This window comes from Cytobacillus sp. FSL K6-0129 (assembly GCF_038007625.1).
Lineage (GTDB): Bacteria > Bacillota > Bacilli > Bacillales > Cytobacillaceae > Cytobacillus > Cytobacillus kochii.
Window position 1 is genome coordinate 57,672 of sequence record NZ_JBBOXM010000001.1, and the last position, 115,343, is coordinate 173,014.

The following is a 115,343-nucleotide window of genomic DNA, read 5'->3' on the forward strand; positions in this document are numbered from 1 at the left end:
AGCTGAGGAACAAATAGAAGCGATGAAAAAGATTAATCGTATACGAAATAAATTGTATACGATGTTAAATTTGGTTATGATCAGGCATTCGATTGATACGAATGATCAATTTTATCAACAAGAACAAGATTATACAGATGAGATAGGCCCAGAGATAGAAGGACTTAGTACACAATTTTACGAAGCACTAGTGCAATCTAAGTTTCGCGAAGAGCTCGAAAACAAATGGGGCAAACAGTTATTTGCTTTAGCTGATAGTGAATTGAAAACTTTCAAGCCGGTAATTGTACCATTACTACAAAAGGAAAATAAACTGACAAGTGATTATAATAAGTTGATCGCTTCCGCAAAAATAAATTTTGATGGCAAAGAATTAACATTAGCGCAGCTAGATCCATACATAGAATCGAAAGACCGCCAACTAAGGAAAGAAGCGAGTGCGGCTAAGTTCCAATTTTTGGCGGATAACGAACATAAACTAGACCAAATCTATGATGACTTAGTTAAAATAAGAACAGAGATTGCTCATCAATTAGGGTATGAAAACTTTGTTGAACTAGGGTATTATCGAATGCTTAGAATTGGATATGATGCCAATATGGTTGCAAAGTTTAGAAAACAAGTGGAAGAGTTTATTGTCCCGATGGTCGCTAAATTAAAAGAAAGACAGCGCGTAAGAATTGACGTGGATTCATTAAAGTATTTTGATGAACCGTTTAATTTTCTTTCTGGCAATCCAATGCCTAAAGGCTCTTCCGATTGGATTATTAATAAAGGGCAAACGATGTATCAAGAACTTTCACCAGAGACAGGCGAATTTTTTGATTTCATGATTGATAATGAATTAATGGACTTACTCGCGAAGAAGGGGAAAGAAAGTGGAGGCTATTGTACATTTATTGAGGATTACCAAGCACCATTTATCTTCTCTAATTTTAATGGGACATCAGGGGATATTGATGTTTTAACACATGAAGCAGGTCACGCTTTTCAAGTTTACGCAAGCAAAGGTTTTGAGATTCCTGAATATATATGGCCAACACATGAAGCGGCAGAGATACATTCAATGAGTATGGAGTTTTTCACTTGGCCATGGATGGATACGTTTTTTAAAGAAGATGGAGACAAATATCGCTTTGCCCATTTAAGCAGTGCCCTAATTTTCTTGCCTTATGGCGTAGCTGTTGATGAATTTCAGCATTGGGTTTATGAAAACTATCAAGCTACTCCAGCGGAAAGAAAAGCAGCATGGAGAAAGATTGAGAAAAAGTATATGCCTTATAAAGATTATGAAGACAACGAGTATCTAGAAAGAGGCGGTTATTGGCAAAGACAGGGCCATATTTATAGCTCGCCATTTTATTATATAGATTACACGTTAGCGCAAATTTGTGCCTTTCAATTTTGGCAAAAATCACAAGAGAACCATGAAGAAGCTTGGAATGATTATCTTCATTTATGTAAACTTGGCGGTAGCCAATCATTTACAGGATTAGTATCTGAAGCAAATCTGATTTCTCCTTTTGAAGATGGTTGTGTAGAATCCGTTGTTGGATCAATTGAGAAGTGGCTGAATCAAGTCGATGATAAAAAACTTTAAAGAATGATGTGGAAAAAAGGAGAGGCAACAAACCTCTCCTTTTTTGATGAAATTATCCTTTTATCGAATGACAATCATATCTTCTTTTAAAACTGCGGTTAATTCGCTTTGTTCTTCCTCATCAATAATTTTGTCTGCAATCTTATCTTCTAATTGTTCCTGAATGACCCTTCTGAGAGGGCGGGCACCGAATGCAGGGTGATAACCTAATTGTGCCAATTTTGCTTTTACCTCATCTGTCACACTTAGGTGTATATTAGATTGTGCTAAGATTAAATTCAATTCTTCTAATAGTAAATCAGTGATAATAAGAAGATGCTCTTTGGTTAATGATTTAAATTCAACAATATTGTCAACTCTGTTTAGAAATTCAGGTTTAAAGAATTGTCCTAATGAGTCGAGTATACTTGCTTCATTCCAAGCGTTGTTATCCGTTGCAAAGCCGACTTGGACTTCTTTTGTTTGAACACCGGCGTTACTTGTCATAATAATAACGGTTTCGTTAAAGTGTACAGTCCTACCTTGACTATCTGTTAAGCGACCATCTTCAAGTATTTGTAGAAAAAGGTGCTGCACATCGGGATGTGCTTTTTCAATCTCATCTAATAGGATAATGCTATACGGATTTCTACGTACTTTCTCTGTTAATTGTCCTGCTTCTTCATGACCAACATATCCTGGAGGAGAACCAATAATTTTCGCTACACTATGTTTTTCCATATATTCACTCATATCAAGTCTTATCATAGATTCTTTTGTACCGAATAATTCTTCAGATAATGTTTTCGTTAATTCTGTTTTACCAACACCTGTTGGTCCGACAAATAAAAACGATCCGATAGGTCGATGTTTAGATTTAAGACCTGCACGACTTCTTCTAATAGCTTTTGCTACTTTTTCGACTGCTACTTCTTGGCCAATAACTTTACGGTTTAGATTTTCTTGTAAATGTTTCATCTTAGATTGTTCATCTGTCATTAATTTTCCGATTGGTATACCGGTTTTATCTTCAATGATTTTTTGGATATGTTCGACTTCTACTTTCGCTCTTTCTCTTGTGTTTGAACCAAGAGTTTTCTCCAATTCTGTTTCTTTATCTCTTAATTGAGCTGCTTCTTCATACCTTTCTTCTTTAAGCAACTGTTCTTTTTGCTTTGCTATTTCTTTTAAACGCAATTCAATATCCTCATCAGATGAAACACCTAATGTTAGGTTTAATTTTGAGCCAGCTTCATCCATAAGGTCAATTGCTTTATCTGGTAAGAAGCGGTCTTGAATATATCTTGACGATAGTTCTACACAAGCTGTGATGGCTTCCTCTGTATAAATAACATCATGGAAGCTTTCATAATTGTCTTTTAATCCTTCGAGGATATGTCTTGCTTCCTCTAAACTTGGTTCTTTGACGTGAACTGGTTGGAATCGTCTTTCTAATGCTGCATCTTTTTCTATTTTTCTATATTCAGAAAGAGTAGTTGCCCCAATTAATTGCATCTCACCACGTGCTAGTGCAGGTTTTAAAATATTGCTAGCATCCATTGATCCTTCAGCTGAACCCGCACCAACTAATAAATGGATTTCATCAATAAAAAGGATTATGTTTTTTCGTGTTTGTACTTCATTTATTAGTTGTTTCATTCTTTCTTCAAATTGACCTCTAATACCTGTATTCGAAACAAGGGAGGCCACATCTAACAAGTAAACTTCTTTATTGAGTAATTTCTTTGGTACATCACTATTAGCTATTTTTAGTGCAAACCCCTCAGCGATAGCTGTTTTCCCCACACCGGGTTCACCGATTAATACTGGATTGTTTTTACTTCGTCTATTTAGTATTTCAATTACTCGTGCTATTTCTTTATCTCGACCAATCACGGGATCAATGAGACCCGCTCTAGCCATTTGCGTTAAGTTTTTAGCGAATTGATCAATGAATCCACCACTACCACTTTGTTTTCTTTGAGATGGTTCATTCGGTTGTTGACTTTGATGATGAGCATTTTGCTCATTTGTCAATTGTTTAAAAAGATCATCGAATGGTATAAAACCTGAGAAACCATTCATCGTCGGACCAAAGGCAGGAAGAGATTGTTTTTCATTCTCGTAACAGCTTTGACAAAGACGAATGGTTGTCTCCTTACCATTAATCGCATATCTCATATTGACATTCGCTTCATTTTGTTTGCATGCTTGACATTTCATTAAAGTTTCCTCCTTTTGACTTTGACTAACTTTGACCTTGTGAATACAGTATACTTTGACCTTATTTGACTTTCAAGTATTTTGATTATCTTTTTTTATTAAAATTAGAAAAAAGGTATTCCGTAAGAAAAAGCTCGTCTTTGTTTGTCCTTCTTTACATATATTGTGGAGAAGGAGGAGATCGACTTGACGAAAATTAATTGGGGAGCTTCCTTTCAAATCGCAGCAGTTTATGTAGGGACTGTTGTTGGCGCAGGGTTTGCAACTGGGAGGGAAATCGTCGAATTCTTTTCGAGATTTGGTTTTATTGGTTTAATTGGGATTTTAATGAGTGGATATATATTTGTGTTTTTAGGATCAAAACTAATGATCATTGCTGCAAAAATAAATGCAAGATCTTTTCAAGAGTTAAATACACATTTGTTTGGAAAGCATTTTGGTTTAATTATCAATGGATTAATGCTCATCATGTTATTAGGTGTCTGTGCTGTTATGCTTTCAGGTGCAGGTGCTGTGTTTGAAGAACAACTAGGATTATCTAAATCAATTGGTGTGGTATTTACAATTGCTTTATCAATTATAACAATGCTTGTAGGTATAAAAGGATTATTTGCCGTAAACGTTGTTGTCGTTCCTATGATGATCAGTTTTAGTTTCATCTTATTGTTTTTCTCTATTCAACAGCCTTTCTTTTTAGAAAATATTTTATATATTCCTTTTGCTGAGGATGGTTGGAAATCAGTTGTATCTCCATTTACGTATGCCGCATTTAATTTAATGTTAGCGCAAGCTGTGTTAGTTCCAGTTGCTTCGGATATTAAAGATATACATACGATTAAATGGGGAGGATATTTTGGTGGGATTGCACTAACAATGATTTTAGTTTCTAGTCATTTGTCATTGGTGAATATTCCTAATTTAGAAAGTTATGAAATCCCTATGGCAGCTATTATGAAGTCACTTGCGTCTTCAATATATTGGATATTCGTATTTGTTATTTATGGTGAAATATTTACTTCAGTAATTGGAAACGTTTTTGGAGTGGAAAGGCAAATTCGGCAATATTTTAATATTCCTACGGTTGTAACAGTGATTGGGATTTTTACCATCTGCTATTTCGGTTCATTCATTGAATATGGAGAACTGCTTTCCTATTTATATCCTTTATTTGGTTATATTAGTTTAACATTTATCATCTTATTATGGATGAAAAAAGAGACTGACAGCTAGGACAGTCTCTTTTTTTATTAATTTGTATGAATCGTTTTTGCCATTTCTATAAAAGCATCTTTATAGTTAGTATCTTCATTCTTATTAAATAAAGTCAGCTTTACTTGGGCTGAATCATTGTGGATAATAAATGCCGTTACTGTATCGGTTTCAGATGAAGCTTCCATCATAACAGCATCTTTGAAAAAGTCATCTTGAGGAAGAGAAGGATGCTCTACTTCTTCGTTAACAGATTGAAGTTGGATCATTGTATTCTCCTCAAGTTGTTTCATGTCTACTTCTTCAGGAAGTACCTCAATTCGCATAAACACCTCAGATTGATCATTTAAATGAAGGATATCTTTATTTGGTTCCTCTGCAGTTAAGGTGAAATCAGGTAAAACATGTAAAGAAAACGCTTGATTGTCACTTTCTTTAAGAAAAGCAGTTTCTTCTTTTGTTTCACCGTCTATTTCATATGATAAATTTTCCTCCATCACGCGAATTTCATTTTCACTTTTTTGGCTATCTTCTTTGTTTTCATTTTGATTTTGATCTTCATCTTCATCTACTTCTTCATTTGGTGGATTACTATTATTATTTTCACCATTGCCATTGTCTGTTTCTGATGTTCCGCATGCTGCTAATAGAAAGATAGCTAAGGGAACAGTTAACAATTTTAAAAAGTTCTTCAAAACAAATTTCCTCCCTAAGTTACGTGATCAAAGCATTAGACGAGAAATGCTGCGTACTTGTTACAATTTTCCTCTAATAATTTTGGATGGAGCTAATAGCTAAGAAATAGTAAATATATGCTTACGACTATTTTACAAAATCTTTCTGGTTATACTAGAGGAAAGAATACAAAAAGGAGCAAGGAAAATATAATATGTGAAGTGATAAGTAAAACAATGCTTCTTTTCCAAAGGTAAATGGTTCCCCAATATAATCCTGCTATTAATGCTGCCAGTACCAGAGCCCATGAGCCTGAATAAAACTGTACAGAAGCAAAAAGAATAGAAGAGATGCCAACAGCAAGAAAACCATTGGTATAGTTCATTACCCTCTTTTGTACAAATCCACGCCAGAAAATTTCTTCACCTGGAGCGAAAAGAACTATTAATAACAAATACTGCCATATATTCTTAGCTCCATAATAACTATAGAGCTTTGCAACAGGTTCTGTGATCGAGAGGCCAATAAAACTTAATCCTGTATAACCTAACCAAAAAATGCCATATAGAAAAACCCCTGATAAAGTACCCCATAATAAGTTTTGGGTAAAGGTTTCTTGATGATCTAGTTCTATACTTATAATGGCAAAACTAATAAGAAATAACATGGTGGCACTAAAGATATACCAGAAGATTGATTTGTCCTCAAATGTGAAATACATTAGTACATGTGCAAGGACGATCCCGACAATTAAGCGAATGTCAGGTGAATTCTTACGCATTTCATATAACCCCTTTCATGCAAGCCAATCATTATTCTATCAAAAAAGCAGTAAAAAAAATATGATTATCTCATTTGAGGATTATATTTATGACGAATATATGTCAAAGAGAAAGAAAAGGTTGAGTATATAGGTAGAACTGGAGTAGAGAGATGGTATGGGTGATAACTATATATTCTGTCTGAAGGAACTAGATGTTAGCATCGCAACTTTCATTGATGTAGGAGTAGCAGAAACAAAAAAATCCAAACAAATCTGAATTCTTATGAAGGAATTCACTTTGTTCGGACTTTTCTTTTTAATGAAATGTCGATTATTTTATAGTTATTTCTCGGATTTATATTAATTTTCTTGGACAATTTTATAGTTTTTATGATTTACTACTGTCCTGTGTTCTAATTCTAAATCTCTGTAGTTTTCCATATAGCTCAAGTCAACGATGACGGAGTTCTCATTTACTTTTTCGACAATGCCTCTTAAGCCATCTCTAAATTCAATAATGTTTCCAACTTCAGCTTTTTTCACATAAATTGCCCCTTTTCTTTCCAAATTTTTTGTTAATAACCATTTTGCACTAAAACTGTTTATTCGTAAAGGAATTTACACTAATAATACGAAAAATACAAACCCTTTTGTGTGAAGCGTCTACATTTTCCACCTTTGCTGTCATCCATAGTTCTTACGTTGATTTATAGATATAACCTAAATCTATTTGATTCTCTTTAAAAGAGCGCATTTTTTTTATAAAATAGAAGGAAGCAGAGGTGAATAATATGGATGCATCATCAATAGATGAAATCATAAACAAATTAAAGAACAAAGAGATTGAAGAGTACTATGTGAAAAAAGAAGATTTTTTAACTTTTCGCTCCGTCATTGTAAAAAGGGAAGATTTTAAATACATTAGAGGAATTGCACAAAGAGGTGGGGATGTTATTTATCAATATTTAACTGAACCTAGAAGTTAAAAAAGGTTTGTTTTTTATACATGTGATATAGTAAAAGAATCCTAAAAAATATGTTATTCTAATGGATATCTATATTACATATAAGAGTGATGAAAAAGGAGATCGATGAAAATGATAGAGAAAAAATTTATTGTAACTTCACCAACAGGAATTCATGCTAGACCAGCCACACAATTGGTGCAAACAGCGAGCAGATTTACTTCAGATATTCAATTAGAGTATAAAGAGAGAAAAGTAAATCTAAAATCGATTATGGGTGTAATGGCATTAGCAGCTGGCAAAGGTGCGGAAATTACTATTATCGTTGATGGTAACGATGAAGAGGCAGCTATTGAACAACTTGCTACAATGCTTAAAGAAGAAGGTCTTGCGGAATAATGGCTTTCTTACAAGGGATACCTGCATCAGAAGGAATCGCTATTGCAAAAGCTTTTCGCTTTGAGCCAATTGATGTGAAGATCGAGTGTAAAAAGGTCGAAAACAGTACGATAGAAGTTAACCTTTTTTATGAAGCACTCGAAAAAACCGTTGATGAACTAAAGCAAATTAAAGAGCATGCGAGTACCGAGGCAGGAATTGAAAATGCTACAATTTTTGATGCACATCTTCTTGTTTTGAGGGATCCGGAATTAATTGAACCAGTGATAGATCGGATAATGAAGAAACAGTATAATGCAGAATTTGCTGTGAAAGAAATAACCGATCACTATATTCATTTATTATTACAAACTGAGAACGAGTATTTAAAAGAAAGAGCAGCAGACATTAAAGATGTTGCCAATCGATTGCAGGCACATCTTTTAGGGATACCTGTTTTTGACCCAGCCATGGTGACGGAAAATGTAATTATTGTATCCGAGGATTTAACACCATCAGACGCAGCACTTTTGAATCCTAGCAAAGTGAAAGGGGCAGTGACAAATGTGGGAGGTAAAACCTCTCACGCTGCCTTCATTGCCCAATCACTTAATATTCCCTCTGTTGTGGGTACAAAAACGGCCTTAGGTGATATCGAGAATGGTGATGTACTTGTCGTTGATGGGTATACTGGTATCGTTCATATTAACCCGACGCCTGAATTGATTGAAGAATATGAAAAGAAACAGGAACAGACTTTAAGAGATTTGTCCGAACTATCTTGGTTAGCAAAAGAAAGAACGATTTCACTCGATGAGCAATATTTCTCTATTGTTGGAAATATCGGTAGTATGGAGGAAGCAAAAGGGGTTATCGAGCATGGGGGAGAAGGAATCGGCTTATTTAGAACCGAGTTTCTTTTTATGGAAAAAAAGCAATTACCGACTGAGGAAGAACAATTTCACGTTTATAAATCGGTTCTAGAGTCTATGGATGGCAAACCGGTAGTTGTTCGAACTATTGATATCGGTGGCGATAAAGAACTGCCATATCTAAAATTATCAAAAGAAATGAACCCTTTTTTAGGCCTACGAGGAATACGCTTCTGTTTAGGTGAACAATCAATTCTACGGACACAGTTACGCGCATTAATAAGGGCAAGTGCGTTTGGAACATTAAAGATTATGTTTCCTATGGTTGCTGTAATTGAAGAGTTTAGACAAGGCAAGCTTATGTTCAAAGAAGAATGTGAGAAACTGATAGAAGAAGGGGTAGAGATTGGTCATATAGAACTTGGTATGATGGTCGAAATTCCAGCTACGGCACTAATGATTGAGGCATTTGCAAAAGAAGTTGACTTTATCAGTATTGGTACAAATGATCTCATTCAGTATACATTGGCTGCCGATCGATCTAATGAGCAGGTTTCGTATTTATATCAACCTTACCACCCTGCTATTTTACGACTCATCAAAAATGTCATTGATGCTGCCCATAAAGAAGGGAAATCCGTCAGTATTTGCGGTGATATGGCGGGCAATGAGGTCGCAATACCATTATTAGTGGGAATGGGCTTAGATGAGTTCTCTGTTCACTCAGCAGCCATTATTAAGACCAGAGCGCATATACGTAAGTTAAATAAGGCAGAGATTGAGAAAAAAATAGATATTCTCCTTAATTTGCCGAATGCTGTTGAAATTGAATCGGCACTAGAGAATTTTTTCTATAAAAAGTTATAAAAAATGGTTTAGGTTCTGACTGATGCGGGTAATTCTTAAATATGCACTTAAGAAAACCTTAAGTCAGCTAAATCATTCTCATTTTCCCCTTATTAGCTAGCCGATTGGCTAGCTTTTCTTTTGTTCTAAATATGGTGTATTAGGGTAATTATGTGAGGATATTTTTTATCTCGTTCAATAAGAGTATATGGTAGATAAAAAAACCGAACAAAGGTATTGTTCGGTTCAATAATTTTGCTAAAAACTTATTAGTTACAACGATTTTATTGATTTATTTCTTTTGAATTGTGATTGTCCAAGCTGCATCTCCAAGTTGTTCATAGTTGGTTACTTGGTGACCAGCTTCTGCAGCCCAGCGTGGAAGACTTTCAGTTGCTTGTGTACAATCAAATTGAATAATTAGTTCATCTCCTGATTGGATCGATTCAATTGCAGACTTTGCTTCCACTAATGGAAATGGACAAACTTGACCCATTACTTCTAATGTTTTTTGCATGTTTGTTTCCCCCTATACAGCTTGTTGTGATGTCGTACTTTGAGAAGCACGTCTTTTCTGTGGTCTAACATAGACAAAGTAGGCAGCGGTCCAAGTACCTAAAATAATAAATAAGAGACCGATCCATCCTTGCCATGTCATCATTGAAGTCATTACTAGTCCATTGCCTATTGAACAGCCACCGGCAAGGCTAGCTCCAAACCCCATCAATAATCCACCAATAAAACTATTTATACCTGTTTTTTTATCAGGCATTCTAAAACGAAATTCTTTGCTGCCTTTGGCTGCGATAAATGATCCTATGAAGATTCCTAATACAAGAAACACTCCCCAGTTAATAAATGCAGCATCACCAATCACTAAATATTGTAGAATGTTAGCAGATGGTGTTGTAATGCCTAAACCAAACATTCTACCTGTAGCAGCGCTTAGTGGCCATGCAAGGAGAGCGATTAGCCCAACAAGAATTGCAGTGACAAATGGATGCCATCTTTTTTCAAACAATAAATGGCTAAGTCCAGTACGTTTAGGTTTTAAAGATGGTATCGCAATTTTTGGCTTTCTAAGCTCTCGATAAACAAGACCGCCAGTTATAAGTAATAAAGCGATAATGAAAATCCAGTTGCTTATACCAAATGTAGCAGCAATTGAGTTTTCCGGTAAAGTAATTGAACTTATTTCTGTATTTAAAGGTGCGAGTACGCCTGTTTTCATAACCGCAGCCATTACCATATAAGCGAACAGAGCAATCCAGCTACCTAGTAAACCTTCTCCCGCTCGATACCATGTACCAGTCGCACAACCACCTGCTAATACGATGCCGATACCAAATACAAAAGAACCAAAGATAACTCCTAACCAAGCGAAATTACCAGCAGTGAAATCGATGATTCCTAATTGAATAAGAGTAAACACGCCAATACTTTGCACGCAAATAGCAATGAGTAAGGCATAAAACATTCGATTATCTTTTGCGATGAACATATCACGGAAGCCCCCTGTTAAACAGAAGCGCCCACGTTGCATAACAAAGCCTAATAACGCACCGCAAATCAATCCAGTTATTAACATTTGTATCATATTTATCCCCTCTAATTCCGAGTAAACTTATAAGCCTTTACGAATTATGATGATAAAGGATAGACAGAAATATTGTCAAGGGTTTTTTAAATAAATGAAAATAGATGTATGAATAATTGTTGTTAAGTTTGACAATAACTGGATTAATCGTATCTGGAAGGGGAGTAGAAAATGTTGAGTCGTCGAATATTTATCGTATGCCTTCTCTTTTTTCTTAGTGGATGTACGAGTAATGATCAGCAATCAATTATTAATCATCACGCAGATGCTTTATTGACGAAAACAAATGAATTACAATTTAGATTTCAGTTAAATGATAAAGTGTTATTAGAAGAAGAAGCTTATGTCATTAAAGTCAATATTCATAATAAAGAACTAGCCTTAGCTTTAGGGGCAGATGAAATCTTTTATGGTAATGAAAACGGGCAAGCGGTAGAAGTGATTGAACCTGAAGGGAATAAAGATTTCTTCATCTATATGGAACCCATACCACTACAAAAAGATTTACATGTTTTTGACATTGAAAATATGATTGAGAATCAAGCAGTTTCTATCGAAATAATCAATAATGAGCATAGTGTGGCGAAGGGTTATTTAACTCATTTTTCTTCACAACTTTGATAAACCGTTATCTTTCAAATAGTAAATATAAATGATAGAATAATCAATATATTTATTTTGAAGGAGAGAGAGAATGAATAAAGAAGAGACGAAGATTGGTTTTATTGGTACAGGAGTGATGGGGAAGAGTATGGCTCTCCATTTGATTAAAGCAGGCTATACAGTCCTGGTCTATTCACGTACAAAAGAAAAAGCAGCTCAATTAATATCTCAAGGGGCTAGTTGGATTCATTCACCTAAAGAATTAGCCAAGCAAGCAAACATTGTTATTACTATGGTTGGCTATCCTGATGATGTGAAATCAATCTATCTAGGTGAAGAAGGATTAATTGAAAATGCAAATCCACATACTTATTTAATCGATATGACAACGTCAACGCCTACTCTTGCGAAAGAAATTGCTGAAAGGGCAAAACAAAAAGAGATTTATGCAATGGATGCGCCTGTTTCAGGTGGAGATATAGGTGCTAAAAGTGGAAAATTGTCTATTATGGTGGGTGGTGAAGCTACTGCCTATCAGGCAATTTTACCAATTCTAAAATATATGGGCGAAAACATTGTCTATCAAGGAGTTGCTGGAGCTGGACAACATACAAAAATGGCCAATCAAATAGCAATAGCCTCGAATATGATCGGTGTTTGTGAGGCGATTATTTATGCAGAAAAAGCAGGATTAAATAGTGAGAACGTATTAAAAAGTATCACTAGTGGGGCAGCTGGGAGCTGGTCACTTTCTAATCTTGTCCCACGAATGATTTCTGGTGATTTCTCTCCAGGTTTTTATATAAAACACTTTATTAAAGATATGACAATTGCCTTAGATGAAGCGGAAAAAATGGGAATGGAAACACCTGGCCTAAGGTTAGCGCGAGAAATGTATGAAAAATTAGCTGCTGAAGGAGAAGGGGATAGTGGAACACAGGCATTATATAAATATTGGGAAAGATAGTTTTTTATAAAAAGAAAAGCTTTGTCGGCAGGAAGTGGGCCGACAAAGCTTTTTTATTGTTTTTCAAGAAAAGAAGCTAATCGATTTAAACCCTCTTCCAATGTAGTCATTGAATAGGCAAAAGATAATCTAAAATAACCTTCCCCGTAAGAGGAGAAAGCACTGCCAGGCACGACAGCGACACCTGATTGCTTCACTAATTGTAAACAAAAATCGAATGAGGATATTTGTTTCGATGGAATTTTTACAAAAAAGTAAAACGCTCCGTTCGGTTTAACCACCTCAAGATTCATCGCTTTTAGGCGCTGAAAAACATAATCCCGTCTTTTCTTATATTCTTCCTTCATGGGGAGAGCATCATCTATCCCTTTTGTTAATGCTTGTAGCGCAGCCATTTGCGAGATAGATGAGGCGCAGGTCACATTATATTGATGAACTTTTAAGATATGCTTAGCTATTTTCTCTGGAGCAAATAATAACCCGATTCGCCATCCAGTCATGGCATGTGATTTTGATAAGCCGTTAATGACAATGGTTTGCTCTTTTAATATTGAGCCAATGGAGAAATGTTGCGAATCAAAGCTTAACTCACTATAAATTTCATCTGCAACAATAAAAATATCTTTTCCTCTTATTAGATGCGCAATCTCTTCGATTTCACCTTTAGATAAACTGACACCAGTTGGATTTGATGGGTAAGGTAAAATAATTGCTCTTGTGTTTTCATTGATAAGAGGAAGTATGACGCTTGCTGTCATTTTGAATTGATTTTTTGTTATATCTGCATAGACGGGTGTTGCCCCGCAGAGGCGAATAATAGGCTCATAGCCGGGATAAACCGGGCCAGGAAGAATAACCTCACAATTTTCATCTAATATTGTTCTTAAAGTAATATCTATTGCTTCACTAGCTCCTGAAGTAACAATCACTTCAGTTGATTCATCATAATCTAACTGATATTTTTCTTTAACAAAATTAGTTGCTGCTGCTCTTAATTTCAAATCGCCCGCATTATGTGTATACGATGTATAATCTTCATCAATCGCTAATTTAGCTGCTTCTTTTACATGTGTGGGTGTGGAAAAATCAGGTTGTCCGATAGTCAAAGAAATCATATCTTTTGTATCTGAGACCATATTAAAGAATTTTCTAATACCCGAAATTTCAATGGATTTAACTTTTGGATTAACTAAATGTTCCAATGGATTCACCTCAAATTAAAAATAATGAGAACGGTTCAAACATATTTATATGTAGTGTAGTTATACAAACCATTTGCGAAAAAAGATTTATTTTAATTGATTTTGTTGTCTTTCTACATTGATTCTTTTCCGAATACATGGTTTTATCTCTTTATTGTACAAAAGTTTTCCTATAGGATAAACCTTTTTCTTATGTAGCTTTATTTACAATTTTTTAACTGCTAATAAATAAGGTTTTAGAAAAAAGAGATAAAATAAATTCTAAAAAATGGTATGATGAAAGAAAAAATTACCTAATTTTAATTTGCAAATGTAGAGGGGAGAATGAGAGTGGAAATAGAAAGAGGATTAAAAAAGAAAAAAGAAAATCAATCGTGGAAGGCATATTTAACCTTACCTATTATTTCATGGGCATTATATGATTTTGCCAATACGATTTTTTCCTCCAATATCAATACCATTTTTTGGCCATTTTATATGCAGGAAATTATCGGGAATAATGAAGTACAAGAACAATTAGCGAATACTTTTATTGCTTACGCGAATTCAATAGCCAGTTTTTTATTGGTGATTTTTAGCCCATTGTTTGGTGTCCTCATTGACAGAACAGGGAGAAAGAAAAAATATATCGTTATCTTTACCTTGTTATCTGTAAGCTTTACCATTTTAATGGGCATATTTGCAGAGGTAAATTTGACAAGTACCATCATGGGTGTTCCTTTGTATTTAGCCCTCGTAATAGTCTCATTTATTATAGCGAAGTTTTTCTTTCATTCAAGTCTTGTTTTCTATGACACGATGATAGCTGATTTAGGGAAAAAAGAAGATGTTCCTCTTATATCTGGATTTGGTGTTGCTATAGGATATTTAGGTACATTACTAGGGTTAACTGTATATTTATATGTAGGAAACAGTGATTTCCATCATGCTTTTATACCAACTGCCATTTTATTTTTATTATTTTCATTACCTTTATTCTTTTTTATAAAAGATAATCCGAAAAAAGTACAGGTCGAAAACAAAGCTTCTTTCTTGTCAGGATATAAGGAGATTTATAAAACTTTTAAAGAAATAAAATCACATCGGGTAATTTTTACATTTATGATTGCTTACTTTTTCTTAAATGATGCCTTAGCAACAACAATCGCAATGATGGCACCTTATGCGAGCACCATTGTTGGCTTTTCTGCAGGAGAATTTATCCTACTGTATTTAGTTTCAACTGTATCAAGTATTATTGGCTCTTTTATTTTCGGTTATATTACCAAATCAGTTGGTGCTTATCGGGCCATTAGATATGTGAGTCTGCTCCTATTAGTTGCTTTAATAATCGGTACTTTTGCCGTTAATGCCTGGATGTTCTGGATAGCTGGTAGTATGTTTGGAATCGCTCTAGGATCCATGTGGGTAACATCGAGAACTTATATTGTCGAACTTACACCAGAAGATAAGAGAGGCCAGTTTTTTGGATTATTTGCGTTTTCCGGCAAAGTCTCATCGATTATTGGCCCGTTTATTTTCGGAACGATTACGTATCTGCTTGCTTCTCACGGTAGTATAGCTAGTAGGTTTGGGATGGGCTCCTTAATCGTCTTAACGCTAGTGGGATTATTCTTCTTAAATAGGATTAAGCCTGAAGAGAACTAAAAATCTACTTCTTCTTATCTATACTTATTGTTTTTAGCCGATATAAGCTAAGGGTAAGAAAAAGATTGAGAGGAAGACGTTTATATGATTTCAGAGAGACAATCAGTTGTAGAAAGCGGCATGAATGAACTAGAAATAATTGAATTCAAAGTAAATAATCAACATTATGGAATGAATGTTTATAAGGTGAAAGAAATTGTTGCACCATTGGCGATTACGCCTATTCCACATGCCCATCCATTTATTTTAGGGATTACACAACTAAGAGGTGAAGTTTTGCCCGTTATTAGCTTAAGAAATGCATTGGTTTCCAATCAAGACTCGTATACACAAATTGTTAAAGATGACAGTAGTTTTCTCATTGTAGAGTTTAATAAGCAAAAGGTAATATTTCACGTAGATGAAGTAAGGCAGATTCATCGTCTGTCATGGGATCAAATTGAAAAACCTGATGATATTTATAATAATGATAATAGTTATACACTTGGCGTAGTAAAACAATCAGAAAATATGATTCTAATGCTTGATTTTGAAAAAATCCTGACTGATATCAATCCCAATATTGGTTTCTCCAAAGATGATTTACAAGCGGATATTGCTGGTGATAAAAAGAATGCGAGAATTGTTATTGCTGAAGATTCCCCAATGCTACGCAGTATATTAAAAGAAACATTAAATAAGGCTGGCTTTCAGCAGTTACTTTTCTTTGAAAATGGAGAAGAATGTTATAACCATTTAGCATCTGATAAAAATAAAGTCGATCTTGTTATTACTGATATTGAAATGCCATTAATGAATGGTCATTTTCTTACAAAATATATTAAGCAAGATAGTAAACGGCAATCCACACCTGTAGTTATTTTTTCATCGCTTATTACGGAAGATCTTCTACATCAGGGAAAGAAGGTCGGTGCAGATGCACAAGTAAGTAAGCCTGATATCCAAAACCTTGTAAACGTCATTTTAGAGTTATTGTAAATAAAGTGACAGGTGCACATTATTGCTTGGCATTTTCTCATTTACTTGTTTGTTTAAGCTTAGAATTTAATTAGATTCCATTTTTATCTCTAGTAGAATTGGATTTTCTCCAATATAAAAACCGAACCATTTGCTGTGACCTCACGTAAGTAGACAGGTTAAGATATCTGAATACTTACGGGAGAGTGCCAATTGGTTCGGGTTTTTTTGGTGTATAGCTTTGTTTAGGTAGAATAAACTAGACTTCAATCACTTCATTTTTATTTAAAAAGGTAAGGTACTATTTTAGAAGTAGGATTCCCCTAGTTTTTTAAATACAGGTTTTTCATATTTATTTGATTTACGATTATTTGGATGATGTTGGCCTTCTTTTAAACCGGTATAAGTCATGAGTAGCTTTTTGGCTTGGCTTAAAGAAATAGAGGAGCGTGGATTTCTTACTGACGAGTCCAGGTTTCCTAAATGGGGCAACGCTGTAAAATCCATTTTTGAAGGTGGTAAGTGAAAGGTGTAGGCACCACACTTAATTAATACGTCTGATTGTTGTTGGCTATTTTTTGGGTTTCGTGAATAATGTAGACCAATCTTTTTTGCTTTACCCTCCTTCAGAAGTTTTTGTAGCGAATCATGTTTCACTTTATATAAAAACTTCGGATTTGGAGCCGTTTTGGCGTGACGGTTAACGGTGAAGATTGCTTGTGAGAGGTTTTCTACCGTTGGTTTTAACTGAGGGTGGTGCTCATTGCTTGCAGAGTTCAATTGAAGTACTCCTTTCATATTTTAGAAAAAATTAAATTATTAGTATACATTATACCCCTTTTTAAGGAAATACAAAAGGGTAAGTTCAAATACGCTATAATTTATTAAGTAATAACGACTGAAGTTCCATTGGGAACTAAACTAGCTAATTCAAGCACATCACTATTATGCATTCTAATACATCCTTTCGAAACAGCTTTACCTATTGAACTCGGGTCGTTTGTGCCGTGAATGCCGTATCCCTTCTTAGAGAGTGATAGCCATAATGCCCCAAAAGGACCTCCAGGGTTTGGTTCACGGTTAACGATAACGAATTGACCTACAGGTGTAGTTGTTAACATCTTACCAACTGCAATCGGATATGTTTTCACTAATTGTCTGTTTTTGTATAAGGAAAGCGTTCTTTTTTCTTTGGATACAACAATAGAATAGGGAATATCTGATGAATTAGGGAGTCCAGGAATTATTATTTGTTGCCCGATATAAATAACTGATGGATTAACAATAGCAGGGTTTGCTAATAGTAATTGGTGATAGGGTATACGGTAATTTGCAGCAATCAGCTGCATCGATTCTCCAGGTTGAACAATATGATACATTTCCGATCCATCCTTTCTAGAGAAGGGTACCATATATATATGATAGGAGAAGTTGTAACATACATTTTTTTAAATGAATAGGAATGTGGTGGATTATTTTTAAGGTGAGCTTTCATTTTAATGAATAACTCACCCAATATAATAAAAAAAACGATGTTATTGACTTTTCAAAGTAAAGATTGTTAGTTCGGGCCGACAGAGAAAACGAAAAGGTAGTCTTGTTGTCCCAATTCCTCTATTAACGTATAATTTAAGTGGTTTTTCATCCCCTACATCATAAAAACCTTCATAATAAACTTCTCCAAAGGGTGGCTTTACCAGTGCACCAATGAAGGGGATTTGAATTTGTCCACCGTGACTATGGCCGCTAAATTGAAAGTCTACATGATATTGACTTGCTTCATCAGCTAAGTCAGGGGCATGTGATAGAAATATATGATACCCGTCATTAGGTATGTCCGCAAAAGTAGTTTGGAAATTTGGTTTACCGAGCATCGCATCATCAATGCCTGAAATATATATGCTCTCATTATTAATGGTTACTTTTTTACTCTCGTTAAGTAAAACCTCAAATCCCGACTCTTCCATTATCTCTCTGTAAATATCAGAACCATATCCACCGTGATCATGATTGCCATAGATAGCAAATTTACCAATCGATGCATGAAGTTTTGATAATATGGGACTAATTTGATTGATGTAAGGATACTCATTAGGTTTGTCCATTAAATCTCCAGTGAAGAGAATTAAATCAGGCTGGAATGAGTTAATTTTATTCATTAATTTTTTGAGTTCATTTAAGTCATAATGAAAGCCTAAATGTGTATCACTGAATTGTACAACTTTTAAATTATGAAAAGAGTGGGGTAATTGAGATTTGATGATGTTATGATGATTTACTTGTAAATATTTCGGCTCAATATCACGTGCATAAAAAAAGCCACCAGTACCGATAGCGGCTAGAGCTACGAAAGATCCCATACTTTTTTTTAAAAAACTTCTCCGAGTCATTTTATCTGCCATTACATTATACCAACCAATCTCTTTAATATACTCTCTCATACTATCAAATATATGAACGAAAAAACAGCAAAGACCAATATTTCCAATCATTGATAACAATTTGTAATAATTAACTAGAAAAAATTGTAAGGGTGTATAGGTTAATAGTTTTTACACACATATATATAATTTTAATTTTCGACCTATTGGCAATATGTAGGGGAGAATATGATATAATGGGATATCGTATTAAAAGTTCAGATAAATGGGAGTGCCACTTTATGGAACCATTAGAAATCTTACAAGACAGCAAACATATTATGCCGTATTTTTTTCCGATATTTAGTGCGGATGAGCATAGAATTATCGGTTATGAAGTGATTGGTAAGTTTATAACTGAAAATAATGAGATTGATTTGAAGTCATTTTTAGCTGACGATTCCATACCAGAAGAATATCGTAATAAAGTCGATGATATTTTGCTGGAAAAAGCGTTAGAGCATGCTATTCAAATGAAAGATGATGTAATGATATATATTAATCGAAATGTTGATTTGCTATTAAATCAAGATAGTGAGCATCTACTGAATATTTTAAAACAATATGAGGATCAAGGTATTGCGTTAGATCGAATTGTCATCAGTATGACGAAAAGAACACCTATCGATGATGATTTTGACTATTTGGATCATTTCATTAGTTATTATCGTACATATGGCATTAAAATTGCCATCGATAATTTAGGAGAAGCGAATAATAATTTAGAGCAGATTGGGAAGTTAGCACCAAATATTTTAAGAATTGATTTAAAAGCTTTACGTTCTTCATCAAATAATCATCATTATCAAGAAATTCTTTATTCTCTATCGATGTTAGCCAGAAAGATTGGTGCAACATTATTATTTGAAAATATTGATATGGATTTTCAGTTACAGTTTGCTTGGAGAAATGGTGGGAGATATTACCAAGGAGACTATTTACATAAAGCTGGAAGTGTATTTGTTGATCGAGATATCTTGAAGGAAAAATTAAAAGAAAAATGTCATCAATTTATCACCTATGAAAAGAAAAAATTGCACTCATTACACACGATAACTGAAAAGTTTAACGAAACGATGACAGAATACTTACAGAAAAACCATGTATATGAATCTTATGTGCCATTCCTGACAAAACTAGCAACGAAGTTAGATCATGTTGCCTTTAGGTTATATATTTGTAATGAAGATGGTTTTCAACAAACACCAAATATTTTTAAGAAAAATAAGAATTGGATACAACAAGATGAATACCTGCATAAAAATTGGAGCTGGAGACCATATTTTTTAGAGCATATAATGAGAATGAAAAGTAATAAAAAAGGTTTATTGTCAGATTTGTATACAGATATTGAGACGGGAGAAACAATTAGAACTTTTTCTTTTCCGTTAACAGCAACAGAGTATTTATTCGCAGATCTTTCCTATGATTTTTTATATGAGAGAGACGGGCTATTATAGGTAAAGGCAATATCAACCAGCATAATTCATACTTTAGCGCACATCCTATCTTTACTAGAACGTATTATGTAAAGGAGTGAAATAGGGTGAGCGGCTGGTTAATTGCTTTAATAGTTATTTGTTTAGTTCTCATCGTTTGGTCATTGATATCCACTTCATCTATATTAAAGGAAAAAGCATCAACGAATAAGGAACTGGATGCAGACATCCCCGATGAGGTGAAGAAAAGACCTTATTTATTCAATCCTATCCTTGTCGTCTATGTTGTTTTTTTTGTTGCCTTAGCAGCCATTACAATCTTTTACGTTTTTCGATAATTTCCTCTAAAAAGGCTTCCTCTTTTGACCTGGAAGCCTTTTTTATTCATTGATTATTCTTCTATATCTAATAATTCTTTTAGCTTTTCTAAATTAAATCCGCTAATCACTTCGTTTTCGATAACGACCGTTGGGGTTGAGTAGGAATGATATGTTTGTGTTAGTTCTTTCATTGCTTTAGGGTCTTTTTTAATATCTTTTTGTTCAAAAGAAAATCCGTAGTCTTTTAAAAACATTTTAGTAATTTCACACGGTGGGCATTCTGGTTGTGTATAAATAGTAATTGATTTCACGTACAATCATTCCTCCTGAAAAGTCGAACTTTGAAAAAATCTGGACTTTTTTTATTCTTTTACTTGTGTAATCATACCATATTAATTATCCTGTTAATATTGGCATGTGAAAAAAACGGTTTAGTAACCGCTTTTTTAGAAGTAGGATAAAAACATGCCTAGAGAGAAACCTTAAGTTAAAGGGTTGTTTTGGAAAGGAGATAAACAATTGTCACAATTACAAGGCATATTGACTAGATTAAAGAATTTACAAGAGCAGGCAACTGGCTCAGAACCCACACAGAGATTTTTTGAGGTGAATGGTGAAAGAAAATGCCAAGTTACTTATCATCCGAAAAACGAAACATTCGAATTGGAAGTTTACAATGACAAAGAGAAGCCTAAACGTTATCAATTTGATAATGTTGATATGATAACAATTGAAGTGTTCGAGCTCATTCAGTAATCATACCCTTATAAGCGGAGAGACCAACTAAATGGTCTCTTTTTTTTATTTGATATAAAAATTACGGGTAAGGAAGGCAAAACTTATCACCACACCACCTGCTCTTGCTTACGTAGGGATACAAAAAAGCTAACATTCAAGATGATATTCAATCCTCCAAAATACAATGAGGGGCTAATAAATGAATGAAGCAACAGATAAATTATATTTAGAGAGTAAAACATGTTATCGAGTTAAATAAGGATTTGTCTTCTTCATTCCCATCGGCTAAATAATTTCATCGTTCTTCGGTCATTCTATAAAAGAGGTGATGTTGATATGGTACCAGAGGTTATTTGTCCAAACTGTGATAGAAGAGCGAAGATGGATAAAACACTTACTGCGCAATCAAACCAAAACTTGATTTTTCATTGTCCTTACTGTCAATATCGTAGTAGAAATATTCATACAAGTAAAGGATAGGTTTATGGGGTAAATATAAGGCAGATATGAGGAAACTATGATAAAATCATAATTGAATACAAATCATTAAAGTTTGAGGAGTTTTCAAATTATGATCAGTCTCCACAGTGAAGAGTTTTTAGAAATTGATATTAAAGACTTGCTCATTCCTTCAGAGCGAGTGGCACATGTTCAAATCGGCAATAATTTAGAGCACACCCTTTTAGTTTTGACGAAAAGTGGTTACACAGCTATTCCTGTCTTAGATCCTCACTATAAGCTCCATGGATTGATTAGCACTCCAATGATTATGGAATCTATTCTTGGGTTACAGAGAATTGAATTCGATCAATTGGAAGAAAAGCGTGTAGAAGAATTTATGAATCATGATGTACCACGCCTAAATATTAATACTTCTCTTAGAAATGCCACAGGACTATTAGTCGATCATCCATTTATTTGTGTTGAAGATGATGAAAGGTACTTTGAAGGTATTCTTACCCGTAGATCCTTATTAGTTCAACTGCAAAAAGCATTGCATAGCAAAAAGAAGAAGGACTAAAGAGCTCCCAAAAGATATTGGGAGCTTCCGTCTGTCAAGATTATTCCCCCACTTGCCCGAATGTGAAGGTGAGTGGTGTGAGTTTTAGAGGTGGTGAACGTCAAAAGTGGCTTCTCTATCGGAATTCCATATGTTAAGTGTACTTGCACAAGAAATGAATATGCGTAAAGCAGCTGAACGTTTGTTTGTATCACAACCAGCTCTTTCTCAAAGGTTACAAAATATCGAGAAAGAATGGGGAAGTAGATTATTCGTACGATCTCAAAAGGGATTGTCCTTAACACCAGCAGGTGAAATGGTCATCAAGTTTGTAAATGAGGTCGTGATAGCTGAGGAAAAGGTAAAAGAATCGATTCAGTCTTTAAATACTGAAGTATACGGGACATTGAAAATTGCTGTAGCTTCCATTGTCGGGCAAAATTGGTTACCTCAAGTATTAAAGAAATTTGTTAATACCTATCCTCAAGCGAAAATATCCTTGATTACAGGCTGGAGTAGTGAAATTTTAAGGTCACTTTATGATGACGATGTACATATTGGGATTATTCGCGGTACACCAGATTGGAAAGGTGTTAAGATACCTTTATTTAAAGATAGTCTGTATCTTGTTGATACAGAGATTAAGGATACAAATCAAATATTAGAAACCGATCGGCCCTTTATTCAATTCAAAAGTGATTCAAATTATTATCAAGAGATACAAGACTGGTGGCTAAGGAAATTTAAGACACCACCGAAAAGGACGATTGTAGTCGATCAAATTGAGACCTGTAAACAAATGACCTTAAACGGGATAGGTTATGCGATATTACCTGCCATTACATTAACGGGGATGGAGAAAAATATATTTATTAGTCCCCTAGAGGATGAAAACGAACAACCTATTAGTCGTGATACATGGTTACTTGGATATGAATCAGCTTTTGAGCTGAAGCAAGTACAAGCATTTGTCGAATTAATTAAGCAACATATAGCTGAAGAACAAAAATGATAATATCACTTGTTTTCAATGCGTTAGTTTGTTAAATTAATTCTAGTTAGTTTATACATATATGAACATCAAAGGAGGAATTACAATGAAAATGATGGATGCAAATGAAATCATTTCTTTTATTCAAAATAGTACAAAATCTACACCTGTAAAAGTCTATATTAAAGGTGATTTAGAGAATATCGATTTTGGTAGCTCAAGTCAATCTTTTCTGAATGGTCAAAGCGGTGTTGTTTTTGGTGAATGGGCTGAAATTGAACAAGCAATTAAAAATAATGAAGCGAAAATTGAAGATTATGTAATCGAAAATGATCGCCGTAATTCTGCTATTCCATTATTAGATATGAAAAACATTAAAGCACGTATTGAACCAGGTGCAATCATTCGTGATCAAGTTGAAATTGGCGACAATGTGGTCATTATGATGGGTGCTTCTATTAATATCGGTGCTGCTATCGGAGAAGGAACAATGATCGATATGAATGTTGTTCTTGGTGGACGAGCAACTGTCGGTAAAAACTGCCACATTGGTGCAGGTTCCGTATTAGCAGGTGTGATTGAACCCCCTTCTGCAAAACCAGTTATTGTTGAGGATGACGTAGTAATTGGGGCAAATGCAGTTATTTTAGAAGGCGTAACAGTTGGTAAAGGTGCTGTTGTTGCAGCGGGTGCAATTGTCATTGATGATGTAGCACCTAATACAGTTGTAGCTGGTACACCAGCAAAGGTCATCAAACAAATTGATGAAAAAACAAAATCAAAAACAGAAATTAAGCAAGAACTTCGTCAACTTTAATCATAAGGTAAAATGAATATAGAAAAAGCGTGGAAGTTTATTTCCACGCTTTTGTATATGGAGGAGAATGGTAGTTGATTGATAATCTATTTGTGAGAATACGCCGAGATTTGCATAAAATACCGGAACTAGGATTTCAAGAAGTGAAAACACAGAAATATTTATTAGAATATATTGCCTCATTGGATCAAACGCGAATGGAAGTAAAAACGTGGAGAACTGGTATTATCTTAAGGATTAAGGGCTTGAATCCGTCCAAAACGATTGGTTACAGGGCAGATATAGATGGTCTGCCAATTGATGAAGAAACAGACTATCCTTTCCAATCTACGCATAAAGGAAATATGCATGCCTGTGGTCACGACTTTCATATGGCAATCGCACTTGGTGTAATAACTAATATCGTCAATCATCCAATTAATGATGATATGGTATTTATTTTTCAACCTGCTGAAGAAGGACCAGGTGGAGCCAAGCCGTTATTAGAATCAGCAGAATTTCAACAATGGAAACCTGACATGATTTTCGCTTTGCATATTGCACCAGAATACCCTGTTGGTACAATCGCTGTGAAAGAAGGACTGTTGTTTGCTAATACGTCAGAATTGTTTATCGATTTAAAAGGCAAAGGTGGCCATGCAGCGTATCCTCATCAAACAATAGATATGGTCGTAGCAGCATGCTCTTTAGTTAATCAACTTCAGACCATTGTTTCAAGAAACATTGACCCTCTTGATAGTGCTGTTGTAACAGTAGGAAAAATCACTGGTGGTACAGTACAAAATATTATTGCTGAAAATGCAAGAATAGAGGGAACGATCAGAACGCTCTCACCAACATCGATGAACAGAGTAAAACAAAGAATTGAGGCGCTTGTACAAGGAGTAGAAGTGGGCTATGAATGTCAAACAACAATCGATTATGGAAGTAATTATTATCAAGTATACAATGATGAAGTGTTAACCGCCGATCTCATGCAATTCACAGAAGGCCATAATGAAGCAAACCTATTTATTTGTAAAGAAGCGATGACTGGTGAGGACTTTGGTTATATGCTACGTGAAATTCCCGGTTTTATGTTTTGGCTAGGAGTTAATTCTCCTTTTGGTTTACACCATGCACGTCTTAAGCCGGATGAGGGAGCAATTAATTTAGCGATTAACTATATCGTTGATTACTTGAATTATAAAGGGAATAGGGCGTAATCATTTCACATCAATCGAGCGCACGCTCAATTATTTTCATCGCCTAGCTCTTTTTGATAATATAATAATATAGATAATAAATTGAATAATTTAGAATAAATCCTAATTTAAATTCATTTTAATTTACCTTGACTAATATCAATAAGAAATGTATAATTATTATCGATGAACAAGTTGCAAATGAGAATATACATATCAATTCTTGTTTAGTACATAATTACTGGAGGGAATTAATCATGGCAGAACGTATGGTAGGAAAACAAGCACCAAGATTTGAAATGGACGCTGTATTGGCTAATAAGGAATTTGGTAAAGTAAGTCTTGAAGAAAATATGAAGAATGATAAATGGACAGTTCTTTTCTTCTATCCAATGGATTTCACTTTTGTTTGCCCAACTGAAATTACTGCAATGTCAGATCGCTATGATGAATTCGAAGATCTTGATGCAGAAGTAATTGGTGTATCAACAGATACTATTCACACTCATTTAGCATGGATTAATACTGATCGTAAAGAAAATGGACTTGGTGATCTTAACTATCCATTAGCTGCGGATACAAACCATGTTGTATCACGTGACTATGGTGTCTTAATTGAAGAAGAAGGTGTAGCACTTCGTGGGCTATATATCATTAACCCTGAAGGAGAGTTAATGTATTCAGTAGTAAACCATAACAACATTGGCCGTGACGTTGATGAAACCCTACGTGTGCTTCAAGCACTTCAAACGGGTGGCCTTTGCCCAGCTAACTGGAAACCAGGTCAAAAAACTCTATAATTCATTTAGAGTCTTATAAACCCATTGTTGGGTTACATAAGAAAAGAGGCCTAACATTCGTTTGTTAGGTCTCTTTTCTTCAGAGTTATATATTCATGAAGGGAGATTGACTATATGAAATTACGTGCGCCAATGCCTGAATTAACGGGAGCAACAGAATGGTTAAATGGACAAGTGACAAAAGAGGAGCTTATTGGTGAAAAGCCAACACTTATTCATTTTTGGTCTATCAGTTGTCATCTATGTAAAGAAGCCATGCCTCAAGTGAATCAATTTAGAGATGAATATAATGGAAAGTTAAATGTGATTGCTGTTCATATGCCAAGGTCTGAAGATGATCTAGATTTAGAAGAAATCAAGAAAGTGGCTGCAGAACACGATATCACACAACCAATTTATGTTGATAGTGAACATAAATTGAATGATGCCTTTGAAAATCAATATGTCCCTGCTTATTATGTATTTGATAAAGAGGGTGTTCTTCGTCACTTCCAAGCGGGTGGTAGCGGAATGAAAATGTTAACAAAGCGCGTTAATCGTGTGTTGGATGAAATGGAGAAAGCTGAATAAAGGGTAGCTTAAAAGCTGAGATTCATAAATCTCAGCTTTTTTTATTGAAATCGAAAAGATAAAATGAATCACTACATTTATGGCTTTTCCATTCATAAATGTGGTAGAATAATGTTCGTTAATAGGTGATAATTCGGAGGTTTACTTATGAGAAAAAACTTTGTTGTCATTGGTCTAGGTAGATTTGGTGGTAGTATTTGTAAAGAGCTAACGGAACAAGGGATGGAAGTAATGGCCATTGATTCGAATGAGGCAAGAGTGAATGAGTTTTCAATTATTGCCTCTCACGCAGTAGTAGGTGATACAACAGATGATGCTGTTATTAAAAGTTTGGGTTTACGTAACTTTGATCACGTAATTGTAGCCATAGGAGACGATATTCAAGCAAGTATACTGACAACATTAATGTTAAAAGAAAATGGCGTTAAAAAAGTAACTGTTAAAGCTCAAAATGATTATCATGGCAAAGTATTAAGTAAAATAGGGGCAGACGTCATTGTGCACCCTGAAAGAGATATGGGGATTAGGATTGCTCATAAGTTAGCCTCCAATAGTATACTTGATTATTTAGAGTTATCTGATGAGCATAGCATCGTTGAAATTGAAGCAAATGAAAGAATTGGCGGCCATTCGATTATTGATTTGGATATAAGAGCGAAGTATGGTGTGAATATAGTAGCAATCAAACGCAGGTCAAGTATTATTGTCTCGCCACAAGCTACGGAAATTATACAATATAAAGATGTACTTATTGTTATTGGGGCAGATAATGATATTAATCGTTTAGAAAAAAAGATGTTAAGCTAAAAAAAGCATTCGAGGTAAACTCGAATGCTTTTTATCATACTTCCATAATGATAGGTAGTATCATTGGACGGCGTTTTGTTTTTTCATATAAGAACGGAGCAAGTGTATCTGTAATTTCATTTTTAATCTCAGACCATTGTGTTGTTTTTCTTTCCATCACTTTATTTAAATGTTTAGCGATTAAGGATTGTGCATCATTGATAAGGTCTCCAGATTCTCTCATGTATACAAATCCTCTAGAAATTAAGTCTGGGCCAGCAGAAATCTTAAACTCTTTCATGTTAATACTAACAACAACCACAACTAGTCCTTCTTCTGATAGAATGCGGCGGTCACGTAGAACAATATTTCCTATATCACCAATACCATTACCATCGATATACACATTACCTGATGGGATTTTCCCTGCAACTTGAGCAGTCTGATCACTGAGGGCTAGCACATCACCATTGTCCATGATGAAAATATCTTCTTCATTCACACCACAATCTATAGCTAGGCCAGCGTGCATTTTTTGCATGCGATATTCACCGTGTATCGGCATGAAGAACTTTGGTTTAATTAACCTTAACATAAGCTTTTGCTCTTCTTGTCCACCATGTCCTGATGTGTGAATATTATTTAATTTACCATAAATCACTTCGGCACCAGCGCGTGAGAGACGATCAATTGTTCTACTTACACTAATCGTATTACCAGGTATTGGTGAAGAAGAAAAGACAACAGTATCACCAGGGTGAATCTGTATTTGGCGATGTGTACCATTTGCGATTCTTGAAAGTGCTGCCATCGGTTCGCCTTGACTTCCCGTACAAAGGATAGTGACTTGGTTAGCAGGTAGACGATTAATTTGCTGTGCATCAATAAATGTATCTTTTGGTGCAGTAATATAACCAAGCTCTTGACCAATATTAATTGCAGCTTCCATACTTCTTCCGAACACTGCGACCTTTCTTCCGTTCCTTACAGCTGCTTCTGTTACTTGCTGAAGACGATGAATGTTCGAAGCAAAGGTAGCAAAGATAATTCTACCCTCTACTTTACGGAAAATATCTTGAATGCTATCTCCGACTTTTCTTTCAGACATCGTAAATTCAGGAATTTCACTATTTGTACTATCTGAAAGTAAGCAAAGGACACCTTCTTTACCAATCTCAGCGATTTTAGTTAAATTAGCAGGTTCGCCAACTGGCGTAAAATCAAATTTAAAGTCTCCAGTATGAACGACTTGACCTGGAGGAGTTTTTACAACAATCCCATAAGAATCAGGGATACTATGCGTTGTTCTAAAGAATGTCACAGAAGTTTTTCTAAATTTAATGATATCATCTTCCTGAATCTCATATAACTTCGTCTGTCTTAGTAAACCATGTTCTTCAAGCTTATTTTTTAATAAGCCTAGTGCTAGTTTTCCACCATAAATGGGGATATTTATCGTTTTTAATAAATACGGAATCCCGCCGATATGGTCTTCGTGTCCGTGCGTAATAAACAAACCTTTAATCTTGTCTTCATTCTTTTGTAAATAAGTGTAATCAGGAATAACATAGTCAATCCCTAATAATTCATCTTCCGGAAATTTAATTCCCGCATCAATTAGGATAATCTCATCTTGGAATTGTACTGCATACGTATTTTTTCCGATCTCTCCAAGACCACCAAGAGCGAATACAGCAGTCTGGTCATTTTTAACAAATTTCATAAATTATTCAATCTCCAATACTTTAAAATCTTGATGGTCTTGCTCATAAGCTAAGTAGTCACCTTCAACTGCTGTAACAAACTCAATATTGATTGGACGCGTTTTTAGTTTAGTTCGGACGTCCCTTTCATTTTTACCTTCTACATACACGGTTTTTGTGTGCTCACGTACAGGCACTTCTTTCGCGGACTCTTGATAGTAAACTTTAAATAACATAGGGTATCTCTCCTTATTCCGTAGTCTTTATCTATATTTTTAAAAAGTAACATGAGATATAGGATAAGAGATCGTCACATGTAAGTATATTAAGGAAAAAAGACTGCTCATACATTGACTAATTATTTATTTTTAGTATGGTTACCTACCAAGGTAACAAAGACCTTTTTAAGGAATCAATGTTTAGCATTACTTACTCGACTTTACATCGTATGTTTAAATAATTTATAGACTAAGCCAAATAGTTGTCTTATATACTTAACATCGTTGGATTTCTTAACACAATCTTATGTATTTACTTAGTTAAAGCGTTAATTGTATAATAAAATTAAATCAGTCTAGAGGCTTTCATCATCATGCCCATTCTTATTTATGTCTAAAACAGTGACTTTTTATTTTACGAATTGCTATTTCATTTCTGAAGTCATGTATGTAATTAAGTGTATTGATTATAAATTTACAATAATGAAGGAGCCCTTCGCAAGTTTGAAGGGCTCAAAATCCGTTTTCACTACTATTTGTCATACTTTAAACACTCTTCGATTCAATTCCCTTAATCCTATTGTATACGATATGTCTGTAAAGTAAAGCCTTCGGTTAGAGTTTTAGTAAAAAATGTTATTGACTGTAGTTGTTTGACATATTAAACAAGAAGGTTATAAGGTTTTAGTGGTGGAAATCGTAATAAACCGAAATCATTTATCATGTAGGTAGAAAAAGGAGTTATAAAATGAAAATTGTATTTTTTGATATAGACGGGACTTTGCTCAATAAAGAAAATGTTATACCTGATTCAACGAAAAAAGCGGTCAAGCAGTTACAGGAAAATGGCATTTATGTAGCGATTGCTACAGGAAGAGCTCCATTTATGTTTAAGCATATTAGAGAGCAATTAGATATTGAGTCTTTTGTTAGTTTTAACGGTCAATATGTTGTGTTTGAAGGAAACGTCATCTATAAAAACCCATTAAATAAGGTCCAGTTAAGACAATTAGAGAAACATACACATAAAAATGGTCATCCGATGGTTTATTTAAATGAAGAGACAATGAAGTCATCTGTTTCTCATCACCCATATATTCAAGAAAGTATGGATAGCCTAGATTTTCCACACCCTGAAGAAGATGCTATTTTCTATGAAAAGAAAGAGATTTATCAGGCACTTGTTTTCTGTAAACATGAGGATGAAAGCCTATATTTAGATGGTTATGACGATTTTGGCTTTGTAAGATGGCATCGTGTATCTACTGACGTTGTCCCAACTGGAGGTACAAAAGCAGAAGGAATAAAAGAGATGATTAAGAGACTAAACATCAGTATGGAAGATGTATACGCTTTTGGTGATGGTTTAAATGATATTGAAATGCTTGAGGCCAGTGGTGTCGGTGTTGCTATGGGAAACGCTTTTCCAGAAGTTAAAAAAGTCGCAAATATGGTGACAGAACATGTAGATGAAGATGGGATATGGAAGGGTTTAAGAAGGCTGGAATTAATATAACGAAAGGCCTGGGTAAAGATTAAAATGGAGGGGAGTAATCATACTCTCCTCCATAACTCAAGTACTTTACATTCTTTCTATCGCAATAGCATTTTCAATCGGTTTGAAAGGGTCTTCTTGATTTATATGGTCATAGAACATCACACCGTTTAAATGATCAATTTCATGTTGAAAACAAATAGCAGGTAAGCCTTTTAATCTTATTTTAACTTCCTCATTGTCAATGTTATACCCTTTAACTGTAACTCGTGCATACCTTGGAACAAACCCTTCAATCGCCTCATCCACTGAAAGACAGCCTTCACCAGCTGTTAAATATGCCTTCTCAACTGAATGGCTAATAATTTTGGGGTTGAAGAGTGCGTAACTGATTAAGTTGTTTTTTTCATCCGAACAATGAACGGCAATCATTCTTTTTGATACATTTATCTGTGGAGCTGCTAACCCTATTCCTGGCCTTAATCCATATTGCTCCGCAATGACAGGGTTTTGACTATTTTGTACATACATCATCAAATCGTTTAATAGTTTCTTGTCTTCTAAAGAAGCTGGTAAAATAACATCTTCGGCTACTTTCCTTAACACAGGATGACCATCCCGGACAATATCATTCATCGTTAACAAAATCTCAACACTCCTTGAAAAGGTAAATATTATGTTTTTGTATTTTTTAAGATTTATTGAAAAGTTTTAGTGAAATAAGGATGTCTTATGTTCCCTATCTTTTCAATTGAAAAGGTAATGAAATAAGTTTACCAAACAAAATTGAAAAAGTTAATCTAATCATCGACTTATTCTGTATGTAAAGGTGTAGATAGGATCTACACCCTCCTAATACTAGTTCCAAAGAGCTGCCCCTACGATAATCAATAAAATAAAGAGAACGATAATTAAAGCAAATCCGCTTCCACCACAACCGTTTCCACAACCAGCATTACCGTATCCATATCCATACATATGTTTATACCTCCAGCATTTTTCATTTTCATCCTTAGCGGACGATTAGTATAGGCTATGACCATGAGAAGCAAATTGTATGGGCCAGCGCCTAAAGCATAGTTCAAAATAACAAGAATATATATAGTACTAGTTAATAATTGTAAAATGTTTAAAGTATCGATATAGTAGAAGTGATAAACGACAAATTTTTTTATAATTAGACAAGTTTATGCAAAGAGAGATACATAATGGTCTAGACAAATTTATGTGGAGGGATAGGATGTATAAGAAAGTAAAACTCATTGGACTAACAATGGTCGCAAGTATCATATTCCTAGGTGGTTGTAGTCAAAGTCCAAAAGAAGAGATGCTCAATACGTTAGAGGAAGTTGCGCAAGCTGAACAAGAATTCAAAAATCAACAGGAGCCTCTTGTAGAAATTGAGAAAAAAGAAAAAGAAATTTATGATCAAATCATTGCTTTAAGTATGAAAGAATTCGATCAAATTAAAGAACTATCAAATGAGGCGATTGAACTTGTTAATGAACGACAAGAATTAATGAAAAACGAAGAAGGTAGCATTAAAGCTTCGCAAAAAGAGTTCGAAAAAACGGAGAAGCAAATAAATAAAATAGAAGATGAAGATTTAAAAAAGTCAGCTGATGAATTATACGATGTTATGATGCAGCGTTATGATGTACACAGTGAATTATATAATCATTATATGAATTCAACTGAAATGGACATCGAATTGTATGAGCTATTTAAAAAAGAAGATGTTACATTAGAACAGCTTGAAACCCAAATTGAGAAAATTAATCAATCATATGAGAAGATTGTAGAAAATAATGAAACATTTAATGAGAAAACGAAAGAATATAATGATAAGAAGCTTGCGTTTTATAAAGATGCTGGTATAGAAATGGAAGAGAAAAAAGAATAGTATACGTTAAAAGAGTATATGTAACGAGCAAATTCAATAATATGGATTTGCTCGTTGTTTGTTTATATAATTATTTTCCTTAAAAAAGTGATCTTTTGATTAATAAAACTTTAAAAGTTACAATCTGTTTTTGTGAGGGAGATCAATATGTGCTCAAAGATTTTGGTAGAGTTAAATTCGGACTAGTATACTGGAAAGTTTCGAAAAAGCGGATTATAAAATAATGAAAATAGTCTAATTATATCTCTTTTTATGAATATTACCTTTATTATAACAGATGGATAAAACCTCTCTTTTATATAGTACAGATTAAGACAGTTAAAGTTTTAAATTTTCATTTATTATTATTTGAAATGATTTAAAACCAAAAAAATAAAGGTTTTCACAATTGACGAATGAAAAACCTTATATTAAAATAAATGCAAACGAAGAAAAGTGTGTCATTCATTTTTGTGATACAACTAGTACAGTTTGAAGAAAAGAAGTTATAATAATAAAGACGTTTTTTTTGTTGGTATTTGTGGAAAACTATACTATGTGTTGTCATCAGACAAATATAAACGTGATATTCTCCATTTGATAATCAATTAAGCGTTTTTAAAATAAGAAAGGGTGACTTTTTATGGCTTCAAAAACGAAAAAGGCTAGTTTAGATGTAAAGAAGCAACTTGAAAAAGTAGAAGATCAATTTGAAACACTGCAAATTTTAGATGAAGAAGGTAAAGTTGTTAATGAATCAGCAATGCCAGATCTAAAAGATGAGCAATTACAAGAACTAATGAAACGGATGGTGTACACACGTATTCTTGACCAACGTTCCATTTCTTTAAATAGACAAGGTAGACTGGGCTTTTATGCACCAACTGCTGGACAAGAAGCATCTCAACTGGCTTCACAATTTGCTTTAGAGAAAGAAGATTTTATTTTACCTGGATATAGAGATGTCCCTCAAATCATTTGGCATGGCCTTCCGCTTGCTCAAGCATTCTTATGGTCTAGAGGTCATTTTGAAGGTGGAAACATCCCAGAGGACGTCCATGTGATTGCACCACAAATTATTATTGGTGCACAATACATTCAAACTGCAGGAGTAGCATTAGGAATTAAGAAACGTGGCGAAAAGAAAGTAGCGATTACTTATACTGGTGATGGTGGAGCTTCACAAGGTGATTTCTATGAAGGAATTAACTTTGCTGGTGCCTTCAAAGCACCTGCTATTTTCATTGTTCAAAACAATCGCTTTGCCATTTCAACACCTGTAGAGAAGCAATCTGCTGCTAAAACAATTGCACAAAAAGCGGTTGCTGCAGGAATTCCTGGTATTCAAGTTGATGGTATGGATGCTCTAGCTGTTTATGCTGCTGTTAGTGAAGCACGTGAGCGCGCTATTAATGGAGAAGGACCAACATTAATTGAGACATTAACTTATCGTTACGGTCCTCACACAATGGCTGGCGATGACCCGACGCGTTACAGAACAAGTGATCTTGATAATGAATGGGAAAAGAAAGATCCACTTGTTCGCTTCCGTAAATTCCTAGAAGGCAAGAAGTTATGGAATGAAGATATGGAAAACGAGGTCATTGAAAAAGCAAAAGAAGATATAAAAGTGGCTATTAAAGAAGCTGATAGCACACCAAAACAAAAAGTAACTGACTTAATTAATATTATGTATGAAGAAATGCCTTATCACCTTAAAGAACAATATGAAATTTATAAAGAGAAGGAGTCGAAGTAAGCCATGGCGCAAATGACAATGATCCAAGCAATCACTGATGCACTTCGTACAGAACTTAAGAATGACCCGAATGTATTAGTATTTGGAGAAGACGTAGGCGTAAACGGTGGAGTGTTCCGTGCTACTGAAGGTCTTCAAAAAGAATTCGGCGAAGAGCGTGTGTTTGATACACCATTAGCGGAATCTGGAATTGGCGGTCTTGCAGTCGGACTTGGTTTACAAGGCTATCGCCCAGTTCCTGAAATTCAATTCTTTGGATTTGTTTATGAAGTAATGGATAGTATTTCCGGACAGCTTGCTCGTATGCGCTATCGTTCTGGAGGAAGATATAATGCCCCTGTTACTATTCGTTCACCATTTGGAGGCGGTGTACACACACCAGAAATGCATGCTGATAGTTTAGAAGGATTGATGGCTCAACAACCTGGTTTAAAGGTCGTTATTCCTTCTTCTCCATATGATGCAAAAGGTCTTTTAATTTCTGCGATTCGAGATAATGATCCTGTCATCTTCTTGGAGCATATGAAATTATATCGTTCATTCCGCCAAGAAGTACCTGAAGAAGAATATACAATTCCACTAGGTAAAGCTGAAGTGAAACGTGAAGGTAATGACATTTCAATTATTACTTATGGTGCAATGGTCCATGAAGCTTTAAAGGCGGCTGACGAATTAGAAAAAGAAGGACATTCAGCAGAAGTGATTGACCTTCGAACAGTTAGCCCAATTGATATTGAAACAATTATTTCTTCAGTTGAGAAAACAAACAGAGCAATTGTTGTGCAAGAAGCACAAAAACAAGCTGGTGTTGCAGCAAATGTTGTGGCTGAAATTAACGACCGTGCGATTCTTAGCTTAGAGGCACCTGTATTACGTGTAGCAGCACCTGATACTGTGTTTGCATTTCCACAAGCGGAAACAGTATGGTTGCCGAACTATAAAGACATTATTCAAACTGCAAAAAAAGTAATTGAATTTTAAATAAAATAGGGAACGTGACCCCTAATTTCTTTAATAACTATGATACAATAGGATGGTGAATTTAATTGGCATTTCAATTTAGATTGCCTGATATCGGTGAAGGTATCCATGAAGGCGAAATCGTCAAATGGTTTGTAAAAGCTGGTGATGAAGTTCAAGAAGATGATGTTCTTTGTGAAGTTCAAAATGATAAAGCGGTAGTTGAAATACCTTCTCCTGTAAAAGGGAAAGTAGAAGAGATTCACGTAGAAGAAGGTAGCGTAGCCACTGTTGGACAAGTACTTATTAGCTTCGATGCACCTGGTTATGAAGACTTAAAGTTTAAAGGTGACCATGAAGAAGAAGAGTCTGAGGAAAAGAAAGAAACAGAATCTCAAGTTCAAGGAACTGCTGAAGAAGGAGAAAGTGTAGAAAAAGAGAAAACAGCTCCTAAAGATGAAGACAAAAAAGAAGGAAAAGTCATCTCTGAAACAAACACTGATTCTAATCAGCGTGTTATTGCTATGCCTTCAGTACGTAAATACGCAAGAGAAAAAGGTGTAGATATTCAACAAGTAAGCGGTAGCGGAAAAAATGGACGTGTGGTAAAAGAGGATATTAATCTATTCTTAGAAGGTGGAAATGAGCAACAAGCTGACACTGAGCCTCAACAACAAGACGCTTCGGTTGAAAGTAAGGAAGAGGAGAAATCCCAAACTCAGTCTATTCCTGAAGGAAGCTATCCTGAAACACGTGAAAAAATGAGTGGTATTCGAAAAGCGATTGCTAAAGCAATGGTTAAGACGAAGCAAACGGCTCCACATGTGACATTAATGGACGAAATCGATGTAACAAAATTAGTTGCTCATCGTAAGAAGTTCAAAGAAGTTGCCGCAGAAAAAGGAATTAAATTAACCTTCTTACCTTATGTAGTAAAAGCATTAACAAGTGCATTACGTGAATATCCAGTCCTTAACACTTCTCTAGATGAAGAAGCGGGAGAAATCGTTCACAAGCATTATTACAATATTGGTATCGCTGCTGATACTGATAGAGGGTTACTTGTACCAGTGGTTAAAGATGCTGACCGTAAATCCATATTCACTACGTCAAATGAGATAAATGAATTAGCTACAAAAGCAAGAGATGGAAAACTTTCAGGAAGCGAAATGAAAGGTGCTTCTTGTACGATAACAAATATCGGCTCTGCTGGTGGTCAATGGTTTACACCACTTATTAACCAACCAGAAGTAGCTATTTTAGGTATCGGTCGAATTGCTGAAAAAGCAATCGTCAAAGATGGAGAAATTATCGCAGCACCAGTTCTAGCATTATCATTGAGCTTTGATCACCGCATCATCGATGGCGCTACTGCTCAAAATGCACTAAATCACATCAAGCGTTTACTAAATGACCCAGAATTATTGCTAATGGAGGCGTAAGAAATGGTAGTAGGAGATTTCCCAATTGAAACAGATACTATAGTAATTGGTTCAGGTCCAGGAGGATATGTGGCAGCCATTCGTGCCGCACAAACAGGACAAAAAGTAACAATCGTAGAAAGAGGTGAAGTAGGGGGCGTATGCTTAAACGTTGGATGTATTCCATCTAAAGCATTGATCTCTGCTGGTCACCGTTATGAAACGGCTAAAGAATCAGAATCAATTGGTATTACAGCTGAAAACGTAAAAGTTGATTTCTCTAAAGTCCAAGAATTTAAAGCTGGCGTAGTTAAAAAGTTAGTAGGCGGTGTTCAAGGCTTACTTAAAGGGAACAAAATTGACATTGTTAAAGGTGAAGCGTATTTTGTCGATGCCAACACGTTACGTGTAATGGATGACAATTCCGCACAAACATACACTTTCAAAAATGCGATTATTGCAACTGGTTCAAGACCAATTGAACTACCAGCATTTAAATATTCTAAACGTGTATTAAATTCTACAGGGGCGCTAGCGCTTGAGGAAATTCCAGAAAAAATCGCTGTTATTGGCGGCGGTGTAATTGGTGTCGAGCTTGGTGGTGCATACGCAAGCTTTGGTTCTCAAGTAACTATTCTAGAAGGTGCAGATGATATTCTTCTAGGTTTTGAGAAACAAATGACAACACTTGTGAAAAAGAACTTAAAGAAAAAAGGTGCAGAAATTATTACTAAAGCATCTGCAAAGTCAGTTGAAGAAACTGAAAATGGTGTAAAAGTAACTTATGAAGTAAAAGGTAAAGAAGAAGTTTTAGAAGCTGATTACTTATTTGTTATGGTTGGTCGTCGTCCTAACACAGATGAACTTGGCCTTGAGCAAGTAGGTGTGAAAATGACTGATAAAGGCGTCATTGAAGTTGACAAACAATGTCGTACAAATGTAAATAGCATTTTTGCTATTGGTGATGTTGTGGCTGGACCTCAACTAGCACATAAAGCTTCGTATGAAGGTAAAATTGCTGCTGAGGCAATTGCTGGTGAACCGTCTGAAATTGACTATCTTGGCATTCCTGCTGTTGTATTCTCAGAACCTGAACTTGCAACTGTAGGCTATTCAGAAGCCCAAGCAAAAGAGGAAGGTCTTGAGTATACAGCTGCTAAGTTCCCATTTGCTGCAAATGGTCGTGCATTGGCTCTTGATAGCACAGATGGTTATGTGAAGTTAATTACGCGTAAAGAAGATGGATTAGTAATCGGTGCGCAAATCGCTGGTGCAAATGCATCTGATATGATTGCTGAGCTCGGCTTAGCAATTGAAGCGGGAATGACTGCAGAAGATCTTGCGATGACTATTCATGCTCATCCAACTTTAGGAGAGATTACAATGGAAGCAGCTGAGGTTGCTCTAGGTACACCTATTCATATTGTAAAATAATTATTTTACAAATAGCTGTTTATATGATGAACTGCACCACAAATGTTTGCTACATTTGCTGGTGCAGTTTTTTTGCATAAAAGTGGCTGTTTAAGATAAAATTCCCGGAATGAAAAAAAATTCAGATTATTGATAAGAGTGACTTATGTTATTTTTCATAATGTAGGATAACCCAGATCTCACAACGACTAAAATTCTACATGAAATTAGCACTTTTTTCACTTAATTGGAAATAATACGGAAGTTTTTGGTATATGTTGTATGGTACAATGGAAATATCGTTCTGTTCGCATGCATACAATGATAGAAATAAAAGTGCAAATTTTCGGGACGGTGAGGGTATGAGGCTATATACGGTCGTTATTTTACAGTTAATCATATGGAGTGGTTATACATTTGTTGAATGGTTATCAAGATATGACAAATTAAGTATGAAGGTCATCATCCTGCTTATATTTGTTTATTTTGCTATGGTATTGGGTAATCATTTATTACATTCAAAAATGAGAACAGTATTAGCTACTTCTATCAGTATTAGCGTATATTTATTTTTCTATTTCATTATGTTCTACATAGATGATCTAATAAGATAACTTTTAACAAAAGAATTACTTGAGAGGAATGAATGTGATGAAGAACAGTTTTTTCGTTTTATTACTTAGTCTTGTTTTAGTTGTTACAGCATGTGGTAATGAAGAAAAAGAAACAACGAATGAGCCAAAAGGCGATGAAGCGATAGAAGAAACAGAGCATGAGGAAGAAACGGCACAAGAAGAAGAAAAGGATGAAGAAGTAATTGAAGAGAAAGAAGATTTGGCAGAAGTTGATGTCCAACCATCATATATCGTTAATGAAAAAACATGGAAGGTTGAGCCGATAAAAGATGCTAATGATAAAGTTGTATTGTTAACGATTGATGATGCACCGGACAAGTATGCATTGGAAATGGCAAAAACATTAAGGGAAAAAAATGTGCCTGCTATTTTTTTTGTCAATGGTCATTTCCTGCAAAGTGAAGAAGGTAAAAAGACATTGAAAGAAATAGCTGATTTAGGTTTCCCGATTGGTAACCATACATATCACCATGAGAACTTAACGGAGATTTCAGAAGATAAGCAAAGAGAGGAAATCATTTCTTTAAATGATTTAGTCGAGGAGATCATTGGAAGTAGACCACAGTTTTTCAGAGCTCCGTTTGGGGCGAATACAGACACTAGCTTGAGAATTGCTAAAGAAGAGAAAATGATACCAATGAATTGGACTTTTGGGTATGATTGGGAAGTAGATTACCAGTCAAAAGATGCATTAGAAAAGATCATGGTAGAGAACCCTTATTTGAGTAATGGAGCTATTCTATTAACACATGATCGTTCATGGACCAATGAAGCATTGGAAGGAATTATTAATGGCATACAAGAGAAGGGCTATGAGTTTCTAGATCCAAACAAAATACAAAAAGAAAAAGAGGCAGCTTAAGGCTGATCCTCTTTTTCTTTTCTTGTTGCCCGCCCATTAATAAATCGTGAAGTAATGGAGTAGATCGAGAAGAATAATAGAAAGTAGCTTAAAATATTTAAAAGAAATGGAACCCATTGGATACTCGTCTCAGCGTCAAGGGGTGAGGTGAATTCTATTACTTTCGGGTAGGATGATGTATCGTCTGAAACGGTTACGCTCTGTTTGGCATATGGAAATGGCCCCCCAAACAAAAATGATTGTTCTAATGGTTCTGGTACATCTTCGAGATATTTACTAAAAATAAAAGGCGAGATGAATGTGAAAATAAGTGCAATGATTAAAGTAATTATGACTGGTTTTCGCATGAAGATTATAACCCCTCTAGCTGAAGTATTTTTTTCATTGTAGTTTTCTTTTGTAGTAGTACATGACTCGTCCATTGAATAGATGAAGCTCGGCTTGTAGTTTTTTAGCGAGAAATTTGCAATATTCATTTGCTTTTCCTTTATCCCCGAACGTCGCTACTTCAGGCAATGTAAAGCAAATATTTGTTTGAATCCTCGGTGTATCATCATTATCCATTATTTTTTCTTTTTGAATAGAAATAAGGATGGCACGATATCTTTCATTTTCAGAATAGAGAGTAATTTGTTCCCCTTGTTTCTCATTAGAATCAATGATCTCATATGGGAAAGCAGCTTGACTATAGGCCCAATCCACCTGATTTCCAGTTTTCGCAGTGATGTCTTTATAATATTGGAAATAACCTCTTAGTTCAGTTGTTGTAATTGTGTCAATCTTGGATGCAGGCACTAGCTTAATCGATGCATATGCATTCATTTAAAAAAGCCTCCATTCAAAAATCCTTAGGGTATACACTATATCTATTCTATCACCAGTGAAATATATGTGACAATGAAAATGTTGCATAGAGATCAAAGATAAATTATAATAATATTCAAATTATTTAAAGGAGGGTGGATATGAAGTTTTTAAATCAAATGTATGATGATTTAGAGGATGTACATGCCAGATTTGTTGGCTTTTCTTCTTCTATTACTCGCTACGATTTTGCCATTTTTGCGGTCCCTTTCTTTACAAAACCCCTTGTGGTTTGCTTGCAGACGAGTTGTTCTACTCTCCTCGATATAAAAGATCTTGATGATCGCCATTACCTCCAAAAAGCTTTTCAAATTGAAAGTAATGAACAAACAGCTGAACTTATTCAATTTTTTAAGCTTGAATTAAATAAGTAAGGTTGTAGATAAATCAAGGTTAATAAGGTACAAGAAATCAGTTAATGTGCTGATTTCTTTTTCTTTTGTGAGATTTAGTATGTCTTATTTTATCGTTATTAGTTAAAAAAAGGGCTTGATAAGTTAAATAGTATGTATTATTATAATATATATGATGAAAACGATTACAATGAATGATGAAAGGATGGATGAAGAATGGGTACCATCGTTTGTCAAATATGTGACGAAACTATTGAAGTTTTTGAAGATGAAAAGGTGACAGTTTTATACGGTCAATGTGGATGTAAAAACGAGCATAGCAAGATGCACATTGAAGAATAGATGATATATTAAACTATTAATCTTTATAATAAACAGAGTGCAAATGCCATAGATTAAATCTATGGCATTTTTTATTGGGTTCTTATCATAATAATTTTCCATAAAAAATGCGAATCAAATATGTCATTTGATTCGCGATAGAAATGTGAAACTAAGCCAATTATCATTTTATCTCGAGTTTTATTTTATCGCTTTATGTTCTTTAATTACTCGAATATATTTAAAATCATAATCTTCTGGTCCCTGGACTGGCAGTCCGGCTTCCATATTTGTTTTGATATAGTTAAGGTTTTCCTTTGTAATAATCTCCCCAGGAGTAAAGATAGGAATACCTGGTGGGTATACCATAATGAATTCAGCAATAATTCTACCTTCTGATTCATCAAAAGGAACAAGTTCACTATCAGCATAAAATGCATCTCTAGGAGATAGTGCTAATAATGGAATATTGGGTAATAACACTTGCGGGTTTACTTTCGCTGCTTTCCCGTGTCTTTCTTTAGATAGCTCTTTCAAGGCATGAATAAGCTTATCTGCATCAGTTCTATCATCACCAGCTGTGATGATACAGAGAATATTATATAGGTCAGATAATTCAACTTCGATATTGTAATGCTCTCTTAACCATACTTCTACATCAAACCCACTTATACCTAAATCTTTCACAGATATGATTAATTTTGTAGGGTCGTAATTAAAGGTTGCATTTGTACCAAGAATTTCTCTTCCTACACAATAAATATGTTCAATTTCGTTTAATTCTTTCCTCATATATTGAGCAAGCTCAATAGTTTCCTCGATAATTGCTCTTCCTTCAGTGGCTAAACGTTTTCTAGCAACATCTAATGAGGCAAGAAGTAAATAAGAGGTAGAGGTAGTTGTTAGCATGCTAAGTATGGACTGTACCCTTTTTGCTGACACTCTCGTACCCTTTAAGTTAAGAATGGAGCTTTGTGTCATAGAACCACCTAGCTTATGGACGCTCGTAGCAGCTAAATCTGCACCAGCTTGCATGGCAGACAATGGAAGCTCATCATGAAAATGAATATGAACACCATGTGCTTCATCTACTAATACAGGAATATCGTACGAATGGGCCAAATCAACAACTTCCTTTAAGTCACAGGCAATACCAAAATAAGTAGGGTTAATAACAAGTAACCCTTTGGCATCTGGATGTTGTTCTAACGCTTTCTCAACAGCATCAGTTGTAATACCGTGTGAGATACCTAACTCTTTATCAACGACAGGGTGGATAAAGATAGGGGTTGCGCCAGCAAAGATAATGGCAGACATGACAGATTTGTGCACATTTCTTGGTACGATAATTTTTTCTCCAGGACCACAAACAGCCATAACCATCGTCATAATAGCACCACTCGTACCTTGTACGGAAAAGAACGTATGGTCAGCACCAAAGGCTTCAGCTGCTAAGTCTTGTGCTTCTTTTATGATGCCTGATGGGCGATGCAGGTCATCTAGTGGACCTATATTTATCAAGTCAATAGAAAGTGCATTTTCTCCAATGAAATTTCTGAAATCAGGATCCATCCCTCTTCCTTTTTTATGTCCAGGAATATGAAATTGAATCGGTTCGCGTTTTGCGTGGGAGAGAAGTCCATTAAATAATGGTGTTTCTGTTTGAGACAATTAAATTCACACCTCTTTAAACAATCAATTTTGCAAACAAACAAGTGAATTATAGCATTTATCCTTCCTCCTGCATAGAAAGATAAACAAAAATTTTTATTGCGCTAACTTTGCACTCCATTCGTTAGGATAGATAGTTAACACTCCATCATCTTTATAGGATTCAATTATCCGTATGAAATGATTCATTTGAGTGGATTCTTCCCATACTAAGATATATGCATATCCACTAAATAATCTTGTCTATGTTTTTTTAGATTCTAAAATTTAGCATATGCTTGCTCTTCTTCGTTAACTCCCGTACAATCAGCATGTAATCTAAGTGAGAGGTGTTTATATGGAGTATCAATATCCAATGGAAAGCGATTGGTCAACAGAAGAAATTATAGATGCGATTGCTTTTTTTCAAGCAGTCGAAAAAGCTTACGAAAAAGGTATTCAACGTGAAGATTTCATGGCTGCTTATCGTCGTTTTAAAGAAATCGTACCGGGCAAAGCACAAGAGAGAAACCTTTGTAATGATTTTGAAGAAATAAGTGGGTATTCTTCTTATCGCACGGTTCAAATGGCAAAAAAAGCAGATGAGAGTAGTAAAATTAAAATGTAATAAGAAAAAGCAGTAAGAGACGGTTTGAACCAGTCTTCACTGCTTTTTTCTTTTTATAAAATGATTAAACTTTACAGAGGTTTATTACAATTTATAGAGGGGTATAACTTTTTTAAAAACACTCTCTGTGTAAGTAATAAATTCAGAAGCAGAAAGTTTAATTGCTTCTTCTTTTGTCATATTTATACCACAGAGTAACTCTGCTTTTTTGACATTCTGTAGTCGAACAAACATGTTTTCTAGCTCATCCTTTGTAAGGTCGCTATGTTTGATCACTTCTGGTTTCGTGTGATCTAATGACCAAACGAAGTCTTGTGGGATATCATCATAGATTTTATCTATTTTGGTTTGCAATTTTTCAGCAATCTCAACTTTATTCGGTGCTTCATAAATAATGGCAAACCAGACAAATACATGCGTTTCCCACAGACCAATCTGAAAGTGAGGAAGCATCTTATAGCCTCTTGTATTATTGGCGAAAGCGACCCAAGTATCATTTGGTGGATTTTTTGTCCTTCTCGCATGCTTAGCCACATGAGGAATCATTTCATCACCTGTTTCTGCAGAGAGAAAAGGGGAAAATGTTTCTCCAAGTGCTTCAAGTTTGGGTCTTACTGTTGCAATTAAGGCTTCCATTCTTTCTTCTAAACCATCAATTGTAAAAACATCGAAATCTTCTTTCTTAAATCCATTAAATGTCATATGTAAACACTCCTTAAACCGTTTTACTATGTCGCATATTGTAGCATAAAACCGGGAGAGAGAACCAATTTTGTACACCAAAATAATAATCAATTGGGTAAAATCATCTTCTTCATAGGTAAACGTACAATTTTGTTGCACTGTGAAAAGAAGCTTCATATGATAAAAGTAAAAATAATCAGAAAACTTTTCTTGTGAAATTACTAAAACGAAAAGGGGTGCACTGTCTAATGAAGCAGCTAATTAATTCAATCAAAATGGCTACATTTGAAAAAGAAAGAACGGCAGTATTGCGATTAGAGATGGATTATGAGTTAGCAACACTTTTTGAAGCTTTAGAACTGAAAGATGAAGAGGAAGTAAAATCTACAAAGAAAAAGCTTGAAAAAATCAGACAGGAACTTCTCAAGCTTAATGCATTTTAAGTTGTGATGAATAAAGATGTTAAAGCGAACTTAACAGCAAGCAGTTAAGTTCGCTTATTGCTTTTTAAAGCTGTTCACTTGAAGTATTGCTATTTTTTCGATAAGCTAATGGTATTTTATACCGCTTAATAAAGAGTGGAGGATGAAAATGACTAATTGGAATGAAATACATAGATTAGCCACCACATGGGTGAAGGAAGCTGGAGAGAGAATCAAAGCATCATTTAGTGAAGAATTAACCATTGCAACAAAATCTCATCGCAATGACCTTGTCACGGATATGGACAAAGGAACCGAGCAATTTCTTATTGGTAAAATACATGACCATTTTCCATCACATCGCATCTTAAGCGAAGAAGGTTTTGGTGATGATTTTGCGGATGTAGGTGGGATTATTTGGGTGATTGATCCCATTGATGGCACCATGAATTTTATTCACCAACAAAGAAATTTTGCCATTTCCATTGGTGTATTTCATGAGGGAGTCGGTAAAGTCGGGATGATTTATGATGTGGTACATGATGAAATGTATCATACGATTAGTGGTGAAGGTGCATACATGAATGACACGAAGCTGAAGCCATTGACTAAGGGTGAAGTAAAAGATGCAATAATTGGCATCAATGCCACTTGGGTAACGAGTAACAAGCGTATTGACCCTAGTTACCTTGCTCCATTAGTAAAGGATGCGAGAGGAACAAGATCGTATGGTTCTGCTGCGCTTGAAATGGCCTATGTTGCTTCTGGTCGCCTAGATGCTTATATAAGTTTGCGACTTGCTCCATGGGATTACGGTGGCGGTATGATTTTAATCAATGAAGTAGGAGGAAAAACGACTAATTTAAAAGGGGAAGCCTTGATGATTACACCTCAAACTTCAGTATTTGTTGCAAGGCCGGGTGTACATGAAGAAATTCTTCAGCAGTATTTAAACAGTGGAAATTGGTAATAAAAAAATGGTGCCAAGCTTGTCCAATTGAGGATAGTCGGCACCATTTTTCTTACTTGAGGTTGTGATTTAACCTTTATAATTCTCCGTTTTCTCGCATTTTTTTCTTCAGCGTAAAGCCGTATCCCATAACAGCAACGATACCTACGATACATAGAAGAAAACCAAGAATACTTCTTTCTCCGATAGCAATACCAATTCCGCCTATACATATAGCCGCAGCAATCGCACAAGCTAATAATGGCCATTTAATATTTTTCATTTTAATCCTAACCTCCAATTTTGTACATTGGATACCATAATCGTCCACAGAACTTATTTTACACAAAAAGAAGTTAGTTTTCTACAATATATGTGATATAATGTATCAGTTATAGTATGAAGGCAGTGATTTTTAGTCAAAAATGAAAAGAAAATAAACTGATTATATATCTTCACATAGTAAGAAGGTTTACACAATCAGCTAGGAGGAAACATAGTTGAAACATAGAGATGATATACGTAATATTGCGATTATCGCCCACGTTGACCATGGTAAAACAACTTTGGTTGACCAATTATTAAAGCAGTCTGGAACATTCCGTACAAATGAGCATGTAGAAGAACGTGCAATGGATTCCAACGATATCGAGAGAGAGCGTGGAATTACAATCCTTGCTAAGAATACAGCTATCAAATATCAAGATACGCGTATTAATATACTTGACACACCAGGGCACGCTGACTTTGGTGGGGAAGTAGAACGTATTATGAAAATGGTTGATGGGGTATTGCTTGTAGTCGATGCTTATGAAGGTTGTATGCCACAAACACGATTTGTATTGAAAAAAGCATTAGAGCAAAACTTAACACCAATCGTCGTTGTCAATAAAATCGATAGAGACTTTGCTCGTCCTGAAGAAGTCATTGATGAAGTTATTGATCTATTTATTGAATTAGATGCAACGGAAGAGCAATTAGAATTCCCTGTTGTTTACGCTTCTGCTATTAATGGAACAGCTAGTCTAGATCCACAAAAACAAGATGAAGATATGAAATGCTTATATGAAGAAATCGTCAATAATATCCCAACACCAATTGATAATAGTGAAGAACCTTTACAATTCCAAGTAGCACTATTAGATTACAATGATTATGTTGGACGAATTGGGATTGGTCGTGTATTCCGCGGAACGATGAAAGTAGGCGAACAAGTTGCGTTAATGAAGCTTGATGGGTCTGTTAAACAATTCCGTGTAACAAAAATGTTTGGTTTCTTTGGCTTGAAACGCCTTGAAATTCAAGAAGCAAAAGCAGGAGATTTAATTGCTGTCTCTGGAATGGAAGATATCAATGTCGGGGAGACAGTTTGCCCAGTAGATCACCAAGACGCTCTTCCTGTATTACGAATCGATGAACCAACATTACAAATGACCTTCCAAGTGAACAATAGTCCATTTGCTGGTAAAGAAGGAAAGTATATTACTGCAAGAAAGATCGAAGAACGTTTGCATGCGCAATTACAAACAGATGTCAGCTTAAGAGTTGAAGAAACGGATTCTCCTGATGCATGGACTGTATCTGGTCGAGGAGAGCTTCACTTATCTATTTTAATTGAAAATATGCGTCGTGAAGGCTTCGAACTTCAAGTATCTAAGCCAGTTGTTATTATAAAAGAAATTGATGGCGTTAAGTCTGAACCAATTGAACGCGTTCAAATTGATGTTCCTGAAGAGTATACTGGTGCCATTATGGAATCTATTGGTGCGCGTAAAGGTGAAATGCTAGATATGGTTAATAACGGGAACGGTCAAGTGAAATTAATTTTCCATGTCCCAGCTCGTGGATTAATTGGTTATACAACTGAATTCTTAACACAAACTCGTGGTTACGGAATCATTAACCATACTTTTGACAGCTATCAACCAATGATGCAAGGTCAAGTAGGTGGAAGAAGACAAGGGGTTCTAGTTTCCATGGAGAGTGGAAAAGCATCTACTTATGGTATCATGCAGGTAGAAGACCGTGGTACAATATTTGTAGAGCCAGGCACAGAGATTTACGAAGGTATGATTGTTGGTGAACATACACGTGAAAATGATCTAGCTGTTAATATTACAAAAGTCAAGCATGCAACGAATGTTCGTAGTGCAACGAAAGATCAAACGTCAACAATTAAAAAGCCTAGAATTATGACGCTTGAAGAAGCACTAGAATATTTAAATGATGATGAGCTTTGTGAAGTTACACCTGAATCGATTCGTCTTCGTAAAAAAATTCTAGATAAAAACGAACGAGAAAAAGCAGCTAAAAAGAAAAAATACGCTGAAGCTTAAGCAAACATAGTCACTCGAAAAAGAGGAGGTAATTCATATTGCCTCCTTCCTTAATACATACTAAGGAGGATTTGGAGCATGATTGAAGATCGCCTTTCCTTTTTTGCAGCACTATATAAAGTTCATGAGAATTCAGATCTTGGGATGTGGTTGTTGTATCTCACCATTGTTGCGCTCTGTATTATTGTCTTTAAATTAGGATTTGCTAAAAAGCTCCCTTTACTAAAATCAATAATTATATATGCGTTCTTATTTATGGGATGTACAATGCTAACTTTCTTAGGGGTATTTTTACCAATTGCAGAAGGACTTGTCGTTGCTGCTGTCATATTAATTATATATAAAATCCGTCTTCATCAAGAAAAGAAACAACAAAGAGCCAGCGCGGAATAATGAAGAGTGGGGGAGATTTTAATTGAACGTGCATGATACCATTTATAATTGGCTTACCATTAAAGTTGTGACTGATGCCAGACCAGAGGATGAAGCAGCAACCGAAACAGAAGAAATGTTTTTACAAATGTTGAAAAATGATCATGGAATTAACGAAATCCAATATGAAAAAGCTGATCTATTCTATCATGTCTCTTATAGTGATAATGAAGATAGTAAATCCACAAAATATCCGATTGAATTAATAGAAGTGATGTTAAAACAAATATTAGCAGAACCTGAAAAATACAAAAACTTCCCCACGATATAAAAAAACGTCACCCGATTGTGACGTTTTTTTATATTGTAGTAGTACAAAGGAAAATAGTGCGCCTTTAAAGATTTGACGATGGGGCAAAGATTCAATCGCCTCAGAACTGAGAAAGAATAGGAGTGATAGGCTAGAATCTTGATTAGACGTGAGGAAAAAGGGTACATTATTATTTGTTCAAAACGGCTCTACCGGATTGAAGAGTATTTCGTTCATGAACATATTTTGAAGATAATTTCTTAAACCACCTTGGACAATGATAGTGCATTTTGTACAATTAATATCTTATGTACAGCTCTCTACTTTATCGATAAAATAAAGGTACTAAACAGTGCGCCTGCAAAAGTTAGTGAATGAAAGCTTTATTTTATATCGAAAAGGTAATTGTCGAGTTTGTCCCTTCTGTTTGGAATTGATAGTATGCTTCAGAAATTTTTCCATTGATTGAGCTAGACAATTTCATGGAACTTGTTATGGTTTGGCGTTTAGTGGTGAGTGGGTTATTGAAGGGATTGGAGAAAGCTTAGGGGAGGAAATAGATGATTCGAAATGAAGGCGATATTTTACAGTTAATTAGAGATGATAAAGAAATGATGGCCATATTAAAAGCCGCTAAACAACTTCATTTACCTGATTGGTGGATTTGTGCTGGTTTTGTTCGATCAAAAGTATGGGATACCCTCCATCATTTTCAAGAAAAGACGCCATTGCCTGATGTTGATGTAATCTATTATGATGATCAGCAATTGAGTGAAACCATTGAAAAATACTATGAAGAAAAATTACATAAAATACTACCGCATATTCCTTGGTCAGTTAAGAATGAAGCTAGAATGCATTCTGTTAATGGCCTGCTGCCTTATCAATCCTCAGAGGACGCTATTGCGAAATTTCCGGAGACGGCCACCGCTATTGGCGTAAAGTTAGATAACGAAAATCAATTAGTCATAACGGCACCATGGGGCATAGAAGACCTTATTCATTTTCGTATTAAGCCAACTCCTTTTTTTGCAGCTTCGAGGAAGAGAATGCAATTATATCAAAGCAGGATTATTTCAAAAGGTTGGAAAAAAAGATGGCATTTTGTTAACTAATATGAAATCCCTCCGTTTCATCTCTAACGGAGGGATTTTAAATTACCATTCTTCTTCTTCTTGCTTACTTCTATACAATTTAAAGTTGCCTGTAGCTGCTCTTTCATTCGTCTTCGTAGTTATTCTGTCATTGCATTCAACACACATATATGTGTGAATAGGTCGGTTTCTTAACCGTTTTGCTTCATAAGATTCATTATCAATTGATTCAATTTTATCACAAATAACGCATTGTACTTTCATTTATATACATCCTTTTCTAATAAACAAGCATTTTCCTTATTATAAACTAGCTGTTTTTGAAATGAAAGGATGCTGTTGTGAATTACTTATGATAATTCGATTGTTCTTCTTGATGTTTATTTAATTTTTTTGATTCTGTTTCATTAAGCTGTTCTTTTGATTCTTCCGTTTCCTCTGATTTATTCGGTTCAATGATATCACCAGGTACTTCTGGCATCATTCGACCAGAAATATCAGCTAACTCATTTAAAATCCCTTTTATCGGATGGCCATTTTCCACATCCTCTTTTACTTCCTTAAGTCGGGCATATAAATCAGGATCGGCAATAATTACAGCGTTCGCACCGTAGGGGTCATGCTTTAAGCTTTCAGCAACTGCATATTTTATTGAGCCAACCTCAGAGCGCTCAACATCTTCATCAATATCAATACCTACGATGCAATAGTCACCTAATACGACAGCAGTTGCATCGTTCACACGACGATTATCAGAAGCTAATGTGGCTAAGTGCTTAGAAGTCTCTTGTCCAGTCAATACTTCTTGTTCAGATATGGTACTATTTTTTACATTAACTGTATGAGGTGTACCTTTCTCATTTTGTGAAGATTGTGCGTTATTTTGTGCACCACACCCCGTTAAGTTGAGTACGATAAATAATGATAGTAGAACGTGAAAGTACTTCATTATACTACCTCCATCAAGATTAAACTTTAATAAAAGTAAATGTTTACAACTAGTGTGCGAAAGTTCTTCTATCTTTATGCGATAAATCATATATTTTAGCAAAGTTAGATTTGTCCATGTTGATATTTGAAAATGTTGAAACTAACAAGCAATGAACTATTTATGCACTAATGTATTTCTAATGGCGGGAGGCATCGGGTTGAGTAAAATATACGTGTTAGATACAAATGTCTTATTGCAGGATCCAAATTCCATTTATTCTTTTGAGGATAATGAAGTCGTTATTCCAGCTGTTGTGTTAGAAGAGGTAGATTCGAAAAAAAGGTATATGGATGAAATTGGGAGGAATGCAAGGCAAGTATCAAGAATGATTGACAGTATGAGGCAGTCCGGGAAATTGCATGAGCAAATCCTTCTTGAAAATGGAGGAAGCTTACGCATTGAACTAAACCATCGTTCTTTTCACCAGCTCCAAGAAATTTTTGTTGAAAAAACGAATGATAATCGGATTTTGGCTGTCGCTAAGAACCTCTCATTAGAAGAAGAGACAAAAGAAGGTGGTAGACCAGTTATTCTTGTGAGTAAAGATGCGCTTGTAAGAGTAAAGGCAGATGCTATTGGTTTACTAAGCGAAGATTTTTTAAGCGACCGTGTGATTGAAAATGAACATATATATACAGGTTTTCTTGAAGTATATCTCCATTTAGATATGGTGAATGAATTTTATAGTCAAGGAGAATTATCACTAAATAAAGTAGGGAACCATTCATTCTATCCTAATCAATTTGTCATTCTAAAAGATGCGCTTGGTTCATCAGCTTCTGCACTTGGCATTGTTGATCAAACGAAAGGGAAGTTGAAAAAACTTATTTTTGATTATGATCATATTTGGGGAATTAAACCAAGAAATGTACAACAAACGATGGCATTAGAACTGCTTTTACGCAGGGACTTGCCTCTTGTGACTTTAATTGGTAAAGCAGGAACTGGAAAGACGTTACTTGCGCTAGCTGCAGGCCTAATGCAGACTGAGGATTTAGGAGATTTCAAAAAGTTACTTGTCGCTAGACCAATTGTCCCGGTTGGTAAAGATTTAGGGTTCTTGCCAGGAGAAAAAGAAGAGAAATTACGGCCATGGATGCAACCGATTCATGATAATCTTGAATACTTATTTAATGTTAAGAAGCCGGGGGAATTAGATGCCATTTTGGCAGGAATGGGTTCAATTGAGGTTGAGGCTCTTTCTTATATAAGAGGGAGAAGTATACCTGACCAGTTTATTATTATTGACGAGGCACAAAATTTAACAAAGCATGAAGTAAAAACGATTTTAACAAGAGTTGGTGAGGGTAGTAAGATTGTCTTAATGGGGGATCCTGAACAAATTGACCATCCATATTTAGATGCCTATAATAATGGTCTTACTTACGTTGTCGAAAAGTTTAAAGATCAGAAGATTGCCGGCCATTCCAAATTGATTAAAGGGGAAAGGTCAGGGCTAGCTCAACTCGCTGCTGATATCTTATAAGGAAACTCTTAAATAACTCTATATAAAAAAGACTGAACGAGCATAGTTGCTCTCGATTCAGTCTTTTTTTTTATATAATATGGAAATCTTGTACATTTTTAATTGGCTGAAGGCGATTGCTTCCATCTTTATAATAAATATGCACTGGACCATCTTCTTTCAAAGGTTTACCCTTTAAAGAAAAGGCGAGAATGAGGCTTTCTGCCTCTGTCATAGGGATACTGACTGTTTCATTCTCACAATGTACTTCTATTGTCCTCGATCCACTATTTGGCTCAGCATTTGTAAGAAAAGGCAAGAAGGGAATCCCAAAAGTACCGGTTAAGACACGAACTTTTTCAAATTTCTTCTCCGTTTTAAGTGTTGGTGGGTAAACTGCACCTTCCATTATTTCACGATCCCAATGTTTAGAGGCTGCTTTCGTATATTCCTCCTTTTCATTCGGTAATTCTTCTTGATTCTCAAAATATGTATCAAGGTCAATTTTTCGATCATCAAAAATCCATACACTTGGATCGAGTGTAATTGTATATTTGACGTTGCCTGTAATATGGATGATATCCTTCATTTGTCATACCCCCTGCTTGTGTCACTAATATCTAATGTTCCTTATAAAGTATAACGCTTTTAACTGCAAATGTCATTTCAACTCGAATGGAATGTTACTAAATGTATTAAACTATAAGGAAATATTGAAGGAGAGTAGGGGTGTTATGGGTTGTCAGACTGATCAAGAATTGTTAGGAATAATTGAACGAGTAAAACCGCTTGTTGCTAAAGGTAAAGTAGCAGATTATATCCCGGCTTTGAAGGCTGCTGATCAGTCAAATGTTTCAGCAGCTGTCTTTCATATTACTCGAGGCAGTGATGTTTGTGTTTCAGCTGGAGATATTGAACAAAAGTTCACATTACAAAGTATTTCAAAAGTGCTTGTTCTAGCACTAGCATTAATTGATCAAGGATACACAAATGTGTTTCAAAAAGTAGGTATGGAACCAACTGGGGATCCTTATAATTCAATGATTAAGCTTGAGACGAGCTCACACTCTAAACCTCTGAACCCAATGATCAATGCAGGAGCATTGGCGGTTACAAGCATGGTAAATGGTAATTCTCCCGATGAGAAATGGCGCCGTATTCTCCACTTTGTCCAATGCTTATTAGGTGGTAAAGCCATCGGTTACAATAAAGAGGTAGCAGATTCGGAATATAAGACAACGGACTTAAATCGTTCATTATGTTATTTTATGAAACAACATGGAGTGATTGATGGAGATGTAGATGAGTTAATTGATATTTATACGAAACAATGCGCGATTGAAATGAATTGTTTAGATTTGTCAAGAATTGCAGCTGTATTTGCCAATAATGGTCGTGATCCGCAAACAGGAAACATATTAATTGAGGAGGAAGTTGCAAGAATATGCAAAACATTCATGGTAACTTGTGGTATGTATAATGCTTCAGGTGAGTTTGCAATTAAAGTGGGAATTCCTGCGAAAAGTGGTGTATCGGGTGGTATAATGGCAGTTGTGCCAGGGAAGTTAGGTATAGGTATTTTCTCTCCTGCCCTAGATGAGAGAGGGAATAGTATTGCCGGTGCAGAAATTTTGAAGATTATGGCAGAGGAATATCATTTTAGTATTTTTTAATCAGCGGATATCCCCTGATTATCCTTGCTTTTTTTTTCACTTAAGTTTAAAATTTATAGATAGGATAATCGCTCGGAAACGGGGGGATTGAAAGTTGGCTTCTGAAATGGTTATTGATCATAAAGAAAGAGCTAATGCTCTATTACAAGCAGATGCTGAAAAAATATTAAAATTAATCAAAGTCCAAATGGATAATTTGACTATGCCTCAATGTCCATTATACGAAGAAGTACTTGATACGCAGATGTTTGGCTTATCTCGTGAAATTGATTTTGCTGTGAGACTTGGATTAATTGCTGATAAAGATGGAAAAGAAATTCTTGATAAACTTGAGAGAGAATTATCCATTCTACATGAAGCATCGGTAAAAAAATAAAACATATTAAAAACTCAAGCTAAGGATATTAGCTTGAGTTTTTTTATTTATTAGAACTTGGTTAAGGGGAGAGAAGAGAAGAGTAGAGAAAAAACAAGAAGAAATAATATGTTATGCTGCTTTAAAATTAATAGCCAATATTATGCTAATCTATACAATTGATTCTATGAATTAAGCATATATAGTAGACAAATAAATAATTATGATGTATAAATATATTAATTAGTATGTCACATTAAATGAAATAATACAGAACAATGATGTAATCATTTAACGGGTTACGTTTTAATTACATTCCTTTTTATCTTTATTTTGGCAGGAAAATCAATGCTATAGTAGAATAAATATACTACTTAAGAGAATAAAGGAAGAGGCATATGTTTAAAAAAATTCTAAAATCTTATGATTATTCATTGATCGTTGTATTAGGTCTGTTATGTATTTTTGGACTGGTTATGGTCTATAGTTCAAGCATGGTGACTGCTGTCCAACATAATGGAGTTGCTAGTGACTACTTTTATGATAAACAAAGAACACATTTAATTCTCGGTACGATTGCGTTTATTGTTGCTGCTCTATTCCCATATAAAGCATATAAAAGTAACAAGTTTCTCATTCCAATCGTCTTCTTTTCATTTTTTGGATTGTTACTTGTATCGATTATCGGGAACGCGGTTAATAACGCACAAAGCTGGATTGATTTAGGTACCCGTTCTATTCAACCATCGGAGTTTGTAAAGGTTATTGTTATTGTTTATTTGTCTGCCGTTTATGCAAAGAAACAATCGTATATTAATGAATTTAATAAGGGCGTTGTACCACCGCTTGTTTATTTGATTCTCGTTTGTGGCCTGATTGCGATGGAACCAGATTATGGAACGGCAGGAATTATCTTTTTAATTGGTCTAGCGATTATTTTATCTTCTGGTATGAATATGAAAAACCTATTAAAGTTAGCTGGTATTGGTGCTATTTTTTTAGTTCCAATGATGCTTATTTTAAGAGATAAAATCTTTACAGATACTAGGCTAGCAAGATTCGATTTCCTCCATCCGTTTGAAGCTGAAGGGGGATATCAATTGTCCAACGCATTTATCGCCCTTGGTAATGGTGGATTAAGTGGTTTAGGATTAGGACAAAGTATTCAAAAAATGGGCTACTTACCAGAAGCTCATACAGATTTTATTATGGCTGTTATCGTTGAAGAACTGGGTGTTTTTGGTGTGATGTTTGTGCTTTTTGCTTTAGGTTTTATCGTACTGAAAGGCATATTTGTCGCACTCAAGTGTAAAGATGCATTTGGAAGTTTATTGGCTATAGGTGTTTCTAGTATGATTGGCATTCAAGCATTTATTAACCTTGGCGGTATATCAGGAGTCATTCCTTTAACTGGGGTACCTTTACCATTTATAAGCTATGGTGGATCATCTTTATTAGTACTTATGGTTTCAATGGGCATTTTAGTGAATGTATCAATGTTTGTAAACTATGAAAAGAAATATAAAGATAAAGAAGAACAAGATGTAACGACTGACAAACCAGTAAATACAACAGCAAGTATGGGTGGTCGTTTTACATATAATAGACGATAAAAATATACGGGGTGTTATTATGGGTCAAAAGATTAGTAAGGTATTAGTCGCCAATCGAGGAGAAATTGCCATTCGCGTTTTTCGTGCCTGTACGGAATTAAATATCCGTACAGTTGCGATCTATTCAAAGGAAGACTCAGGGTCGTATCATAGATACAAAGCAGATGAAGCATACCTTGTTGGTGAAGGTAAGAAGCCGATTGATGCTTACCTCGATATCGAGGGTATCCTTAAAATCGCAAAAGATAGCGGAGTTGATGCGATTCATCCTGGTTATGGCTTTTTATCAGAAAATATTCAGTTTGCTAGAAGATGCGAAGAAGAAGGTATTAAGTTTATTGGGCCTGAATCTAAACATTTGAATATGTTTGGAGATAAAGTAAAGGCGCGGTCACAAGCTCAAAGTGCGAATATTCCAGTTATTCCTGGTTCTGATGGTCCGGTGCAAGCTGTTGAGGAAGTAGAACAATTCGGAAGAGATTACGGCTACCCAATTATTATTAAAGCCTCACTTGGTGGTGGCGGTCGTGGAATGAGGATAGTTAACAGTCCAGAGGAAGTGAGAGAAGCATATAATCGCGCGAAATCTGAAGCAAAAGCGGCATTCGGAAATGATGAAGTGTATGTCGAGAAATTCGTACAAAATCCGAAACATATAGAAGTGCAAATTATTGGGGACCAACATGGCAATATTATTCACCTGTTTGAACGGGATTGTTCTGTACAAAGACGTCATCAAAAAGTTGTCGAAGTCGCACCATGTGTATCGTTAGATGAGGAATTAAGAGGACGTATTTGTGAGGCAGCCGTACAATTAATGAAGAACGTCGATTATATTAATGCAGGAACAGTTGAGTTCCTTGTTTCAGGAGAAGAGTTTTATTTCATTGAAGTAAATCCTCGTGTCCAAGTTGAACATACAATCACTGAAATGATAACTGGTATTGATATCGTTCAAACACAAATTTTAGTTGCTGAAGGATATGAATTACACAGTCAAAAAATTGGTATACCTGATCAAGCAGATATCAAAACAATGGGATATGCGATTCAATCTCGTGTAACGACAGAAGATCCTTTGAACAATTTTATGCCTGATACAGGAAGACTAATGGCTTATCGTAGTGGTGGAGGGTTTGGTGTTCGTCAAGATGCAGGTAATGCTTACCAAGGTGCAGTAATCACACCCCATTATGATTCTTTATTGGTGAAACTTTCAACTCATGCAATTACCTTTGAACAAGCTGCATCAAAAATGGTTAGAAATTTACAAGAATTTAGAATCAGAGGGATAAAAACCAATATTCCGTTTTTAGAGAATGTTGTTAAACATAAAAACTTTTTGACAGGTGAATATGATACATCATTTATTGATCGTACTCCGGAACTGTTTATTTTCCCAAAAAGAAAAGACCGGGGAACAAAAATGCTTTCATACATCGGTAATGTAACTGTTAATGGTTTCCCTGGAATCGAAAAGCAGAAGAAGCCAGCATTTGATCAACCAAGAATGCCTAAAATTATTTTACCTAATGAGTATCAGTCTGGTACAAAGCAAGTACTTGAAGAACGTGGTGCAGAAGGGCTTGTGTCATGGATTAAGGAACAAAAGAATGTTCTATTAACAGATACGACGTTTAGAGATGCTCATCAATCCTTACTAGCGACAAGAGTCCGAACGAAGGATTTACAAAATATTGCTGAACCGACGGCCAAACTACTTCCGCAAATGTTTTCTTCAGAGATGTGGGGCGGTGCGACTTTTGATGTGGCTTATCGCTTTTTGAAAGAAGATCCTTGGGAAAGATTATTAACATTACGTCAGAAGATGCCAAATATTCTCTTACAAATGTTGTTAAGAGCATCTAATGCCGTTGGTTATAAAAACTATGCGGACAATGTTATTCAAGAGTTTGTAGAAAAGTCAGCACATGCAGGTATCGATGTCTTCCGAATTTTCGATAGTTTAAACTGGGTAAAAGGTATGGAGGTAGCAATAGATGCTGTTAGACAGACAGGCAAAATCGCTGAGGCAGCCATTTGTTATACAGGTGATATTTCTGATAAAACAAGAAAGAAATATGATCTAGCGTATTATAAAGAGTTGGCAAAAGAACTCGAGAATCAAGGTGCCCATATTTTAGGGATTAAGGATATGGCTGGATTATTGAAGCCGCAATCAGCTTTTGAGCTCATCTCAGAATTGAAAGAAACTGTAGATATTCCTATTCATTTGCATACGCATGATACTAGTGGCAATGGAATTTTCACTTATGCAAAAGCAATCGAGGCGGGCGTTGATATTGTTGATGTTGCCTTAAGTACAATGGCTGGATTAACATCACAACCTAGTGCAAATACATTATATTATGCGTTAGAAGGGTCAGAAAGACAACCTGAGATGAGTGTGGATGCATTAGAACAGCTTTCTTATTATTGGGAAGATGTACGTAAATATTATCAAGAATTTGAAAGTGGTATGAAAGCACCTCATACGGAAATTTATCAACATGAAATGCCTGGAGGGCAATATAGTAACCTACAACAACAGGCAAAAGCAGTTGGTCTAGGAGAGAAATGGGATGATGTAAAAGGGATGTATTCCCGCGTCAATCAAATGTTTGGTGATATTGTCAAAGTTACACCATCATCAAAAGTTGTAGGAGATATGGCTCTATACATGGTACAAAATCAATTAGATGAAGAAGCGGTCATTCAAAAAGGTGCTTCACTAGACTTCCCTGATTCTGTTGTCGAGCTGTTTGAAGGTTATTTAGGGCAACCGTATCAAGGATTCCCTAAAGATCTACAAAAGGCGATATTGAAAAATAGAGAAGCCATCACTGTTAGACCTGGTGAGCTGCTAGAACATGTTGATTTTGATGAAATAAAAGCGATTTTATATAAAGATTTAGGTAGAGAAGTGACAAGCTTTGATGCAATTGCCTATGCACTTTACCCTAAGGTGTTCATGGACTACCACAAAACATATACGCAATTTGGTGATGTTTCTGTTCTTGATACACCTACATTCTTATACGGTATGAACTTAGGTGAAGAAATTGAAGTGGAAATTGAAAAAGGAAAAACGCTTATTGTTAAATTAGTGTCAATTGGTCAAGCGCGGGCAGATGGAACGAGAGTGATTTATTTCGAACTAAATGGACAACCTCGTGAAGTGGTGATAAAAGATGAAAGTATTAAATCTTCCGTTGCAACGAAAGTAAAGGCAGATCCTCACAATGAAACACATATTGCTGCGACAATGCCTGGAACAGTTATTAAGGCAGTAGTAAACAAAGGTGACGTCGTTAATCAAGGTGACCACTTGATGATTACTGAGGCGATGAAAATGGAAACAACTGTACAAGCTCCATTTACTGGTACGGTAAAAGAAATTTATGCAGCTGATGGTGAATCGATTGCTACTGGTGATCTTTTAATTGAATTAGCGCGATCATAATAAAAAAACTTTTCCTCTTAAATAGAGGAAAAGTTTTTTTGCTTACTTTAATCAAAAGAAAATTTATGATAATGGAACGTTTTTGTCTTTTTTATTGTCCGTTTTCTTTGATTGAGTCAATTCATTTGCTTTGCTTCGTGTTGTGAGAAGGATAAAGTAGCTTAACACCCCAAACAAGCAAGAAATAAAAAATGCATGGGCGAGCGCAATGTATAAGTTTAATTGGGTAATTACAACTAGTGCACCAGCGATGACTTGCAAACTGACTAAAATAAACGAGATAATCCAGCCGATATAAATAACTGGCTGATGCTTATAATGTTTCAGTGCCAGTATCATGATATAGGTAATCCAAATAAATATGATACCAGCTGCTGCACGATGTCCCATCTGAATCCATTCATACATATTTAGGGGAAGACCGATGGCGTCATTCCTACAGAATGGCCAATCGATACAAACGAGACTAGCATTTACATGTCGTACGAGCGCACCTGTATAAACAACGATATAACTGTAGAGTGTAACCCCGATAATGTGGCGCTTCATTCGTTGATCGAGAACAAGTTTTTCTGCTTGGAACTTCTTATCCACTTCGAAAATTAACAAAGTAAGTAATAGAACAGCGGCAAATGATATTAATGAAATACCGAAATGGAGTGCCATCACAAAATCAGATTGTCCCCACATGACTGCAGCTGCACCGATGAGTGCTTGCAATACTAGAAAGATGACAGATGAAATGGCTAGAAATTTAGTTTCTCTTACATGACCAATCTTTTTCCATGACCAAATGGCTAAAATTAGAACCATAAATCCGACAGAACCTGAAACAAGTCTATGCGCGAGCTCAATAATTAATTCGGGTGAAATATTGCTTGGGATAAATTCACCGTGACATAATGGCCATGATGCCCCGCAGCCGTCTCCCGAATCTGTCTTTGTAACTAATGCCCCGCCTAATAGAATGAGTAGCATGCCTATTGTTGTTAGGACAGCGAACCATTTTAATGATCGTTGCAAATCTTTCACCTTCTTCTGAATGTATAGGTATGTATGAGCGCTATGGCTATAAGAATATAGGTTTACGCGGCGCGTGATTATACTTATAAATACCATTTAAATGCTGATATTAGTCATATTGTATAATCAAAAAATTGTGTTCATTATGTTTATTTACTTCATTTTATTCGGATAAGTTATGATTGAAGTAAATGTGAAAAAAATACGTCTATGTATACTCACTTTTTTGATACTACAGGATTCATCAAAATATTACAATACTTATAAAAATTCTTCCGTATTCATCCTTATTTCCCTTGAAAACATAAGTTTTGTCTGCTAGAAATATAGTTGTCATGTAAATATTTCTAAAAAGCATAAGTTGTGTTATTACCTTAATTTATCATTTAATGAAAAAATTATTAACTTAATTATCTCAGAAAAGTGATGAATATATAATGGAAAACAAACTTCTGACACAAATTAGTCATAATTAATTCTAGAAAATTTCACAAAATAACTAAAAAATGTGATTTAATATACAGTGAATGCATCACACTTGTTTTGTGTGGAATTGTAAATGATTTGGAATTAATTATTTTTACTGCTTTGGTGAATTTAATGACAAATATGGTAATGTAAACTAATTTGCTTTATAGTGGAGTTAGTGCTTAACTTTTAATCTGTCATTAAATGCTTTCCAGTATCACATACTAAAAGGGAAATAGGATGAAAACGTAAAATTAGCTTGAAATCTGTCTGAGATTTTTTTAATAATCTGGATATTATGTTTACTCATAAATACATAGCAAACACAATGAGATTACTTACATATTTAAAAAAGTGAACATAATAGTAAGGAAGACAAGCTTTTTAAGAAAGTTGTTTTCTAAGATAGGAATACCTTTTCCAAAGTTTGTAACAATATGATTAGAAGTATGTGTTGGGCTTTACTTAATTTTACTGGTGGGTAGCTCATTTTTCATTTGTTGGGAGATTCTCTCTTGTTGAGAGATTTATCCATATTAAGTTTTAGCACTCAAAGAAATTTTCACGAAAGAGGGGTATGAATAAGCTATGAAAAGGCTTGCAAAAGGGCGTCTGCTATTTATGTTAGCTGTAACGACGTTATTTCTAGCCGGCTGTGGTGAGCCATTTATATCGGCACTACAACCAGCGGGTGAAGTTGCGCAAACACAATATGACCTTATGCTATTGAGTACATTCATTATGGTTGGTGTCATTATTGTCGTGACAGTCATTTTCCTTATCGTACTGTTTAAGTTTCGTCGTAAAGACGATAAGATTCCTAAACAAGTTGAAGGAAGTCACAAATTAGAGATTATCTGGACTGTTATACCAATTTTATTACTTCTAGTTTTAGCTGTACCGACTGTTGCAGCTACGTTTGACTTAGCTGATGTTTCTCCTATGGAAGATAAGAATGAAGAGGGGAAAACGGATGTAACGGTGGTAAATGTTAAAGCGAATCTTTATTGGTGGGAGTTCGAATATCCGAATCAAGGTATTGTAACTAGCCAGGAGCTAGTAGTTCCTACTGACGAAAAAGTATATTTCAATCTACTATCAACAGATGTGAAACATTCATTCTGGATTCCAGCTGCTGGTGGTAAGCTTGATACTAATACTGAAAATACGAATAAGTTTTGGTTAGAATTTGATAGTAAAAAAGCTGATGAAGTAGGTAATATTTTTTATGGGAAATGTGCTGAGCTTTGCGGACCATCACATGCATTAATGGACTTTAAAGTAAAAGCTATTTCAAAAGATGATTTTGATGCTTGGGCTGAAGACTTGGCTTCTATGGAAGAAGCAGCTCAACCTGAAACTGCGTCTGCAGAACAAGGGCAAGAAATCTTTAATCAAAGCTGTATTGGGTGTCATGCAGTTACACCTACAGGAGCAAATGCTGTTGGTCCTAACTTGACAACTTTTGGTGACCGTACGCATATAGCTGGATACTTAGAGCATACAGAAGAGAATCTGAAAGCTTGGATAAAAGATCCAGAAGAATTTAAGCCTGGAAATAAAATGACAGGTCAGTATGGTGACCTTTCAGATGAAGAAATCGATGCATTAACAGATTACTTAATGGGCCTTAAAGTTGAGGATTGATAAGGCGATTTGCGTTTAAGAAGGAGGTAAAATTGTGAGTACCTATGCTCAGAAAAAAGGTGTTGGCGCCGTTTTATGGGATTACTTAACAACTGTTGACCATAAAAAAATCGCCATCCTTTATCTAATTGCTGGTGGATTTTTCTTCCTAGTCGGTGGACTAGAGGCAATGTTTATCCGTATCCAGCTAGCCGTACCAGGCAATGATTTTGTAAGTGCTGGAGTATACAATGAAATACTCACTATGCACGGTACAACAATGATTTTCTTGGCAGCGATGCCGTTGATATTCGCATTTATGAATGCGGTTATGCCACTACAAATTGGGGCACGTGATGTTGCATTCCCTTTCCTTAACTCTTTAGGGTTCTGGTTGTTTTTCTTTGGTGGTGTATTTCTAAACCTTTCATGGTTTTTAGGAGGAGCTCCTGATGCTGGTTGGACTTCTTATGCGTCCCTTTCACTTGCGTCAGAAGGTCACGGGATAGATTTTTACGTACTAGGATTACAAATCTCAGGTGCGGGTACATTAATAGGGGGAATTAACTTCCTTGTAACGATTATTAATATGCGTGCACCAGGAATGACTTATATGCGTATGCCATTATTTACATGGACAACGTTTGTAACGTCAGCATTAATACTATTTGCATTCCCTCCATTAACTGTGGCACTTTTCTTAATGCTTTTTGATCGTTTATTTGGAGGAAATTTCTTTAACCCAGATATGGGTGGTAACACAATTATTTGGGAGCATTTATTCTGGATCTTTGGACACCCAGAAGTTTATATCTTAGTATTACCAGCTTTTGGTATCTTTTCGGAAATCTTTGCGATTTTCTCAAGAAAAAGATTGTTTGGTTATTCATCAATGGTGTTCGCTACTGTGTTAATCGGGTTTTTAGGTTTCATGGTATGGGCTCACCATATGTTTACAACTGGATTAGGTCCGATCGCTAATGCCATTTTCTCTGTGGCGACAATGGCAATCGCTGTTCCGACGGGGATTAAAATATTTAACTGGCTCTTTACAATGTGGGGCGGTAGCATTAAATTTACAACCCCAATGTTGTATGCTATTGCGTTTATACCAACCTTTACAATGGGTGGAGTAACAGGTGTTATGCTTGCGTCAGCTGCACAGGATTATCAGTACCATGATAGTTACTTTGTTGTTGCTCACTTCCATTATGTTATCGTTGGTGGAGTTGTCTTCGCATTACTTGGCGGTTTACATCTATATTGGCCGAAGATGTTTGGCACAATGTTGAATGAAGCCCTTGGAAAAGTAACATTCTGGTTATTTTTAATTGGGTTCCATTTAACCTTCTTTATTCAACATTTCTTAGGTTTAATGGGGATGCCGCGTCGTATCTTTACGTTTAACAGTGGTCAAGGATTTGATATGGCAAACATGGTAAGTACTGTTGGTGCCTTCTTTATGGCGGTAGCAACAATCGTATTATTAATTAATGTGGTTATGACCATTGCGAAGAATAAAAAAGTTGGTGGCGATCCATGGGGTGACGGACGTACACTTGAATGGGCAATACCATCACCACCACCGTTTTATAACTTTAAACAGCTTCCGCTTGTACGTGGGTTAGATGCTTACTGGATTGAGAAAATGGAAGGTAATAAAGAGATGACTCCTGCTGAGCCAATAGGTGACATCCATATGCCTAACAATTCATTTGTTCCATTTGTTATTTCAGTAGGATTGTTTATCGCGGCATTTGGTGCAATGTACCATAATGAACATTCATGGGGCATCCCAGTACTTATTATCGGCATGTTGGTTGTCTTTGGTTCTATGTTCTTTAGATCAGTGAAAGATGACCACGGATATCATATTCATAAAGAGGAATTAATGGATGATGATAAAGGGGGTAAGGCATAATGAAGGCAGATGAAAAATTCACATATGAAACATGGCCTGCAGCGCCTGAAAAGCAAACCCTCGACGGAAAGAATAAATTTTTAGGTTTCTGGCTATTTCTTGGTGGTGAAACTGTTTTATTTGCGACTTTATTTGCGACTTATTTAGCATTAAAGGATCGTGTACCAAACAGTGACCATTATTTAGCAAAAGACCTTTTTGAAATACCATTAGTGTTTGTTATGACAATGTTGTTATTAACAAGCTCACTAACAAGTGTTTATGCAATGTACCATATGAAGAATTTCAACTTCAAAAAAATGCAGTTATGGTTAGGCATTACCGTATTACTCGGTTTAGCTTTCCTTGGTTTAGAAGTTTATGAATTCAACCATTATGTACATGAATACCATCATACATTTACAAGTTCAGCATTTGGTACAGCTTTCTACACACTTGTAGGCTTCCATGGTGGTCACGTTGCATTTGGTCTTGCATGGATCATTACATTAATGGTACGTAATGCAAAACGTGGATTAGACCTTTATACAGCACCAAAGTTTTATGTTGCAAGTTTATACTGGCACTTTATTGATGTTGTATGGGTGTTTATCTTTACGGTTGTATATTTAATGGGAATGGTGGGATAACTGATGGCAAATGAAGAATTAAACTCAGGTAACCCAAAAGTTGACATTGAATATCGTCGCAGAAAAAGCGCAGAGGAAATGAGATATCAGGTTGTTTCATTTGCAATGATGATCTTTTTAACATTTGTGGCTTTCATTGCTGTTGGCTATGATATTTCCGGATGGTTTACCATTCCGTTTATCTTAGTACTAGCAATCGTTCAAGTAGGCTTCCAACTATATTATTTCATGCATATGAGCCATAAAGGACATGAAGCTCCTGCATTGTTCCTGTATTCAGGTGTCTTTGTAGCTTTCATTACTCTGCTGGCATTCATGACAATTATTTGGTGGTAAAATGAAAAACGGCTGATAAATTTCAGTCGTTTTTTTGTGGGTTAAAAATGGTTAAAATAGATTGCTAATTAATTCATGTAATAGATGAATAACAAAATTGAGCTACAATTCTTAAAAATTTATGACAGTTACAACAATCAAGGTAAGATGTTGACACCGATTCCATAAAGTGGGTTGCCACGGTCTTTAAGACAAGCGTATAATAGACATTGATATCAGAAACAATAATGATGGCCTGTAGTATTACATAAAATGAGGTGACGTAAGAATGCCACTTAGTATTTTTGGATTTAGAGCATTATGGAGTCCGTATTTTCTTCTAGCATTGGTCTTGTTGTTAATTTTGTATTTTTTAGTGACCGTTAAGTTTCGCCACCGTTTTGCAAACAGTGAACCATTACATAAGAAAGAAGCGCTATTCTTTTCAAGTGCAATCTTAGTCTTATATCTGATTAAGGGATCTCCGCTTGATCTAATGGGACATTTGATGTTTTATGCACATATGATTCAAATGGGTGTACTCTATTTAGTTGTGCCAATCTTGTTTATTTACGGAATTCCTAAATGGATGTGGCGTTCCTTTATTGCCTTACCAATCATAAAACCATTGTTTCGCTTTTTTACAAAACCATTAATTGCTTTAATCTTTTTTAATGGCTTATTTTCTTTTTACCATATCCCATTGATTTTTGATGTAATTAAAGTAGATATGACTTTGCATACAGTTTATACAATCATCTTATTTCTCTTTGCTATATGTATGTGGTGGCCACTTATCACGCCGTTACCTGAGCAGCAAAGAATAAGTGGGCTAAAAAAAGTCGGTTATATTTTTGCAGATGGTATTCTATTAACACCTGCTTGTGCACTGATCATATTTGCAGACGCACCGATGTATGCAACGTATTCTGATCCACATGCATGGGGACAAGCATTAGCTCTCTGTGTTCCCACAGGAACCCTCGCAGGATTAAATTTAAGTGGACCAGAAATGTTTAATAGTATGTCTCTACTGCATGATCAGCAGTTAGGCGGCGTTATTATGAAAATTATACAGGAAATTGTTTATGGCTATGTTTTGGCGCTTGTATTTTTTGAATGGTATCGCAAAGAACAGTCAGAGGAGAAAGAAGCTGAAAATCAGCTCATGAACCCAAGAACAGTGGAATAAATCTCGAGCCTACCTAGCTACTAAGGTAGGCTCCATTTTTGAACAATTAAAGAACTTTTACGAAAACCATTCAATCATGATTGAAAAAGAAGGAATACTTTTATAAAATGAGCATAGCTTCTTCATGTAATTATATGAAGAATAAAGTACATATAGGAAGTTTGATAAGAGAAAGGAAGTTACTATGGAGCATTCATTGCCTGTCTTACCAACAATCAGTACAACCTTTATCGTGTTAAGTGCCATTATGGTGGCAATTGGTTGGGTTCAAATTAGTAAGAGAAAAATTGACGCACATAAAAAATCGATGACATTAGCTGGCATTTTTGCCATCATATTCTTTATTATTTATGCTAGTCGAACAATCTTTATCGGAAATACATCATTTGGTGGCCCTGATGATATAAAAATTTATTATACCCTTTTTCTTGTCTTTCATATTACATTGGCCACATCAGGAGCGGTACTTGGAATCATTAACTTGTATACGGGATATAAGAATAAGTTAAAGCTTCATAGAAAGATCGGTCCCTTTACAAGTATTATTTGGTTTGCTACTGCCATTACGGGGGTAGCCGTTTATTTACTACTATATGTTTTTTATCATGGCGGAGAAACAACATCATTAATCAAAGCGATATTCGGATTCTAAAAAGTCCAAAGTCATGTAAGTCCGAGCTTATTCGAGTGCTAGTATCATTCGAATAGGTTCGGACTTTTTTTGCTTGCTTGTATTTCCATGTCAATACTTGACACAGTAATACATAAAACTGTAAATGAAGAAAGAATAAATGAGAATAAAGTAAGTAAGACCATCAAATAGTAAGAAACAAGAAGTTTTTAGGTTACTGTCTAAAGAGTACTTTTTGTAAACATAGCAGAACAAAATGAGATCAAACTGCATTAACTATAATATCCTTTACTTAATAAGGTTGAATTCAGAAATGAATGGATGATGCAATTGGAAAAGCGAGATGTGGAAAAACAAAAAGTACGCAAATTTATCATTTCATCCATTGTAGAATCCAATATACGCTATCTTCAAATGGATGGTGCAGAGGAAAAGGTAAGGTTAATTAGAAGAAGTAGTGAAGATATTATTACGCGATTAGATGATCAGGTGATAATTGAAGTAAGATTAAGTATTAGACCTTATAAAGAAGTATTAACAGATTTGATGATTTTACAAAAACAAATTATTGAAGATATTCGATTATTGACTGGACTTCGCGTTGGTAAGGTGGTTTTGAAAATAGAGCATTGCTCTATCGACTCGATAGAAAAAACGTGAAGATTTGTTCTTCACGTTTTTTTTGCTTACTTAAGTATTTGTTCTAAATCATTATTAATGTCTGTTAGGATCTTTTCAGATTGCTTAACAAGTGATTGTGGAAAGTGTTCGCCATCCCCATATTCTACTCCATGAGGATAATAATGTTTGCCTAATAAAGGAGTAAGTAATTGAATCGTCGCCTTTCTAGCGCCAACGTCCCCTTCGACTGCATGTCCAAATACACGAAGATAGTAGATTCCTTCTTTTAATTCAAATTTTCGATCGTATGTAACTCTTTCATAATCCCACTGTCCTGCACGTACTAACTGATAAGAATCCATTAGGTCATCTAGTCGCTTTAGTTCAACTTGCTTGTTTTCTAAACCCGTATTTTCAAGCTTCATAATAATCAATCCCTCCTGAAAAAAACAATTGGTAAACAGAACCAATATTGAATCATCTCAAATTTAATAATAGTTGAAAAATGGACAAGTTGCAATCTTTTTCAAATGGATCATTATATTCACCTAACACTAGTATTCCCAACATCCTTCATATATGTATAATGAAAAAATTAGTGAAAAGAATGATACATATAGAGGTTAATGATATAAAGTTCATTTCCATGTATAATAAGATGTATAAACCTTTAAATCGAGATTTTTAAACAATTTAAATTAGCTTCTTTATTGAAGCGTACCTTATAGTTGTTGTAAAGGTTTTCTTAATTCATAAACAACTTGCTATTATCCATTTCTATGTGATGATATACTATATTTAAACATATGTTATAAAAAATACTTTTTCGTGTATTGGAAAGATTGGGAGTTATGTGATTCTTAACGATACTCATGTTTATGACATGGATATAATAGAAGTGTCCGGGTTTAAAAGAAGTCATGGGAGGTGCAAGTTCTCTGAAGAGTGTATTACGCGTATTTGTACTGATATTGGCTCTTACCGTTATATGGTTATACTTAGATTTTAGTAGTGAAGATCAACTGCTGTTGAGTGATGAGGGTACAGAAGTTGCTCAAGATGAGACGATAGGTAATCAACAGGATGAAGAGTCAATGGTTGCTGAGATGCCTGAAGAAGGGTTGCTTACTTTAATGGGGTCAAAAGCTTCGGATATAAAGAAAGAGTTTGGTGAACCGGAACGGATTGATCCTACACTTCAAGGCTATGAATGGTGGATTTATCCGAATGGCAACCATGAATATATACAAGTCGGTATATGGGAAGGGAAAGTTATTTCCATATATGCCACAGGTGAAGAAGTGGATGTTACCCCTTTTAAAATAGGACAACCATCAGGAGAAATTTATTCTTCGTTATATGCAGAAACAAATATAGAAATTGAATTCGAAGGTAGTGTTTATCGCTTTGAGTTATCAGAAGCGGACATGAATATGAGACCAATTATTAGAATTGGCGATTATTATGCATTACTTTATTTAGATAAATTTACAGGTACGCTTTCTAGTGTACGTTTTCTAAATGATGAGTCTTTCGTGATGTTAAGGCCTTATGAATTAGTTTATAGGGGCGAGTTATTTGTCGTAAATGATATAGAAGAAGAGGAAGAAGCCGCTATCAATCGAGGAATGGAGCAGCAGATTATTGATATTACAAACGTAATGAGAGAAAGATATAATGTGAATGAGCTTAGCTTAGATGAGCAGACCCAAGAAGTAGCATATAACCACAGTGTGGATATGTATGAAAGTGAAGCCTTTTCGCATACGTCGGATGAATATGGTGAACTGTCAGATCGCCTAAAAGCGGGCGAGGTTGCTTATCTATCTGCTGGTGAAAATATCGCTGCTAATTATGTAGATGCACCTTCAGTAATGGAGGGATGGTTAAATAGTAGTGCGCATCGTGAAACTTTATTGAACGAACAATTTACTCACATTGGTGTAGGTGTTCATAAGAAGCACTTTACACAAAACTTTATTGAAAAATGGGAACAAGAATAAAGACGTGGCATACTCATTGTATGATGAGTGCACGTCTTTTTTTTGTTCACTTTCCGATAACAAAAAAGTTAGAGGAAGCAGTTGCAACCTTCTTACCGTCGTCTCTTTCAACGACTGCAGAGAGGACCATCATACGACTTCCTTTATGAGTGATTGTTGCATGACAAGTAAGGTTGTTGCCTTTAATTGTAGCTAAATAATGAATGTTTAATTGTGTAGTCACTGCCACCTTATCTAACGGAGCTGCTTCATTGCTTAGAGTACCCATTGCAGTATCAATGAGTGTAGCAATCATACCTCCGTGAACAATACCAAGCGGATTATAAAGTAGAGGTGTAATAGGGATGGAAATTGTAACAGCATCATCTTCTAACTGTTCTTCTACATTCATAAATGCTTCAATATATGAACGATTAGCCCCATTTTGCTCTCTTTCTAAACTATCCACAATACTATCGATTAACGCTAAATCTTTGTCATTAGTCTCGGCAATAATTTGTGAAAACTTTTGAAGTAAGAAATCTTTCTTTGTCATAATTTGTGAAACTCCTTGTTATATCATTAACTTTAAGCATAAACCGTTTTCATCCTCATTCCAATAAAATGAAGTTTTGTATATGTGCTTATCTTTATCGTAACAGAAACCTAACCAATAGAAATATAGAAATTTATCACTATTATGGAGGTGCACTCATACAATAAAGTAGGCATTTGTAACGAAAACGAGGTGAATAATAGTGGCACAGAAACAATTGCACCCAACTGTGGAACGGTTTAAGTCTTATGTGAAAAAGAATCCATCAGTACTAAAAGAAGTGAGGTCCGGCAAAAAGTCGATGCAGCAATTGTATGAAGAATGGTACCTATTGGAAGATGATGAGCAAGATGTGCGTGATCAGAAGAGTGATTCTTCCGAAACCACTACTGAAAACAAACAAGATTGGATCAATCAAGTGATGGGAACTGTAAAAAACATGGATGTTAATCAAGTACAAGGTTATATTACAAATATGAGCCAGGCTCTCGGAGCAATTCAAGGGGTGTTATCACAATTTCAAGGAGGAGCTACATCCTCTAAAAGCTCTACTAAATCAAATTCAATTGCTCAAAAGCCAAATCCATTTGCATTTAAAAAAGATTAAAAGAAGGTGAAAATCTTTGCGTAAAGATATAAGAGAGTATATTCAACAAAATGAAGAATTAAAAAAGTTCGTTAGAGAACAGCCACAGTGGTATCGAACGTTATCGCGAAACCCAACAGAAATACAGAAATTAGAAGTAGCGTCTTTACATTATCATAAAAAAACAATTCCTCATCATGTAGAAAAGTTTTCTAATGGGGTTCAGATGGCATCTATGATGATGAGCATGTTTCAAGCAATGAACAGTCAATCATAAATGGTCTTCTTCGCTTAGGAAGAAGGCTATTTTTTATGAGTAATTATTATGTAAAAGCAAATAATACATAATAAAAAGGGTTGATGAGCTTGCAGAAAATATATCAATACTTCTCGCTTTGTATTTTATTCATCTTATTAGTAGCTTGCACCAAAGATATTCCAGAGCCAGAAACAAATAGCATACTAGCTCCTGTTAAGGGGCTTGAAATTAGAGAATCTATTCCGGTAACAACGGCCATGGCAAAAGGGCCACAAGATTTCTTCGTCAAGCATTTAGTGGAAGGTAACGATGTATTTATTGAATGTATTGTTGATGGGATAACATTTAGAGAAGATCGACAAGGGGTGAAGGGAAAGTTTATTGTTTATGTTGATGGGGAGAAAACAGAAGAAATCAACCGCGCAGCTTTCAAAATAAAAGGGTTGTCACAAGGGAAACATCATATCAAACTAGAAGTAGTGAGTAGTGATCCCGCGCTTTACTTTTTGACAAAAGAATTTATCGTACAAGTGGAATAATTCTTCTCAGTACTTTAGATTTTAGGTATTCCATGATATGATGAAAAGTGGAGGTGAGCTTCCAGATGCTTGCTACTTTAGAAAGATTAGAGATATTGGACGTAGCCGATGAGATTGTCACGATGATTGTCAAGTCTGAGGAAGCTACTCAATACAAGCAATGCCTCAAGGAGATGCAATCAAATCCTGAAACTCAGGAAAAGATTCGTCAATTTGTTGAAATGAAAGATCTTTATGAGGATGTACAACGATTTGGTAAGTATCATCCTGATTATAAAAGAGTTACGATGTCTATACGTCAGTTAAAGAGAGAAATGGATATGGATCCGTATGTTGCAGCGTATAGGCAATCGGAAACAGAGTTACAGAGTTTGCTTGACGAAATTAGCGTCATTATAAGTCACTCTGTGTCTCAACATATTAAAGTCCCAACAGGTAACCCATTTTTTGATAATGCTTGTTCGGGTGGTTGTGGATCAGGCGGAGCATGTAGCTGTTCTGCTTAACAGTGCGGTCATGACCGCACTGTTTTTTAAAAAGATAGAGAATGAAAAAATCAATCACATTGTAAAAATAATGAAATATATGCTAGACTAATAACAATCATTTGAACAAAAGGGGAAGTATTATGCTTGGAGAGAGGCAAGGTTTAATTGTTTGGCTTTATTCATTAAAGCAAGCGAAAATGTTACGTCGCTTTGGGAACGTTCATTTTGTATCGAAACGGTTAAAGTACGTAGTTGTTTATTGTAACATGGAGGATATCGACGCTTTAACTGAAAAGATTAGTTCATATTCGTTTGTTAAAAAAGTTGAACCTTCATACAAACCTTTTTTAAAAACTGAATTTGAAAACGCAAAACCAGATAAAGCAAAAGAGTATGATTATAAGATGGGCATTTAACAACTTAAACAAACCTAGGCACATATAGTAAATATAGTGCCTAGGTTTGTTTAAGTTAGTGCAGGTAAATAGTGATTTAACCTGAAAATAGCGATTAAATGTTGAAAATATAAGTCTTTCTCAGAGAAAAGTGTCGAAGGTTTCACATTGAATTGGATGAGTTCTTTATTTAACTCTTTCGCTGTATCCGCAAATAATTGAAAGCGTTTATTAGGTTTGATTGTATGATTTGGCACGCCTTCTCTGCATATATATATAGGTTGGAATTTACCTTCAGCAGGTGGGTTTAATATCACGATAAGTGAACTCATCGCCTTATCATTTATGGTTGTATGTAAAACCATCATATGTTTAAGGCGGTCATCATTCCTTTTCGCTATCTCTATCAATTCATAAATGTCAGAAAACCCTTCTCCGAGTTCAATAAATCTTTGAATCATATTTGTTCTCCTTTTATGTTTAATCAACACTTCCCTACTTTATCATTTTTTTTTATTGATTAGAAGGATATTCGGTGTTTATATATAATTAGGTACAATTATCTCTTGAATGAGTAGTAAGGGAGCACAAGATGAAAAAGGTCATTTCTATTCTTTTTGTTATCATTATTCTCTGTATATTTTTTAACCAATGGGACCAATTCATAACAGATGAGCAAACTGTCAATGCACAAGAAAGTGCACAAACAAATGTTACCATTCATTCAGATGAAAAATCTGTGCAAATCTTTCAAACGATTTCTAGTTTATCTGACAAATCCATTTACGAAATAATCGTACCGGAGAAAGCTTCAAATTGGACATGTACATATAATGATAAAGATGAGTGTAAGAGAGTTTGGCGAGCTGAAAATATAATTGAAACTAAAGGTAGTCAGTTACATATTACCTATAGTTTGCCTCTAAATAAAAAGACTAACACTTTGATTCGTGATTGGTTATTTCAATTAAAGGGTGTCACTATAGATCATGTGGAATTAAAAATCATTGAATCTCACCATCGAAATGGAAAGTGGCTGGCTGGTATTCCTTTATCTGGGTTCGTAAAAGAGGATCTAATAGATTATTACTTCTTTTCTGGTAAGACCAACAATCCGGCACTGCTTTGGTATAATGAAGAAATAAACACCGAGCGAAACGAAACGCAGTATTCGTACTATGGTAATCACTATCCTGAGATCAAAGAACTGATACAAAAACATGAAGAAAAGGTAAAAGAAGCAAATTTTTTAAGTATCATTACAACTAATCAGTTGAAAAGTGGTCTATTTGGAGGCATTCTCATTTTACCTAGTGGAGAATTATTAGAAAGAGAATTAGTAGACGCTCTCTATTTCCATTCTATTGAAAGTGAAGAAATAGAATGGTTATTGGATTTGTTAACCTCATTTATTATTGATGAAAATCCTCGGTTTGATTTAAGTATGTATGCTTTTAACGAACTAAAAGAAAAGCTAACTTCAAGTGAGTTGGAACAGCTTGTTGCCAATATTTCCGACTTGGATGAAAGTTTCGTACCAGAAGATATGGATGAGATACTTTATCAAATAACGGGAAAACAAACGAACTTCTTTGCTGAATTATTAAGGAATAAACAACCGGTTTCTTTAGAATTATATACAATGAAAGATTATCATTGGAATAATAAAAAATTAACTGTGAAAGTAATTGAAATTGATGGAATAGAGTGGGTACCTCTACAAAAGACAATGTCATTCCTCGAGTTTGAAACAGAGCGTTTATCTGAAACGGAATGGGCAATCTTTAATGACAAAGATGTTTATCGTCTATATTCAGACCAGTCGATTTTTATAAGAAACGAAGAGGTTTTTGGCTTGTTAGAACATCCACTGAAAAAGATGAATGGAGAGTATTATTTAGAAAAAAAATGGCTCCAGTCTATTTTTCATATAAACTTCAGAGAAGAGGGTAATAAAGTTTATTTTGACATGTAAAAGGAAAGCATATGTGGAATGATAGAATCATTCCTATTTGAATGAGTTCACCGTCGATAAAAATAAAAAAATCCCTGTAGCAAAAACCTACAGGGTCCTTCCAACCATCTAATAGGCAGAAGGTAAAGGGAGAGGAGAAACCGGAGGAAGAACTTATGGGGAAACGTAAGTCTTCTCCGCGGTTGGCAACAACATCGTTTAGATGCTGTTAATTTCATTATCTCCATATAAGACATTGTTATACATTTTTATTCGACATCTCTTGAAATACTTAGGAGAATATGAGTTTGTTTCCTATAAAAAGTATGGTAGGATGATGAAGAAAAATTGAATTTAGAATAAGTGGTGAGTAGTAGTATGCGGGTAGTATCTGGTCAATATAAAGGAATGCAACTTAAAGCCGTTCCTGGCAAATCAACAAGACCAACAACTGATAAAGTAAAAGAAGCAATCTTTAATATGATAGGACCCTATTTTGATGGTGGCATTGCACTTGATTTGTTCGCTGGAAGTGGCGGCCTTGGGATTGAGTCATTAAGTAGAGGTGTAGAAAAAGCGATTTTCGTTGATCGTGATAGCAAAGCAATACATACAGTACATGAAAATTTACGAATTTGTAAAATCGAAGAAGACGTTGAAGTTTATAGAAATGACGCAGAAAGAGCTTTAAAAGCCATTATGAAAAGGGAGTTGCAATTTGATTATATCTTCCTTGATCCACCTTACAAAAAGCAGCAACTCGTTAAATTGTTAGAAATCATTAGTCAACAGAGGTTACTAAAGCAAAGTGGCATTATAATGTGTGAACATAGCTCGGATATACAATTACCCACATTATGCGGGGACTTAGAACAAGTAAAGTATGAAAGCTATGGTATCATTGCTGTTTCCATTTATCGTTATATTGTACCTAATGAATAAATTAGAAAGCAGGGGGAATAAAAATGAGCGGGATTGCCGTATGCCCAGGAAGTTTTGATCCAATTACTTTTGGCCATTTAGATATTATTAAAAGGGGAGCAAAAGTATTTGATGAAATACATGTCGTGCTACTTAATAATTCTTCTAAGAATCCACTCTTTTCTGTTGAAGAAAGAATTCATTTAATTGAAGAAGTGACGAAAGACATTCCTAATGTCAAGGTTGGGACTTTTCAAGGTTTATTAGTGGATTATGCAAAAAGTGTAAATGCAAAAGCAATCATTCGCGGTCTAAGGGCAGTATCTGACTTTGAATATGAGATGCAAATCACATCGATGAATCGCGTATTAAATGATGAGATTGAAACATTCTTTGTTATGACGAATAATCAATATTCCTTCTTGAGCTCAAGTATCGTAAAAGAAGTGGCAAAATATCAAGGAGATATTTCTGACCTCGTTCCAGCTGAGGTACAAGATGCGCTACATAAAAAATTCGCTAAGTAAAATAAAGAGGCAGATCAACTCAGGGAGTGTCTGCCTTTTTTTATACAATCTTTTAGTTTTAAGGTCGTGTACTAATGGGAAAGAAAATGCCTACGATAGTAGATGAAAATATATAAAATAAGAGAAAATAAAGTAATGAGAGGTCCAAGTGTTATCATGTAATCATATATGGTAAAGGCTTCGCCTTGAAAAACGGGTATGGCGTTAGATGGTTGCTCAAATGACACACGGTCGTAGAGTAAATGCCAAAAAAGGTAGGCGTAAAAAGCAGCAATAAATGAATGAATAATACGAGCGATGAAAAATGGCTTAAAACGAATATCGGATTGAGCGATAATGCTTGCGACTTGTGATTGAACACTAAATCCACAGAAGGCCAAGATAGCACTGGCGATCATTACTTTTTGTAGCAACGGAACATGATCGACTTGAGCAGTCATCTGATTTCCTTGAGTCAGTTCAAATATGCCAGAAAATAATGCTTTACTAAAATCAGGGGAGATTTGGAAAATAGATAATAATAAACCGAGCCCATGAGCGAAAAAGTCTGTAATGCCGATGTGGAATAATAATTTATTTATGACCGAAAATAAAATAATAAAGCCACCGATCATTAATAAAGTATGAATAGAAGATATTACAGCATCACCAACAAGTTTTCCTAATGGACGCTGTTCTTGTAATCTTGTTTCATGTAAGACATTAAATGCTTCCTTAAATGAAAATTTTCGCGCGGGGGGCGTCGCTATCTTAGTGTTCTTCTTTTCTTCCTTTCGTCCGTAAAACCGCATGATTAAACCTACAGTTAAATTACCAAGATAATGGGCTAAAGCAAGGATAATCCCTAATTTTGTATTATGAAAGAAACCAACAGACACTGCGCCAAAAATAAACAAGGGATTGGAACAGTTAGAGAAGGAAACAAGTCGCTCTGCTTCCAGACGTGATATTTGTTTCTCTTGTCTTAATCTTACAGTGAACTTTGCTCCAGCTGGATAACCAGATGCCATTCCCATGGCTAACACAAAGCCACCTACACCTGGAACTCTGAATAGTGGTCGCATGAGTGGTTCTAATAGTACACCAATAAATTTTACTACACCAAAACCGATTAAAACCTCGGCTATAATAAAAAACGGTAAAAGTGAAGGAAAAACAATCTCCCACCACATTTCGAGGCCCCTTCTCGATGCATCAACGGATTCTTGTGGATATAATATAAGTGAAACGGCGATTAATGATGCCGAAAGTGCAAGCATGAATGTTTTTAACTTTGAAAGTGACACGAACGAGCCTCCCTTATGTAATACGGCTGGAACACAATGTAAGCATGTCCTTCTTCTATTGAATATACGACGACAGATGAAAAATTAGACCATTGATTTCAAAATGACATTTACTTACTATTGATGAATCTTCATTTTAAAAAGATTCGAACTTTACAAAAAAAGTATGGAAATATCTGAAAATGAAATCATTCGTCTGTTAACTAAAGCAACTATTTATACATAAGATAATAAATAGTATTTGGTTGTTTGATATCAATACATTAAAGAAGAAAGACAATCATTTTATGAAAGGGATTGGAGGGAAAGATTTTGGTTCGACCAAAAATAGGTCTTGCTCTCGGATCTGGTGGTGCGCGTGGGTTTGCACATCTTGGTGTAATAAAAGCGCTTGTGGATGAAGATATACCAATTGACATGATTGCAGGGAGCAGTATGGGGGCAATGGTAGGCTGCTTTTACGCTACAGGAATAGATATTGAAACATTATATAAATTTTCCACTGTTTTTAAAAGAAAGTATTATTTAGATTTTACGGTCCCTAGAATGGGATTTGTCGCTGGTAATCGAGTGAAGGAATTCATCCGTGTATTCACACAAGACAAGAAAATAGAAGATTTAAAAATTCCTGTTTCTGTAGTCGCAACTGACATCCAGAAGGGAGAAAAGGTTATTTTTCAAGACGGGCCAATAGCAGAAGCTGTTAGAGCAAGTATATCTATTCCTGGTATTTTTGTACCTGAAAAGGTTGAAGGACGGCTACTAGTTGATGGAGGGGTTATTGACCGTGTGCCTGTTTCAGTTGTAAAAGATATGGGCGCAGATATTATTATTGCTGTTGATGTCTCAAGAGTAAATGTTCAGACAGAGATACACTCCATTTATGATGTTATTATGCAGAGCCTAGATATTTTACAAATGGAGAATGTGATTAACCGTGAAATAGCATCCAATGTGATGATTCGACCAAGTGTAGAGATGTATAGTTCAAAAGCTTTTACAAATATAAATGAAATAATTAAGATAGGAGAAGAGGAAGCGCTCAAATATATCGACACAATAAAAGAAATTATCAAAAATTGGAAGGAGCCAAATGAATGAAAAGAAAAATTTGGGCTCGCTCCTTCTTCGTCTTAGCATTACTCGTCCTTGTTACTTCTTTTATACAACTTCCTTATTATGTCTCAAAGCCAGGTATGGCGAAAGAATTAGAACCAATCATTGAAGTTGAGAATGGTGACAGCGCTACAGGTAGTTTCATGCTTACGACTATAAGAATGGGCAAAGCTAATATTTATACCTATTTATGGGCAAAATGGCAAAAATATCAACATATTTATCCTATCGAGGATATCCGAAGAGATGATGAAACAGATAGAGAATATCAGTTAAGGCAATTATACTTAATGGATAACTCCAAGCAGTCAGCCATAGAAGTGGCATATCAACATGCTGGATTAGATGTGAATTACAATTATCAAGGCGTGTATGTACTTAATATTATGGAAGGTATGCCAGCAGAAGGGAAACTTGAAGCATCAGATAGGGTAACAAAAGTAGATGGAAAATCTTTTCAATCTTCGGAGCAATTCATTGATATGGTTTCATCAAAATCGGAAGGTGATAGCATATCCCTTACGTTTGAAAGAAATGGGGAACAAAGAGAAACCGATATCGAACTAGAGAAAATTGCTGCGACTGGGAAGGCTGGTGTGGGCATTACTTTAGTGGATGATAAAGAGATATCAGTAGATCCAGAAGTGGCGATTGATACAAGTGAAATTGGAGGTCCATCAGCTGGCTTTATGTTTTCATTAGAAATTTATAATCAGTTAGTTGAGGGAGATTTAACAAAGGATTATGAAATCGCTGGAACTGGCACAATCTCACCAGATGGCACAGTAGGGCGCATCGGTGGAATAGATCAAAAAATTGTGGCTGCAGATAATGCCGGCGCAGACATTTTCTTTGCACCGAATGAGAATAATAGTAATAAGTCAAACTACAAAGAAGCTGTTAAAACAGCTAAAGATATTGGTACTGATATGAAAATCATCCCAATTGACACTTTTGCTGATGCCGTGAAGTACTTAGAAGGGCTAGAAAATAAATCATAGATCCAAGGACCTGTCGTGTGGGGCATGTAATGTATAAACGGAGAGATTCTGCTCAATCATCAGAATTTCTCCGTTTTTTTTATGAGATTTATTTCTGCTTAGTTATAAGTAACACCAAATTATACAATCTATGTAAATTTATTCGAATTCTATTGCCTAGGTGTACAAGTAGTGTGAAGAATGAAGAGGAGAAGGACCTAGCTCGGTCAACTAGAAATAGCCAATCAAAGGAATTTATATGTACATCTGGAGTGGAAAACTTCAAGATAGATAAGCAAAACGGTCTTGCGCGTCCATCCAGAATTAAAATGATAAAGATAGCAGAACAAAAGGGAAAAGTGCGTCTATCCGTAGTGAAAAAAGCCAAGATAGCAGTCACAATCGAATTTCGCGTCCATCCAGATTAAAAAAATGAGAGATAGACGAGCAAAAGCAGTTTTATTCGACCATCTCTCAAACATTGTTTTTCGCAGTAAACATTCGGCACGTATCTATATCATTTGTCATAAATGATTGGTGGTTGGCTAAAGTCAAGTTTTAAAAGCTCCTGCTGTTGTGGAGAATTAGCTGCAAGCGCATATATTCTAGTTGCTTTAAGATCTAGTGCTAATGACTCTCGATTTTTGTCTGAGACCTTAGAAATGAGAGGAAGCTTAAACTCGCCTTTATATTTATTTAAGTAAACCCTTCCTTTTTTGGACATACCAAGGAGGCGAAGGTATGGTGCTTGTTTTAAATGTGACATAGATTGTTTACCTGCATTGATAAGTATATATAAACAAATTCTCTGGATGCGTGTCCAAGTATATCGTTTTGTTTTCACTGCTTCCATAAATGTTTGAAAAGAAGTTGAAGTCTTGCTCGCTTCGATTAAACGGAATTCGATTCCTTCTTCAACCTCATAAATTTCTCTAAGTTGAGCAGGTGACGAACTGAGCAAGCGGTATTGTAGCATAGGCCAATACAGTTCCCAATGATGCAGAACTCCAAACTTTTTATAATACGAATGCAAGGCTTCATATGAGGTTCTCGGCATATATTTAAAAGTTTCTTCTATATTTGCTTCTTGAGAAAATATCTTTTTTCTTATGCTAGTTGCACTTGCTATGGTTGATGAGTTAAAGTCTTCATCATGGTACTCGGCATTCTTTCTTGCGATGGTTGTTGGCTCCATTTTCGCATTTTGTTGCTTTATAGCTTTTATGTATTGGAAGCCAAGAATATTATTTGGTTTAGTTAGGTCCACTATTTCTTCATCGATGGTCAATTGTTGGAAAGCAAGAGATGCAGATTTAGGATAACTATAGCCTTCTTTACTATAATTTCTAATCAGTTGGTTATACTCCTTTTCATGTTGATGTAACTGACGATAAGTTGATAAAAAGGGCTGTATACTACCTTGCTCACTACCAAATGATAAATATTGACACAGAGTGGCATCGAGTATTGAAATGGCTCCATTTGCAAATATATCTGCTTGAGATGTCGCAAATGAAAAAGGAAGTTCAAAAACAAGGTCACAACCACCAGCCAATGCCATTTCAGCCCGTGCCCATTTTGATACGATTGCCGGCTCTCCTCTTTGCAGGAAATTACCACTCATCACACAAATCACCACGTCTGCACCTGTTTCTTTTTTTGCTTGCTCTACTTGATAGGCATGCCCATTATGAAAAGGATTATATTCAACGACAATACCAACAGCTTTCATCTGTTAACCACTCCTTCTTAAATCTTAATTATAAATGAAGAAATAAAATTTCACTAATGCTTACATAAATCGACGATAAAGGTTTGCAAATTGAACAAAATTGGTTACAATACTAAGAGAAAATGAGATAAATGAATCTCTTTTCAATAACCTTCTGACTGTAAAGAAAAAATATTGACAAATAATTATATGAAAGCTATAATTACCTTTGTTGCCTTGGGGTGATTTATATGAAATGGACTTTAAGTCAGTTACAGAAATATCGAAGCAAGGACTTCTCTTTTGATGAAATCGTCAATGTTGATGAAGTAATCAAAATGGATGCTGAAATCAGAGATGCATCACCAATGAGAATTACTGGTCGAGCAGATATTGATTCTGAGAAAGTGATTGTCCATTTTAAAATGGAAGGTCATTTGATTCTCCCTTGTTCTCGCACATTAGTTGACGTTAAATATCCAATTAGTGTGGAAACAATTGAAACATTCCTCTTGAAAGCTAGTGATTATGAAACTGAAGAGGAAGTTCATCAAGTGCAAGGTGATGTAATAGACATGATGCCTATTATACATGAACTGCTTGTGCTTGAGGTCCCTATGCAAGTATTCTGCGATGATAGCGGTGAAGAGGGCGCTCCTCAATCAGGAAAAGATTGGGAGGTCATTTCCGAGCAAGAGAAAACGGAAAAGATTGATCCACGTCTTGCTGGACTTGCTCAGCTACTTAATCAAAAGGATTCTTCTGATTCATAACTGGAAGAAAACAGTGAAAGCTGGTCTTAATAATTTTTTCTTCATAGTGTATGTTCAAAATATAGAGAGGTCTTTTCTACTCTATTTTATTAATAGAAGTTAATCCTCAAGTTTGAACGACTCTAAATCTCTATAAGGAGGTGGGAATAATGGCTGTACCTTTTAGAAGAACATCTAAAACTGCAAAAAGACAACGTCGTACCCATTTTAAATTACAGGTTCCTGGTATGGTAGAATGCCCAAATTGTGGTGAAATGAAACTTTCACACCGCGTTTGTAAAGCTTGTGGAACTTACAAAGGAAAAGAAGTTGTAAACAACTAATTTTTCATATGACAAAACGCTGGAGCAATAAAAGCTTCAGCGTTTTTTCTATTGTCAATTTAGCTGGCAAAAGTAGATAGGTTATGCAGTGGAGTATTCTTGAGCACCCGTAATCACCTATTACGCATCTACAACTTGAGAACTAGAGCGAGAAAGAACTGCATTTCGAAGTGGAATCTTATTAGGCTGAATCAGTAGGAATAATGGATTTAAACCCGTCAAACATAAAAATGATAATGAAAAACCAAGGTATAAGCCCAATGGACCTAAATGCTTTGCAAAACGGATTCCTAATTATTTTAGTTAAATTATACTTTTTAAAGGAGATTTGATGATAATGAGCAGTTATTCAATACATAAAGAAGAAAATTTGCTTGTATTCACGATTACTAGAGAACATAAGAGAAATGCCATTAATTATGAGGTAATGGATGGCCTACTTAAAGTAATTAAAATGACTAAACAAGAAGCAAATATAAAAGGGTTGGTCATCACTGGAGAAGGAGAGAGTGCTTTTTGCTCTGGTGGTGACTTATCCGCTTTTCAAAATTTGATCACTGCAGAAGATGCCTATAACATGCTATCTAAAATGTCAAAGATTTTATATAAGCTCACTACACTCAACAAGCCGACAATTGCCCTTATTAATGGAACTGCAGTAGGTGGTGGTTGTGAACTAGCTACAGCATGTGATTTCCGCATCGCTAAAAAAGGAACGAAAATGGGCTTTATTCAAGGTACTTTAGCCATTACTACAGGTTGGGGCGGAGGTAGCCTATTGTTAGAGAAGTTGGAGAACGAAGTTGCTTTAAAGTTACTGATGGAAGCTAGGCCACTCCCGGCAGAAGACTTGTATAATAAAGGTTTTATTCATGCTATTTATGATCAAGTGAGTATGGAAGTAGTGCAACAATTCTTTGCCAACATTAATAGAATTCATACAAATGTTTTATCTGCCTATAAAGAGATCCTTGTTCGTAAGTGGAAGGTCACACAATTAGAAAAAAGAATGGAAGAAGAAGTTCGCACTTGCTCGACCCTTTGGAGTATGGAAAGTCATCATCAAGCGGTAAATAAATTTTTAACAAAAAATAAGTAAATAAAGAAAACGAGTGAATATCCCATGTTTAAGTCTATCTTTTCTAGTATAAGCATAAGATGAAATAAAAACACTACTAGGAGGGGTTAGGGATGTCTTCTACTCGTCAAGATGCGTGGTCACAAGATGAAGATGTTTTGCTAGCTGAAGTCGTTCTTCGCCAGATAAGAGGGGGAGGAACACAACTTCAAGCATTTGAAGAAGTGGGTAAAAAGCTATCAAGAACAGGTGCTGCGTGTGGGTTTCGTTGGAACTCTTATGTAAGAAAGCAATATAAGAAAGCGATAGATGTAGCAAAGAAACAACGGAAAGAATTAAAGAACCGTAAAAAGGACCCAGAACTAACATCATTGGTTGTTGAAGAGGTGGCAAAAGATAAACATGTTTCAACAAGCCACCCGCAATTAAGCTTTAATGAAATTGTAGAGAGCCTTAAATCTGTATTTGAACAAGCGGAAAACGCCAATTCTGCTGAAAAAAACTCATTATCTCAGTATGAGGGGAAAATTATTTCTTTAGAAAAACAAACATTTTATTTAGCTGCTGAAAATGAAAGGTTATTAAAAGAAATACAAACATTGGAGCAGGATTATAAGGCGCTTGTAGAAATAATGGAGAAGGCAAGAAAAATGGTTGTACTAAAAACGGACGATCGCGAAAAGAATGTTCGTGTTTAGTTTCTATCCTACAATTTATTGATACTATTTATACTTAAATTTCCTTATCCATTTTTATTTTAAATTATAAACATAAAAGAGCACTCCATCCTAATGGAGTGCCTATTTATGTTTATTCGTCTTCTTTTAAAGATTCCTTTACCATACCTTCGGGAAACCATAGAACAGGATTTTCCCCTAAATCCCTATCCATATCATATTGGGCTGAAGTGAAGCCCATCTTTTCCCAGAATTCCTTTGACTTAATTCTTGTGTTTGTCTTAATAGGTAGGTTAAAGCTCTTGGCGAAGTTAACAAGTGCTGTTCCATAACCTTTTGATTGATAATCCTTCAATACTTCAAGCTTCCAAAGTTCTAAATAATCATGAGAAGGTTGGAAGTAACGGTCGAATTTAGCTTCTACTTTATAAAGACTCATGCGGGCAACAAGTAGGTCCCCAAAGTAAATGCCATAAAAAGGCGATTGGCTTCCGTTTTCTATTATATTGCCTTCGAGATCCTCGAGCATTGATAATTCTTGAAGACCATATTCTTTAAACTTTTTAAAATCTTCTAAGGTTCTGTAATTTACTTTTAGTCTTTCAACTTTATAGCTCATGATTCATCCCCCTAAAACACCTATGTAATTTATTGAATGCGCTTACTCTATATCATTATATAACAATATTAAGAAAATTTCTTTAGTAAACTGTCATTCTTTTATCATTCAAGACATAAAAATGTATTGTTCAAAAATAAACGTAAGCGTTTTCAATAAAAAAGAAGGAAAAAGAGCGAACCTTGTAGAAATAGGGAATATTGCGATAAATTAATTTTATTTGCATTTGGTTAATGTAACAACGAACGAAGGGAGAATAAATGATTGCAGAAAATTTTAATTGCCAATAGAGGAGAAATTGCCTTAAGAATTATTAAAACTTGTAAAGCACTGGGGATCGAAACGGTAGCAATATACTCAGAGGCAGATGAAGGGATGCCTTTTGTTATTGAGGCAGATCAAGCATTTTTAATTGGACCACCACCGGTCAATCAATCTTATTTAAATGTTGAGAAAATCATTCAAATAGCTTTAGCAGAGAAAGTTGATGCCATTCATCCAGGCTATGGTTTCTTATCGGAAAATGCAGAATTTGCTAGAAGAATTCATGCAGCAGGTATTATCTTTATCGGTCCAAACCCTGACACAATTGAAAAAATGGGAGATAAGATTATATCTAGGCAAACGATGGAAAAAGCGGGTGTACCTATTGTGCCCGGTAGCAATAGTGGTGTTGTAACAGTTGAAGCTGCTCTGGCTTTAGCTGAAACATATGGTTACCCTATTATGCTTAAGGCAAGTGGGGGCGGTGGTGGAATCGGTATGGTGCGCTGTGAAACTGAGCAAGCGCTCAAAAATGCCTTCTCCTCGACAAAATCAAGAGCGAAAGCATATTTTGGCAGTGATGAAGTATTTGTAGAAAAGTGTATAGAGGGTAGTCGTCATATTGAGGTACAAATATTTGGTGATGATAAGGGACAAATTGTTAGCTTATTTGAAAGAGATTGTTCTATTCAAAGAAGGCATCAGAAAGTCATTGAGGAATCGCCTAGCCCTTCTCTTTCAATGAAAACGAGGGATAAGATGCTTGAGACTGCTATTAAAGCAGGAGAGGCCGTAGGTTATAAAAATGCTGGTACCGTTGAATTTATCGTCGATGCGGATGAGAATTTCTACTTCCTTGAAATGAATACACGTCTCCAAGTCGAGCATCCTGTCACAGAACAAATCACCGGGATTGACCTTGTAGAATGGCAAATTGATATTGCTAAAGGAAATGAACTTCCCCTTAAGCAAAGTGAAATCAAATCAGTTGGACATGCGATGGAGTTCCGCCTGTATGCGGAAGACCCCGTTACATTTATGCCTTCACCTGGTACGATTAGTAAACTAAAATGGGGAAACCTTGATGGTATCCGTATTGATTATGGCTATGTTGAAGGTTCTAAAGTAACTCCGTTTTACGATCCAATGATAGCGAAATGTATTATAAATGGCGAGAATCGAGAGGAAACATTACAAAAGGCAGCACAATTTTTTAATGATCTAGAAATTTCTGGTATTAAAACGAATGCTCCGTTGTTTGTAGAAATTTTAGCTGATCAAGATTTTAGTAAAGGTAGATATACAACTGATTTTTTGAAAAATAAATCTTTAATAAAAAAACAGTAATACCATCCAAGGAGGAAAAGAAAATGAAAGAAATCGTAGCAAATATGGCAGGTACAGTTCTTAATGTGTTAGTTGCAAATGGTGATGAAATTACTGCAGGGCAGGAAGTGCTTGTCTTAGAAAGTATGAAAATGGAAATTCCTGTTGAGAGCAATGAAGGCGGTAAAGTAGCTGAATTAAAAGTTAATATCGGTGATTTTGTAAATGAAGGCGATTCTTTATTAGTTTTAGAATAAGGAGAGATAAATCATGACAACGATACAAACATTAACAGACGATTTAAAAGAGAGACGAAAGAAAATTGAAGCAGGTGGTGCACCTAAATACCACGAAAAGCTTGAAGGCCAAAATAAATTATTTGCACGAAAGCGTTTGGAACTATTATTGGATGATGGTTTTTACGAAGAAGATGGTAAGTTTGCTAACTGTAGTGAAGAAGGATTGCCAGCTGATGGAGTCATCACGGGAGTAGGAAAGATTAATGGGCGCACAGTTTGTGTGATGGCGAATGATTCTACTATTAAAGCAGGTTCATGGGGAGCTAGAACAGTTGAAAAGATTATTCGAATTCAAGAAACAGCTGAAAAACTTAAAGCTCCATTGCTATATTTAGTAGATTCAGCCGGTGCAAGAATAACTGATCAATTAGATATGTTTCCAAACCGTAGAGGTGCTGGGAGAATTTTTCATAATCAAGTAAAACTTTCAGGTGTTGTACCACAAGTTTGTTTACTATTTGGACCATCTGCAGCAGGCGGCGCGTATATTCCCGCATTTTGTGATATTGTCATTATGGTAGACGGGAATGCTTCTATGTATTTAGGATCACCAAGAATGGCGGAAAAAGTGATTGGGGAAAAGGTTTCCTTAGAAGAAATGGGCGGAGCAAGAATGCATTGTTCTGTTAGTGGTTGTGGCGATTACTTAGCATACAGTGAAGAAGAAGCGATTACGGTTGCACAAAACTATTTATCTTATTTTCCGGGGAATTTTCAAGAGTTACCTCCAACTAAAGAACCTGTAGCGCCTAAAGCTGGTAAGTCTTTAGAAGAGATCATTCCTGTGAATCAAAATGCCCCATTTGATATGTATGAATGTATTGAACAACTAGTTGATGAGAATAGTTTTTTTGAAATGAAGAAATTATTCGCTGCTGAACTTATTACTGGAATAGCGAGAATAGATGGAAAGCCAGTCGGGATTATAGCGAATCAGCCAAAGGTTAAGGGTGGCGTTCTTTTTGTTGACTCGGCTGATAAAGCAGCAAAGTTTATCTCACTATGTGATGCTTATCATATTCCATTGTTATTTCTAGCGGATGTTCCAGGGTTTATGATTGGCACAAAAGTAGAAAGAGCAGGTATTATTAGACATGGTGCGAAGTTAATTGCTGCAATGAGTTCCGCGACAGTACCGAAGATTTCAGTTATTGTCAGGAAAGCTTACGGTGCGGGATTGTATGCGATGGCGGGACCTGCTTTTGAACCGGATTGCTGTATTGCCTTACCAACTGCTCAAATAGCCGTTATGGGACCTGAGGCTGCAGTTAATGCTGTTTATTCTAATAAGATTAATGAAATTGAAGATATGAAAGAGCGCATTGCGTATGTACAAGAAAAACAAAAAGAATATAAGGAAACAATTGATATTTATAAATTGGCATCGGAACTCATTATAGATGATATTATCGCTCCAGGCGAGCTTAGAAGTGCCCTTATTAACCGCTTTGAGTTATACGCAACAAAAGATATACCAATCGTTTCTAGAAAACACCCAGTAAATCCAGTTTAAAGACCCTACCCTGACCTTTCTTAGGAGAGTAATCAGGGTTTTTTCTTTTATAGATATTTATTGATTGAATTTCTGGAAATGTACAATCTACCAATTGATCTTATCGGTGCTAATGTTTAAGTTTTGCTTTCTCAGTTGATTGATAAACTCAGTTTTGTTTTTAGGTGAAATGGCAATTGTTTTGAACTTCCCATAATTAATTTCAAGTTTATCAATAGACAAAGCAGGATCTGTAAACGGGTTTTTCGTTTCCGTAACGATGTGTATTTCAGCTAACTTGATTGTCCACCTAAAAGGGCCATATTGAATAGTAAGAACATCGCTTTTAATTGTATACCCTGTCTTAAACCAAATCCACAGCAGACATAATCCAATGAGCGATAAAGTAGAGATTTTTATCCATTGTTTATCTAGGAACGATGGGCTTATCCAAACACCGAAGTTTGGAAAGAAGATGGGTGGAATAATAAAAAACAATGCACATAACCAATAGATTATTGACAACCATAAATCTTTCTTTGATGGAAAATACATATCATCATTTCCTTTCGTTATTATGCATACGCTTTTCTTGTTTAATCGGTTTCGTAAATGTTGAAAAATTCACAAGTATGTTCGTATTACCTCATATCATTATTTATTTTAAAAGTGAAACGAATGTACTCTTTTAGATCTATATTGTTTATTTGCATGTAGAATTTTTAGTAATAATTATGTTATACCTAGTCAAACAAAAAAGAAAAATAGATGAAACTTTCAAGAAAAAAAGAATCGTCTCACCTTTCAATAGCGAAATTTGCTAAAATGAGACTAAATACATTGTGAGTGAAGTGATAATGATGAAAATTGGGATTATTGGCGGAGGTTCTATCGGACTATTATATGCCTTCTATTTAAATAAACAACATGAGGTTACTCTTTATGTGCGTTCAGATGAGCAAAAGGACATTATCTCCTTAGAAGGTATCTTTTTAAATACGAAAGAAAATCGGAGGAATGAACGTATTCATGTTGAATATATACATAATTGGAAAGGGCAAGATGAGATTACCTTTGTTGCTGTAAAAGAATATCACCTTGACACACTCCTTGCCACTCTTAGCATACATACAAAAACGTTATTTATCTTCCTGCAAAATGGTATGGGTCATTTAGAAAAGCTCGAACGGTTAAAAAATCAACAAGTCTATATTGGTACAGTTGAACATGGTGCACTAAAGGTAAATAAAAATGAAGTGAATCATACGGGGTTAGGAGTAACAAAGCTTGCTCCTTTAACGGAAGATGCTGAACCCATCCAACTTTCAAATGTAATGGCTAATAGCGAAGATTTTCCATTCATGCTTTATCAGAACTATGAGGACATCATGCTGAAAAAATTAGTTTCAAATGCTGTGATTAACCCTTTAACAGCCATTTTAAAGATTCGAAATGGTTTACTAATTGAAGACCCATCTTATTTTAAAGTATTTAAAATCTTATTTACAGAAGTAACAGCTGCGCTTTCAATTAAAGATAGTCAAGAGATTGAAGCATATGTTGTATCAATTTGTAGGAAGACTGCTCATAATCAATCATCTATGTTTAAAGATATTGTTGAAGGCAGGAAAACAGAAGTTGATGCAATTGTTGGTTACTGTCTTACCCAAGCAAATAAAAATCAAGAAAGTGTACCATTATTAACATCTTGTTATTTTATGATCAAGGGGATGGAGAAAAAGGGGGAGAAAGATTGAGTGTATTTTTATCCTCGATGATTGCGACATTTATTACTATACCATTTCTAGGGTATTTACTCGTTTTTATCATTTGTAAACAAGTGACGAAAAAGCATAAGAAATCTGTACATCTAGCTCTTGATTTTAGCACATTGCTGCTCATTCTCTCTGTCCATTTTATGATTGCTTCAATTTGGAATCGCTCATACATTTGGTTGATTTTTCTTTTCCTTATTAGTACTGCTATACTTTATCTATTGTATTATTGGCGGGTTAAGCAAGAAATAGATTACGGTAAATTGTTCAAAGGATATTGGCGCATTAATTTTTTGTTTTTTCTCACTGCTTACTGTGTTTTAATAGCAATTGGTATTTTTAACAGAATTAGTCATTTGATGTTTTAAAAAAGACTCTTTAGTTGGCTAAGGAAATATATTATCATTATGAATGATGAAATCAAAAGAAGTTAAAATCTAGCCCATCATAAGCAAAGTTTTTTTCTTTTCTTTTCTGACAATGCTATACTCATAAAGATACTTGGAAAATGTGTTTAGAAAGGAAGTTCATAGATGGAGATTTTGCATCTCACAATACCGGCCACTAATCGGTTTGCAACAGAGTATACTGCTCAAGATGAGAAAATTCAGCCATACTTCCACTACCGTTATAATCATATTAGTGATTTAAAGAGACGTATAGAAGAACTTGGTCAGAGAAATTTTTCACGAGATAAGCTAGTAAGTCATATAAGTGATTTCATGAATGGCTTTCCAACATCTGAGAAGGTACAAGAATCTCTTAAAAAGCTAAATGATGATAAAAGTGTAGTTGTTATTGGAGGGCAGCAGGCAGGTATAATGACTGGACCTCTTTATTCCATACATAAAGTCATTTCTATCATTGCCTTTGCTAAGGAAAAAGAGCGGGAATTAAATATTCCTGTTGTACCTGTTTTTTGGATTGCTGGTGAGGATCATGATTATCAAGAGGTAAACCATATTTATCGTTATGAAAACAACCAAATGAAAAAGCTGGTTTATCCAGAATCACCGAATGATAAAAAGATGGTATCAAATATCGCTATTGATTCAGATGTTTGTATCAAGTGGGTTGACGACATCATTGAGTCATTTGGTGAAACCGCATTTACAAAAGATATTATGTCATTCATTCATAAGGCTATAGAACAATCGAAAACATATGTAGACATATTTGCTCATTTAATTATGGGGATGTTTAAAGAACATGGTCTTTTATTGGTTGATTCAGGTAATGCGCAATTAAGACAATTGGAAAAGGGCATATTAGCTGAGCAAATCAAAGCTGCGACAAAAATGACAACAGCTGTGCTTGAAAATCAACAGAGATTACAAGCTGATGGTTATGCAAAAATGCTAGAAATTAGTAAAAATGCTGCTAATCTCTTCTATTATGATGAAGTTTTTAAAGAGAGAATCCTACTTGATTACAATCATCAAACCCAATGTTTTGTGAATACAGATGCTAAAATAAGCTTCACATTAGAAGAAATGTTAACGATGGCTGAAACAACACCCGAGAAACTGAGTAATAATGTTGTTACAAGACCTTTAACACAGGAATTACTTTTCCCCACATTAGCGTTTATTGCTGGACCAGGGGAAATCGCGTACTGGGCTGAACTGCAAAAAGTGTTTGAGCAGTTCTCTTTAAAAATGCCGCCACTTGTTCCGCGCTTGAATTTTACGATTTTAGAGAGAGCAATTGAATCGGAAATGACAGAGCTTGGATTACAATTAGAAGACGTATTAATGTATGGTACTGAAGAACGAAAGAATCAATTTCTTCAATCAGTCCAAAGTAAAGAACGAGATGAAATCTTAAGCGAATTACAAGCGAAAATTGAAGAATCTTACAAACAGTTGTTAGCTTATACTTCAGAGAAAGAAAAGGGTATGTACCCACTCGTAGAAAAAAATCAAGCACTTGTACAAAAGCAAATTGCATTTATACAAACTAAATTTAAACAATCGACTGAGCAAAAATATACAAATATACTCTCGAAATTTGATCGTATCCAATCTTCCGTAAAACCAGACGGTATCCCACAAGAAAGGGTTTGGAATGGACTTTATTTTATCAATAAGTATGGTTTATCATTCTTCTCCCGGATTCTCGATCATGAACTACCTTTTGATGGTACGCATAAAGTGATGAAGGTATAAAGCAAAAGACTTAAATACTTCTCAATATTAGAGGAGGATTTAAGTCTTTTTTTGTGCACAAAGTAAAATAATAGGCACATAAAAGGTGGGAGAGGTTTAGGCTAGCCAAACGACAAGGGAAGATTTTGTAGTTGTCCGTAAGAATATGTCTTTGTCGATTTTTAAAATGTGTGACTAACGAATCTTCTTCTTTTGACAATTCTCTTTCAGCTTAATTCAAAATGAAATGGATAAGGTAAAAAAAGCAAATATTTTTGTAAAAAGATAGCGAAAGAAAAATATTTGAAAAATAAAAAAACAGCAGGAATTTATTGGACGTGAGCGAATCATTTAAAATAGTGGAGGAAAGTGGGGGAATGTGGTACATTTGTGTTAGAAAGTGGGTGAAGCGGGTATGTTTATGGGAGAATACCATCATAATGTTGATACAAAGGGCCGCTTAATCGTACCTGCTAAATTTCGTGAGAACTTAGGAGAGACATTTGTATTAACACGAGGTTTGGATCAATGTTTATTTGGTTATCCCTTAACAGAATGGAAAGAGCTTGAAGAGAAACTTAAAGCTTTACCCATGACAAAAAAGGACGCCCGCGCTTTTACCCGATTTTTCTTCTCGGGTGCAACAGAATGTGAAATTGACAAACAAGGACGAGTAAATATCGCTTCCCCACTAATGCAATATGCAAAATTAGATAAAGAATGTGTCGTATTAGGTGTTTCCAACCGAATTGAGATTTGGAGTAGAAGCCTTTGGGAAGAATATTTTGCAGAGTCAGAAGAATCTTTTGCTGAAATTGCAGAAAATATGATTGGCTTTGATATTTAAACAAGGCCTAACCCGAATGAATACATAAGGGGACTTTTACACACAATTACAGGTTGGGAAGGATGAGCAACAATGTTTAATCATACAACAGTACTTTTAAAAGAGACCGTAGATGGACTAAATGTGAAAGAAAATGGGATATACGTGGATTGTACTTTAGGTGGAGCTGGGCATAGTGAATATTTATTATCACAGCTCTCAAGTGAAGGAAGATTATTCTCTTTTGACCAAGATGAAACGGCAATTGAGAATGCGAAGGAGAAACTTGCTAAGTACAGTGGGCAAGTGACACTGGTAAAAAGTAATTTTAGTCATTTAAAGGAAGAATTGAATGCAAGAGGGATTTCTGAAGTGGATGGTATTTTGTATGACCTAGGTGTTTCATCTCCTCAATTGGATACACCGGAAAGAGGTTTTAGTTATCATCATGACGCTCCGCTCGATATGAGAATGGATAAGCAAGCGGAGGTTTCAGCCTATGATGTTGTCAACCATTGGTCATATAACGAACTTGTGAAAATCTTTTTTAAATATGGTGAAGAAAAATTTTCTAAACAAATTGCAAGAAAAATTGAGTTAGCAAGAGAAAAAGCGCCGATAAAAACAACAGGTGAATTAGTAGATTTGATCAAGGAAGGCATACCTGCCCCAGCTAGAAGAAAAGGGGGTCATCCAGCTAAGCGGATTTTCCAAGCGATACGCATTGCTGTTAATGATGAATTAGGGGTATTCGAGCAGTCATTAGAGCAAGCGATGGGCTTGCTAAAAAGTGGTGGGAGAGTGAGTGTTATTACATTCCACTCGTTAGAGGATCGTATTTGTAAAGCGGCTTTTAAAGAGGCCAGCTCAACCCCAGATCTACCACCGGGACTGCCGGTTATTCCTGATGAATATCAACCTAAGATGAAATTAGTGAACAGAAAACCTATTATTCCATCTGAAGAGGAGTTATCCCATAATAATCGATCTCGTTCAGCTAAACTCAGGATTATAGAAAAAATATAAAATAAAAGATACACACTCAGGAGGGGAAATATGGAGAATGTAGCTCGTAAACTACAGCAAGAACAACATGTATCTAATCAGCCGGCTCAAGCGCCAAAAAAGAAAATAAAAGATCGTAAATCATTGCTCTCGCCTGGAGAAAAAATAATGGGTATCGTATTTGCGGGTGCAGTTTTCTTTGGCGCCACAACAATTATTTCAAATCAAGCAGGTTTATATGAAGTAAATGCGGAAATTCAAGACACGCAAAAAGCAATCACTGAACAACAGAGTGTGAATAGTGATTTAAAAATGCAAATCGAGGAATTAAGTCGTCCAGACCGTGTAAAACAAGCAGCTGAAAAATCTGGCTTTGAAATGAATGAATCTCCTAAGGTTGTTGGTGGTGAGTAATGTATAAGAAGCAAAGAAATATGAATGTTGGAGCAGCGATATTGTTTATGATATTCAGTCTGCTCTTTTTTGTCTTGCTTTTCCGGTTTATCTCTATTCAAGTGTCTGGTGAAGCGGGTGGTAAAGTCATTGCTGCACAAGCTGAACAGTTGTACCAAGGTTCAACAACCATTGAATCTAAACGTGGGACAATTTACGATCGTAATGGCAATGTCATTGCTGAGGATAGTACAGCTTACACTTTAGTTGCCGTCTTATCAGAAAAAATGACCAAAAATAAAGATAATCCGAAACATGTGGTTGAACCAGATGAGACGGCAAAGCAATTAGCTGAAGTCATTGATATGGAAGAGTCTGAAATCTACGAAAGATTAACAATCAATGAGAGGCGAGGCAAGGATGAACAGTTATTCCAAGTGGAATTCGGCCGTGCAGGTCAAAAATTAACAGTTAGTCAAAAGAAGAAAATAGAAGAGTTAGAGTTGCCAGGTATTGTTTTTCAACCGCAAACCATCCGTTTTTACCCTAATGGAACTTTTGCCTCGCATCTTATCGGGTATGTTGATTCCGTAGAAGGTGAAGATGGAAAACTCGAAGACAAAGGAATTATGGGCTTAGAGAAGAGCTTGAATGATTTAATGTTAGGGGAAGATGGCAAGTTTTCTTATGAAAAAGATATTTGGGGATACTTATTACCAAATGGTGAAGAAGTCGTAGAAAAAGCAGAAGACGGAAATGATGTATATTTAACAATCGATAATAAAATTCAAATCTTTTTAGAAGAAGCAATGAGCAAAGTAAGTGAAAAGTATGACCCAGAAAAGATGGTCGCCGTTGTCGCTGACCCGAAAACAGGCGAAATTCTTGCGATGAGCCAACGACCTACATTTAATCCAGAAACACGGGAAGGCATTGACCAAACATGGCGTAATCTCGCTATTGAGGATTCGTTTGAACCAGGTTCAACAATGAAAGCTTTTACGTTAGCAGCGGCAATTGAGGAAGGGGTATTTACACCTAATGCAACCTTCGAATCTGGTACGTATAAGGTTACGGAAAAATCTCCACCAGTAAGAGACCATAATAATGGACAAGGATGGGGTTCAATTACGTATTTAGAAGGCATTCAACGTTCTTCTAATGTAGCGATAGCGAAAATGGTAAAAGATCAACTAGGCTATGAAACATATCGAGAATACTTGACGAAATTTGGTTTTGAAGAACCAACCGGAATTGATTTACCTAATGAAGCTGGAGGGAAAATCGTTTACGAATGGCCATTTGAAAAAGTAACAACGGCTTATGGTCAAGGAACCGCTATTACACCCATTCAACAAATACAAGCGGCGACTGCTATTGCTAGTAATGGGTCTATGAAGCAGCCTCATGTAATAAGTGAAATAATTAACCCAAACAATGATAAAGTGGTAAAAGAAGCAAAAGAAGAGATTAAGGGTCAACCGATTTCTGAGAATACAGCCAAGGAAGTTAGAAAGGTATTGGAAACGGTTGTCTCTTCTGAGAATGGGACAGGCCATAACCATTATCAAATTGATGGCTACAAAGTAGCTGGTAAAACAGGAACAGCACAAATACCCAAAGAGGGTGGTGGCTATATTACAGGGCGAGAAAATTATGTGTTCTCCTTTTTAGGAATGGCACCTGCTGAAGACCCTGAATTACTAGTATATGTGGCTGTTCAGCAACCGGAGCTTGAAAATACAGAAACAGGCAGCGATCCTGTTTCAGAAATTTTTAAACCGGTTATGAAGAATAGCTTAAGTTATTTAAGTATTGAACCTACTGACTACGATAAACTTCAAGTGAGTAAAGGATTGAATTTTGAAGGAAAATCTGTTGAAGAAGCGAAGAAGTCATTGGAGAAAAATGGTATGCAGCCAATTATTATCGGTGAGGGTAAAAAGGTTGTAGAACAATCACCAGGCGCTACAGAAAGTGTGTTAGAAGGTGAAAAGGTTATTCTTAAAACGGATGGGAAGCTTACTGTTCCAGACTTAACTGGTTGGTCGATGAGAGATGTGATGAAGTTCGTTAAGCTATCTAATCTTAAGCTTAACAGTGTGGGCAACGGTTTTGCTGTCAAGCAAAATCTAGCTCCAGGAAGCGCTATAAAAGAGAATGAATACTTAATCGTAGATTTTCAACAAAGTGGAAAGAAAACCTCTACTAATGAGGGAGAAGAACTGAAAGATGATAAAAGTGCGAGCGAACAGTAGAAGTTAAAGACGAGCTTCTGTTCTAAAAATAATGTACAAGCATAAAATGGAACGAGCCAGATAAAAAAGGAGGGTTCGTTCCATTTATGCGTGTATCTAATGTAACCGTTCGAAAAAGATTAATTGCTGCATTATTTATTGGGTTATTTGTTTTTTTAATTATTGATGTTCGCTTGGGCTATGTCCAATTTTTTATAGGAAATGTTCTCACAGATGGAGCCAAAGAATTATGGAGTAGGAATATCCCTTTTGAGCCAGAAAGAGGGGAAATTGTTGATCGGAACGGAGTCGCTTTAGCAACCAATGTAAGTGCTCCAACGGTTTACGTCGTCCCGAGACAAATTACCGAGCCTGACGATGCTGCTGAAAAGTTAGCCGCTACGCTTAATTTATCTAAAGAAAAAGTATTTGAAGAAATTACAGAGAAACAATCGAGTGTAAGAATTACTGGTGGCAGAAAAATCACCCATGAAAAAGCAAAAGAAGTAAGGTCATTAAATATAGATGGTGTATATATCGGTGAGGATTCTAAAAGGCATTATCCGTTTGGTGATTATCTATCCCATGTGCTCGGTTTTGCTGGCGTTGATAATCAAGGGTTGATGGGTCTAGAATTATACTACGATAAAGAACTAAGTGGAGAAAAAGGATCGGTTAAGTTTTATGCAAATGCAAAAGGACAGAGAATGAATGATATGGCTGATGATTATCAAGCACCCGTTGACGGTGATACATTAAAGTTAACTGTTGATACAAAAGTACAAACAATTATTGAAAGAGAACTTGACAATGCAGAGGCTAAGTATAATCCAGATGGATTAATAGCGATTGCGATGGATCCGAATACAGGAGAAATTCTCGGAATGTCTAGTAGACCGACATTTGATCCTGCAAATTTTCGTAATGTATCTGCAGATGTGTATAATCGTAATTTACCTATTTGGAGCTCCTACGAACCAGGATCAACTTTTAAAATTATTACATTGGCAGCCGCATTGGAAGAGGGGAAAGTTGATCTAGATCATGATCATTTTCACGATCCAGGTTATGTAGAAGTAGGCGGAGCCAAGCTTCGCTGTTGGAAAAAAGGTGGACATGGTTCACAAACCTATTTAGAAGTGGTACAAAATTCTTGTAACCCAGGTTTTGTTAATCTTGGTGAACGGTTAGGAAAAGACACTTTATTTAAATATATTCATGATTTTGGTTTTGGAGAAAAAACGGGGATTGACTTACAAGGGGAATCTACAGGAATACTATTTAACTTAGATAAAGTAGGACCAGTAGAGCAAGCGACAACGGCATTTGGTCAAGGGGTATCAGTCACACCCATTCAGCAAGTTGCCGCCATTTCTGCAGCTATAAACGGTGGAACATTGTATACACCATATATTGCTAAAGAAATCGTGGATTCTAAAACAGGCGATGTCCTAAAACAAGTCACACCTGAAGCGAAACGAAAGGTAATATCAAAAGAGACATCAACTGAGATTCGCAGAGCATTAGAAACCGTAGTTGCTCAAGGGTCAGGTAAGAATGCATTTGTTGAAGGGTATAGAGTAGGAGGTAAGACAGGAACAGCCCAGAAGGCTCAAGGTGGTAAATATCTAGAAAACAACCATATTGTTTCCTTTATTGGCTTTGCACCAGCTGACGACCCTGAGATTGTCGTTTATACAGCTGTTGATAATCCGAAAGGCACGGTCCAATTTGGTGGTGTTGTAGCTGCTCCGATTGTTGGTAACATTATTGGTGATAGCTTACGAGCTATGGGAGTTGAACCTAGGAAAGATCAAGTAGAAAAAGAGTATGCTTGGCCAGATACACCGCTTTTAGAAGTACCTGATTTAGTAGGTATAACAAAATTGGAGTTAGGTGAGATGATGATTAACCTTCAAATTGAAGCTAGTGGACAAGGAGATACAGTTGTAAAACAATCGCCTCTTCCTGGTACAAAAATCAAAGAAGGTTCCACCATACGCCTCTATTTCAACGATGAACAGCATGATGACACTGAGGAAGGCGGCGATTAAAAGCCGCCTTTTTCTAAGTTTATGATTATAATCAATCAGCATATGTAACAAAGGAGCTAGAGGTTGAGTCCAATAATTAGTAGGGTTTAAATAGCGTATAATGGATGATAAGAAGGCTTTTGGCGGATCAAGTGCTATTATTTTTTTAGAAAAAACCGTTTAAACGAGGCAATTATAAGAAACTCATAGAAAATTATCGCTGAATCATGTAAAATATTATACGCCTATCATCTTTAACGCATAGGTTAGACAAAATGATCGTAAAAATGTTTTATGAGAAGTTTGTATGAGAGGAATGGAGTTTTATGAAATTACATACGTTGCTACAAAAGTTGCAACCTTATCTTCAATATAATGATGTAGACAATATTGAAATTCAATCAATTGAAAATGATAACCGTAAAGTAGAAGAAGGTAGCTTATTTGTTTGTATAAAAGGCTACACAGTTGATGGTCATGACTTTGCTGCTTCAGCTGTCGAAAAAGGAGCAGTAGCCGTTATTTCTGAGAAAGAGCTCTCCTTAAAGGTACCCGTGATTGTTGTGAAGAGTACAAGAAGAGCACTATCTTTACTCTCAGATGCCTTTTACGGGCAGCCAAGTCAACAGTTACACTTAATAGGTGTGACAGGTACAAATGGGAAAACAACGACAACACATATCATTGATAAAATTTTATCAGATGCTGGTCAAAAAACGGGTCTGATGGGCACAATGTATACTAAAATTGGTCAGCAAAAATATGAAATTAAAAACACTACGCCTGAGAGTCTTACTTTACAGAGAACATTTAAACAAATGAAAGATACTGGCGTCACATCAGCAGTGATGGAAGTGTCATCTCATTCATTAGATGAAGGTAGAGTACATGGTTGTGATTTTGATGTAGCTGTATTTACAAATTTAACGCAAGACCACCTAGATTACCACCATACTATGGATGAATATCGTCGTGCTAAAGGCCTTCTGTTCGCACAACTGGGGAATGCCTATCATTATGATCGACCGAAATATGCTGTTTTGAACGTAGATGATCCAGCGTCATATGATTATGAAAAATCAACTTCCGCATATATACTAACGTATGGAATTGATCGAGATGCGGACTTTCGGGCAAGAAATATAGAAATGAATGCTTCTGGCACCACATTTGAATTAGACAGTCCAATCGGAACCTATTCTCTTCATATTCAGTTAATAGGAAAATTTAGTGTATATAATGTATTGGCAAGTATTGCTGCAGCTTTTGCTTCTAATATTTCTATGGAGCAAATTATCCAGTCTGTTGAAAGTGTAGCTGGCGTTGCAGGGAGATTCGAAACGGTAGATGCTCATCAAGATTTCACCGTTATTGTAGATTACTCTCATACGCCAGATAGTTTAGAGAATGCATTAAAAACAGTGCAACAATTAGCAAAGAAAAGAATCTTTACAGTTGTCGGTTGTGGAGGAGATAGAGATCGTACGAAAAGGCCTTTAATGGCTCAAATTACTTGTAAACATAGTACTGATGCTATATTTACATCTGATAATCCCCGTACCGAGGACCCTGAAAGTATTTTGAAAGATATGGAAGCTGGTGTGAAGAACGAATCTTATGTTTCAATTATTGATCGAAAAGAGGCTATACAATATGCAGTGAATCAGGCAGAACCTGGGGATTGTATACTAATAGCAGGTAAAGGTCATGAAACATATCAAATAATTGGTCATGAGCATTTTGATTTTGATGATCGATTAGTAGCGAAGGAAGCCATTGAAAAAAAGAAAACAAGTAGCAAGTGACTAAAAAAATAACATGATCATGAATGATTGAAAGGTTTAGAATATATGATAAAACGATTAAGAAAAAAACAAGTAAAACAATTCTCAATACCCGTTAAAGGTTGTGAACAATAATGATGGAGCAAGTGATATTATTTACAATAATCCTAGGTTTCTTAATTACCGTACTCATTTCTCCGTTGTTCATACCTTTTTTAAGGAGACTTAAATTCGGTCAAAGCATAAGAGAAGAAGGACCAAAATCCCACCAGAAGAAAACAGGAACGCCTACAATGGGTGGCTTAATGATTCTATTTTCAATTACATTAAGTACGCTCATTATGACTGCTAAATTCCAAGGACCGACAAGTACCACTTATTTGCTGCTTCTCGTTACTTTAGGTTTTGGTTTATTAGGATTCTTAGATGATTTTATTAAAGTAGTGATGAAAAGAAACTTAGGTTTAACCTCATTGCAAAAACTAATCGGACAGATTATTATTTCAATAATATTCTTCTTCGTATTAAAGCAAACCGGTTTTAGTACAGAAGTAGCGATTCCTTTAACCGATTTTTCCATTGATTTAGGATGGGGCTATGCCTTATTTATTATTTTTTGGCTCGTTGGGTTTTCAAATGCTGTGAACTTAACAGACGGGTTAGATGGATTGGTAAGTGGGACAGCAGCAATCGCATTTGGTGCATTTGCCGTCCTAGCTTGGAGTCAATCATTATTTGAAGTATCAGTGTTTTCAGTAGCAGTTGTTGGTGCACTTCTTGGATTTCTTGTATTCAATGCACATCCAGCCAAAGTTTTTATGGGTGATACAGGATCACTTGCATTGGGTGGAGCAATTGCAGCGATTGCCATCATGACAAAGTTTGAACTAATCTTACTAATCATAGGCTTCGTATTTGTTATTGAAACATTATCAGTGATTATTCAAGTAGCTTCTTTCAAGACAACAGGTAAACGTGTATTTAAAATGAGCCCATTACATCATCACTACGAGCTTGTAGGGTGGTCAGAGTGGCGCGTTGTTGTGACATTTTGGACAGTAGGTCTTCTTTGTGCCATTCTCGGAATCTATGTAGAGGTGTGGATGTAATGAAAACAGTGAATCATTATCATCATAAAAAAATACTCGTGTTAGGACTTGCTAAAAGTGGTGTCGGTGCGGCATCTCTACTACATAAGTTAGGTGCTTTTGTAACGGTAAATGACTATAAACCTCTAGATGAAAATCCGGAGGCCCAAAGCTTATTACAGCAAGGTATTACCGTAATTTGTGGAAGCCACCCAGTCGACTTGCTTGATGAAGGGTTTGAATATGTGGTAAAAAACCCTGGCATTCCATATAGCAACCCTATTGTCCAAGGGGCGATTGATAGAGGGTTACCGGTTATTACGGAAGTAGAACTGGCTTATCAAATATCCCAAGCTCCATTTGTTGCTATTACTGGTACAAATGGGAAAACAACAACGACAACGCTCATTAATGAAATTTTTCAGGCTGCTAATAAGTCTTCGCTTATTGCTGGTAACATCGGAAAGGTATCTTCTATCGTTGCGGAAAACGCGAAGAAGGAAGATACAATTATTATTGAGTTGTCTTCTTTTCAATTAATGGGAATTGAAGCATTTCGCCCGAAAATTGCTATTTTAACCAATCTTTATGAAGCACATATTGATTATCATGGCACAATGAAAGAATATATCAGTGCAAAAGCGAATATCACAAAAAACCAAACGGAGGAAGATTACTTCATTGTAAATGCTGATCAAGAAGCAGTGATGGAAGTAGCTGCCCATTCAAAAGCAACAATTATCCCGTTTTCTACCACTGGAGAATTGGAAAAAGGTGGATATATCAAAGACGGCATCATTTACTTTAATGAGGAAGCAATTATATCTATTACCGATATTGTTCTCCCGGGGGCACATAACTTAGAAAACATTCTATCAAGTATCATTGCTGCGAAATTGTCCGGTATTAATAATGAAGCCATCTATCAAGTTTTAACGACTTTTCAAGGAGTAGCGCACCGTCTACAATTCGTTGGCGAAAAGAATAAAAGGCGTTTTTATAATGATTCAAAGGCAACAAATATTTTAGCGACAACGAAAGCTTTAGCTGCCTTTGATCAGCCGATTGTTCTTCTAGCTGGCGGTCTTGATCGTGGTAATGCCTTTGATGAGCTTATACCAGCACTTACAAATGTAAAAGCCGTCGTAACTTTCGGTGAGACGGCTGAAAAAATTGACGCTGCTGCTGCTCGTGCAGGGATAAAAAGCATCGTACATGCCAATAATGTGGAAGATGCTGTGCCACTGGCTTTTGACCTTTCAAAAGAAGGAGATATTATCTTACTTTCGCCCGCGTGTGCAAGTTGGGATCAATATAAAACTTTTGAAGTAAGAGGAGACATTTTTATAGAAGCGGTGCATAAGCTTAAGTAAAGGGCTTGTCTGCCGGTTCAAATGATCCTATTCCTTTAGCTAAGCTTGATTTTGTTCGGTAGAGGAAACTGCAAACAGCCCTAAAACTTGCATTTAGAGGTGTGTTGACTTTGCCAACTAAAAAAGCCACTCCAGATATGATATTAATTATTGTTACGCTCATGCTCTTAGCTGTTGGACTAACGATGGTTTATAGTGCCAGTGCCATTTGGGCAGATTACAAGTTTGATGACGCTTTTTTCTTCGCGAAAAGGCAGTTACTATTTGCAGTTGTGGGTTTAGTAGCCATGTTCTTTCTTATGAATGTCGATTATTGGACATGGAGAACATGGGCAAAAGTCATCATCATTGTTTGTTTTGTGTTGCTATTATTAGTATTAATACCTGGTATAGGAAATGTTAGAAATGGATCAAGAAGTTGGATAGGGGTTGGTGCATTCTCTATTCAACCTTCCGAGTTTATGAAACTAGCGATGATTGCTTTTCTCGCTAAGTTCCTTTCCGAAAAACAGAAACTCATTACCTCATTTAAGAAGGGGTTAGTACCTTCATTAGGTCTAGTATTTCTTGCTTTCGGCTTAATCATGTTACAGCCTGATTTAGGCACGGGAACTGTAATGGTAGGGACTTGTATTGTAATGATATTTGTGTCAGGTGCAAGAATTAAACATTTCGCATTTTTAGGTTTAATCGGTATAGGAGGCTTTGTTGCTTTAGTGCTCTCTGCTCCTTATCGAATCAAAAGAATTACTTCCTTCTTAGATCCTTGGCAGGACCCTTTAGGAAGTGGATTTCAAATTATACAATCTCTTTATGCAATTGGTCCAGGTGGATTATTCGGTTTAGGTTTAGGAGAAAGCAGACAGAAATTCTTCTATTTACCAGAACCACAAACAGATTTTATTTTTGCTATATTATCTGAGGAATTAGGTTTTATAGGGGGCACATTCGTGATTTTACTATTCGCTCTTCTTTTATGGAGAGGAATTAGAGTAGCGCTTGGTGCACCAGATTTATATGGTAGTTTTTTGGCAGTAGGAATTATCGCCATGGTTGCCATACAAGTAATGATTAATATTGGAGTAGTCACTGGTTTAATGCCAGTAACCGGGATCACTTTACCATTCTTAAGTTATGGAGGTTCTTCATTGACCCTTATGTTAATGGCAATTGGTGTGCTACTTAATATTAGTCGGTATTCTCGTTATTAATGAAACCCATTTTAGGGTTTCTTTTTTTGCTGATAGGAAAATCGCAAATTAAAAAAGAATATATAGTTAAAGCTTCAATTATGTGGTATTACTTGGTTTAATTTGTTAGTGTAGAACATTCATTTATTTCAAAAGGGAAAGAGATTTTCCAAATTCATTACATTTGCATGACATTGTAGGTTATCATTTCTTCCTTTCAGTGCAAATATAGTAGAATAGGATAAAGTAAGACTAGTAAACAGTAAGGAAACTAACAGCTTTGTTTGAGGTGAAAGCATGAAAATTGCATTAAGTGGTGGTGGCACAGGTGGACATATTTACCCTGCGCTTGCCTTAATTCGAGAAATTCAAAAGCAAGATAAAAACGCAGAATTCTTATACATAGGTACTAAAAATGGGCTAGAGGCATCGATTGTTCCTCGTGCTAATATACCTTTTCAGTCAATTGAAATTTCAGGATTTAAAAGAAGCTTATCTTTAGATAATGTGAAAACGATTTGGCGGTTCTTAAAAGGTGTTCAAGAAAGTAAAAAAATGTTGAAGGAATTTCAGCCAGATGTCGTAATTGGTACAGGTGGTTATGTATGTGGGCCAGTTGTATACGCTGGTGCCAAGTTGGGGGTTCCAACAATCATTCATGAACAAAATAGTGTACCTGGTTTAACAAATAAGTTCCTTAGTAAATATGTTGATAAAGTAGCTGTATGCTTTGATGAAGCTGTGGCAAGCTTTCCTAAAGGAAAGGTAGTTATGACGGGTAATCCCAGAGCAACAGAAGTGCTTGGACAAAATGCCATTAATGGTAAATTATCTGTGGGTCTAGATCCAGCTAAACCATCTGTTTTGATTTTCGGTGGTAGTAGGGGAGCAAGGCCGATTAATGATGCCGTGTTAAAAACATTTACACAGTTAGCATCTAGGCCGTATGAAGTATTATATATCACCGGTGAGGTCCATTATGAAAGTGTAAAGAAAGAGGCTGAATTGGCTGGAAATCCCGAAAATATCAAAATCAAGCCTTTTATTCATAATATGCCAGAAGTATTAGCGGGAACGGACCTTGCTGTAACAAGAGCAGGGGCAACAACCCTAGCTGAATTAACGTCATTAGGCATCCCAAGTATATTAATACCAAGCCCATATGTTACGAATAATCATCAAGAAAAGAACGCGAGAGCATTAAGCGACCATGGCGCAGCAGAATTACTCCTAGAAGGAGATTTGAGTGCGAATAAATTAATTGAATCGATTGACCGGATTTTATTAGATGAGGACAAAATTGTCGCAATGAAATCTGCTGCAAAGAAGATAGGCGTCCCAGATGCAGCCGATCGGTTATATAATGTCATGAAAAAATTAATGAAAGACAAGTAGTAATGTAGCCCATTCTTGATGGTATTAGCATAATATAGAATGACGATACAGAGAGGGCGGATGTTATGCAGAGCGTATTTAGTAAGTTGAAAAACGCTATAAATGGAACGGTGAAAGAAAAAGAACCGCTTGCTTATCATACAACGATGAAAATCGGTGGACCTGCCGATATTTTTATTGAACCTAGGACAATAGAAGATTTGCGTAAAGCGATGGATGTTATTGTCTCGCATAAAATGAAATGGACTGTCATAGGAAGAGGCTCTAATTTATTAGTAGCTGATGATGGCATTGAGGGAGTAGTTATTAAATTCGGTAAAGGCTTTGCCCACCTCGAACTAGAACAGGAACTCCTAAGGGTCGGTGCAGGATACCCCCTTGTAGCATTAGCTACAAAAGTGAGTAAACAAGGGTATGCAGGGCTAGAATTTGCAAGTGGAATTCCTGGTTCTGTTGGTGGAGCAGTCTTTATGAACGCAGGTGCACATCAATCGGATATCGCAACTATTCTTGAGAAAGCGTATATCCTTTTTCCGAATGGTGAAATGCACTGGTTAACAAACGAAGAAATGAAATTTTCGTATCGTACGTCTATTTTACAAAAAGAACGACCTGGCATTGTTGTTGAAGCGATTTTTCGCTTAGTGCAAGGAGAGAAAGAAGCGATTATTGATAGGATGTTACGTAATAAGGCTTATCGAAAAGAAACACAACCATGGGATTCCCCTTGTGCAGGGAGTATTTTTAGAAATCCACTACCACATCATGCTGGTCAGCTGATTGAAGCAGTTGGTTTAAAGGGACATTCACTGGGAGGCGCCCAAATCTCGCCAATGCACGGGAATTTTATCGTGAATAGTAATCAGGCAACTGCTGAAGATGTTTTGGGTCTGATTCAACATGCGAAGGATACGGTATTAGCAGAGAAGGGCATAGCATTGCAAACAGAAGTTGAAATAATTGGGCGTAAGTAGCGAAAAAGACCAACTTCCATTCCAATTATTGTGATATAATCATTCAATAGAATGATGATAAGTGAATAAAGATTTAGGTATATTATCTCATTATGTTAATATATTAGTTTAATTAACCGAAAATAAGGATATATGCTGTGAGTAACGATGTACGAGGTGATGATGCTGGAACAAGGAAAAATAGTATCCATAGAAGATAGAATTCCTAAATTAAAACAGCAGAGAAAAAAGAAAGCGAACCGTAGACTCATTTTCCTACTTATTTTCTTTTTATTTCTGATTGCCTTAGTAGTTTATTTCCAGTCACCGTTGAGCAATATAAAAGCAATTAAAGTATCAGGTAACACTGTCTTCAGCAATGAAACGATTGTAGATCAAAGTGGATTAACTGAAGATATGAATATATGGAAAGTTGATGAAGCTGAGATTGAGCAAGTGCTTTTAAAACTACCAGAAATGAAAGAGGTAAAAGTAGCAACTGAGTTTCCAAATACAGTCGTTATTTCGGTGAAAGAACATAAACGAGTAGCTTATATTATGGAAGGTGAGGATTATATACCCGTTCTTGAAAACGGTAAAACTCTCTCAGTAAAAGGTGAAAGTGAGTTCCCAGCCAGTGCACCTATTTTATTTCAATTTTCTGAAGGAAATGTGTTAGAGAAGATGATTGTGTCTCTTGGTCAATTACCAGAAGAAGTTCGTAATTCAATTTCAGAAATACACGCGACACCTAAAGAAACAGATAAAGAGGCAATTACGCTATACATGAATGATGGGTATGAAGTAATCGCTACATTAGCTACCTTTGTCGATAAAATGTCTCATTACCCGGCAATCGTCGCTCAACTTGATCCCGAAGTAAAAGGAATTATTGATTTGGAAGTGGGCTCTTACTTTAAGCCTTATGGCGAAGGGGGAGCTAATGAGAATGAAAAAGAACAAGAAGAGGAAGTTGAAGAATAATCAGGTTATCTTTTCACTTGTTTTCATTGGATTAGGTTTTCTAATTGCTTATTCCTTTCAATTGGCGAAAGATACAAAGGGTGACAGTAGTATAACGAGTAACCAGTGGGAGAGGGATCAGCAATTAAGACGTGAATTGATTGATTTGGAAGAAAAAAATCTTAGCCTTCAACAAGAATTGTACAAGTCACAAGATGCTCTGCAAAAAATAGAAAAAGAATTCTCTCAAGATGAGCAAGTATATAGTAATCTTGCCGAGGATGCCGATAAATATCGAATGTATTTGGGCAAAGTCAAAGTGAGTGGCCCTGGTGTAAATGTCACTCTCTTGGACGGGGAATACAATCCTCAAGCCGATTCAGCGAATAATTACATCGTACATGAACATCATGTGTTTCAAGTTATTAATGAGTTATACATTGCCGGTGCTTCAGCTGTCGCCATTAATGGTCAGCGCTTAACGCATTCCTCTTATATTGTCTGTAACGGACCAGTCATTGAAGTGGACGGGAAGCAACACCCAGCCCCATTTGTTATATCTGCGATTGGAGATGCGGATGTTCTCACATCGGCACTAAATATTGCTGGCGGTGTTAAAGACTTACTTGTCAATGAAAATATTCAGTTTTCATTAGAGAGTAAATCAGAAATCATAATGGACCCGATAATTGGTAGTTAGTGCTTTTTCTATCATGATAGGTATAATAATTGATGGAAAAAGAAGATAGGTGAAACGATGAACAAAAAGCAATGGGGTTTTACGATAATTACAGTCTTAATTGGTGTCATGCTAGCCATTCAGTTTAAAACGGTCAAGAATACAGATGTAAGAGATACAAGAGATACATGGCAATTGCGGGAAGATCTGCAAAATGAGGAAGCATTACGGCTTGAGTTGCTAGAGGAAATCAGATCACAAGAAGAAAAAATAGCGCAATATGAAAATAATATAGCTGCTAATAAGGAAGAGATTCTGAGAACAACATTGGATGAGCTCAAAACAGAAGTAGGGTTGACAGAAAAATCAGGTCCAGGTTTGATTTTAACGATACAACCTATTGCTGAGGAATTGATTATCGGCTCACAAGTGGGCAAGGTCACACCCGATTTATTGAAGAGGTTATTAAATGAACTCAACCGTTATGGTGCGAAAGAAGTAGCAATCGGTGGTCATCGGGTAATCAACTCTACTGTGATAAGAGATATTAATAATATAACTAAAATAGATGGTTATTCTATTCAGGCCTTACCGTTAGAATTGAGGGTTATTGTAGAAAATGAGCAGGATGCGGAACAAATGTATAAAAGAATGCAAGTTTCTAAATCTATAGAAGACTTTTTTATAGAAAATTTAACACTCGATATACAACTAGCGGAAAATGAGATTACTGTACCAGCCTACAATGAACCAATTCAAATGACTGATATGAAGGAGGCGGGCAAGAAGAGCGAAGGAGGACATTCATAATGTGGCTACCCATCTTAGGTTTATTTATCGGGTTGTTTATCGGGTTTATGACAGATTTTCAAATTCCTGATGAATACGCCAATTACTTATCAATCGCTATTCTTGCTGCACTTGATACACTTTTTGGTGGTATTAGAGCCCATTTACAAGATGTGTATAGTGAAAAGATCTTTGTATCCGGATTTTTCTTTAATATTATGCTTGCAGCAGGTCTTGCTTTTCTAGGGGTTCATCTTGGTGTAGACTTATATTTAGCAGCTGTATTTGCCTTCGGTGTGAGGTTATTTCAAAACATCGCTGTTATTCGAAGGATTTTATTAGCCAGGTGGACAAGTAAGAATGAAAATTTAGAAAAAAATTGATTTTAAAAAAGGGAATAGTTTAGTTTTGACGAATAATTTTATTAATATCAAATTTGGTTTATCAGTTTAATATATAAAGGTTTTATAATGAAAACTGCAAGAGTAAGTAACTAAAAAAGTAGACTCGCAAAAAGGGAGGTGCCACAGAATGAACAGCAATGAAATATATGTCAGCCTTGACATCGGTACATCCAGTGTAAAAGTAATCATTGGTGAGATGGTCAATGATTCTTTAAACATTATTGGTGTTGGCAATGTAGCTTCCGAAGGATTAAGAAAGGGCTCCATTGTTGATATAGATGAAACCGTTCATTCTATTAGAAGAGCAATTGAACAAGCTGAAAGAATGATTGGCATGGAGATTAGAAGAGTGATAGTAGGTATCACTGGTAACCATGTTATGCTTCAGCCTTCTCACGGTGTAGTCGCCGTGTCAAGTGAAAATAAGGAAATCTCAGATGATGATGTAGCGCGTGTGATGGATGCTGCCCAAGTGGTATCAGTGCCACCTGAGAGAGAAATTATTGATGTTATTCCAAGGCAATTTATTGTAGATGGATTAGATGAAATCAATGATCCAAGAGGTATGATTGGTGTAAGGTTAGAAATGGAAGGTACCATCATAACCGGATCTAAAACTTTATTACATAATACGCTTAGATGCGTTGAACGCGCAGGCCTAGAAATTATGGATATTACCCTTCAGCCGTTAGCAGCAGGTGCTTTCGCCTTATCGAAAGATGAGAAAAACTTAGGTGTGGCACTTGTTGATATAGGTGGTGGTTCAACAACGATTGCTATTTTTGAAAATGGGGTACTAAAGGATACAAGTGTATTGCCTGTTGGAGGAGAACATATCACTAAAGACTTATCGATTGGTTTACGAACTTCAACTGAAGATGCTGAAAAAATTAAGATAAAACATGGGTATGCTTTTTATGATCATGCTTCAGAGGAAGAGGTATTTAGTGTACCAATTATCGGCAGTGATCAACATCAGCAATTTAATCAGCTAGAAATAGCAGATATTATTGAAGCAAGAATGGAAGAAACCTTTGATCTTATTCAACATGAGATAAGAAGGCTAGGGGCATCAGACCTTCCAGGTGGTTATGTCTTATGTGGAGGGGTTGCAAATACGCAAGGGGTATTAGAACTTGCTCAAGTGGTCTTCCAGAATAGAGTGAGAATAGCCGTACCTGATTATATTGGGGTTAGAGAACCACAATATTGTACAGCAGTTGGCTTAATACAGTTTGCATATAAAAATGCAAAGATACAAGGAAAGAACATGGAGGCAATTGTCGATCAGCCTGAAGCAAATGAAAAGAGAACACAAAAGCAAACACAGCCGAAGAAAAGCACAGAAAAAGAGCCGGAACAAAAAGTGACATCAAGAGTTAAAAAGTTCCTTGGATACTTTTTCGAGTAGCAAAAACAAAACATTGTATTGTAATAGATTAATAGCAAGGCAGATTGTAAATTTACAGTAGATGTGAGTTAGCTATTAAACAGTTAATCATCAAGATAAATGAGCGAATCGAAAAAAAGGTGTTCTTAGGAATATCGACGAATTAGGAGGATTTGTCATGTTGGAATTTGATACGAATTTAGATTCATTAGCAACGATAAAAGTAATTGGAGTTGGTGGCGGAGGAAATAACGCCGTTAACCGCATGATTGAGCATGGTGTACAAGGTGTTGAATTTATTGCAGTGAATACAGATGCTCAAGCGCTAAACCTATCCAAAGCCGAAGTGAAGATGCAAATTGGTGGTAAATTGACAAGAGGACTCGGTGCAGGTGCCAATCCAGAAGTAGGAAAAAAGGCAGCTGAAGAAAGTAAAGAGCAAGTAGAAGAAGCATTAAAAGGTGCAGATATGGTATTTGTTACTGCTGGAATGGGCGGAGGAACAGGTACAGGTGCTGCTCCTGTTATAGCTCAAATCGCACGTGATTTAGGTGCTTTAACAGTGGGTGTTGTGACAAGACCTTTTACATTTGAAGGTCGTAAACGTTCTACTCAAGCAGCTGGTGGAATAGCTTCTATGAAAGATGCTGTGGATACATTGATTGTTATCCCTAATGATCGTTTATTAGAAATTGTAGATAAAAGTACACCGATGCTTGAAGCATTCCGTGAAGCAGATAATGTTCTTCGCCAAGGTGTTCAAGGTATTTCAGATTTGATTGCCACACCTGGTTTGATTAACTTGGACTTCGCTGATGTAAAAACAATTATGTCCAATAAAGGTTCTGCACTTATGGGAATCGGATTAGCTGCAGGAGAAAATCGAGCAGCAGAAGCTGCCAAGAAGGCCATCTCTTCTCCATTATTAGAAAAGTCTATTGATGGTGCGCAAGGGGTTCTAATGAATATTACAGGCGGATCAAACTTAAGCTTGTATGAAGTACAAGAAGCAGCAGATATTGTTGCATCAGCATCAGATCAAGATGTTAATATGATCTTTGGTTCTGTTATCAATGAGGATTTGAAGGATGAGATTGTTGTAACAGTTATCGCGACTGGCTTCAATGAAGAAGTTATTCAAACAAAGCCTTCAAAGCCTGCATTCGGCCAGAATAAAGGAAATGTTGGTGTCGGATCACAGGTGCAAAAGCGTGAAACGTATCGTGAACGTGAGCGGGAAGAAGCTGCCACACATGAGCAGCCATCAAGGAATACAGCAAAGGAACACCCAGAAGATACATTAGATATCCCAACATTTTTAAGAAACCGTAACCGCAGAAGATAATTCAATTTGTGTAAGAAAGCCAATGTCCTTAAGTTTAAGGACATTGGCTTTTTTTTGTTTTAAAAGAAGAATGCCCCACAAATATATGTACGATTAGTAAAATACTATTCTATATTTATGTTAATCAAAGATAAGAACTCTCTAAAAAGTTAGTAACATTAAAAACTTCCCCATTTTCGTCATTTTCCCCACGTGAGACAGACCGCAAAAAACTGACAAAAAAAGAAAAGAATAGTGAAAATTTCTGCTGTTTTACCAACAGAAAGTGACATCTTTATCTTGATGAATAGGCTATACTTTTTTTAGCACATCAATAAGACAGCCACCCATAAGAATATACATTGTTAGTTTTAGGGGGGAAGAAGGCAGATTGGCCATTTATTTAGATATTATTTGGGCATTAAATTTGTTGTTTGATAGTCTTCTCCTATATTTAACGTCTATTCTTCTGAAAATCGAAGTTAAATTATGGAGAATAGCCACAGGAGGTTTGGTAGGCTCAATAATAATCTTATTATCCATTACACCGATTCATGCATACTCCAGTCATCCAATAGGTAAGTGGTTATTTTCTATTTTCATGGTTTTTATTGTATTTGGTTTTAGAAGATTAACTTTTTTTATTAAAGCGTTAAGTACATTTTATGCAGTAACCTTTTTAATCGGTGGTAGTTTAATTGCTGTTCATTATTTTATTCAATTTGATTTAGATCTAACATCAACCGTGATGCTTGCATCCGTAAAGGGCTTTGGTGACCCTATTAGCTGGCTATTCGTATTATTAGGTTTCCCTATTGCCTGGCATTTTTCAAAGAAAAATTATGATTCTATTGAAATGACCAAGATCAATTATGAGTCGAATGTAAATGTGCAAATTCAACTAAAAGGCGAAACCTATGAGTTCCAAGGTCTAATAGATAGTGGTAATCAGCTTTACGATCCATTAACAAGAGTACCTGTGATGATTGTTTCGATTGACCAGCATAAAGAGTCTTTTCCAGAAGCGATTACAACAATGGCAAAAGATCCAGATGGTGCGATAGAAGGCAGGTGGGAAATCCCGAACGATTGGATGTCAGTTGTCCGAGTGATCCCTGCAAAAGTGGTCGGTAACGATAATCAAATGCGACTTGCCCTCAAACCAGAGAAGATTACTTTGGTTAAAGATAATGAAGTCATTGCAGTGGATAAAGGGTTAATTTCATTTACTATGCAAAAATTGTCCCCAGAGAATCGCTTTCAATGTATTGTACATCCAAAAATGTTAACAGGTGCAAAGAAGGTTAGTTAAAGTGCATGAGAAATAAACCATTATAGGGAGGAGAAAGAGTGCGTAAACTTAAATTTCGCTTATCATATTATTGGTATAAGCTTTTAATGAAATTAGGTTTAAAGACAGATGAAATATATTATATAGGTGGTAGCGAAGCTCTTCCCCCGCCACTTAGTAAAGAAGAAGAAGCAATATTGTTAAACAAGCTTCCTAAAGGAGATCAAGCAGCAAGGTCAATTTTAATTGAACGGAATTTGCGTTTAGTAGTGTATATTGCCCGCAAGTTTGAGAATACAGGCATTAATATTGAAGATCTCATTAGTATAGGAACAATTGGCTTAATAAAGGCAGTTAATACTTTTAATCCGGAGAAAAAAATCAAACTGGCTACATATGCCTCACGATGTATTGAAAATGAGATATTAATGTATTTACGTAGAAATAACAAAATTCGCTCGGAAGTTTCGTTTGATGAACCACTTAATATTGATTGGGATGGGAATGAATTATTATTATCAGATGTTCTTGGCACAGAGGAAGATATAATCACTAAGGATTTAGAAGCAAATGTCGATAAAAAGCTCTTAATCAAAGCACTTCATCAATTATCTGATAGAGAAAAACAGATCATGGAATTGCGTTTTGGACTTGGTGAGGATGAGGAAAAAACACAAAAAGATGTTGCTGATATGCTTGGGATTTCTCAATCCTATATTTCAAGATTAGAAAAAAGAATCATTAAACGTTTGAAAAAAGAATTCAATAAAATGGTGTAAAAAAATTTTTTTCGTCGTTGAAATATCTGTTAAATAAAGGATATTTCTTTTTTTTGCAATTTATGCGCATTTTTCTTGTGCATATTTTTCCTTCTCGCGGAGATACTGATTTTTGTACAGCAGCTCCTGTGAGGAGGGAATGGGATTGACTCGAAATAAAGTAGAAATTTGCGGAGTAGATACATCAAAGCTTCCAGTACTAAAGAACGAAGAAATGAGAGCACTCTTCAAGCAAATGCATAATGGAGATACATCAGCAAGGGAGAGCCTAGTAAATGGGAACCTCCGACTCGTTTTAAGTGTCATTCAACGGTTTAATAATAGGGGTGAATTTGTTGATGACTTATTTCAAGTTGGCTGTATCGGTCTTATGAAATCTATTGATAATTTTGATTTAAGCCAAAATGTAAAATTCTCCACTTATGCTGTTCCTATGATTATTGGAGAAATCCGTAGATATTTACGCGATAATAATCCAATAAGGGTATCTCGTTCCTTACGTGATATCGCCTATAAAGCCTTGCAGGTAAGAGAACGCCTAATGAGTAAAACTTCAAAAGAACCAACAGCTGAAGAGATTGCGAAAGAGTTGGATATTCCGCATGAAGAAATTGTTTTCGCCCTTGATGCAATACAAGATCCTGTATCACTTTTTGAGCCTATTTATAATGACGGCGGCGACCCAATCTTTGTAATGGATCAACTCAGTGATGAAAAGAATAAGGATATTCAATGGGTGGAAGAACTTGCACTAAAAGAAGGCATGAGACGCCTGAATGATCGAGAAAAAATGATATTACGCAAAAGGTTTTTTCAAGGAAAAACACAAATGGAAGTTGCTGAAGAAATTGGTATTTCTCAGGCTCAGGTCTCACGCTTAGAAAAAGCAGCTATTAAACAAATGAATAAAAATATTCAAAGCTAATATGCCAGGAGAGTTTGACACAAATGTGTTAAGCTCTTTTTTTATATAGATGTGAGTGCTAATCCAAAAAAGATCCTTCTGTTAGAGCTTGCATAGCATAAGAGGAAATGTAAGAAATCTCATAGAAAATACACACAAATAGGTAAAACTGGATACAAATATTTGTTTTATATAAACGGACAAAAGCAGAAGAACTATTACGCAAAAAAGTAGGATACACCTACAATAAATGCTTGCTTGACAAATATTATAAGTAAACATCTTGAGATCCACTTAGTCTCAAATCACACCAAATATGAACTCGGTATTTTTAATCTTTCTCAACATATATTGTATTAAAAGGAGGCGTTTAAAATGATGAGGATCTCAAGCTTTCAAATGAAAGATGTTATTAATGTTGCAGATGGTAAGAAGTTAGGATTTATTAGTGATATTGATATCGATGTAGCAACTGGGAAAATAGACTGTATTTTCATTAGTCAACAAAACAAAATGCTTCCTTTTTTTAATAAGCTGGAGGATATTGTGATTGAATGGGGCGATATTTTAAAGATTGGGGAGGACGTGATCCTTGTCCGTTTTCC

The 115,343-nt window shown here is 35.7% G+C and carries 122 protein-coding genes (2 of these 122 cut by a window edge); 91 read left to right on the plus strand and 31 right to left on the minus strand.

Going from position 1 to position 115,343, the window contains the following annotated elements; translation table 11 throughout:
- Positions 1 to 1,600: the 3' portion of a M3 family oligoendopeptidase gene (locus MHI57_RS00300; RefSeq protein WP_340974331.1), read on the plus strand. The gene continues 95 nt to the left of window position 1, outside the view; only the last 1,600 of its 1,695 coding nucleotides appear in the window; its start codon lies beyond the left edge, outside the window; it ends in the stop codon at positions 1,598 to 1,600.
- Between the two features lie 60 nt (positions 1,601 to 1,660).
- On the opposite strand, the gene MHI57_RS00305 is transcribed toward MHI57_RS00300, so the two are convergent.
- Positions 1,661 to 3,802, minus strand: a complete 2,142-nt coding sequence (locus tag MHI57_RS00305) for an ATP-dependent Clp protease ATP-binding subunit (RefSeq protein ID WP_340974333.1) — start codon at positions 3,800 to 3,802, stop codon at positions 1,661 to 1,663.
- 186 nt (positions 3,803 to 3,988) lie between these two features.
- Here MHI57_RS00305 and MHI57_RS00310 point away from each other — a divergent pair, with 186 nt between their 5' ends.
- A complete protein-coding gene (locus tag MHI57_RS00310) occupies positions 3,989 to 5,032 on the plus strand; it encodes a YkvI family membrane protein (RefSeq protein WP_233435265.1) in 1,044 nt (347 codons plus the stop codon).
- Between the two features lie 17 nt (positions 5,033 to 5,049).
- Here MHI57_RS00310 and MHI57_RS00315 read toward each other — a convergent pair whose 3' ends face one another.
- The 3 genes from MHI57_RS00315 to MHI57_RS00325 all read right to left on the minus strand — a co-directional run bounded on the left by MHI57_RS00315 (position 5,050) and on the right by MHI57_RS00325 (position 6,992).
- Positions 5,050 to 5,706 (minus strand): hypothetical protein, encoded by a 657-nt coding sequence (locus MHI57_RS00315; protein WP_328197229.1) that lies wholly within the window; start codon positions 5,704 to 5,706, stop codon positions 5,050 to 5,052.
- 149 nt (positions 5,707 to 5,855) lie between these two features.
- Positions 5,856 to 6,467, minus strand: coding sequence for a CPBP family intramembrane glutamic endopeptidase (locus MHI57_RS00320; RefSeq protein WP_307314702.1), 612 nt, complete (start codon positions 6,465 to 6,467; stop codon positions 5,856 to 5,858).
- A 342-nt stretch (positions 6,468 to 6,809) separates the two neighbouring features.
- A complete protein-coding gene (locus MHI57_RS00325; protein ID WP_095369711.1) occupies positions 6,810 to 6,992 on the minus strand; it encodes a YkvS family protein in 183 nt (60 codons plus the stop codon).
- Between the two features lie 248 nt (positions 6,993 to 7,240).
- Here MHI57_RS00325 and MHI57_RS00330 point away from each other — a divergent pair, with 248 nt between their 5' ends.
- From MHI57_RS00330 to ptsP, 3 genes are all read left to right on the plus strand, one after another.
- Positions 7,241 to 7,435: a hypothetical protein gene (locus tag MHI57_RS00330; protein WP_307314814.1), complete on the plus strand. Its 195-nt coding sequence runs from the start codon at positions 7,241 to 7,243 to the stop codon at positions 7,433 to 7,435.
- A gap of 111 nt (positions 7,436 to 7,546) precedes the next feature.
- Positions 7,547 to 7,813 carry a phosphocarrier protein HPr gene (locus MHI57_RS00335; protein ID WP_095369710.1) on the plus strand — a complete coding sequence of 89 codons (267 nt, stop codon included), beginning with the start codon at positions 7,547 to 7,549 and terminating at the stop codon, positions 7,811 to 7,813.
- Complete coding sequence (gene ptsP, locus MHI57_RS00340) at positions 7,813 to 9,531, plus strand: phosphoenolpyruvate--protein phosphotransferase (RefSeq protein ID WP_370873303.1); 1,719 nt, start codon at positions 7,813 to 7,815, stop codon at positions 9,529 to 9,531. Before MHI57_RS00335 ends, ptsP begins: the two co-directional genes overlap by 1 nt.
- A 271-nt stretch (positions 9,532 to 9,802) precedes the next feature.
- Here ptsP and MHI57_RS00345 read toward each other — a convergent pair whose 3' ends face one another.
- Positions 9,803 to 10,027 carry a sulfurtransferase TusA family protein gene (locus tag MHI57_RS00345; protein WP_095369708.1) on the minus strand — a complete coding sequence of 75 codons (225 nt, stop codon included), beginning with the start codon at positions 10,025 to 10,027 and terminating at the stop codon, positions 9,803 to 9,805.
- A 12-nt stretch (positions 10,028 to 10,039) separates the two neighbouring features.
- A complete protein-coding gene (locus MHI57_RS00350; protein WP_224937836.1) occupies positions 10,040 to 11,107 on the minus strand; it encodes a YeeE/YedE family protein in 1,068 nt (355 codons plus the stop codon).
- 171 nt (positions 11,108 to 11,278) lie between these two features.
- On the opposite strand from MHI57_RS00350, the gene MHI57_RS00355 reads away from it, so the two are divergent.
- A complete protein-coding gene (locus tag MHI57_RS00355; RefSeq protein WP_095369706.1) occupies positions 11,279 to 11,728 on the plus strand; it encodes a hypothetical protein in 450 nt (149 codons plus the stop codon).
- Positions 11,729 to 11,801: 73 nt separating this feature from the next.
- On the plus strand, positions 11,802 to 12,677 hold the full coding sequence (locus tag MHI57_RS00360) for an NAD(P)-dependent oxidoreductase (RefSeq protein WP_340974346.1): 876 nt from the start codon (positions 11,802 to 11,804) through the stop codon (positions 12,675 to 12,677).
- 53 nt (positions 12,678 to 12,730) lie between these two features.
- On the opposite strand, the gene MHI57_RS00365 is transcribed toward MHI57_RS00360, so the two are convergent.
- A complete protein-coding gene (locus tag MHI57_RS00365) occupies positions 12,731 to 13,879 on the minus strand; it encodes an aminotransferase A (protein ID WP_322909196.1) in 1,149 nt (382 codons plus the stop codon).
- Between the two features lie 330 nt (positions 13,880 to 14,209).
- Between MHI57_RS00365 and MHI57_RS00370 the strand changes: the two genes are divergently transcribed.
- Together MHI57_RS00370 and MHI57_RS00375 are read left to right on the plus strand one after the other, a co-directional pair.
- Positions 14,210 to 15,526 (plus strand): MFS transporter, encoded by a 1,317-nt coding sequence (locus MHI57_RS00370; protein ID WP_340974347.1) that lies wholly within the window; start codon positions 14,210 to 14,212, stop codon positions 15,524 to 15,526.
- An 84-nt stretch (positions 15,527 to 15,610) separates the two neighbouring features.
- Positions 15,611 to 16,504 carry a chemotaxis protein CheV gene (locus MHI57_RS00375; RefSeq protein WP_095369702.1) on the plus strand — a complete coding sequence of 298 codons (894 nt, stop codon included), beginning with the start codon at positions 15,611 to 15,613 and terminating at the stop codon, positions 16,502 to 16,504.
- A 285-nt stretch (positions 16,505 to 16,789) separates the two neighbouring features.
- On the opposite strand, the gene MHI57_RS00380 is transcribed toward MHI57_RS00375, so the two are convergent.
- From MHI57_RS00380 to MHI57_RS00390, 3 genes are all read right to left on the minus strand, one after another.
- On the minus strand, positions 16,790 to 17,281 hold the full coding sequence (locus MHI57_RS00380) for a YkyB family protein (RefSeq protein ID WP_180316977.1): 492 nt from the start codon (positions 17,279 to 17,281) through the stop codon (positions 16,790 to 16,792).
- 86 nt (positions 17,282 to 17,367) lie between these two features.
- Positions 17,368 to 17,862 carry a L,D-transpeptidase family protein gene (locus tag MHI57_RS00385; RefSeq protein ID WP_307314687.1) on the minus strand — a complete coding sequence of 165 codons (495 nt, stop codon included), beginning with the start codon at positions 17,860 to 17,862 and terminating at the stop codon, positions 17,368 to 17,370.
- Positions 17,863 to 18,018: 156 nt separating this feature from the next.
- Positions 18,019 to 18,885: a metallophosphoesterase gene (locus MHI57_RS00390; RefSeq protein ID WP_340974356.1), complete on the minus strand. Its 867-nt coding sequence runs from the start codon at positions 18,883 to 18,885 to the stop codon at positions 18,019 to 18,021.
- A gap of 260 nt (positions 18,886 to 19,145) precedes the next feature.
- Here MHI57_RS00390 and MHI57_RS00395 point away from each other — a divergent pair, with 260 nt between their 5' ends.
- Positions 19,146 to 20,363 carry an EAL domain-containing protein gene (locus tag MHI57_RS00395; protein ID WP_307314682.1) on the plus strand — a complete coding sequence of 406 codons (1,218 nt, stop codon included), beginning with the start codon at positions 19,146 to 19,148 and terminating at the stop codon, positions 20,361 to 20,363.
- Between the two features lie 86 nt (positions 20,364 to 20,449).
- Positions 20,450 to 20,680, plus strand: a complete 231-nt coding sequence (locus tag MHI57_RS00400) for a hypothetical protein (RefSeq protein WP_095369698.1) — start codon at positions 20,450 to 20,452, stop codon at positions 20,678 to 20,680.
- Positions 20,681 to 20,733: 53 nt separating this feature from the next.
- Here MHI57_RS00400 and MHI57_RS00405 read toward each other — a convergent pair whose 3' ends face one another.
- Positions 20,734 to 20,973, minus strand: a complete 240-nt coding sequence (locus MHI57_RS00405; protein WP_095369697.1) for a glutaredoxin family protein — start codon at positions 20,971 to 20,973, stop codon at positions 20,734 to 20,736.
- 208 nt (positions 20,974 to 21,181) lie between these two features.
- Here MHI57_RS00405 and MHI57_RS00410 point away from each other — a divergent pair, with 208 nt between their 5' ends.
- The 8 genes from MHI57_RS00410 to MHI57_RS00445 all read left to right on the plus strand — a co-directional run bounded on the left by MHI57_RS00410 (position 21,182) and on the right by MHI57_RS00445 (position 27,569).
- Positions 21,182 to 21,418, plus strand: a complete 237-nt coding sequence (locus tag MHI57_RS00410) for a YkuJ family protein (RefSeq protein ID WP_095369696.1) — start codon at positions 21,182 to 21,184, stop codon at positions 21,416 to 21,418.
- Between the two features lie 553 nt (positions 21,419 to 21,971).
- On the plus strand, positions 21,972 to 22,421 hold the full coding sequence (cbpB, locus tag MHI57_RS00415) for a cyclic-di-AMP-binding protein CbpB (RefSeq protein ID WP_340974363.1): 450 nt from the start codon (positions 21,972 to 21,974) through the stop codon (positions 22,419 to 22,421).
- Between the two features lie 106 nt (positions 22,422 to 22,527).
- A complete protein-coding gene (locus tag MHI57_RS00420) occupies positions 22,528 to 23,412 on the plus strand; it encodes a LysR family transcriptional regulator (protein ID WP_095369693.1) in 885 nt (294 codons plus the stop codon).
- Positions 23,413 to 23,497: 85 nt separating this feature from the next.
- Positions 23,498 to 24,208, plus strand: coding sequence for a 2,3,4,5-tetrahydropyridine-2,6-dicarboxylate N-acetyltransferase (gene dapD, locus MHI57_RS00425; protein ID WP_095369692.1), 711 nt, complete (start codon positions 23,498 to 23,500; stop codon positions 24,206 to 24,208).
- 74 nt (positions 24,209 to 24,282) lie between these two features.
- On the plus strand, positions 24,283 to 25,413 hold the full coding sequence (locus MHI57_RS00430) for an N-acetyldiaminopimelate deacetylase (RefSeq protein ID WP_095369691.1): 1,131 nt from the start codon (positions 24,283 to 24,285) through the stop codon (positions 25,411 to 25,413).
- A 236-nt stretch (positions 25,414 to 25,649) separates the two neighbouring features.
- A complete protein-coding gene (locus MHI57_RS00435) occupies positions 25,650 to 26,192 on the plus strand; it encodes a peroxiredoxin (RefSeq protein WP_095369690.1) in 543 nt (180 codons plus the stop codon).
- 114 nt (positions 26,193 to 26,306) lie between these two features.
- A complete protein-coding gene (locus tag MHI57_RS00440) occupies positions 26,307 to 26,762 on the plus strand; it encodes a TlpA disulfide reductase family protein (protein WP_095369689.1) in 456 nt (151 codons plus the stop codon).
- Between the two features lie 147 nt (positions 26,763 to 26,909).
- The gene (locus MHI57_RS00445) at positions 26,910 to 27,569 is read left to right on the plus strand and encodes a potassium channel family protein (protein ID WP_095369688.1); all 660 of its coding nucleotides are present in this window, start codon (positions 26,910 to 26,912) and stop codon (positions 27,567 to 27,569) included.
- A gap of 34 nt (positions 27,570 to 27,603) precedes the next feature.
- Here the strand turns inward: MHI57_RS00445 and rnjA are convergent, their stop codons facing one another.
- Complete coding sequence (gene rnjA, locus MHI57_RS00450; RefSeq protein ID WP_307314671.1) at positions 27,604 to 29,271, minus strand: ribonuclease J1; 1,668 nt, start codon at positions 29,269 to 29,271, stop codon at positions 27,604 to 27,606.
- 3 nt (positions 29,272 to 29,274) lie between these two features.
- The gene (locus MHI57_RS00455) at positions 29,275 to 29,487 is read right to left on the minus strand and encodes a DNA-dependent RNA polymerase subunit epsilon (protein WP_095369686.1); all 213 of its coding nucleotides are present in this window, start codon (positions 29,485 to 29,487) and stop codon (positions 29,275 to 29,277) included.
- Positions 29,488 to 30,217: 730 nt separating this feature from the next.
- On the opposite strand from MHI57_RS00455, the gene MHI57_RS00460 reads away from it, so the two are divergent.
- On the plus strand, positions 30,218 to 30,985 hold the full coding sequence (locus tag MHI57_RS00460) for a Cof-type HAD-IIB family hydrolase (protein WP_340974372.1): 768 nt from the start codon (positions 30,218 to 30,220) through the stop codon (positions 30,983 to 30,985).
- 66 nt (positions 30,986 to 31,051) lie between these two features.
- Here MHI57_RS00460 and def read toward each other — a convergent pair whose 3' ends face one another.
- Both def and MHI57_RS00470 read right to left on the minus strand, forming a co-directional pair.
- Complete coding sequence (def, locus tag MHI57_RS00465; RefSeq protein WP_095369684.1) at positions 31,052 to 31,609, minus strand: peptide deformylase; 558 nt, start codon at positions 31,607 to 31,609, stop codon at positions 31,052 to 31,054.
- A gap of 213 nt (positions 31,610 to 31,822) precedes the next feature.
- Positions 31,823 to 31,942 carry a YjcZ family sporulation protein gene (locus MHI57_RS00470; protein WP_095369683.1) on the minus strand — a complete coding sequence of 40 codons (120 nt, stop codon included), beginning with the start codon at positions 31,940 to 31,942 and terminating at the stop codon, positions 31,823 to 31,825.
- A 262-nt stretch (positions 31,943 to 32,204) separates the two neighbouring features.
- On the opposite strand from MHI57_RS00470, the gene MHI57_RS00475 reads away from it, so the two are divergent.
- From MHI57_RS00475 to MHI57_RS00505, 7 genes are all read left to right on the plus strand, one after another.
- Entirely contained in the window at positions 32,205 to 32,867 is a 663-nt protein-coding gene (locus MHI57_RS00475; protein WP_095369682.1) for a YkyA family protein, read from the plus strand.
- 622 nt (positions 32,868 to 33,489) lie between these two features.
- Positions 33,490 to 34,605: a pyruvate dehydrogenase (acetyl-transferring) E1 component subunit alpha gene (gene pdhA / locus MHI57_RS00480; RefSeq protein WP_095369681.1), complete on the plus strand. Its 1,116-nt coding sequence runs from the start codon at positions 33,490 to 33,492 to the stop codon at positions 34,603 to 34,605.
- A 3-nt stretch (positions 34,606 to 34,608) separates the two neighbouring features.
- Positions 34,609 to 35,586, plus strand: coding sequence for an alpha-ketoacid dehydrogenase subunit beta (locus MHI57_RS00485; protein WP_095369680.1), 978 nt, complete (start codon positions 34,609 to 34,611; stop codon positions 35,584 to 35,586).
- A 65-nt stretch (positions 35,587 to 35,651) separates the two neighbouring features.
- The gene (locus tag MHI57_RS00490; protein WP_095369679.1) at positions 35,652 to 37,007 is read left to right on the plus strand and encodes a dihydrolipoamide acetyltransferase family protein; all 1,356 of its coding nucleotides are present in this window, start codon (positions 35,652 to 35,654) and stop codon (positions 37,005 to 37,007) included.
- 3 nt (positions 37,008 to 37,010) lie between these two features.
- Positions 37,011 to 38,420 carry a dihydrolipoyl dehydrogenase gene (gene lpdA / locus MHI57_RS00495; protein ID WP_095369678.1) on the plus strand — a complete coding sequence of 470 codons (1,410 nt, stop codon included), beginning with the start codon at positions 37,011 to 37,013 and terminating at the stop codon, positions 38,418 to 38,420.
- Positions 38,421 to 38,761: 341 nt separating this feature from the next.
- Positions 38,762 to 39,013, plus strand: a complete 252-nt coding sequence (locus tag MHI57_RS00500) for a hypothetical protein (protein ID WP_095373481.1) — start codon at positions 38,762 to 38,764, stop codon at positions 39,011 to 39,013.
- A 37-nt stretch (positions 39,014 to 39,050) separates the two neighbouring features.
- Positions 39,051 to 39,896 (plus strand): polysaccharide deacetylase family protein, encoded by an 846-nt coding sequence (locus MHI57_RS00505; protein ID WP_340974384.1) that lies wholly within the window; start codon positions 39,051 to 39,053, stop codon positions 39,894 to 39,896.
- On the opposite strand, the gene MHI57_RS00510 is transcribed toward MHI57_RS00505, so the two are convergent.
- Together MHI57_RS00510 and MHI57_RS00515 are read right to left on the minus strand one after the other, a co-directional pair.
- Positions 39,893 to 40,243, minus strand: a complete 351-nt coding sequence (locus MHI57_RS00510; RefSeq protein ID WP_095369676.1) for a hypothetical protein — start codon at positions 40,241 to 40,243, stop codon at positions 39,893 to 39,895. The two genes, MHI57_RS00505 and MHI57_RS00510, sit on opposite strands and share 4 nt — an antisense overlap.
- 34 nt (positions 40,244 to 40,277) lie before the next feature.
- Positions 40,278 to 40,718: a DUF1885 family protein gene (locus MHI57_RS00515; protein ID WP_307314650.1), complete on the minus strand. Its 441-nt coding sequence runs from the start codon at positions 40,716 to 40,718 to the stop codon at positions 40,278 to 40,280.
- Between the two features lie 143 nt (positions 40,719 to 40,861).
- Between MHI57_RS00515 and MHI57_RS00520 the strand changes: the two genes are divergently transcribed.
- Positions 40,862 to 41,134, plus strand: a complete 273-nt coding sequence (locus MHI57_RS00520) for an SAV0927 family protein (RefSeq protein WP_095369675.1) — start codon at positions 40,862 to 40,864, stop codon at positions 41,132 to 41,134.
- Positions 41,135 to 41,329: 195 nt separating this feature from the next.
- Positions 41,330 to 41,455 carry a GapA-binding peptide SR1P gene (locus MHI57_RS00525; protein WP_095369674.1) on the plus strand — a complete coding sequence of 42 codons (126 nt, stop codon included), beginning with the start codon at positions 41,330 to 41,332 and terminating at the stop codon, positions 41,453 to 41,455.
- Between the two features lie 180 nt (positions 41,456 to 41,635).
- Here the strand turns inward: MHI57_RS00525 and MHI57_RS00530 are convergent, their stop codons facing one another.
- Positions 41,636 to 43,105 (minus strand): aminotransferase class I/II-fold pyridoxal phosphate-dependent enzyme, encoded by a 1,470-nt coding sequence (locus MHI57_RS00530; protein ID WP_095369673.1) that lies wholly within the window; start codon positions 43,103 to 43,105, stop codon positions 41,636 to 41,638.
- Positions 43,106 to 43,442: 337 nt separating this feature from the next.
- On the opposite strand from MHI57_RS00530, the gene MHI57_RS00535 reads away from it, so the two are divergent.
- Positions 43,443 to 43,712, plus strand: a complete 270-nt coding sequence (locus MHI57_RS00535; protein ID WP_095369672.1) for a UPF0223 family protein — start codon at positions 43,443 to 43,445, stop codon at positions 43,710 to 43,712.
- An 84-nt stretch (positions 43,713 to 43,796) separates the two neighbouring features.
- Here the strand turns inward: MHI57_RS00535 and MHI57_RS00540 are convergent, their stop codons facing one another.
- Positions 43,797 to 44,414, minus strand: a complete 618-nt coding sequence (locus tag MHI57_RS00540) for a YktB family protein (protein WP_307314644.1) — start codon at positions 44,412 to 44,414, stop codon at positions 43,797 to 43,799.
- 230 nt (positions 44,415 to 44,644) lie between these two features.
- Between MHI57_RS00540 and MHI57_RS00545 the strand changes: the two genes are divergently transcribed.
- Both MHI57_RS00545 and MHI57_RS00550 read left to right on the plus strand, forming a co-directional pair.
- Positions 44,645 to 44,839, plus strand: coding sequence for a hypothetical protein (locus MHI57_RS00545; RefSeq protein WP_095369670.1), 195 nt, complete (start codon positions 44,645 to 44,647; stop codon positions 44,837 to 44,839).
- Positions 44,840 to 44,987: 148 nt separating this feature from the next.
- A complete protein-coding gene (locus MHI57_RS00550) occupies positions 44,988 to 45,788 on the plus strand; it encodes an inositol monophosphatase family protein (protein WP_289433451.1) in 801 nt (266 codons plus the stop codon).
- A 76-nt stretch (positions 45,789 to 45,864) separates the two neighbouring features.
- On the opposite strand, the gene MHI57_RS00555 is transcribed toward MHI57_RS00550, so the two are convergent.
- Positions 45,865 to 46,050, minus strand: coding sequence for a YlaF family protein (locus tag MHI57_RS00555; protein ID WP_095369668.1), 186 nt, complete (start codon positions 46,048 to 46,050; stop codon positions 45,865 to 45,867).
- Between the two features lie 217 nt (positions 46,051 to 46,267).
- On the opposite strand from MHI57_RS00555, the gene typA reads away from it, so the two are divergent.
- The 4 genes from typA to MHI57_RS00575 all read left to right on the plus strand — a co-directional run bounded on the left by typA (position 46,268) and on the right by MHI57_RS00575 (position 49,900).
- A complete protein-coding gene (gene typA, locus MHI57_RS00560) occupies positions 46,268 to 48,103 on the plus strand; it encodes a translational GTPase TypA (protein ID WP_095369667.1) in 1,836 nt (611 codons plus the stop codon).
- 78 nt (positions 48,104 to 48,181) lie between these two features.
- Positions 48,182 to 48,496, plus strand: coding sequence for a YlaH-like family protein (locus MHI57_RS00565; RefSeq protein WP_095369666.1), 315 nt, complete (start codon positions 48,182 to 48,184; stop codon positions 48,494 to 48,496).
- A 28-nt stretch (positions 48,497 to 48,524) separates the two neighbouring features.
- On the plus strand, positions 48,525 to 48,806 hold the full coding sequence (locus MHI57_RS00570) for a hypothetical protein (protein WP_322909671.1): 282 nt from the start codon (positions 48,525 to 48,527) through the stop codon (positions 48,804 to 48,806).
- A gap of 539 nt (positions 48,807 to 49,345) precedes the next feature.
- Positions 49,346 to 49,900: a nucleotidyltransferase family protein gene (locus MHI57_RS00575; RefSeq protein WP_095369664.1), complete on the plus strand. Its 555-nt coding sequence runs from the start codon at positions 49,346 to 49,348 to the stop codon at positions 49,898 to 49,900.
- A 42-nt stretch (positions 49,901 to 49,942) separates the two neighbouring features.
- On the opposite strand, the gene MHI57_RS00580 is transcribed toward MHI57_RS00575, so the two are convergent.
- On the minus strand, positions 49,943 to 50,143 hold the full coding sequence (locus MHI57_RS00580; protein ID WP_095369663.1) for a YlaI family protein: 201 nt from the start codon (positions 50,141 to 50,143) through the stop codon (positions 49,943 to 49,945).
- Between the two features lie 82 nt (positions 50,144 to 50,225).
- A complete protein-coding gene (locus tag MHI57_RS00585) occupies positions 50,226 to 50,828 on the minus strand; it encodes a YhcN/YlaJ family sporulation lipoprotein (RefSeq protein WP_095369662.1) in 603 nt (200 codons plus the stop codon).
- Between the two features lie 181 nt (positions 50,829 to 51,009).
- Here MHI57_RS00585 and MHI57_RS00590 point away from each other — a divergent pair, with 181 nt between their 5' ends.
- Entirely contained in the window at positions 51,010 to 52,356 is a 1,347-nt protein-coding gene (locus MHI57_RS00590; RefSeq protein WP_380043141.1) for a PhoH family protein, read from the plus strand.
- Between the two features lie 70 nt (positions 52,357 to 52,426).
- On the opposite strand, the gene MHI57_RS00595 is transcribed toward MHI57_RS00590, so the two are convergent.
- Positions 52,427 to 52,924 (minus strand): hypothetical protein, encoded by a 498-nt coding sequence (locus MHI57_RS00595; RefSeq protein ID WP_095369660.1) that lies wholly within the window; start codon positions 52,922 to 52,924, stop codon positions 52,427 to 52,429.
- 145 nt (positions 52,925 to 53,069) lie between these two features.
- Between MHI57_RS00595 and glsA the strand changes: the two genes are divergently transcribed.
- The 4 genes from glsA (at position 53,070) to pyc (ending at position 59,439) form a co-directional block, all read left to right on the plus strand.
- Positions 53,070 to 54,008, plus strand: coding sequence for a glutaminase A (gene glsA / locus MHI57_RS00600; RefSeq protein ID WP_095369659.1), 939 nt, complete (start codon positions 53,070 to 53,072; stop codon positions 54,006 to 54,008).
- A 94-nt stretch (positions 54,009 to 54,102) separates the two neighbouring features.
- Entirely contained in the window at positions 54,103 to 54,384 is a 282-nt protein-coding gene (locus MHI57_RS00605; RefSeq protein WP_095369658.1) for a YlaN family protein, read from the plus strand.
- A 377-nt stretch (positions 54,385 to 54,761) separates the two neighbouring features.
- The gene (locus MHI57_RS00610) at positions 54,762 to 55,976 is read left to right on the plus strand and encodes an FtsW/RodA/SpoVE family cell cycle protein (protein ID WP_095369657.1); all 1,215 of its coding nucleotides are present in this window, start codon (positions 54,762 to 54,764) and stop codon (positions 55,974 to 55,976) included.
- Between the two features lie 19 nt (positions 55,977 to 55,995).
- Positions 55,996 to 59,439: a pyruvate carboxylase gene (gene pyc / locus MHI57_RS00615; protein ID WP_095369656.1), complete on the plus strand. Its 3,444-nt coding sequence runs from the start codon at positions 55,996 to 55,998 to the stop codon at positions 59,437 to 59,439.
- 63 nt (positions 59,440 to 59,502) lie between these two features.
- On the opposite strand, the gene MHI57_RS00620 is transcribed toward pyc, so the two are convergent.
- Positions 59,503 to 60,462: a COX15/CtaA family protein gene (locus tag MHI57_RS00620; protein ID WP_322909200.1), complete on the minus strand. Its 960-nt coding sequence runs from the start codon at positions 60,460 to 60,462 to the stop codon at positions 59,503 to 59,505.
- A gap of 1,056 nt (positions 60,463 to 61,518) precedes the next feature.
- Here MHI57_RS00620 and coxB point away from each other — a divergent pair.
- The 7 genes from coxB to MHI57_RS00655 all read left to right on the plus strand — a co-directional run bounded on the left by coxB (position 61,519) and on the right by MHI57_RS00655 (position 67,904).
- A complete protein-coding gene (gene coxB / locus MHI57_RS00625) occupies positions 61,519 to 62,577 on the plus strand; it encodes a cytochrome c oxidase subunit II (RefSeq protein ID WP_095369654.1) in 1,059 nt (352 codons plus the stop codon).
- A gap of 34 nt (positions 62,578 to 62,611) precedes the next feature.
- On the plus strand, positions 62,612 to 64,477 hold the full coding sequence (ctaD, locus tag MHI57_RS00630) for a cytochrome c oxidase subunit I (protein ID WP_095369653.1): 1,866 nt from the start codon (positions 62,612 to 62,614) through the stop codon (positions 64,475 to 64,477).
- Positions 64,477 to 65,106: a cytochrome (ubi)quinol oxidase subunit III gene (locus MHI57_RS00635; RefSeq protein WP_095369652.1), complete on the plus strand. Its 630-nt coding sequence runs from the start codon at positions 64,477 to 64,479 to the stop codon at positions 65,104 to 65,106. The genes ctaD and MHI57_RS00635 overlap by 1 nt, the downstream gene beginning before the upstream one ends.
- A gap of 3 nt (positions 65,107 to 65,109) precedes the next feature.
- Positions 65,110 to 65,442, plus strand: coding sequence for a cytochrome c oxidase subunit IVB (gene ctaF / locus MHI57_RS00640; RefSeq protein WP_095369651.1), 333 nt, complete (start codon positions 65,110 to 65,112; stop codon positions 65,440 to 65,442).
- Positions 65,443 to 65,710: 268 nt separating this feature from the next.
- Positions 65,711 to 66,613, plus strand: a complete 903-nt coding sequence (gene ctaG / locus MHI57_RS00645; RefSeq protein ID WP_095369650.1) for a cytochrome c oxidase assembly factor CtaG — start codon at positions 65,711 to 65,713, stop codon at positions 66,611 to 66,613.
- A 184-nt stretch (positions 66,614 to 66,797) separates the two neighbouring features.
- Complete coding sequence (locus MHI57_RS00650) at positions 66,798 to 67,265, plus strand: DUF420 domain-containing protein (protein WP_095369649.1); 468 nt, start codon at positions 66,798 to 66,800, stop codon at positions 67,263 to 67,265.
- 309 nt (positions 67,266 to 67,574) lie between these two features.
- Positions 67,575 to 67,904, plus strand: coding sequence for a hypothetical protein (locus tag MHI57_RS00655; RefSeq protein WP_095369648.1), 330 nt, complete (start codon positions 67,575 to 67,577; stop codon positions 67,902 to 67,904).
- 26 nt (positions 67,905 to 67,930) lie between these two features.
- On the opposite strand, the gene MHI57_RS00660 is transcribed toward MHI57_RS00655, so the two are convergent.
- On the minus strand, positions 67,931 to 68,290 hold the full coding sequence (locus tag MHI57_RS00660) for a YugN family protein (RefSeq protein WP_095369647.1): 360 nt from the start codon (positions 68,288 to 68,290) through the stop codon (positions 67,931 to 67,933).
- Between the two features lie 495 nt (positions 68,291 to 68,785).
- Between MHI57_RS00660 and MHI57_RS00665 the strand changes: the two genes are divergently transcribed.
- Complete coding sequence (locus MHI57_RS00665) at positions 68,786 to 69,868, plus strand: CAP domain-containing protein (RefSeq protein ID WP_095369646.1); 1,083 nt, start codon at positions 68,786 to 68,788, stop codon at positions 69,866 to 69,868.
- 46 nt (positions 69,869 to 69,914) lie between these two features.
- Here MHI57_RS00665 and MHI57_RS00670 read toward each other — a convergent pair whose 3' ends face one another.
- Complete coding sequence (locus tag MHI57_RS00670) at positions 69,915 to 70,403, minus strand: PaaI family thioesterase (RefSeq protein WP_322909202.1); 489 nt, start codon at positions 70,401 to 70,403, stop codon at positions 69,915 to 69,917.
- 202 nt (positions 70,404 to 70,605) lie between these two features.
- On the opposite strand from MHI57_RS00670, the gene MHI57_RS00675 reads away from it, so the two are divergent.
- The 5 genes from MHI57_RS00675 (at position 70,606) to MHI57_RS00695 (ending at position 72,691) form a co-directional block, all read left to right on the plus strand.
- Positions 70,606 to 71,010 (plus strand): YlbD family protein, encoded by a 405-nt coding sequence (locus MHI57_RS00675; protein WP_095369644.1) that lies wholly within the window; start codon positions 70,606 to 70,608, stop codon positions 71,008 to 71,010.
- Between the two features lie 16 nt (positions 71,011 to 71,026).
- A complete protein-coding gene (locus tag MHI57_RS00680; RefSeq protein WP_191812444.1) occupies positions 71,027 to 71,266 on the plus strand; it encodes a YlbE-like family protein in 240 nt (79 codons plus the stop codon).
- 89 nt (positions 71,267 to 71,355) lie between these two features.
- The gene (locus MHI57_RS00685; protein ID WP_095369643.1) at positions 71,356 to 71,787 is read left to right on the plus strand and encodes a hypothetical protein; all 432 of its coding nucleotides are present in this window, start codon (positions 71,356 to 71,358) and stop codon (positions 71,785 to 71,787) included.
- 65 nt (positions 71,788 to 71,852) lie between these two features.
- Complete coding sequence (locus MHI57_RS00690) at positions 71,853 to 72,293, plus strand: YlbF family regulator (RefSeq protein WP_095369642.1); 441 nt, start codon at positions 71,853 to 71,855, stop codon at positions 72,291 to 72,293.
- Between the two features lie 122 nt (positions 72,294 to 72,415).
- The gene (locus MHI57_RS00695; RefSeq protein WP_095369641.1) at positions 72,416 to 72,691 is read left to right on the plus strand and encodes a YlbG family protein; all 276 of its coding nucleotides are present in this window, start codon (positions 72,416 to 72,418) and stop codon (positions 72,689 to 72,691) included.
- Positions 72,692 to 72,741: 50 nt separating this feature from the next.
- Here the strand turns inward: MHI57_RS00695 and MHI57_RS00700 are convergent, their stop codons facing one another.
- Positions 72,742 to 73,131 (minus strand): DUF7147 family protein, encoded by a 390-nt coding sequence (locus MHI57_RS00700; protein WP_095369640.1) that lies wholly within the window; start codon positions 73,129 to 73,131, stop codon positions 72,742 to 72,744.
- Positions 73,132 to 73,262: 131 nt separating this feature from the next.
- Here MHI57_RS00700 and MHI57_RS00705 point away from each other — a divergent pair, with 131 nt between their 5' ends.
- The 3 genes from MHI57_RS00705 (at position 73,263) to coaD (ending at position 76,072) form a co-directional block, all read left to right on the plus strand.
- Positions 73,263 to 74,645, plus strand: a complete 1,383-nt coding sequence (locus MHI57_RS00705) for a hypothetical protein (protein WP_340974415.1) — start codon at positions 73,263 to 73,265, stop codon at positions 74,643 to 74,645.
- Positions 74,646 to 75,002: 357 nt separating this feature from the next.
- Complete coding sequence (rsmD, locus tag MHI57_RS00710) at positions 75,003 to 75,566, plus strand: 16S rRNA (guanine(966)-N(2))-methyltransferase RsmD (RefSeq protein WP_095369638.1); 564 nt, start codon at positions 75,003 to 75,005, stop codon at positions 75,564 to 75,566.
- A gap of 23 nt (positions 75,567 to 75,589) precedes the next feature.
- Entirely contained in the window at positions 75,590 to 76,072 is a 483-nt protein-coding gene (coaD, locus tag MHI57_RS00715) for a pantetheine-phosphate adenylyltransferase (protein ID WP_322909204.1), read from the plus strand.
- 71 nt (positions 76,073 to 76,143) lie between these two features.
- Here the strand turns inward: coaD and ylbJ are convergent, their stop codons facing one another.
- Positions 76,144 to 77,358 carry a sporulation integral membrane protein YlbJ gene (gene ylbJ, locus MHI57_RS00720; RefSeq protein WP_340974419.1) on the minus strand — a complete coding sequence of 405 codons (1,215 nt, stop codon included), beginning with the start codon at positions 77,356 to 77,358 and terminating at the stop codon, positions 76,144 to 76,146.
- Positions 77,359 to 77,670: 312 nt separating this feature from the next.
- On the opposite strand from ylbJ, the gene MHI57_RS00725 reads away from it, so the two are divergent.
- The 3 genes from MHI57_RS00725 to MHI57_RS00735 all read left to right on the plus strand — a co-directional run bounded on the left by MHI57_RS00725 (position 77,671) and on the right by MHI57_RS00735 (position 79,882).
- Positions 77,671 to 78,459, plus strand: a complete 789-nt coding sequence (locus tag MHI57_RS00725) for a patatin-like phospholipase family protein (RefSeq protein ID WP_322909206.1) — start codon at positions 77,671 to 77,673, stop codon at positions 78,457 to 78,459.
- The gene (locus MHI57_RS00730) at positions 78,456 to 79,475 is read left to right on the plus strand and encodes a SepM family pheromone-processing serine protease (protein ID WP_340974422.1); all 1,020 of its coding nucleotides are present in this window, start codon (positions 78,456 to 78,458) and stop codon (positions 79,473 to 79,475) included. Before MHI57_RS00725 ends, MHI57_RS00730 begins: the two co-directional genes overlap by 4 nt.
- Before the next feature lie 173 nt (positions 79,476 to 79,648).
- Positions 79,649 to 79,882, plus strand: a complete 234-nt coding sequence (locus MHI57_RS00735; RefSeq protein ID WP_095369633.1) for a hypothetical protein — start codon at positions 79,649 to 79,651, stop codon at positions 79,880 to 79,882.
- 89 nt (positions 79,883 to 79,971) lie between these two features.
- Here the strand turns inward: MHI57_RS00735 and MHI57_RS00740 are convergent, their stop codons facing one another.
- The gene (locus MHI57_RS00740) at positions 79,972 to 81,186 is read right to left on the minus strand and encodes a nucleotidyltransferase (RefSeq protein ID WP_307314596.1); all 1,215 of its coding nucleotides are present in this window, start codon (positions 81,184 to 81,186) and stop codon (positions 79,972 to 79,974) included.
- A gap of 230 nt (positions 81,187 to 81,416) precedes the next feature.
- Here MHI57_RS00740 and MHI57_RS00745 point away from each other — a divergent pair, with 230 nt between their 5' ends.
- The 4 genes from MHI57_RS00745 (at position 81,417) to MHI57_RS00760 (ending at position 84,037) form a co-directional block, all read left to right on the plus strand.
- On the plus strand, positions 81,417 to 81,938 hold the full coding sequence (locus MHI57_RS00745) for a YceD family protein (protein ID WP_095369632.1): 522 nt from the start codon (positions 81,417 to 81,419) through the stop codon (positions 81,936 to 81,938).
- A gap of 149 nt (positions 81,939 to 82,087) precedes the next feature.
- On the plus strand, positions 82,088 to 82,261 hold the full coding sequence (rpmF, locus tag MHI57_RS00750) for a 50S ribosomal protein L32 (RefSeq protein WP_095369631.1): 174 nt from the start codon (positions 82,088 to 82,090) through the stop codon (positions 82,259 to 82,261).
- Between the two features lie 337 nt (positions 82,262 to 82,598).
- Positions 82,599 to 83,360: an enoyl-CoA hydratase/isomerase family protein gene (locus MHI57_RS00755; RefSeq protein WP_307314590.1), complete on the plus strand. Its 762-nt coding sequence runs from the start codon at positions 82,599 to 82,601 to the stop codon at positions 83,358 to 83,360.
- A 92-nt stretch (positions 83,361 to 83,452) separates the two neighbouring features.
- Entirely contained in the window at positions 83,453 to 84,037 is a 585-nt protein-coding gene (locus tag MHI57_RS00760; RefSeq protein WP_095369629.1) for an RsfA family transcriptional regulator, read from the plus strand.
- 112 nt (positions 84,038 to 84,149) lie between these two features.
- On the opposite strand, the gene MHI57_RS00765 is transcribed toward MHI57_RS00760, so the two are convergent.
- On the minus strand, positions 84,150 to 84,635 hold the full coding sequence (locus MHI57_RS00765) for an N-acetyltransferase (RefSeq protein WP_095369628.1): 486 nt from the start codon (positions 84,633 to 84,635) through the stop codon (positions 84,150 to 84,152).
- A 264-nt stretch (positions 84,636 to 84,899) separates the two neighbouring features.
- Between MHI57_RS00765 and MHI57_RS00770 the strand changes: the two genes are divergently transcribed.
- Genes MHI57_RS00770 through MHI57_RS00780 form a run of 3 tightly spaced genes read left to right on the plus strand, consistent with a single transcriptional unit; the run spans position 84,900 to position 88,037 of the window.
- Entirely contained in the window at positions 84,900 to 86,246 is a 1,347-nt protein-coding gene (locus tag MHI57_RS00770; RefSeq protein WP_340974433.1) for an acetyl-CoA carboxylase biotin carboxylase subunit, read from the plus strand.
- Between the two features lie 23 nt (positions 86,247 to 86,269).
- A complete protein-coding gene (locus MHI57_RS00775) occupies positions 86,270 to 86,482 on the plus strand; it encodes a biotin/lipoyl-binding carrier protein (protein WP_095369626.1) in 213 nt (70 codons plus the stop codon).
- A gap of 13 nt (positions 86,483 to 86,495) precedes the next feature.
- Entirely contained in the window at positions 86,496 to 88,037 is a 1,542-nt protein-coding gene (locus MHI57_RS00780; RefSeq protein ID WP_307314581.1) for an acyl-CoA carboxylase subunit beta, read from the plus strand.
- A gap of 87 nt (positions 88,038 to 88,124) precedes the next feature.
- Here the strand turns inward: MHI57_RS00780 and MHI57_RS00785 are convergent, their stop codons facing one another.
- A complete protein-coding gene (locus tag MHI57_RS00785) occupies positions 88,125 to 88,571 on the minus strand; it encodes a PH domain-containing protein (protein WP_340974441.1) in 447 nt (148 codons plus the stop codon).
- Positions 88,572 to 88,876: 305 nt separating this feature from the next.
- Here MHI57_RS00785 and MHI57_RS00790 point away from each other — a divergent pair, with 305 nt between their 5' ends.
- From MHI57_RS00790 to MHI57_RS00905, 24 genes are all read left to right on the plus strand, one after another.
- Entirely contained in the window at positions 88,877 to 89,773 is an 897-nt protein-coding gene (locus MHI57_RS00790; protein WP_340974443.1) for a 2-dehydropantoate 2-reductase, read from the plus strand.
- Positions 89,770 to 90,159, plus strand: a complete 390-nt coding sequence (locus tag MHI57_RS00795; protein WP_095369623.1) for a DUF3397 domain-containing protein — start codon at positions 89,770 to 89,772, stop codon at positions 90,157 to 90,159. Before MHI57_RS00790 ends, MHI57_RS00795 begins: the two co-directional genes overlap by 4 nt.
- Positions 90,160 to 90,324: 165 nt before the next feature.
- Positions 90,325 to 91,959, plus strand: a complete 1,635-nt coding sequence (gene bshC, locus MHI57_RS00800; protein ID WP_340974446.1) for a bacillithiol biosynthesis cysteine-adding enzyme BshC — start codon at positions 90,325 to 90,327, stop codon at positions 91,957 to 91,959.
- Positions 91,960 to 92,353: 394 nt separating this feature from the next.
- On the plus strand, positions 92,354 to 92,785 hold the full coding sequence (mraZ, locus tag MHI57_RS00805) for a division/cell wall cluster transcriptional repressor MraZ (protein ID WP_095373480.1): 432 nt from the start codon (positions 92,354 to 92,356) through the stop codon (positions 92,783 to 92,785).
- A gap of 72 nt (positions 92,786 to 92,857) precedes the next feature.
- The gene (rsmH, locus tag MHI57_RS00810) at positions 92,858 to 93,790 is read left to right on the plus strand and encodes a 16S rRNA (cytosine(1402)-N(4))-methyltransferase RsmH (protein ID WP_095369621.1); all 933 of its coding nucleotides are present in this window, start codon (positions 92,858 to 92,860) and stop codon (positions 93,788 to 93,790) included.
- Positions 93,791 to 93,820: 30 nt separating this feature from the next.
- Entirely contained in the window at positions 93,821 to 94,183 is a 363-nt protein-coding gene (gene ftsL, locus MHI57_RS00815; RefSeq protein WP_095369620.1) for a cell division protein FtsL, read from the plus strand.
- Complete coding sequence (locus tag MHI57_RS00820; protein WP_095369619.1) at positions 94,183 to 96,420, plus strand: penicillin-binding protein; 2,238 nt, start codon at positions 94,183 to 94,185, stop codon at positions 96,418 to 96,420. The genes ftsL and MHI57_RS00820 overlap by 1 nt, the downstream gene beginning before the upstream one ends.
- Positions 96,421 to 96,506: 86 nt before the next feature.
- Positions 96,507 to 98,453, plus strand: coding sequence for a stage V sporulation protein D (locus tag MHI57_RS00825; RefSeq protein ID WP_095369618.1), 1,947 nt, complete (start codon positions 96,507 to 96,509; stop codon positions 98,451 to 98,453).
- Positions 98,454 to 98,758: 305 nt separating this feature from the next.
- Entirely contained in the window at positions 98,759 to 100,237 is a 1,479-nt protein-coding gene (locus MHI57_RS00830; protein ID WP_307314562.1) for a UDP-N-acetylmuramoyl-L-alanyl-D-glutamate--2,6-diaminopimelate ligase, read from the plus strand.
- Between the two features lie 113 nt (positions 100,238 to 100,350).
- The gene (gene mraY, locus MHI57_RS00835; protein ID WP_095369616.1) at positions 100,351 to 101,325 is read left to right on the plus strand and encodes a phospho-N-acetylmuramoyl-pentapeptide-transferase; all 975 of its coding nucleotides are present in this window, start codon (positions 100,351 to 100,353) and stop codon (positions 101,323 to 101,325) included.
- On the plus strand, positions 101,325 to 102,677 hold the full coding sequence (murD, locus tag MHI57_RS00840) for a UDP-N-acetylmuramoyl-L-alanine--D-glutamate ligase (protein WP_340974450.1): 1,353 nt from the start codon (positions 101,325 to 101,327) through the stop codon (positions 102,675 to 102,677). Before mraY ends, murD begins: the two co-directional genes overlap by 1 nt.
- A 110-nt stretch (positions 102,678 to 102,787) precedes the next feature.
- Entirely contained in the window at positions 102,788 to 103,888 is a 1,101-nt protein-coding gene (gene spoVE, locus MHI57_RS00845; protein ID WP_095369615.1) for a stage V sporulation protein E, read from the plus strand.
- Between the two features lie 276 nt (positions 103,889 to 104,164).
- On the plus strand, positions 104,165 to 105,262 hold the full coding sequence (gene murG / locus MHI57_RS00850) for an undecaprenyldiphospho-muramoylpentapeptide beta-N-acetylglucosaminyltransferase (RefSeq protein WP_095369614.1): 1,098 nt from the start codon (positions 104,165 to 104,167) through the stop codon (positions 105,260 to 105,262).
- Between the two features lie 65 nt (positions 105,263 to 105,327).
- A complete protein-coding gene (gene murB, locus MHI57_RS00855) occupies positions 105,328 to 106,236 on the plus strand; it encodes a UDP-N-acetylmuramate dehydrogenase (RefSeq protein WP_095369613.1) in 909 nt (302 codons plus the stop codon).
- A gap of 162 nt (positions 106,237 to 106,398) precedes the next feature.
- Positions 106,399 to 107,199, plus strand: a complete 801-nt coding sequence (locus MHI57_RS00860; RefSeq protein ID WP_340974452.1) for a cell division protein FtsQ/DivIB — start codon at positions 106,399 to 106,401, stop codon at positions 107,197 to 107,199.
- Positions 107,165 to 107,878, plus strand: a complete 714-nt coding sequence (locus MHI57_RS00865) for a DUF881 domain-containing protein (protein ID WP_095373479.1) — start codon at positions 107,165 to 107,167, stop codon at positions 107,876 to 107,878. Before MHI57_RS00860 ends, MHI57_RS00865 begins: the two co-directional genes overlap by 35 nt.
- A gap of 57 nt (positions 107,879 to 107,935) precedes the next feature.
- Complete coding sequence (locus tag MHI57_RS00870) at positions 107,936 to 108,667, plus strand: DUF881 domain-containing protein (protein ID WP_307314552.1); 732 nt, start codon at positions 107,936 to 107,938, stop codon at positions 108,665 to 108,667.
- Positions 108,667 to 109,029, plus strand: a complete 363-nt coding sequence (locus MHI57_RS00875; RefSeq protein WP_095369611.1) for a small basic family protein — start codon at positions 108,667 to 108,669, stop codon at positions 109,027 to 109,029. Before MHI57_RS00870 ends, MHI57_RS00875 begins: the two co-directional genes overlap by 1 nt.
- Before the next feature lie 148 nt (positions 109,030 to 109,177).
- Positions 109,178 to 110,461 carry a cell division protein FtsA gene (gene ftsA, locus MHI57_RS00880; protein ID WP_095369610.1) on the plus strand — a complete coding sequence of 428 codons (1,284 nt, stop codon included), beginning with the start codon at positions 109,178 to 109,180 and terminating at the stop codon, positions 110,459 to 110,461.
- A gap of 157 nt (positions 110,462 to 110,618) precedes the next feature.
- Positions 110,619 to 111,785, plus strand: a complete 1,167-nt coding sequence (ftsZ, locus tag MHI57_RS00885) for a cell division protein FtsZ (protein ID WP_095369609.1) — start codon at positions 110,619 to 110,621, stop codon at positions 111,783 to 111,785.
- Positions 111,786 to 112,155: 370 nt separating this feature from the next.
- Positions 112,156 to 113,076, plus strand: coding sequence for a sigma-E processing peptidase SpoIIGA (gene spoIIGA / locus MHI57_RS00890; protein WP_095369608.1), 921 nt, complete (start codon positions 112,156 to 112,158; stop codon positions 113,074 to 113,076).
- Between the two features lie 38 nt (positions 113,077 to 113,114).
- Positions 113,115 to 113,834 carry an RNA polymerase sporulation sigma factor SigE gene (gene sigE, locus MHI57_RS00895; RefSeq protein ID WP_095369607.1) on the plus strand — a complete coding sequence of 240 codons (720 nt, stop codon included), beginning with the start codon at positions 113,115 to 113,117 and terminating at the stop codon, positions 113,832 to 113,834.
- Between the two features lie 145 nt (positions 113,835 to 113,979).
- A complete protein-coding gene (gene sigG, locus MHI57_RS00900) occupies positions 113,980 to 114,759 on the plus strand; it encodes an RNA polymerase sporulation sigma factor SigG (RefSeq protein ID WP_095369606.1) in 780 nt (259 codons plus the stop codon).
- Positions 114,760 to 115,113: 354 nt separating this feature from the next.
- Positions 115,114 to 115,343, plus strand: the 5' portion of a protein-coding gene (locus MHI57_RS00905) for a YlmC/YmxH family sporulation protein (protein ID WP_095369605.1). 49 nt of this gene lie beyond the right edge of the window; the window shows 230 of its 279 coding nt (coding positions 1–230); its start codon is at positions 115,114 to 115,116; its stop codon lies beyond the right edge, outside the window.

What these genes read in the sequence shown, in the direction of transcription:
- ftsL (WP_095369620.1), top strand. Translation starts at nt 93,821, where the DNA reads ATGGAGAATGTAGCTCGTAAACTACAGCAAGAACAACATGTATCTAAT.
- MHI57_RS00440 (WP_095369689.1), top strand. Translation starts at nt 26,307, where the DNA reads ATGAAATTACGTGCGCCAATGCCTGAATTAACGGGAGCAACAGAATGG.
- mraZ (WP_095373480.1), top strand. Translation starts at nt 92,354, where the DNA reads ATGTTTATGGGAGAATACCATCATAATGTTGATACAAAGGGCCGCTTA.
- MHI57_RS00705 (WP_340974415.1), top strand. Translation starts at nt 73,263, where the DNA reads ATGAAAAAGGTCATTTCTATTCTTTTTGTTATCATTATTCTCTGTATA.
- MHI57_RS00565 (WP_095369666.1), top strand. Translation starts at nt 48,182, where the DNA reads ATGATTGAAGATCGCCTTTCCTTTTTTGCAGCACTATATAAAGTTCAT.
- rsmD (WP_095369638.1), top strand. Translation starts at nt 75,003, where the DNA reads ATGCGGGTAGTATCTGGTCAATATAAAGGAATGCAACTTAAAGCCGTT.
- MHI57_RS00665 (WP_095369646.1), top strand. Translation starts at nt 68,786, where the DNA reads ATGGGAGGTGCAAGTTCTCTGAAGAGTGTATTACGCGTATTTGTACTG.
- MHI57_RS00860 (WP_340974452.1), top strand. Translation starts at nt 106,399, where the DNA reads ATGCTGGAACAAGGAAAAATAGTATCCATAGAAGATAGAATTCCTAAA.
- MHI57_RS00380 (WP_180316977.1), bottom strand. Translation starts at nt 17,281, where the DNA reads ATGAAAGGAGTACTTCAATTGAACTCTGCAAGCAATGAGCACCACCCT.
- MHI57_RS00540 (WP_307314644.1), bottom strand. Translation starts at nt 44,414, where the DNA reads ATGACATTTAATGGATTTAAGAAAGAAGATTTCGATGTTTTTACAATT.
- MHI57_RS00485 (WP_095369680.1), top strand. Translation starts at nt 34,609, where the DNA reads ATGGCGCAAATGACAATGATCCAAGCAATCACTGATGCACTTCGTACA.
- MHI57_RS00765 (WP_095369628.1), bottom strand. Translation starts at nt 84,635, where the DNA reads ATGAGCTATAAAGTTGAAAGACTAAAAGTAAATTACAGAACCTTAGAA.
- MHI57_RS00610 (WP_095369657.1), top strand. Translation starts at nt 54,762, where the DNA reads ATGTTTAAAAAAATTCTAAAATCTTATGATTATTCATTGATCGTTGTA.
- MHI57_RS00305 (WP_340974333.1), bottom strand. Translation starts at nt 3,802, where the DNA reads ATGAAATGTCAAGCATGCAAACAAAATGAAGCGAATGTCAATATGAGA.
- MHI57_RS00820 (WP_095369619.1), top strand. Translation starts at nt 94,183, where the DNA reads ATGTATAAGAAGCAAAGAAATATGAATGTTGGAGCAGCGATATTGTTT.
- MHI57_RS00760 (WP_095369629.1), top strand. Translation starts at nt 83,453, where the DNA reads ATGTCTTCTACTCGTCAAGATGCGTGGTCACAAGATGAAGATGTTTTG.
- MHI57_RS00335 (WP_095369710.1), top strand. Translation starts at nt 7,547, where the DNA reads ATGATAGAGAAAAAATTTATTGTAACTTCACCAACAGGAATTCATGCT.
- MHI57_RS00875 (WP_095369611.1), top strand. Translation starts at nt 108,667, where the DNA reads ATGTGGCTACCCATCTTAGGTTTATTTATCGGGTTGTTTATCGGGTTT.
- MHI57_RS00505 (WP_340974384.1), top strand. Translation starts at nt 39,051, where the DNA reads ATGAAGAACAGTTTTTTCGTTTTATTACTTAGTCTTGTTTTAGTTGTT.
- MHI57_RS00545 (WP_095369670.1), top strand. Translation starts at nt 44,645, where the DNA reads ATGAAGCAGCTAATTAATTCAATCAAAATGGCTACATTTGAAAAAGAA.
- MHI57_RS00345 (WP_095369708.1), bottom strand. Translation starts at nt 10,027, where the DNA reads ATGCAAAAAACATTAGAAGTAATGGGTCAAGTTTGTCCATTTCCATTA.
- MHI57_RS00780 (WP_307314581.1), top strand. Translation starts at nt 86,496, where the DNA reads ATGACAACGATACAAACATTAACAGACGATTTAAAAGAGAGACGAAAG.
- MHI57_RS00445 (WP_095369688.1), top strand. Translation starts at nt 26,910, where the DNA reads ATGAGAAAAAACTTTGTTGTCATTGGTCTAGGTAGATTTGGTGGTAGT.
- MHI57_RS00320 (WP_307314702.1), bottom strand. Translation starts at nt 6,467, where the DNA reads ATGCGTAAGAATTCACCTGACATTCGCTTAATTGTCGGGATCGTCCTT.
- MHI57_RS00700 (WP_095369640.1), bottom strand. Translation starts at nt 73,131, where the DNA reads ATGATTCAAAGATTTATTGAACTCGGAGAAGGGTTTTCTGACATTTAT.
- lpdA (WP_095369678.1), top strand. Translation starts at nt 37,011, where the DNA reads ATGGTAGTAGGAGATTTCCCAATTGAAACAGATACTATAGTAATTGGT.
- glsA (WP_095369659.1), top strand. Translation starts at nt 53,070, where the DNA reads ATGGGTTGTCAGACTGATCAAGAATTGTTAGGAATAATTGAACGAGTA.
- mraY (WP_095369616.1), top strand. Translation starts at nt 100,351, where the DNA reads ATGATGGAGCAAGTGATATTATTTACAATAATCCTAGGTTTCTTAATT.
- MHI57_RS00690 (WP_095369642.1), top strand. Translation starts at nt 71,853, where the DNA reads ATGCTTGCTACTTTAGAAAGATTAGAGATATTGGACGTAGCCGATGAG.
- rsmH (WP_095369621.1), top strand. Translation starts at nt 92,858, where the DNA reads ATGTTTAATCATACAACAGTACTTTTAAAAGAGACCGTAGATGGACTA.
- MHI57_RS00375 (WP_095369702.1), top strand. Translation starts at nt 15,611, where the DNA reads ATGATTTCAGAGAGACAATCAGTTGTAGAAAGCGGCATGAATGAACTA.
- MHI57_RS00525 (WP_095369674.1), top strand. Translation starts at nt 41,330, where the DNA reads ATGGGTACCATCGTTTGTCAAATATGTGACGAAACTATTGAAGTTTTT.
- MHI57_RS00350 (WP_224937836.1), bottom strand. Translation starts at nt 11,107, where the DNA reads ATGATACAAATGTTAATAACTGGATTGATTTGCGGTGCGTTATTAGGC.
- MHI57_RS00330 (WP_307314814.1), top strand. Translation starts at nt 7,241, where the DNA reads ATGGATGCATCATCAATAGATGAAATCATAAACAAATTAAAGAACAAA.
- MHI57_RS00745 (WP_095369632.1), top strand. Translation starts at nt 81,417, where the DNA reads ATGAAATGGACTTTAAGTCAGTTACAGAAATATCGAAGCAAGGACTTC.
- MHI57_RS00785 (WP_340974441.1), bottom strand. Translation starts at nt 88,571, where the DNA reads ATGTATTTTCCATCAAAGAAAGATTTATGGTTGTCAATAATCTATTGG.
- MHI57_RS00740 (WP_307314596.1), bottom strand. Translation starts at nt 81,186, where the DNA reads ATGAAAGCTGTTGGTATTGTCGTTGAATATAATCCTTTTCATAATGGG.
- MHI57_RS00535 (WP_095369672.1), top strand. Translation starts at nt 43,443, where the DNA reads ATGGAGTATCAATATCCAATGGAAAGCGATTGGTCAACAGAAGAAATT.
- MHI57_RS00470 (WP_095369683.1), bottom strand. Translation starts at nt 31,942, where the DNA reads ATGTATGGATATGGATACGGTAATGCTGGTTGTGGAAACGGTTGTGGT.
- murB (WP_095369613.1), top strand. Translation starts at nt 105,328, where the DNA reads ATGCAGAGCGTATTTAGTAAGTTGAAAAACGCTATAAATGGAACGGTG.
- MHI57_RS00670 (WP_322909202.1), bottom strand. Translation starts at nt 70,403, where the DNA reads ATGACAAAGAAAGATTTCTTACTTCAAAAGTTTTCACAAATTATTGCC.
- MHI57_RS00520 (WP_095369675.1), top strand. Translation starts at nt 40,862, where the DNA reads ATGAAGTTTTTAAATCAAATGTATGATGATTTAGAGGATGTACATGCC.
- ftsZ (WP_095369609.1), top strand. Translation starts at nt 110,619, where the DNA reads ATGTTGGAATTTGATACGAATTTAGATTCATTAGCAACGATAAAAGTA.
- pyc (WP_095369656.1), top strand. Translation starts at nt 55,996, where the DNA reads ATGGGTCAAAAGATTAGTAAGGTATTAGTCGCCAATCGAGGAGAAATT.
- MHI57_RS00515 (WP_307314650.1), bottom strand. Translation starts at nt 40,718, where the DNA reads ATGAATGCATATGCATCGATTAAGCTAGTGCCTGCATCCAAGATTGAC.
- MHI57_RS00590 (WP_380043141.1), top strand. Translation starts at nt 51,010, where the DNA reads ATGGCGGGAGGCATCGGGTTGAGTAAAATATACGTGTTAGATACAAAT.
- ptsP (WP_370873303.1), top strand. Translation starts at nt 7,813, where the DNA reads ATGGCTTTCTTACAAGGGATACCTGCATCAGAAGGAATCGCTATTGCA.
- MHI57_RS00730 (WP_340974422.1), top strand. Translation starts at nt 78,456, where the DNA reads ATGAAAAGAAAAATTTGGGCTCGCTCCTTCTTCGTCTTAGCATTACTC.
- MHI57_RS00360 (WP_340974346.1), top strand. Translation starts at nt 11,802, where the DNA reads ATGAATAAAGAAGAGACGAAGATTGGTTTTATTGGTACAGGAGTGATG.
- MHI57_RS00435 (WP_095369690.1), top strand. Translation starts at nt 25,650, where the DNA reads ATGGCAGAACGTATGGTAGGAAAACAAGCACCAAGATTTGAAATGGAC.
- MHI57_RS00830 (WP_307314562.1), top strand. Translation starts at nt 98,759, where the DNA reads ATGAAATTACATACGTTGCTACAAAAGTTGCAACCTTATCTTCAATAT.
- coxB (WP_095369654.1), top strand. Translation starts at nt 61,519, where the DNA reads ATGAAAAGGCTTGCAAAAGGGCGTCTGCTATTTATGTTAGCTGTAACG.
- MHI57_RS00580 (WP_095369663.1), bottom strand. Translation starts at nt 50,143, where the DNA reads ATGAAAGTACAATGCGTTATTTGTGATAAAATTGAATCAATTGATAAT.
- MHI57_RS00755 (WP_307314590.1), top strand. Translation starts at nt 82,599, where the DNA reads ATGAGCAGTTATTCAATACATAAAGAAGAAAATTTGCTTGTATTCACG.
- MHI57_RS00460 (WP_340974372.1), top strand. Translation starts at nt 30,218, where the DNA reads ATGAAAATTGTATTTTTTGATATAGACGGGACTTTGCTCAATAAAGAA.
- MHI57_RS00870 (WP_307314552.1), top strand. Translation starts at nt 107,936, where the DNA reads ATGAACAAAAAGCAATGGGGTTTTACGATAATTACAGTCTTAATTGGT.
- ctaG (WP_095369650.1), top strand. Translation starts at nt 65,711, where the DNA reads ATGCCACTTAGTATTTTTGGATTTAGAGCATTATGGAGTCCGTATTTT.
- MHI57_RS00555 (WP_095369668.1), bottom strand. Translation starts at nt 46,050, where the DNA reads ATGAAAAATATTAAATGGCCATTATTAGCTTGTGCGATTGCTGCGGCT.
- MHI57_RS00575 (WP_095369664.1), top strand. Translation starts at nt 49,346, where the DNA reads ATGATTCGAAATGAAGGCGATATTTTACAGTTAATTAGAGATGATAAA.
- MHI57_RS00385 (WP_307314687.1), bottom strand. Translation starts at nt 17,862, where the DNA reads ATGTATCATATTGTTCAACCTGGAGAATCGATGCAGCTGATTGCTGCA.
- MHI57_RS00595 (WP_095369660.1), bottom strand. Translation starts at nt 52,924, where the DNA reads ATGAAGGATATCATCCATATTACAGGCAACGTCAAATATACAATTACA.
- cbpB (WP_340974363.1), top strand. Translation starts at nt 21,972, where the DNA reads ATGATCAGTCTCCACAGTGAAGAGTTTTTAGAAATTGATATTAAAGAC.
- rnjA (WP_307314671.1), bottom strand. Translation starts at nt 29,271, where the DNA reads ATGAAATTTGTTAAAAATGACCAGACTGCTGTATTCGCTCTTGGTGGT.
- MHI57_RS00455 (WP_095369686.1), bottom strand. Translation starts at nt 29,487, where the DNA reads ATGTTATTTAAAGTTTACTATCAAGAGTCCGCGAAAGAAGTGCCTGTA.
- bshC (WP_340974446.1), top strand. Translation starts at nt 90,325, where the DNA reads ATGGAGATTTTGCATCTCACAATACCGGCCACTAATCGGTTTGCAACA.
- MHI57_RS00865 (WP_095373479.1), top strand. Translation starts at nt 107,165, where the DNA reads ATGAAAAAGAACAAGAAGAGGAAGTTGAAGAATAATCAGGTTATCTTT.
- MHI57_RS00825 (WP_095369618.1), top strand. Translation starts at nt 96,507, where the DNA reads ATGCGTGTATCTAATGTAACCGTTCGAAAAAGATTAATTGCTGCATTA.
- MHI57_RS00695 (WP_095369641.1), top strand. Translation starts at nt 72,416, where the DNA reads ATGCTTGGAGAGAGGCAAGGTTTAATTGTTTGGCTTTATTCATTAAAG.
- ctaF (WP_095369651.1), top strand. Translation starts at nt 65,110, where the DNA reads ATGGCAAATGAAGAATTAAACTCAGGTAACCCAAAAGTTGACATTGAA.
- MHI57_RS00635 (WP_095369652.1), top strand. Translation starts at nt 64,477, where the DNA reads ATGAAGGCAGATGAAAAATTCACATATGAAACATGGCCTGCAGCGCCT.
- MHI57_RS00475 (WP_095369682.1), top strand. Translation starts at nt 32,205, where the DNA reads ATGTATAAGAAAGTAAAACTCATTGGACTAACAATGGTCGCAAGTATC.
- murD (WP_340974450.1), top strand. Translation starts at nt 101,325, where the DNA reads ATGAAAACAGTGAATCATTATCATCATAAAAAAATACTCGTGTTAGGA.
- dapD (WP_095369692.1), top strand. Translation starts at nt 23,498, where the DNA reads ATGAAAATGATGGATGCAAATGAAATCATTTCTTTTATTCAAAATAGT.
- MHI57_RS00650 (WP_095369649.1), top strand. Translation starts at nt 66,798, where the DNA reads ATGGAGCATTCATTGCCTGTCTTACCAACAATCAGTACAACCTTTATC.
- coaD (WP_322909204.1), top strand. Translation starts at nt 75,590, where the DNA reads ATGAGCGGGATTGCCGTATGCCCAGGAAGTTTTGATCCAATTACTTTT.
- MHI57_RS00510 (WP_095369676.1), bottom strand. Translation starts at nt 40,243, where the DNA reads ATGCGAAAACCAGTCATAATTACTTTAATCATTGCACTTATTTTCACA.
- ftsA (WP_095369610.1), top strand. Translation starts at nt 109,178, where the DNA reads ATGAACAGCAATGAAATATATGTCAGCCTTGACATCGGTACATCCAGT.
- MHI57_RS00585 (WP_095369662.1), bottom strand. Translation starts at nt 50,828, where the DNA reads ATGAAGTACTTTCACGTTCTACTATCATTATTTATCGTACTCAACTTA.
- MHI57_RS00775 (WP_095369626.1), top strand. Translation starts at nt 86,270, where the DNA reads ATGAAAGAAATCGTAGCAAATATGGCAGGTACAGTTCTTAATGTGTTA.
- MHI57_RS00550 (WP_289433451.1), top strand. Translation starts at nt 44,988, where the DNA reads ATGACTAATTGGAATGAAATACATAGATTAGCCACCACATGGGTGAAG.
- MHI57_RS00660 (WP_095369647.1), bottom strand. Translation starts at nt 68,290, where the DNA reads ATGAAGCTTGAAAATACGGGTTTAGAAAACAAGCAAGTTGAACTAAAG.
- MHI57_RS00390 (WP_340974356.1), bottom strand. Translation starts at nt 18,885, where the DNA reads ATGGCAGATAAAATGACTCGGAGAAGTTTTTTAAAAAAAAGTATGGGA.
- MHI57_RS00355 (WP_095369706.1), top strand. Translation starts at nt 11,279, where the DNA reads ATGTTGAGTCGTCGAATATTTATCGTATGCCTTCTCTTTTTTCTTAGT.
- rpmF (WP_095369631.1), top strand. Translation starts at nt 82,088, where the DNA reads ATGGCTGTACCTTTTAGAAGAACATCTAAAACTGCAAAAAGACAACGT.
- murG (WP_095369614.1), top strand. Translation starts at nt 104,165, where the DNA reads ATGAAAATTGCATTAAGTGGTGGTGGCACAGGTGGACATATTTACCCT.
- pdhA (WP_095369681.1), top strand. Translation starts at nt 33,490, where the DNA reads ATGGCTTCAAAAACGAAAAAGGCTAGTTTAGATGTAAAGAAGCAACTT.
- MHI57_RS00790 (WP_340974443.1), top strand. Translation starts at nt 88,877, where the DNA reads ATGAAAATTGGGATTATTGGCGGAGGTTCTATCGGACTATTATATGCC.
- MHI57_RS00395 (WP_307314682.1), top strand. Translation starts at nt 19,146, where the DNA reads ATGGAACCATTAGAAATCTTACAAGACAGCAAACATATTATGCCGTAT.
- MHI57_RS00500 (WP_095373481.1), top strand. Translation starts at nt 38,762, where the DNA reads ATGAGGCTATATACGGTCGTTATTTTACAGTTAATCATATGGAGTGGT.